At 65.5% G+C, this 112,809-nt stretch carries 107 protein-coding genes, 1 tRNA gene, 1 rRNA gene and 4 pseudogenes (1 of these 113 only partly in view); 82 read left to right on the forward strand and 31 right to left on the reverse strand.

Annotated features, from left to right (window positions below; all coding sequences use genetic code 11):
* Positions 1-1,524: the 3' portion of a DHA2 family efflux MFS transporter permease subunit gene (locus tag ACGFK1_RS11345; protein ID WP_393428343.1), read on the forward strand. 24 nt of this gene lie to the left of the window's left edge; only the last 1,524 of its 1,548 coding nucleotides appear in the window; the start codon falls outside the window, past its left edge; it ends in the stop codon at positions 1,522-1,524.
* Positions 1,525-1,534: 10 nt separating this feature from the next.
* Positions 1,535-3,046: a GMC family oxidoreductase gene (locus ACGFK1_RS11350; protein ID WP_393428344.1), complete on the forward strand. Its 1,512-nt coding sequence runs from the start codon at positions 1,535-1,537 to the stop codon at positions 3,044-3,046.
* Here the strand turns inward: ACGFK1_RS11350 and ACGFK1_RS11355 are convergent.
* Complete coding sequence (locus ACGFK1_RS11355; protein ID WP_393428345.1) at positions 3,043-4,497, reverse strand: aromatic amino acid lyase; 1,455 nt, start codon at positions 4,495-4,497, stop codon at positions 3,043-3,045. The two genes, ACGFK1_RS11350 and ACGFK1_RS11355, sit on opposite strands and share 4 nt — an antisense overlap.
* Before the next feature lie 119 nt (positions 4,498-4,616).
* Between ACGFK1_RS11355 and ACGFK1_RS11360 the strand changes: the two genes are divergently transcribed.
* The 5 genes from ACGFK1_RS11360 to ACGFK1_RS11380 are packed head-to-tail and all read left to right on the forward strand — an operon-like array spanning position 4,617 to position 8,699.
* Positions 4,617-5,300, forward strand: a complete 684-nt coding sequence (locus ACGFK1_RS11360) for an IclR family transcriptional regulator (protein WP_393428346.1) — start codon at positions 4,617-4,619, stop codon at positions 5,298-5,300.
* Complete coding sequence (locus tag ACGFK1_RS11365) at positions 5,297-6,400, forward strand: ATP-binding cassette domain-containing protein (protein ID WP_393428347.1); 1,104 nt, start codon at positions 5,297-5,299, stop codon at positions 6,398-6,400. The genes ACGFK1_RS11360 and ACGFK1_RS11365 overlap by 4 nt, the downstream gene beginning before the upstream one ends.
* Positions 6,397-7,041, forward strand: coding sequence for an ABC transporter permease (locus tag ACGFK1_RS11370; RefSeq protein ID WP_393428348.1), 645 nt, complete (start codon positions 6,397-6,399; stop codon positions 7,039-7,041). The genes ACGFK1_RS11365 and ACGFK1_RS11370 overlap by 4 nt, the downstream gene beginning before the upstream one ends.
* Positions 7,014-7,766, forward strand: a complete 753-nt coding sequence (locus ACGFK1_RS11375) for an ABC transporter permease (RefSeq protein ID WP_393428349.1) — start codon at positions 7,014-7,016, stop codon at positions 7,764-7,766. The genes ACGFK1_RS11370 and ACGFK1_RS11375 overlap by 28 nt, the downstream gene beginning before the upstream one ends.
* Before the next feature lie 9 nt (positions 7,767-7,775).
* Positions 7,776-8,699, forward strand: coding sequence for an ABC transporter substrate-binding protein (locus ACGFK1_RS11380; RefSeq protein ID WP_393428350.1), 924 nt, complete (start codon positions 7,776-7,778; stop codon positions 8,697-8,699).
* A gap of 60 nt (positions 8,700-8,759) precedes the next feature.
* On the opposite strand, the pseudogene ACGFK1_RS11385 reads toward ACGFK1_RS11380, so the two are convergent.
* Positions 8,760-9,581: pseudogene (locus ACGFK1_RS11385) on the reverse strand (acyl-CoA dehydrogenase); the annotation flags it as partial.
* Between the two features lie 89 nt (positions 9,582-9,670).
* Here ACGFK1_RS11385 and ACGFK1_RS11390 point away from each other — a divergent pair.
* Positions 9,671-10,927: an alpha/beta fold hydrolase gene (locus tag ACGFK1_RS11390; RefSeq protein WP_393428351.1), complete on the forward strand. Its 1,257-nt coding sequence runs from the start codon at positions 9,671-9,673 to the stop codon at positions 10,925-10,927.
* Here the strand turns inward: ACGFK1_RS11390 and ACGFK1_RS11395 are convergent.
* The 4 genes from ACGFK1_RS11395 to ACGFK1_RS11410 are packed head-to-tail and all read right to left on the reverse strand — an operon-like array spanning position 10,914 to position 16,337.
* Positions 10,914-12,596 carry an ABC transporter family substrate-binding protein gene (locus ACGFK1_RS11395; protein WP_393428352.1) on the reverse strand — a complete coding sequence of 561 codons (1,683 nt, stop codon included), beginning with the start codon at positions 12,594-12,596 and terminating at the stop codon, positions 10,914-10,916. The genes ACGFK1_RS11390 and ACGFK1_RS11395 overlap by 14 nt on opposite strands.
* An 11-nt stretch (positions 12,597-12,607) precedes the next feature.
* Positions 12,608-14,443: a dipeptide ABC transporter ATP-binding protein gene (locus tag ACGFK1_RS11400; RefSeq protein WP_393428353.1), complete on the reverse strand. Its 1,836-nt coding sequence runs from the start codon at positions 14,441-14,443 to the stop codon at positions 12,608-12,610.
* Complete coding sequence (locus ACGFK1_RS11405; protein ID WP_393428354.1) at positions 14,440-15,363, reverse strand: ABC transporter permease; 924 nt, start codon at positions 15,361-15,363, stop codon at positions 14,440-14,442. Before ACGFK1_RS11405 ends, ACGFK1_RS11400 begins: the two co-directional genes overlap by 4 nt.
* Positions 15,360-16,337, reverse strand: coding sequence for an ABC transporter permease (locus ACGFK1_RS11410; protein ID WP_393428355.1), 978 nt, complete (start codon positions 16,335-16,337; stop codon positions 15,360-15,362). The genes ACGFK1_RS11405 and ACGFK1_RS11410 overlap by 4 nt, the downstream gene beginning before the upstream one ends.
* 292 nt (positions 16,338-16,629) lie before the next feature.
* Here ACGFK1_RS11410 and ACGFK1_RS11415 point away from each other — a divergent pair, with 292 nt between their 5' ends.
* Positions 16,630-16,866 (forward strand): hypothetical protein, encoded by a 237-nt coding sequence (locus tag ACGFK1_RS11415; protein ID WP_393428356.1) that lies wholly within the window; start codon positions 16,630-16,632, stop codon positions 16,864-16,866.
* A 4-nt stretch (positions 16,867-16,870) separates the two neighbouring features.
* Here the strand turns inward: ACGFK1_RS11415 and ACGFK1_RS11420 are convergent, their stop codons facing one another.
* Positions 16,871-17,383 (reverse strand): hypothetical protein, encoded by a 513-nt coding sequence (locus ACGFK1_RS11420; protein WP_393428357.1) that lies wholly within the window; start codon positions 17,381-17,383, stop codon positions 16,871-16,873.
* Between the two features lie 186 nt (positions 17,384-17,569).
* On the opposite strand from ACGFK1_RS11420, the gene ACGFK1_RS11425 reads away from it, so the two are divergent.
* From ACGFK1_RS11425 to ACGFK1_RS11455, 7 genes are all read left to right on the forward strand, one after another.
* Entirely contained in the window at positions 17,570-18,274 is a 705-nt protein-coding gene (locus ACGFK1_RS11425; RefSeq protein WP_393428490.1) for a response regulator transcription factor, read from the forward strand.
* Positions 18,252-19,832 carry a sensor histidine kinase gene (locus ACGFK1_RS11430; protein ID WP_393428358.1) on the forward strand — a complete coding sequence of 527 codons (1,581 nt, stop codon included), beginning with the start codon at positions 18,252-18,254 and terminating at the stop codon, positions 19,830-19,832. The genes ACGFK1_RS11425 and ACGFK1_RS11430 overlap by 23 nt, the downstream gene beginning before the upstream one ends.
* A gap of 22 nt (positions 19,833-19,854) precedes the next feature.
* Entirely contained in the window at positions 19,855-21,720 is a 1,866-nt protein-coding gene (locus ACGFK1_RS11435) for a glycosyltransferase family 39 protein (protein WP_393428359.1), read from the forward strand.
* A gap of 47 nt (positions 21,721-21,767) precedes the next feature.
* Positions 21,768-23,042 (forward strand): glycosyltransferase, encoded by a 1,275-nt coding sequence (locus ACGFK1_RS11440; RefSeq protein WP_393428360.1) that lies wholly within the window; start codon positions 21,768-21,770, stop codon positions 23,040-23,042.
* A gap of 28 nt (positions 23,043-23,070) precedes the next feature.
* Positions 23,071-24,954, forward strand: coding sequence for an ArnT family glycosyltransferase (locus ACGFK1_RS11445; protein ID WP_393428361.1), 1,884 nt, complete (start codon positions 23,071-23,073; stop codon positions 24,952-24,954).
* Positions 24,955-24,983: 29 nt separating this feature from the next.
* A complete protein-coding gene (locus ACGFK1_RS11450) occupies positions 24,984-25,274 on the forward strand; it encodes a hypothetical protein (protein WP_393428362.1) in 291 nt (96 codons plus the stop codon).
* Positions 25,275-25,406: 132 nt separating this feature from the next.
* Positions 25,407-25,898 (forward strand): beta-class carbonic anhydrase, encoded by a 492-nt coding sequence (locus ACGFK1_RS11455; RefSeq protein WP_393428363.1) that lies wholly within the window; start codon positions 25,407-25,409, stop codon positions 25,896-25,898.
* Here the strand turns inward: ACGFK1_RS11455 and ACGFK1_RS11460 are convergent.
* Positions 25,895-26,311 carry a PaaI family thioesterase gene (locus tag ACGFK1_RS11460; RefSeq protein ID WP_393428364.1) on the reverse strand — a complete coding sequence of 139 codons (417 nt, stop codon included), beginning with the start codon at positions 26,309-26,311 and terminating at the stop codon, positions 25,895-25,897. The genes ACGFK1_RS11455 and ACGFK1_RS11460 overlap by 4 nt on opposite strands.
* A gap of 193 nt (positions 26,312-26,504) precedes the next feature.
* On the opposite strand from ACGFK1_RS11460, the gene ACGFK1_RS11465 reads away from it, so the two are divergent.
* Together ACGFK1_RS11465 and ACGFK1_RS11470 are read left to right on the forward strand one after the other, a co-directional pair.
* Positions 26,505-27,098 (forward strand): TetR/AcrR family transcriptional regulator, encoded by a 594-nt coding sequence (locus tag ACGFK1_RS11465; RefSeq protein ID WP_393428365.1) that lies wholly within the window; start codon positions 26,505-26,507, stop codon positions 27,096-27,098.
* Positions 27,099-27,123: 25 nt separating this feature from the next.
* On the forward strand, positions 27,124-29,961 hold the full coding sequence (locus tag ACGFK1_RS11470) for an AAA family ATPase (protein WP_393428366.1): 2,838 nt from the start codon (positions 27,124-27,126) through the stop codon (positions 29,959-29,961).
* 9 nt (positions 29,962-29,970) lie between these two features.
* Here ACGFK1_RS11470 and ACGFK1_RS11475 read toward each other — a convergent pair whose 3' ends face one another.
* Together ACGFK1_RS11475 and ACGFK1_RS11480 are read right to left on the reverse strand one after the other, a co-directional pair.
* A complete protein-coding gene (locus ACGFK1_RS11475) occupies positions 29,971-30,666 on the reverse strand; it encodes a nitroreductase family protein (protein ID WP_393428367.1) in 696 nt (231 codons plus the stop codon).
* Entirely contained in the window at positions 30,653-30,919 is a 267-nt protein-coding gene (locus ACGFK1_RS11480) for a hypothetical protein (RefSeq protein ID WP_393428368.1), read from the reverse strand. Before ACGFK1_RS11480 ends, ACGFK1_RS11475 begins: the two co-directional genes overlap by 14 nt.
* Before the next feature lie 174 nt (positions 30,920-31,093).
* Here ACGFK1_RS11480 and ACGFK1_RS11485 point away from each other — a divergent pair, with 174 nt between their 5' ends.
* Positions 31,094-31,921, forward strand: a complete 828-nt coding sequence (locus ACGFK1_RS11485) for a transporter substrate-binding domain-containing protein (protein ID WP_393428369.1) — start codon at positions 31,094-31,096, stop codon at positions 31,919-31,921.
* Here the strand turns inward: ACGFK1_RS11485 and ACGFK1_RS11490 are convergent.
* The gene (locus ACGFK1_RS11490) at positions 31,908-32,225 is read right to left on the reverse strand and encodes a hypothetical protein (RefSeq protein ID WP_393428370.1); all 318 of its coding nucleotides are present in this window, start codon (positions 32,223-32,225) and stop codon (positions 31,908-31,910) included. The two genes, ACGFK1_RS11485 and ACGFK1_RS11490, sit on opposite strands and share 14 nt — an antisense overlap.
* A complete protein-coding gene (locus ACGFK1_RS11495) occupies positions 32,125-32,394 on the reverse strand; it encodes a hypothetical protein (RefSeq protein ID WP_393428371.1) in 270 nt (89 codons plus the stop codon). Before ACGFK1_RS11495 ends, ACGFK1_RS11490 begins: the two co-directional genes overlap by 101 nt.
* A gap of 232 nt (positions 32,395-32,626) precedes the next feature.
* Between ACGFK1_RS11495 and ACGFK1_RS11500 the strand changes: the two genes are divergently transcribed.
* Genes ACGFK1_RS11500 through ACGFK1_RS11510 form a run of 3 tightly spaced genes read left to right on the forward strand, consistent with a single transcriptional unit; the run spans position 32,627 to position 34,644 of the window.
* Positions 32,627-32,986, forward strand: coding sequence for an alcohol dehydrogenase catalytic domain-containing protein (locus tag ACGFK1_RS11500; RefSeq protein WP_393428492.1), 360 nt, complete (start codon positions 32,627-32,629; stop codon positions 32,984-32,986).
* Positions 32,953-33,543: a hypothetical protein gene (locus ACGFK1_RS11505; RefSeq protein ID WP_393428372.1), complete on the forward strand. Its 591-nt coding sequence runs from the start codon at positions 32,953-32,955 to the stop codon at positions 33,541-33,543. Before ACGFK1_RS11500 ends, ACGFK1_RS11505 begins: the two co-directional genes overlap by 34 nt.
* Before the next feature lie 51 nt (positions 33,544-33,594).
* Positions 33,595-34,644, forward strand: coding sequence for an AAA family ATPase (locus ACGFK1_RS11510; protein ID WP_393428373.1), 1,050 nt, complete (start codon positions 33,595-33,597; stop codon positions 34,642-34,644).
* Positions 34,645-34,839: 195 nt separating this feature from the next.
* Here ACGFK1_RS11510 and ACGFK1_RS11515 read toward each other — a convergent pair whose 3' ends face one another.
* Positions 34,840-34,980: a hypothetical protein gene (locus ACGFK1_RS11515; protein ID WP_393428374.1), complete on the reverse strand. Its 141-nt coding sequence runs from the start codon at positions 34,978-34,980 to the stop codon at positions 34,840-34,842.
* A gap of 344 nt (positions 34,981-35,324) precedes the next feature.
* On the opposite strand from ACGFK1_RS11515, the gene ACGFK1_RS11520 reads away from it, so the two are divergent.
* From ACGFK1_RS11520 to ACGFK1_RS11535, 4 genes and pseudogenes are all read left to right on the forward strand, one after another.
* Positions 35,325-35,765 (forward strand): LuxR C-terminal-related transcriptional regulator, encoded by a 441-nt coding sequence (locus tag ACGFK1_RS11520; protein WP_393428375.1) that lies wholly within the window; start codon positions 35,325-35,327, stop codon positions 35,763-35,765.
* Positions 35,766-35,969: 204 nt separating this feature from the next.
* Entirely contained in the window at positions 35,970-36,620 is a 651-nt protein-coding gene (locus ACGFK1_RS11525; protein WP_393428376.1) for an HD domain-containing protein, read from the forward strand.
* 15 nt (positions 36,621-36,635) lie between these two features.
* Positions 36,636-37,154, forward strand: a complete 519-nt coding sequence (locus ACGFK1_RS11530; RefSeq protein ID WP_393428377.1) for a DNA starvation/stationary phase protection protein — start codon at positions 36,636-36,638, stop codon at positions 37,152-37,154.
* A pseudogene (locus ACGFK1_RS11535) lies at positions 37,151-37,818 on the forward strand (catalase); the annotation flags it as partial. The gene ACGFK1_RS11530 and the pseudogene ACGFK1_RS11535, both read left to right, overlap by 4 nt.
* Here ACGFK1_RS11535 and ACGFK1_RS11540 read toward each other — a convergent pair.
* Positions 37,722-37,976 (reverse strand): hypothetical protein, encoded by a 255-nt coding sequence (locus tag ACGFK1_RS11540; protein ID WP_393428500.1) that lies wholly within the window; start codon positions 37,974-37,976, stop codon positions 37,722-37,724. The pseudogene ACGFK1_RS11535 and the gene ACGFK1_RS11540 sit on opposite strands and share 97 nt — an antisense overlap.
* On the opposite strand from ACGFK1_RS11540, the gene ACGFK1_RS11545 reads away from it, so the two are divergent.
* From ACGFK1_RS11545 to ACGFK1_RS11570, 6 genes and pseudogenes are all read left to right on the forward strand, one after another.
* Positions 37,966-38,550, forward strand: a complete 585-nt coding sequence (locus tag ACGFK1_RS11545; RefSeq protein ID WP_393428493.1) for a sigma-70 family RNA polymerase sigma factor — start codon at positions 37,966-37,968, stop codon at positions 38,548-38,550. The two genes, ACGFK1_RS11540 and ACGFK1_RS11545, sit on opposite strands and share 11 nt — an antisense overlap.
* The gene (locus tag ACGFK1_RS11550; RefSeq protein WP_393428378.1) at positions 38,538-39,158 is read left to right on the forward strand and encodes a UbiX family flavin prenyltransferase; all 621 of its coding nucleotides are present in this window, start codon (positions 38,538-38,540) and stop codon (positions 39,156-39,158) included. Before ACGFK1_RS11545 ends, ACGFK1_RS11550 begins: the two co-directional genes overlap by 13 nt.
* 10 nt (positions 39,159-39,168) lie before the next feature.
* Complete coding sequence (locus ACGFK1_RS11555) at positions 39,169-40,767, forward strand: UbiD family decarboxylase (RefSeq protein WP_393428379.1); 1,599 nt, start codon at positions 39,169-39,171, stop codon at positions 40,765-40,767.
* 40 nt (positions 40,768-40,807) lie between these two features.
* A complete protein-coding gene (locus ACGFK1_RS11560) occupies positions 40,808-41,791 on the forward strand; it encodes an alpha/beta hydrolase (RefSeq protein ID WP_393428380.1) in 984 nt (327 codons plus the stop codon).
* On the forward strand, positions 41,788-42,789 hold the full coding sequence (locus ACGFK1_RS11565; RefSeq protein ID WP_393428381.1) for an LLM class flavin-dependent oxidoreductase: 1,002 nt from the start codon (positions 41,788-41,790) through the stop codon (positions 42,787-42,789). The genes ACGFK1_RS11560 and ACGFK1_RS11565 overlap by 4 nt, the downstream gene beginning before the upstream one ends.
* A gap of 108 nt (positions 42,790-42,897) precedes the next feature.
* Positions 42,898-43,023, forward strand: a pseudogene (locus tag ACGFK1_RS11570) (helix-turn-helix domain-containing protein); the annotation flags it as partial.
* Positions 43,024-43,155: 132 nt separating this feature from the next.
* Here ACGFK1_RS11570 and ACGFK1_RS11575 read toward each other — a convergent pair.
* On the reverse strand, positions 43,156-43,617 hold the full coding sequence (locus tag ACGFK1_RS11575; RefSeq protein WP_393428502.1) for a hypothetical protein: 462 nt from the start codon (positions 43,615-43,617) through the stop codon (positions 43,156-43,158).
* A 258-nt stretch (positions 43,618-43,875) separates the two neighbouring features.
* Here ACGFK1_RS11575 and cysD point away from each other — a divergent pair, with 258 nt between their 5' ends.
* From cysD to ACGFK1_RS11605, 6 genes are all read left to right on the forward strand, one after another.
* Positions 43,876-44,799 (forward strand): sulfate adenylyltransferase subunit CysD, encoded by a 924-nt coding sequence (gene cysD, locus ACGFK1_RS11580; protein ID WP_393428382.1) that lies wholly within the window; start codon positions 43,876-43,878, stop codon positions 44,797-44,799.
* Positions 44,799-46,652 carry a sulfate adenylyltransferase subunit CysN gene (gene cysN, locus ACGFK1_RS11585; protein WP_393428383.1) on the forward strand — a complete coding sequence of 618 codons (1,854 nt, stop codon included), beginning with the start codon at positions 44,799-44,801 and terminating at the stop codon, positions 46,650-46,652. Before cysD ends, cysN begins: the two co-directional genes overlap by 1 nt.
* A complete protein-coding gene (locus tag ACGFK1_RS11590; protein WP_393428384.1) occupies positions 46,649-47,380 on the forward strand; it encodes a 3'(2'),5'-bisphosphate nucleotidase CysQ in 732 nt (243 codons plus the stop codon). The genes cysN and ACGFK1_RS11590 overlap by 4 nt, the downstream gene beginning before the upstream one ends.
* Before the next feature lie 193 nt (positions 47,381-47,573).
* Positions 47,574-48,170: a cysteine hydrolase family protein gene (locus tag ACGFK1_RS11595; RefSeq protein ID WP_393428385.1), complete on the forward strand. Its 597-nt coding sequence runs from the start codon at positions 47,574-47,576 to the stop codon at positions 48,168-48,170.
* Positions 48,171-48,235: 65 nt separating this feature from the next.
* Complete coding sequence (locus ACGFK1_RS11600; RefSeq protein WP_393428386.1) at positions 48,236-48,886, forward strand: pyridoxamine 5'-phosphate oxidase family protein; 651 nt, start codon at positions 48,236-48,238, stop codon at positions 48,884-48,886.
* Between the two features lie 10 nt (positions 48,887-48,896).
* Positions 48,897-49,397 (forward strand): Rrf2 family transcriptional regulator, encoded by a 501-nt coding sequence (locus ACGFK1_RS11605; RefSeq protein ID WP_393428387.1) that lies wholly within the window; start codon positions 48,897-48,899, stop codon positions 49,395-49,397.
* Between the two features lie 315 nt (positions 49,398-49,712).
* Here ACGFK1_RS11605 and ACGFK1_RS11610 read toward each other — a convergent pair whose 3' ends face one another.
* Positions 49,713-50,105, reverse strand: a complete 393-nt coding sequence (locus ACGFK1_RS11610) for a VOC family protein (protein WP_393428388.1) — start codon at positions 50,103-50,105, stop codon at positions 49,713-49,715.
* A 20-nt stretch (positions 50,106-50,125) separates the two neighbouring features.
* On the opposite strand from ACGFK1_RS11610, the gene ACGFK1_RS11615 reads away from it, so the two are divergent.
* On the forward strand, positions 50,126-50,656 hold the full coding sequence (locus tag ACGFK1_RS11615; protein WP_393428389.1) for a GNAT family N-acetyltransferase: 531 nt from the start codon (positions 50,126-50,128) through the stop codon (positions 50,654-50,656).
* A 31-nt stretch (positions 50,657-50,687) separates the two neighbouring features.
* The gene (locus tag ACGFK1_RS11620; protein ID WP_393428390.1) at positions 50,688-51,701 is read left to right on the forward strand and encodes a nitronate monooxygenase; all 1,014 of its coding nucleotides are present in this window, start codon (positions 50,688-50,690) and stop codon (positions 51,699-51,701) included.
* 18 nt (positions 51,702-51,719) lie between these two features.
* Here the strand turns inward: ACGFK1_RS11620 and ACGFK1_RS11625 are convergent, their stop codons facing one another.
* The 4 genes from ACGFK1_RS11625 to ACGFK1_RS11640 all read right to left on the reverse strand — a co-directional run bounded on the left by ACGFK1_RS11625 (position 51,720) and on the right by ACGFK1_RS11640 (position 55,822).
* Positions 51,720-52,772, reverse strand: a complete 1,053-nt coding sequence (locus ACGFK1_RS11625; protein ID WP_393428391.1) for a class I SAM-dependent methyltransferase — start codon at positions 52,770-52,772, stop codon at positions 51,720-51,722.
* A 212-nt stretch (positions 52,773-52,984) separates the two neighbouring features.
* A complete protein-coding gene (locus tag ACGFK1_RS11630) occupies positions 52,985-53,869 on the reverse strand; it encodes a DUF4097 family beta strand repeat-containing protein (RefSeq protein WP_393428392.1) in 885 nt (294 codons plus the stop codon).
* 22 nt (positions 53,870-53,891) lie between these two features.
* The gene (locus ACGFK1_RS11635; RefSeq protein ID WP_393428393.1) at positions 53,892-54,536 is read right to left on the reverse strand and encodes a response regulator transcription factor; all 645 of its coding nucleotides are present in this window, start codon (positions 54,534-54,536) and stop codon (positions 53,892-53,894) included.
* Entirely contained in the window at positions 54,524-55,822 is a 1,299-nt protein-coding gene (locus ACGFK1_RS11640) for a sensor histidine kinase (protein WP_393428394.1), read from the reverse strand. The genes ACGFK1_RS11635 and ACGFK1_RS11640 overlap by 13 nt, the downstream gene beginning before the upstream one ends.
* Positions 55,823-55,915: 93 nt before the next feature.
* Between ACGFK1_RS11640 and ACGFK1_RS11645 the strand changes: the two are divergent.
* Both ACGFK1_RS11645 and ACGFK1_RS11650 read left to right on the forward strand, forming a co-directional pair.
* Positions 55,916-57,033, forward strand: a pseudogene (locus ACGFK1_RS11645) (TDT family transporter).
* Positions 57,034-57,287: 254 nt separating this feature from the next.
* Complete coding sequence (locus tag ACGFK1_RS11650; protein WP_393428495.1) at positions 57,288-58,172, forward strand: LLM class flavin-dependent oxidoreductase; 885 nt, start codon at positions 57,288-57,290, stop codon at positions 58,170-58,172.
* Positions 58,173-58,233: 61 nt separating this feature from the next.
* On the opposite strand, the gene ACGFK1_RS11655 is transcribed toward ACGFK1_RS11650, so the two are convergent.
* Positions 58,234-59,751: a hypothetical protein gene (locus ACGFK1_RS11655; protein WP_393428395.1), complete on the reverse strand. Its 1,518-nt coding sequence runs from the start codon at positions 59,749-59,751 to the stop codon at positions 58,234-58,236.
* Between the two features lie 989 nt (positions 59,752-60,740).
* Between ACGFK1_RS11655 and ACGFK1_RS11660 the strand changes: the two genes are divergently transcribed.
* Entirely contained in the window at positions 60,741-65,015 is a 4,275-nt protein-coding gene (locus tag ACGFK1_RS11660) for an Ig-like domain-containing protein (RefSeq protein ID WP_393428396.1), read from the forward strand.
* Positions 65,016-65,056: 41 nt separating this feature from the next.
* On the opposite strand, the gene ACGFK1_RS11665 is transcribed toward ACGFK1_RS11660, so the two are convergent.
* Positions 65,057-65,494, reverse strand: a complete 438-nt coding sequence (locus ACGFK1_RS11665) for a hypothetical protein (RefSeq protein WP_393428397.1) — start codon at positions 65,492-65,494, stop codon at positions 65,057-65,059.
* 228 nt (positions 65,495-65,722) lie between these two features.
* On the reverse strand, positions 65,723-66,637 hold the full coding sequence (locus ACGFK1_RS11670; RefSeq protein ID WP_393428398.1) for an AraC family transcriptional regulator N-terminal domain-containing protein: 915 nt from the start codon (positions 66,635-66,637) through the stop codon (positions 65,723-65,725).
* Between the two features lie 138 nt (positions 66,638-66,775).
* On the opposite strand from ACGFK1_RS11670, the gene ACGFK1_RS11675 reads away from it, so the two are divergent.
* Positions 66,776-67,858, forward strand: a complete 1,083-nt coding sequence (locus ACGFK1_RS11675; RefSeq protein ID WP_393428399.1) for an aldo/keto reductase — start codon at positions 66,776-66,778, stop codon at positions 67,856-67,858.
* Between the two features lie 70 nt (positions 67,859-67,928).
* On the opposite strand, the gene car is transcribed toward ACGFK1_RS11675, so the two are convergent.
* Positions 67,929-71,444, reverse strand: a complete 3,516-nt coding sequence (gene car / locus ACGFK1_RS11680) for a carboxylic acid reductase (protein ID WP_393428400.1) — start codon at positions 71,442-71,444, stop codon at positions 67,929-67,931.
* A 425-nt stretch (positions 71,445-71,869) separates the two neighbouring features.
* Between car and ACGFK1_RS11685 the strand changes: the two genes are divergently transcribed.
* A complete protein-coding gene (locus ACGFK1_RS11685; RefSeq protein WP_393428401.1) occupies positions 71,870-72,310 on the forward strand; it encodes a hypothetical protein in 441 nt (146 codons plus the stop codon).
* A gap of 32 nt (positions 72,311-72,342) precedes the next feature.
* On the opposite strand, the gene ACGFK1_RS11690 is transcribed toward ACGFK1_RS11685, so the two are convergent.
* Positions 72,343-72,714, reverse strand: coding sequence for a hypothetical protein (locus tag ACGFK1_RS11690; RefSeq protein ID WP_393428402.1), 372 nt, complete (start codon positions 72,712-72,714; stop codon positions 72,343-72,345).
* A 193-nt stretch (positions 72,715-72,907) separates the two neighbouring features.
* Here ACGFK1_RS11690 and ACGFK1_RS11695 point away from each other — a divergent pair, with 193 nt between their 5' ends.
* The 10 genes from ACGFK1_RS11695 to ACGFK1_RS11740 all read left to right on the forward strand — a co-directional run bounded on the left by ACGFK1_RS11695 (position 72,908) and on the right by ACGFK1_RS11740 (position 84,863).
* Positions 72,908-73,138 (forward strand): hypothetical protein, encoded by a 231-nt coding sequence (locus ACGFK1_RS11695; RefSeq protein WP_393428403.1) that lies wholly within the window; start codon positions 72,908-72,910, stop codon positions 73,136-73,138.
* Between the two features lie 420 nt (positions 73,139-73,558).
* Complete coding sequence (locus ACGFK1_RS11700; protein WP_393428404.1) at positions 73,559-77,827, forward strand: Ig-like domain-containing protein; 4,269 nt, start codon at positions 73,559-73,561, stop codon at positions 77,825-77,827.
* 146 nt (positions 77,828-77,973) lie between these two features.
* On the forward strand, positions 77,974-78,396 hold the full coding sequence (locus ACGFK1_RS11705; protein WP_393428405.1) for a nitroreductase family deazaflavin-dependent oxidoreductase: 423 nt from the start codon (positions 77,974-77,976) through the stop codon (positions 78,394-78,396).
* A gap of 286 nt (positions 78,397-78,682) precedes the next feature.
* A complete protein-coding gene (locus ACGFK1_RS11710) occupies positions 78,683-79,777 on the forward strand; it encodes a tyrosine-type recombinase/integrase (RefSeq protein ID WP_393428406.1) in 1,095 nt (364 codons plus the stop codon).
* Positions 79,778-79,987: 210 nt separating this feature from the next.
* Positions 79,988-80,209, forward strand: a complete 222-nt coding sequence (locus tag ACGFK1_RS11715; RefSeq protein WP_393428407.1) for a helix-turn-helix domain-containing protein — start codon at positions 79,988-79,990, stop codon at positions 80,207-80,209.
* 34 nt (positions 80,210-80,243) lie between these two features.
* Positions 80,244-82,370, forward strand: a complete 2,127-nt coding sequence (locus ACGFK1_RS11720; RefSeq protein WP_393428408.1) for a hypothetical protein — start codon at positions 80,244-80,246, stop codon at positions 82,368-82,370.
* 251 nt (positions 82,371-82,621) lie between these two features.
* On the forward strand, positions 82,622-82,798 hold the full coding sequence (locus ACGFK1_RS11725; protein WP_393428409.1) for a hypothetical protein: 177 nt from the start codon (positions 82,622-82,624) through the stop codon (positions 82,796-82,798).
* Complete coding sequence (locus ACGFK1_RS11730) at positions 82,795-83,085, forward strand: hypothetical protein (protein WP_393428410.1); 291 nt, start codon at positions 82,795-82,797, stop codon at positions 83,083-83,085. The genes ACGFK1_RS11725 and ACGFK1_RS11730 overlap by 4 nt, the downstream gene beginning before the upstream one ends.
* 5 nt (positions 83,086-83,090) lie before the next feature.
* The gene (locus ACGFK1_RS11735; RefSeq protein ID WP_393428411.1) at positions 83,091-83,846 is read left to right on the forward strand and encodes a hypothetical protein; all 756 of its coding nucleotides are present in this window, start codon (positions 83,091-83,093) and stop codon (positions 83,844-83,846) included.
* 174 nt (positions 83,847-84,020) lie between these two features.
* Positions 84,021-84,863 (forward strand): phage major capsid protein, encoded by an 843-nt coding sequence (locus ACGFK1_RS11740; protein WP_393428412.1) that lies wholly within the window; start codon positions 84,021-84,023, stop codon positions 84,861-84,863.
* Between the two features lie 305 nt (positions 84,864-85,168).
* Here the strand turns inward: ACGFK1_RS11740 and ACGFK1_RS11745 are convergent, their stop codons facing one another.
* The gene (locus ACGFK1_RS11745) at positions 85,169-85,612 is read right to left on the reverse strand and encodes a hypothetical protein (RefSeq protein ID WP_393428413.1); all 444 of its coding nucleotides are present in this window, start codon (positions 85,610-85,612) and stop codon (positions 85,169-85,171) included.
* An 83-nt stretch (positions 85,613-85,695) separates the two neighbouring features.
* Here ACGFK1_RS11745 and ACGFK1_RS11750 point away from each other — a divergent pair, with 83 nt between their 5' ends.
* The 4 genes from ACGFK1_RS11750 (at position 85,696) to ACGFK1_RS11765 (ending at position 87,164) form a co-directional block, all read left to right on the forward strand.
* Complete coding sequence (locus ACGFK1_RS11750) at positions 85,696-86,067, forward strand: hypothetical protein (protein ID WP_393428414.1); 372 nt, start codon at positions 85,696-85,698, stop codon at positions 86,065-86,067.
* Positions 86,067-86,378: a hypothetical protein gene (locus tag ACGFK1_RS11755; protein ID WP_393428415.1), complete on the forward strand. Its 312-nt coding sequence runs from the start codon at positions 86,067-86,069 to the stop codon at positions 86,376-86,378. Before ACGFK1_RS11750 ends, ACGFK1_RS11755 begins: the two co-directional genes overlap by 1 nt.
* Before the next feature lie 66 nt (positions 86,379-86,444).
* Positions 86,445-86,783 (forward strand): hypothetical protein, encoded by a 339-nt coding sequence (locus ACGFK1_RS11760; RefSeq protein WP_393428416.1) that lies wholly within the window; start codon positions 86,445-86,447, stop codon positions 86,781-86,783.
* A gap of 135 nt (positions 86,784-86,918) precedes the next feature.
* A complete protein-coding gene (locus tag ACGFK1_RS11765; RefSeq protein WP_393428417.1) occupies positions 86,919-87,164 on the forward strand; it encodes a hypothetical protein in 246 nt (81 codons plus the stop codon).
* A gap of 95 nt (positions 87,165-87,259) precedes the next feature.
* Here ACGFK1_RS11765 and ACGFK1_RS11770 read toward each other — a convergent pair whose 3' ends face one another.
* From ACGFK1_RS11770 to ACGFK1_RS11780, 3 genes are all read right to left on the reverse strand, one after another.
* A complete protein-coding gene (locus ACGFK1_RS11770) occupies positions 87,260-87,673 on the reverse strand; it encodes a hypothetical protein (protein WP_393428418.1) in 414 nt (137 codons plus the stop codon).
* Positions 87,673-87,945, reverse strand: a complete 273-nt coding sequence (locus ACGFK1_RS11775; protein WP_393428419.1) for a hypothetical protein — start codon at positions 87,943-87,945, stop codon at positions 87,673-87,675. The genes ACGFK1_RS11770 and ACGFK1_RS11775 overlap by 1 nt, the downstream gene beginning before the upstream one ends.
* A 157-nt stretch (positions 87,946-88,102) precedes the next feature.
* Positions 88,103-88,175, reverse strand: a tRNA-Arg gene (locus ACGFK1_RS11780).
* Positions 88,176-88,290: 115 nt separating this feature from the next.
* Here ACGFK1_RS11780 and argS point away from each other — a divergent pair.
* The 6 genes from argS (at position 88,291) to rho (ending at position 96,889) form a co-directional block, all read left to right on the forward strand.
* Positions 88,291-89,943 (forward strand): arginine--tRNA ligase, encoded by a 1,653-nt coding sequence (gene argS / locus ACGFK1_RS11785; protein WP_393428420.1) that lies wholly within the window; start codon positions 88,291-88,293, stop codon positions 89,941-89,943.
* 35 nt (positions 89,944-89,978) lie between these two features.
* Positions 89,979-91,361: a diaminopimelate decarboxylase gene (gene lysA, locus ACGFK1_RS11790; protein WP_393428497.1), complete on the forward strand. Its 1,383-nt coding sequence runs from the start codon at positions 89,979-89,981 to the stop codon at positions 91,359-91,361.
* Complete coding sequence (locus ACGFK1_RS11795) at positions 91,358-92,677, forward strand: homoserine dehydrogenase (protein WP_393428421.1); 1,320 nt, start codon at positions 91,358-91,360, stop codon at positions 92,675-92,677. The genes lysA and ACGFK1_RS11795 overlap by 4 nt, the downstream gene beginning before the upstream one ends.
* Positions 92,674-93,756 carry a threonine synthase gene (thrC, locus tag ACGFK1_RS11800; RefSeq protein WP_393428422.1) on the forward strand — a complete coding sequence of 361 codons (1,083 nt, stop codon included), beginning with the start codon at positions 92,674-92,676 and terminating at the stop codon, positions 93,754-93,756. The genes ACGFK1_RS11795 and thrC overlap by 4 nt, the downstream gene beginning before the upstream one ends.
* A gap of 4 nt (positions 93,757-93,760) precedes the next feature.
* On the forward strand, positions 93,761-94,702 hold the full coding sequence (thrB, locus tag ACGFK1_RS11805) for a homoserine kinase (RefSeq protein WP_393428423.1): 942 nt from the start codon (positions 93,761-93,763) through the stop codon (positions 94,700-94,702).
* A gap of 291 nt (positions 94,703-94,993) precedes the next feature.
* Positions 94,994-96,889: a transcription termination factor Rho gene (gene rho, locus ACGFK1_RS11810; RefSeq protein ID WP_393428424.1), complete on the forward strand. Its 1,896-nt coding sequence runs from the start codon at positions 94,994-94,996 to the stop codon at positions 96,887-96,889.
* A 52-nt stretch (positions 96,890-96,941) separates the two neighbouring features.
* Here rho and ACGFK1_RS11815 read toward each other — a convergent pair whose 3' ends face one another.
* Complete coding sequence (locus ACGFK1_RS11815) at positions 96,942-97,547, reverse strand: TetR/AcrR family transcriptional regulator (RefSeq protein ID WP_393428425.1); 606 nt, start codon at positions 97,545-97,547, stop codon at positions 96,942-96,944.
* 222 nt (positions 97,548-97,769) lie between these two features.
* On the opposite strand from ACGFK1_RS11815, the gene rpmE reads away from it, so the two are divergent.
* From rpmE to ACGFK1_RS11890, 15 genes are all read left to right on the forward strand, one after another.
* Positions 97,770-98,015 carry a 50S ribosomal protein L31 gene (gene rpmE / locus ACGFK1_RS11820; protein WP_393428426.1) on the forward strand — a complete coding sequence of 82 codons (246 nt, stop codon included), beginning with the start codon at positions 97,770-97,772 and terminating at the stop codon, positions 98,013-98,015.
* Between the two features lie 87 nt (positions 98,016-98,102).
* Positions 98,103-99,176 carry a peptide chain release factor 1 gene (gene prfA, locus ACGFK1_RS11825; RefSeq protein WP_393428427.1) on the forward strand — a complete coding sequence of 358 codons (1,074 nt, stop codon included), beginning with the start codon at positions 98,103-98,105 and terminating at the stop codon, positions 99,174-99,176.
* The gene (gene prmC, locus ACGFK1_RS11830; protein WP_393428428.1) at positions 99,173-100,021 is read left to right on the forward strand and encodes a peptide chain release factor N(5)-glutamine methyltransferase; all 849 of its coding nucleotides are present in this window, start codon (positions 99,173-99,175) and stop codon (positions 100,019-100,021) included. The genes prfA and prmC overlap by 4 nt, the downstream gene beginning before the upstream one ends.
* A complete protein-coding gene (locus tag ACGFK1_RS11835) occupies positions 100,018-100,671 on the forward strand; it encodes an L-threonylcarbamoyladenylate synthase (protein ID WP_393428429.1) in 654 nt (217 codons plus the stop codon). The genes prmC and ACGFK1_RS11835 overlap by 4 nt, the downstream gene beginning before the upstream one ends.
* Positions 100,672-100,678: 7 nt before the next feature.
* Positions 100,679-101,890, forward strand: coding sequence for a glycosyltransferase family 4 protein (locus ACGFK1_RS11840; protein WP_393428430.1), 1,212 nt, complete (start codon positions 100,679-100,681; stop codon positions 101,888-101,890).
* Between the two features lie 236 nt (positions 101,891-102,126).
* A complete protein-coding gene (locus tag ACGFK1_RS11845; RefSeq protein WP_393428431.1) occupies positions 102,127-102,567 on the forward strand; it encodes an ATP synthase subunit I in 441 nt (146 codons plus the stop codon).
* Entirely contained in the window at positions 102,564-103,319 is a 756-nt protein-coding gene (gene atpB / locus ACGFK1_RS11850; RefSeq protein ID WP_393428432.1) for a F0F1 ATP synthase subunit A, read from the forward strand. Before ACGFK1_RS11845 ends, atpB begins: the two co-directional genes overlap by 4 nt.
* Positions 103,320-103,384: 65 nt before the next feature.
* Positions 103,385-103,630: a F0F1 ATP synthase subunit C gene (locus ACGFK1_RS11855; RefSeq protein WP_024449289.1), complete on the forward strand. Its 246-nt coding sequence runs from the start codon at positions 103,385-103,387 to the stop codon at positions 103,628-103,630.
* An 8-nt stretch (positions 103,631-103,638) separates the two neighbouring features.
* Positions 103,639-104,151 (forward strand): F0F1 ATP synthase subunit B, encoded by a 513-nt coding sequence (locus ACGFK1_RS11860; RefSeq protein ID WP_393428433.1) that lies wholly within the window; start codon positions 103,639-103,641, stop codon positions 104,149-104,151.
* Positions 104,152-104,156: 5 nt separating this feature from the next.
* Positions 104,157-105,494 carry a F0F1 ATP synthase subunit B/delta gene (locus ACGFK1_RS11865; RefSeq protein WP_393428434.1) on the forward strand — a complete coding sequence of 446 codons (1,338 nt, stop codon included), beginning with the start codon at positions 104,157-104,159 and terminating at the stop codon, positions 105,492-105,494.
* 49 nt (positions 105,495-105,543) lie between these two features.
* Positions 105,544-107,190, forward strand: a complete 1,647-nt coding sequence (gene atpA / locus ACGFK1_RS11870) for a F0F1 ATP synthase subunit alpha (RefSeq protein WP_393428435.1) — start codon at positions 105,544-105,546, stop codon at positions 107,188-107,190.
* Positions 107,191-107,196: 6 nt separating this feature from the next.
* Complete coding sequence (locus ACGFK1_RS11875; RefSeq protein WP_393428436.1) at positions 107,197-108,123, forward strand: F0F1 ATP synthase subunit gamma; 927 nt, start codon at positions 107,197-107,199, stop codon at positions 108,121-108,123.
* A gap of 20 nt (positions 108,124-108,143) precedes the next feature.
* On the forward strand, positions 108,144-109,649 hold the full coding sequence (gene atpD, locus ACGFK1_RS11880) for a F0F1 ATP synthase subunit beta (RefSeq protein WP_393428437.1): 1,506 nt from the start codon (positions 108,144-108,146) through the stop codon (positions 109,647-109,649).
* Positions 109,650-109,678: 29 nt separating this feature from the next.
* Positions 109,679-110,044, forward strand: a complete 366-nt coding sequence (locus ACGFK1_RS11885) for a F0F1 ATP synthase subunit epsilon (RefSeq protein WP_393428438.1) — start codon at positions 109,679-109,681, stop codon at positions 110,042-110,044.
* Between the two features lie 8 nt (positions 110,045-110,052).
* Positions 110,053-110,499 (forward strand): DUF2550 domain-containing protein, encoded by a 447-nt coding sequence (locus ACGFK1_RS11890; RefSeq protein WP_393428439.1) that lies wholly within the window; start codon positions 110,053-110,055, stop codon positions 110,497-110,499.
* Here ACGFK1_RS11890 and ACGFK1_RS11895 read toward each other — a convergent pair.
* Positions 110,496-111,074 (reverse strand): cob(I)yrinic acid a,c-diamide adenosyltransferase, encoded by a 579-nt coding sequence (locus ACGFK1_RS11895; RefSeq protein ID WP_393428440.1) that lies wholly within the window; start codon positions 111,072-111,074, stop codon positions 110,496-110,498. The genes ACGFK1_RS11890 and ACGFK1_RS11895 overlap by 4 nt on opposite strands.
* 82 nt (positions 111,075-111,156) lie before the next feature.
* Between ACGFK1_RS11895 and murA the strand changes: the two genes are divergently transcribed.
* The gene (gene murA, locus ACGFK1_RS11900) at positions 111,157-112,410 is read left to right on the forward strand and encodes a UDP-N-acetylglucosamine 1-carboxyvinyltransferase (protein ID WP_393428441.1); all 1,254 of its coding nucleotides are present in this window, start codon (positions 111,157-111,159) and stop codon (positions 112,408-112,410) included.
* Positions 112,411-112,722: 312 nt separating this feature from the next.
* Positions 112,723-112,809 (forward strand): 16S ribosomal RNA (locus ACGFK1_RS11905); the annotation flags it as partial.

Consider the following 112,809-nt stretch of genomic DNA (forward strand, 5'->3'; position numbering starts at 1 on the left):
CACCCGACCGCCGCGCTTGTCTTCATCTGCCTGAGCGTCTTCGTCATCAGCGTCGACGCCACCATCGTCAACGTCGCCCTGCCCACGTTGTCGCGCGAACTCGACGCCGACACCGCGCAGCTGCAATGGATCGTCGACGCCTACACCCTGGTGATGGCGGGATTGATGCTGTCGGCAGGCAGCCTGTCGGACCGCTTTGGTCGCCGCGGCTGGCTGAGCGCCGGCCTCGCTCTCTTCGCGATCACCTCCGGCGTTGCGGCGCAGGTGAATTCGGCAGATGGCCTGATCGCGGCGCGCGCGGCGATGGGTGTCGGTGCCGCGGTCATCTTCCCGACCACCCTGTCGTTGATCACCAACATCTTCACCGACCCGGTGAAGCGGGCGAAGGCGATCGGGCTGTGGGCCGCGATGGTCGGGGTCGGCGTGGCCGCAGGCCCGATCTCCGGTGGCTGGCTGCTCGAACACTTCGCATGGGGGTCGGTCTTCATGGTCAACGTGCCGGTCGCCGCGGTTGCCATCATCGGCGGCTGGCTGTTCGTCCCGACATCGCGCGACCCCGCAGCGCCGCCAGTCGACGCGCCGGGCCTCATCCTGTCGTCGATTGGCATCAGCGCGCTGGTGTACACGGTCATCGAGGCGCCAAACTGGGGATGGCGCAGTGCGCACACCGCCGTGGGATTCGCCGCATCGGTCCTGGTGCTCGCCGTCTTCGCCCTGTGGGAACGCCGCACCCCGCATCCCATGCTCGACGTATCCGTGTTCGTCAACCGGCGGTTCTCGGGCGGCAGCCTCGCGGTCACTGCCGGATTCCTGACCCTGTTCGGCTTCATCTTCGTCATCACCCAGTACTTCCAATTCATCAAGGGCTACACCGCATTCGAGACTGGCTTGCGGCTGTTGCCGGTGGCCATCTCGATCGCCGTCGCGAGTATCGTCGGACCCCGCATCGTGGAACAATTCGGCACCACCGCCGTTGTCGCGGGCGGACTGGTGGCTTTCGCGGCAGGGCTGGCCTGGGCATCCACGGCCGACGCTGGCACGCCGTACCTCGAAATCGCCTTGCAGATGGTGCTTCTCGGCGGCGGCCTCGGCCTGACCACGGCGCCTGCCACCGAATCGATCATGGGATCACTGTCCGCTGACAAGGCCGGCGTCGGCTCGGCCGTCAACGACACCACCCGCGAGCTGGGCGGCACCCTGGGCGTCGCCATCGTCGGCAGCGTCTTCGCCTCCATCTACACCGCTCGGCTGGCCGACGATTCGGTCATCGCTGCGCTGCCCGCACAGGTTCGCGAGACCATGGAACGTTCGATGGCCGCGGCGCAACAGGTCATCGGTCAATTGCCGGACAGCATGGCGCCCCGCGTTCGCGCGGCGGTCAACGGCGCGTTCCTTGACGGAATGCAGATCGGGTCGCTGGTCAGTGCCGGGATAGCGCTTGGTGCCGCGATCATCGTTGCCTGGCTGCTCCCGGCACGCGCCCGGCAGGCCGATCAGGCCCAACCGGAGGCGGTGCGCGCATAGACTCCGGCAGGTGGACGCCGACTACATCGTTGTGGGAACCGGCTCGGCCGGATCTGTCCTGGCCAACAGGCTCAGTGAGGATCCGGCCGCTTCGGTGGTCGTGCTCGAGGCGGGCCCGCGGGATAAGGACAAGTTCATCCACATCCCCGCCGGGTTCGCGAAGCTGTTCCGCAGCGCGATGGACTGGGACTATTTGACCGAGCCGCAAAAGGAACTCGACGGCCGCGAAATCTATTGGCCGCGAGGCAAAGTGCTCGGCGGATCGTCATCGATGAATGCGATGATGTGGGTTCGCGGCTTCCCGGCAGACTACGAGGAGTGGGCCGATTACGCCGGCGAGCAATGGAACTACAAGAGTGTCGAGAAGTACTTTCAACGGATCGAAGGCGGTCCGCTAGTCATCTCGCCGCAGCGCAGCCCGCGCAGCTCGACGGCCGCATGGCTGGCAGCGGTGCGCGAGCGTGGCCACGACGGGTTCGTCGAGACCCTCGTCACCCAGCGAAGAGGAGCGCGCTGGAGTACAGCCGACGCGTACCTCAAGCCTGCGTTGCAGCGTAAGAACCTGACGCTGCACACAGAAGCCACCGCGGCGCGGATCCTCTTCGACGAAACGCGGGCAGTCGGCGTGGAATTCGAGCAGCTCGGCCAGCGACGCGTGGTCCGGGCGCGGCGCGAGGTGGTGTTGTGCGCGGGCGCGATCAACAGCCCGCAACTATTGATGCTGTCCGGCCTCGGCCCTGGCGACCAACTGGCGGAGCATGGAATTGAGATGGTTGCCGAGCTGCCCGACGTCGGCGCCAATCTGCTCGACCACCTCGTCGTTCCAATCGGCTTCGACGTTCCCGATGACACCTTGTTCACCGCCGAGAAGCCGCTCGAACTGATCAACTATCTCGTCCGCAGGCGCGGCATGCTCACCTCGAACGTCGGCGAGGCGTACGGGTTCGTCAAGAGCCGCGAGGACCTCGAATATCCGGATCTGGAGCTGATTTTCGCGCCGGCTCCGTACTTCGAGGAAGGGCTGGGTGACCCCTACGACAGGCATGCCGTGGTGATGGGACCGATCCTGCTCAAGCCGTACAGCCGCGGCACGATCACCCTGCGGTCGGCCGACCACAAGGACAAACCCGTCATCGACCCGCGGTATCTTACCGACGATGCGGGCGCCGACCGCGCCGCGCTGATGTCCGGGCTGCGGATGTGTGTCGACATCGCCGAGTCTGCGGCGCTGAAGGGGATCATCGGCAAGGTTGCGCGTCCACTCGGCGCGACGGTGCTTGACGACGAGACCCTCGAACGTGCGCTGAACTCGTTGTCGCACACGCTCTATCACCCGGTAGGCACCTGCCGGATGGGTACTGACGACACGAGTGTCGTCGATCCGGAGTTGCGGGTACGAGGTGTGGACGGGCTGCGGGTGGCCGACGCGTCGGTGATGCCGACGATCATCCGCGGCCACACGCACGCACCCACCGTGCTGATCGGCGAGGTGGCCGCAGACCTGATCCGCGGCGCCTGTTAGCTGCGGGTGTCCTCGGTAACCAGTCGGCCGATATCGTCAAGCAGCGATTCCGCGATCGCGATATCGTCGCGCAAGTCGCGATCGGCGGTGTCGTACGGGAGCGCGTCGGACAGCGCCAGCGCGTCGCCGACGGCGCCGCCGAACTGATCGTTGAGCCGACGCTGACGCAAGAGCCGCACTGCGCCAACGAGTTCGCAACACAACAACACCCGGTACGCGGCGATGGACCGTTCGAGTTGCTGTGCGCCTTGGGACGCGAATGTCGCATCCTCCTCCGCTCCCCGTGACAGCACCAGAGTGCCCGCAGAAGCGGGCTGTGCGGCATTGCGGATCTCGGCGATCGCGCCCGCCGCAACGTACTCGACCATCATCAGGCCGGACGAGCCTGCTGCGTCGGCGGCAAGGAAAGCGGTGCCGCCGTTGGAATCCGGGTCGTTGATCATCCTGATCCGCGAATGGGTGATCGGGGCGGCAAGTGCCAGTGCCAAAGTGGTGCCGTCCAACTCGAGCGACAAGGAGGCCTGGTAGAACGCACCGTGGTGAACGACAGTGTCGTTCTCGATGTCGAACAGCGGATTCTCCTGTGCGGCGTTGAGAGACCGTTGAAGCTGTCCCTCCAGCGAGTGCAGCGATGCCAGCACCGTCGCCTGCGCAACCGGATATACCCGAAGGCCATAGGGATCCTGGATGCGGACCGGCTGGCGATCCGGGCGGCCCTTGGCCGCGATCAGTGACCGCAGGCGCTCCGCGATGGTCTCGACATAGGGCGCCGCCGACGCCTGCGCCGCAACGGAGGACAAGGCTTCGGGATTGCCGTCGAGCGCAAGGAAGCTCAACACGTAGATCACGCTCGACGCCCGTTCTAATCGCGAAAGCTCCTCCAATGCAAGGCATCCACGCCCCACCGTGAGTGCGCTGCTGCTCATGAACGGCAGCGCGCTGTCGGCACCCCACGGACGCATCGGGGTCAGCGGTTTCGAAGCGGGCCGCTCGCCGATCAGTGTCAAGGCGGTGCCGGCGAGGGGCGCGAGGTCGCCCGTCCCGATGGACGCGTATTGGCGGAGTTCAGGCAGTGCATCGTCGTTGAGCATCGTCTGAAGACCAGACAGGATCTTGGGGTCGAGCCCGGCGCCGGGCACGCACAGCTGGGCGAGCCGGACGGCGAGCATTGCACGCACCGTCCTGTCATCGAGAGGGTCGCCGGCGTCGACGGCGTGGCTGCGAAGCAGTCGCATGCCGTACTCGGTGTCGGTCGGGGATACCGAGGTGCTCCGGTTAGCCCCGACTCCGGTGGTTCTGCCGTAGATCGGCAACCGCGTGCTGAGATCCGAGGCGACCTGATGCGCGTGATCGATGGCCGCAACGACTTGTGCCGAAACCGAAACCTGCTCGCGGCGGTCCGCGAGCGCCACCACGTCGGCGATGCTCGCGGATCCGTTAAGTACAAGCATGGAATTCTCCTCGTTACCTATCGCCGACACGCGACGCGACCTATCATCACCGAAACCGGAGATTGCCGCTAGATGGAATTTGATTTTTACTTGATGGAATCCCGGCGAGAGGAGGCCAGGTGGCCGAACCGTCCACGCGGACCGTGGAGCGCGCACTGGCGCTGCTCGCGACCATCTGCGACCGGGGCGGCGCGAATCTCGCCGACAGCGCCAGAGAATGCGATCTTCCGCCGAGTACGGCGCTCCGACTGCTGCGCACCTTGGAGAACACTGGCTTCGTCACCAAGGAGGAAGTGGGCGGGACCTACCGGCCAGGAAGCCGTCTGATCCAACTCGGTGCGCAGGCCCTTTCCAACGAGTCTCTGATCGATCTGGCCAAGCCGGTGATGGAGAAGTTGGTCGCCGACGTGGGGGAGTCGGTGTATCTGAGCGTCGAGGGCCACGGCGGCACCGCGCTTTACATCAGCATCGTCGAAGGCACTCATTCGGTGCGACATGCCAGCTGGGTCGGTCGAACGGTGCCGCTCGACGCCTCGGCGGCGGGACACGCGCTGTGCGGCCGGGTGCCCGACGCGGGATACGTGATCGTCGAGCGCGGCGTCGAGGCTGACGTCACCGCGATCGCGTGCCCCATCTACTCGCAGGCGCGCATCGTCGCGGCTCTGAGCCTCGTGGTGCCCAGCTACCGGCTCAGCACAGCCCAAGCGGCCAGGTACGGTCGAAAGCTCGATTCGGCGGCGGCGGCTCTGTCCGCCGGGCTGAGCCACCCGTCGAATTCCACTCCGCCAGAAGGAAAGTCATGATCACATTCGACAGCGTTTCCAAGGTCTATCCAGACGGCACCGTCGCAGTCGACAACCTGACGATCACCGCGCCGAACGGCAAGATCACCACGCTGGTGGGTCCCTCCGGCTGTGGGAAGACGACGTCGATGCGAATGATCAACCGTCTGATCGAGCCGACCTCCGGCAAGATCACGCTCGAGGGAGTCGACACCCAGACTCTGGACAAGGTCGCCCTGCGTCGCAAAATCGGCTATGTCATCCAGAACGCAGGGCTTTTCCCGCATCGCACGGTAGTCGACAACGTGGCCGCGCTGCCCCGCCTGCTCGGCGGTAGCAAGAAGGAAACCCGTTCCAAGGCAATGGAGCTCCTCGAGCGGGTCGGGTTGGACGCCAAGTTCGCGCGTCGTTACCCATGGCAGCTTTCCGGCGGCCAGCAACAGCGCGTCGGGGTGGCTCGTGCGCTCGCGACCGATCCGCCGTTCCTGTTGATGGATGAGCCGTTCAGTGCGGTCGACCCGATCGTGCGCAACCAATTGCAGGACGAGTTCCTCCGATTGCAGGCCGACATCTCCAAAACCATCGTCATGGTCACCCACGACATCGACGAGGCGCTCAAGTTGGGCGACCAGGTGGTGGTCCTCCGCCAGGGCGGCACGCTGGCGCAAGCGGCGACGCCCGCCGAACTGCTGGCCGCGCCCAACGACGCCTTCGTCGCGGATTTCGTCGGGTCGGCGCGTGGGTATCGGGCGCTGGGTTTCCAGAGTTCCGACAACCTTCTCGAACTCAACGACGAACCGACTATCACTGTCGGACAACCGGTCTCGGCCGTCACCGCGAACGGACGCTGGGTGCTGGTCGTCGATGAGCAGAGGGTGCCGATCGGCTGGGTGGACACCGAAAGCGTCCGTGGCGACCGGGTGCAGGACAGCGACGTCAACCTCAGCGCCACCTCGGCGTCGCGCACCGACCCGCTGCGTGACCTGTTGAACTCGGCCCTGTCGAGCCCCAGCAGTCGGTGTGTGGTCACCGACGAGTCCGGGGTGCTGATCGGCACCGCATCCGATCACGACGTGATGGACGCCATTCGGCGGGCGAAGGAAGCCAGGACGGCCGCATGAACTGGATTCTGTCGAACATCGACCGCATCATCTCGCTCACGATCAGCCACATCTGGCTCACCCTCGTGCCGACGTTGATCGGGCTGGTCATCGCGCTTCCGCTGGGCTGGTGGGCGCATCGATTCAAGCGCGGGCAGGCGGCCATCGTCGGGACGGCGGGACTGCTCTACACGATTCCGTCCCTCGCGCTGTTCATCATCCTGCCTGCCATCCTGGGAACCAAGATCCTCGACCCGTTGAACATCGTTGTGGCGCTGACGCTCTACACCTTGGCCCTGCTGGTGCGTGTGGTGGCGGATGGCCTGGACTCGGTGCCGCACGACACGGTGGCCGCTGCTGAGGCCATGGGCTATCGCGGATGGCAGCGGCTCGTGCTCGTCGAACTGCCGGTGGCGGTCCCGGTCATCGCCGCCGGATTGCGCGTGGCGGTGGTGTCCAACGTCAGCATCGTCACCATGGCCGCCCTGCTGGGCATCCCACAGCTGGGGTCGCTCTTCACACAGGGGTTCCAGCTGCGGCTGTACGTGCCACTGGTCACTGGCATCGTGCTGTGCGTGGTGCTTGCCATCGTGTTCGACGGCCTGATCATCTGGCTCAACAGAGTGCTGACCCCGTGGCGGCAAAGGACGGTCACGTCGTGAACATCTTCTCGTGGTTCGCCGACCCGGCGAACTGGACTGGCTCGGGGAGCATCCCGGCGCAGGTGGGCTATCACGTGCTGTACTCGGCGATCGCGCTGTTCGCCGCGCTGATCATCGCAGTGCCGCTGGGAATTCTGATCGGCTATACCGGGCGGGGCGAGGCGCTGGTCGCCGGGTCCGCCAACGCGCTGCGTGCGCTGCCGTCGCTGGGTCTGCTCGTGCTGTTGTTCCTGATCATCTCGCCAGTGGTCGGCGGAAAGCTCGTTTACGTCCTGCCGACCATCATTGTGCTTGTCCTGCTTGCGGTCCCGCCGATCCTGACGGGTACCTACGCGGGAATCCAGACCGCCGATCCCGACGCCGTCGGCGCGGCCCGCGGCATGGGTTTCACCAAGCCGCAGATTCTGGTGCGGGTGCAGTTGCCCTGTGCCCTGCCGCTGATGGTCTCCGGGGTTAGAAGTGCAACGCTGCAGATCGTCTCGACGGCCACCATCGCCGCCTACCTCGGCCTGCAAGGGTTGGGTCGATTCATCCTCGACGGCAGGGCGCAAGCCAGCTTCAGCGAAATGGCGGGCGGGGCAATACTTGTCGCGATCCTTGCACTTGTGCTCGAGTTCACCTTCGCCTGGCTTGGCCGCGTCATCGTGTCGCCCGGCCTTCGCCGCACCGCCGCCAAGTCAAGCTCACCGATATCTACGACCGTGCTAGAGCCGGCCACCACCTAGGAGAATCACATGAAGAAACGCACATTGTTGTCCGCCCTGGCCGTCGCATCCACGCTTGCGCTGTCCGCCTGTGGCGGTGGCGGCGGCGACCCGCTATCGGGAGGCGGCAACGACAGCGGCTCTTCGGGCTCGCAAGTCATCGTCGGGTCCGCCGATTTCACCGAGAGTCAGTTGATCGCGAGCATCTATTCGCAGGCCTTGCAGTCCGACGGGTTGAGCGTCAAGGAGCAGTTCAACATCGGCAGCCGGGAGGTCTACATCCAGGCGCTCAAGGATGGTTCGATCGACCTGGTGCCCGAGTACACCGGTGCGCTGTTGAGCTACCTCGACCCGAAGTCCACGGCCGCGACGCCGCAAGCGGTGCAAAGCGAGCTCTCGACCAAGCTGCCCGCTGGGACCGCGATGCTGACACCGTCGCCCGCGGAGGACAAGGACGTCGTGGCCGTCACCCAGGCGACGGCCGACAAGTACAAGCTGAAGACCATTTCCGACCTCAAGCCGGTCGCCGGTGAACTGGTCCTCGGAGGGCCGCCGGAATGGAAGACGCGCACGCAGGGCGTCGTCGGACTTCGTGACATCTACGGCCTCAACTTCAAGGACTTCGTCAGCCTCGACGCGGGCGGCACCCTCACGATGACGGCGTTGACCAACGGTCAGATCCAGGCAGGCGACCTGTTCAGCACCGATCCCGGGCTGCACGCCAACCACCTTGTTGCACTCGAGGATGACAAGAATCTGTTCGCCGCCGAGAACGTCGTGCCGCTGATCAAGTCCGGCAAGCAGAACGACACCATCACCAAGACCCTGAACGCCGTGTCGGCCAAGCTCACCACCGACGACCTGATCGAAATGAACGCCGAGGCGGCCAAGGGCACCAACCTTTCCGACATCGCCAAGAAGTGGCTCGCCGGCGCCGGTATCTCGAAGAGCTAGTTGCGATTTGTGGAGCCGCAACCGCGGTGCGCGCGGGTCGCGCTCCACAAATCACTCAGAAGTAGGCGTTGTCGCCTCAGCGGCGTCCAGCACGGCGGCTTTCGCGATGTAGGCCGTTGCGGCCAATCCGCCGAGTTGCTTCTGGTACAGCGGATCATCGGTCGGCCGTTCGGACAGCGCATGGCTGAAGCTGCGATCACGAGATCCCAGCAGTACGACACCGTCGTCCACCGGGTCCGCGTCATAGGCTGTGTCGGTCAACACCTCGTCCCTGGACACCGCCACGTCGGTGAACACCGTGGTGCCGGTGCCCGCGCGGCGCTGCCCAAAGCCGTCCCAGTCGTCGATCAGCCGCATCCCTTCTCGGTCAGAAGGTCGCCACGGTGAGATAGTCGGAGAACAGCGCGCCGGTGCTGTAGTACTTCTCGCCGGTCAGCCGGTAGCCGCCATCGTCCGCGGGCAGTAGTCGGGTGTTGAAGACCAGGCTGCCCACGGCCAGCGAGCCCTTCTCGCTGAATGCGTTGTCAAAGATCTTGCCCGCCGCCACTTTGTGCAGCCAGCGCGCCGAGCTGGTTTCCTCGGCAGTGCGCAGCCGCTCCTCGGCGAACCAAACATGAGTCCGAAAATTGTGGGCCACAATGAGATCAGCCCGTGCCACATCGATCCCCGTGGAGAACAGTTGCGGCACAGTAAATCCCGCTCCGCCGAGATGCTCGGGCAACCGCAACGTGCCGAAGCCGGCCGGCTTCAGCGCGGCCACTTGATCAAATGGGTTCTCGTCGTTGAGGTCTCGGCCCCTTGCTCCGCAGGCGAGCTGCCCAGCAGGCCGGTCCATTCAGGGGTGCCGGGCAGGAGGCGAGCCACGCAGTCCGCGGAAGACATGGCACGGTCGTACCGATACGCCACCCCGGCACGCACTGCTTTCGTTCATCCGGAACCTAGGAGCGGTCGATTGGGCAGAATGTCTGGTGATGACGATGAACGCCAAGCGTCGCCGCGCGCACGACAAGCTGGCTGCGCTGCCGGGTGTGCGTGCGGTGCGACGGCCGATCAAGCCGGCCGGCGACCAGGAGTTCGACCTGTTCTACGTGCGCACCGGACGCAAGTCGACACATCCGCTGGTCGTCATCCCCGGTGGTCCGGGCGCCGCCTCCATCGCGCTCTACCGGGGGTTTCGCAGGCGCGCCGCGGCCGAGGGCCTCGACGTGATCATGATCGAACACCGCGGCATCGGCATGTCGCGGCACGACGACAACGGCTGCGACCTGCCTGAAGAGGCGTTGACCATCAACCAGGTGGTCGACGACGTGGCCGCCGTCCTCGACGACGCCAAAGTGGACAAGGCAGTCGTCTACGGCACCTCGTACGGCAGCTATGTGGCCGCCGGAGTCGGTGTGCGTCATCCACAGCGCGTGCACGCGATGATCCTCGACTCACCGGTGCTGTCGGCCAACGACATCGACGCGGTCCGGGCCGAGACTCGCAGGGTGCTGTGGGACGGCGAGCGCCCGGAGACGGCTGACCTGGCGGTCAAGGTTCGCGAACTGGTGCGCCAGGACAAGCTGAGCCCTGAGTCCACTCAACTGGCGGCGGCGGTGTACGGCGTCGCGGGACCAGGGGTGCTGCGTCGTCAGTTCGACCTGCTGCTCGCAGACCGCGGGGCGCTGTGGTCTGTGCTCGACCGGGGTGCGCACTTCCTTTTCGAACGCAAAGCGCCCTATCGCCACGAGCCGGACCTGGTTGGCCGGATCGGCTATCGAGAACTGAACTACGCCGCCGCACCCGACGGCAAGCCCCTTGACCCGGCTGTCGTGTACCGTGAGATGGCTACCGTTGCAACGGATTTCGAGGCAGAGCCGTTCGACCTGGTCGCTCAGATGCCCCAGTTCACCTGGCCGACCGTCGTCATCTCCGGCGGTCGAGATCTGATCACACCCCCCGCGGTGGCCCGCAGGATCGCCTCGCTGATCCCCGGCGCCGTCCTGGTCGGCCTCGCAACGGCCGGGCATTCGGCCATCGACCTGCGCGAGCGTGCGGCACTGGACGTGACCAAGGCCGTCTATGACGGCAGCAGTTCCAGCCTGCCCGCGCGCGCCGCAAAGCTGGATTCGGCGCCGGGCGGTCTCGGCGTGCGGCTGTTGATCTGGGGTATTGCCGCGGCCGCCGTCGTGGAACAGGCTGTGCCTGCGGCGGTTCCGCGCACATTGCAGCGTGTCACGGCTTCATGAAGCCGATCTTGGTGTAGTCGGCGTCGGCAAGGCCGAACGCGCCGAAATTCGCCAAAGTGCTTCGCACCGCGACGTTCCCGGGCGATTGCGTGAGCGGTAAGCTGAAGCCCTCGGCCCAGATCAGCTTGTCGACCTCGTTGGCCAGGTCACGCGCTTTGGCTGGGTCCAACTCCTCGAGTGTCTGCTCGATCTTGGCGTCGATCTCCGGGGTGCCGATCTTGCCGAAGTTGCTGTCGCCGTCTGACGCATAGATCTGTGGGAGCCCGGACAACGGGAAAGCATCGCCCACCCAAGTGAATTGGGCGATATCGAAGTCGCCGACGTTGATGTGGTTGGAGAAGAACCCGGCGCCGCCCTTGGCGTCGAGGTCGAGCTTGACGCCGACCTGAGCGAGATTGTTCTGTGCGATCTGACCGAATTGACGGGTGGACAGTGAGTCGTACAGCACGTCACGGATCACCAGTTGCTTGCCGTCCTTTTCCCGGAACTGGCCGTTGAGTTTCCAGCCCAGCGCGTCCAACTCCTGTTTCGCCTTCTCGGGGTCGAACGCCACGACCGCGCTGTTGTCCTGATAGCCCTCCTGGCCTGCGACGTACACATGGTTGTTCAGCGGGACGGGGTTGTCGGTGAGGCCCCGCTGCGTGACGTTCGCGATGGTCTGACGGTCGATGGCCTTGGCGATCGCCAACCGCAACGCCTTGTCGGCGAGGATGGAACCCGGCGCACCGTTGAATGTGAAGTGATACCAGCTGGTTCCCGGCGCTCGCCGAATCGATATGCCCTTCGTGCCTCGTGCGATCGTCAGTTCGTCGAGTGTGGCGGTACCGGTGGCGTCGATGCTGTTGTTCTGCAGCGCGGGGATTCGCGCGGCATCGTCGAGCACGATGTAGGTGATGCTGTCGAGCAGCGCCGGAGTGCCCCACCATTTCGGGTTGCGGGTCAGCACGATTCGCTGTGCCGTGCGGTCGACGGTGGATACCATGAACGGCCCGGCCGACGGTCCAGGCCCGTTCAACTGACCCTTGTTGAATGCCTCGGGCGTCGCCGTCATGCTCTTGGGCAACAGCATCGTGTTGCCGGACAACATGCCGCGCCACTCCGCGTACGGTCGGGAGAACTTCACCACCGCTTGCCGGTCGTCAACGCCGCGCGTCACCGACTCGACGCGGTCGGCGCCGTTGGGGCTTGCGCTCGCGAACGCCTTGTCTTTGCCGCTGGTGGCGTGGAACTGCGAGGCGATGTCCTCCCAGGTGATCGGGGTTCCGTCGCTCCACACCGCCTTGGGGTTGATGGTCCAGGTGACGACCTGCGGGTTGCTGCTGGTCAGTTCGGCGCCGGTGAAGTAGTCCGTGTTCAGCGTCATCGACCCGTCGGCGGCGATCCGAAATGCGCGCGGCATGCTGGCCTTCAACATTCCCGCAGAGTCGGCGGAGTTGCCGTCGATGTGCAACGAGTTGAAGTTTTCGGGGAACGCGGTCAGGGCCAACCGCAGGTTGCCGCCCTGCTGCAACTTGGCGACATCCTGAGGATTGATGTCGTTGGTGGTGCCGACCTCCGCGGGACCGCCCGCCGGCGGCGTGTCTTGCTTGCTGCTCGAGCACGCGGTGAGCGTCAGAGCGGCGGCCAGACAGACACTGAAGGCACACACGGCGAAGCGTCGGATCTTCATGGGGACAGACGTTACCTGCGATTCGGTTCCGGTTGAGGGACTGCGGCAAGCAACCGGCGTGTGTACTCCTGTTGCGGATTGGCAAACACCGCATCGCCATCACCCTGCTCGACGACCTTGCCCTTGTACATCACCGCGACGCGGTGGGCCAAGTGCTTGACCACCGACAGATCGTGCGACACGAAAAGGTACGACAGGCCGAACCTGTCCTGCAGGTCCAGCAGCAGGTTGATGATGCCTGCCTGGATCGAAACATCCAGCGCCGACACGGGTTCGTCGAGCGCGAGGATCTTCGGCTGCAACGCAAGCGCTCGGGCGATGCCGATGCGCTGCTTTTGCCCGCCGGAGAACTCAGCGGGATACCGGCTGGCGTCCTCGCGGCGCAGTCCCACGATGCCGAGCAACTCGGCCACCCGTTCGTCGGTGCGGCTCTTGTCAAATCCGTTGGCTTGCAAGGGCTCGGCCAGCACATCGAACACCGGGAGCCGCGGATCCAACGATGCGACCGGATCCTGGAACACCACCTGCAGGTCGCCGCGAATCGCACGCCGTGCTCGCCGGTCGAGCGCGGCGACGTCGGCGCCGAGCACCTCGATCGAGCCGGCCTGCGGTGCAGACAACTCCAAGATCTGGTGCAACGTCGTCGACTTGCCCGAGCCGGATTCGCCGACGATCCCCAACGTGCGGCCCTGCTGCAGATCGAAGCTGACGCCGTCCACTGCACGCACCTCTCCGACTTGCCTGCGCAGCACCACGCCCTTGGTCAGCTTGTACGTTTTGACCAGGTCCGTCACCCGCAGCACCACCGGTGAATCCGCATCGGGAGCGCTGCCACGCGGCTCGGTGGACACACCGTAGATCTCTGCGGCGGTCCTGCCTGCGACGTGCTCGGTCCGGATGCAGGCCGCCCGATGACCGGTGGCGATTCCGAACAGCTGCGGCTCGGCGGCGCGGCACTCCTCGATCGCCAGTGGGCAGCGCGGCGCGAATGGGCAGCCCTGCGGCACCGCCGCCATCGACGGCGGGGCCCCGGGAATCGGCACCAGCCGGGCGCCCTGCGGTGCGTCCAGCCGGGGGACCGAGCCGAGAAGCCCAGCGGTGTAAGGCATTCGGCGGTCGCGGTACAGCACGTCCACGGGTGCCGTCTCGACGGCTCTACCCGCGTACATCACCAGCGCGCGGTCGGCGAACTCCGCGACCACGCCCAGATCGTGGGTGATGATCAGGACGCCGGCGCCGGTGACGTCGCGAGCGGTCCGCAACACCTCGAGGATCTGCGCCTGCACGGTGACGTCGAGGGCAGTCGTCGGCTCGTCGCAGATCAACAGATCCGGATCGTTGGCGATCGCGATCGCGATCACCACGCGCTGACGCTCCCCGCCGGACAGTTCGTGCGGAAACGAGCGCGCCCGCCGCTGGGGCTGGGCGATGCCGACGAGTTCGAGCAGTTCGATGGCCCGGTTCCTGGCGTCGCGCCTGCCGATGTCGGGCTGGTGCACCTGCAATGCCTCGGCGATCTGGTCGCCGACGGTGTACACGGGCGTGAGCGCCGACATCGGATCCTGGAACACCGTGCCGATGCGCCTGCCGCGGATTTCCGACATCTGGTTGTCGGACAAGCCGAGAAGCTCGTCCCCGTGCATGCGGATCGAGCCCGACACCTCGGCGTACTCCGGCAGCAGCCCGATGATCGACATGGCCGTTGCGGACTTCCCTGAACCAGATTCACCGACGAGCGCAACGACCTCACCCTTGGCAACGTCAAAGCTCATGCCGCGCACCGCATTCACCCGCTCGGCGTCGGTCGGGAAGGTGACATGCAGGTCGGCCACCGACAACAGATTCATGAGCGGTGCCCCCGCAACGGCTGTGCACTGGGATCCAGTGCGTCGCGCAGTGCGTCGCCGACAAGGTTGGCGCACAAGATGATCAGCACCAGAACGCCCGCTGGGAACAAGAAAACCCACGGGAAGGTCGTCACCGATTTGGTACCGTCGGCGATCAGCGTTCCGAGGGAGACGTCGGGCGGCTGAATGCCGAAGCCCAGGAAGCTCAACCCCGTTTCGCCGATTATCGCCACGCCGACGTTCAGCGCGGTGTCGATGATGATGATGGACGCGACGTTAGGCAGTATGTGGCGCCAGATGATACGCCAGTTGCTGACGCCCATATAGCGTGCAGCGGAGACGAATTCACGCTCCCGCAGGCTCATCGTCATGCCGCGCACGATGCGCGAGCTGATCATCCAACTGAACACCGACAGCAACACGATCAGCCAGAAAACGTTGCCCTTGGTTCGCTGCACGACGATGGTGATCAGCAGAAAGCCCGGCACCACCAACAAGAGGTCGACGATCCACATCAACGCGCGGTCCCGCCACCTTTCGAAATAGCCCGCCACCGTTCCGACCGTCGCGGCGATGACGGTCGAGATCAACGCCACGCAGACACCGATGAGCATGGATTTCTGCATACCGCGCAGGGTTTGGGCGAGCAGGTCCTGGCCCAGCGCGTTGGTGCCGAACCAATGGTCGGTGGTCGGTGGCTGCTGCAAGGCGTAGAAGTCGAGATCGGTGTAGCTGTACGGGAGTAACGGCGGCAGCGCATAGCAGGCGATGAACAGCACCACCAGCAAGACCAGCGAGATGACACCGGGCTTGTTCCGGAGAAACCGGCGCCGAACGAGTGCGCTTCGCGATGCGAACCTGGCGACGTCGACGCCCGACTTGGCCGTGGTGGCGCTCGATGTGGTGATCGGCTCGCTCATCGCACCCGGACCCGTGGATCGAGCGCGGCATAGATGACGTCAGACAACAAGCCCGCCAACAGGATTGTCACACCCGAGAAGAGCGTGATCGCGACGACGATGTTCGTGTCCTGGGTCGCGATGCCCTGTACGAACCACTCGCCGATGCCGTGCCATCCGAAGATCTTCTCGGTGAACACCGCGCCGGTGAACAGGCCTGCGACGCTGTACGCGAACAGCGTGGCCATCGGAATCAGCGCGGTACGCAGGCCGTGTTTGAACAGCGCGCGCCGCCTGGTCAATCCCTTGGCCCTGGCGGTACGGATGAAGTCCTGACCCAACACGTCGAGCATCGCATTCCGTTGATAGCGGCTGTAACCGGCGATCGCACCGAGCGCCAGCGTGAGCGTCGGGAGCACGAGGTGTTGCAGTCGATCGACGAACTGGTTCCATGCGCCCCCGACCGCATCGGGTGACGTCTCGCCGGTGTACTCGAACAACTGCACACCGAGCACCGAGTTGACGCGCAACGCGGCGAGGATCAACAGGTTGGCGATCACGAACACTGGCGTGCTGATCACCAGCAGCGACAACACCGTCGTGACACGGTCGGATAATCGGTACTGCCGGATCGCGCCCCACGCGCCCACTACGACGCCGATGACCGTGCCCGCGACCGATCCGATCACAAGAAGTCGCAGGCTCACGCCGATGCGGCGCCAGAGTTCGTCGGAAACGGGCTGTCCGCCGATGGTGGTGCCGAAGTCGCCGTGCATGACACCGGCCACCCAGTGGCCGTAGCGCAGCGGGATCGGCCTGTCGAGACCGAGGTCGTGCGCCTTGGCATCGATCACGGCCTGCGGCGGTCGCGGGTTGCGCTGCAGCAGGCTGTCAAGCGGGCGGAACGTCAGCGAAGCCAAGGAGAACGTCAGGAACGAGGCGACCGCAAGCAGCACCAGGTAGTTCAGCACCCGCCGAGCGAGGAAACGCGTCATCGCCTGCGTCCCATGGCTGACTGCATGACGGACAGGGTAAGAGATGGTCCTCCCGGCGGGCCGTTTTCGCAGTTCGGGCGCGGCTGGCCGAGCCGCCGCGCTGCGCAAACTGATTTCCCTTTCAAAGAGTCCTCTCACTTCCCGCACCTCATTTGCTGAGGTGAGGCGGCCTCGTCCGTGGCGCCCAGACTGCAAATATCCGCCCGACCTGCGCCGATGTTTCACGAGCTCGTGCTGCGGCTACCCGAACGGTGGAACTGTTCGAGCCCAGAGACCGAGGGAGTGGTCAGAGGTGAATTCGAGGCAGCTCAAACTGGCAGCGGCCGGCGTTGGCGCCGGCGCATTGGTTTCGATGGGTGCCCTCTCCGTGGTGTTCAGCGGCGCACCAGGAAGCATCAGCGAGGGTCCGGAAATCACGCTCGGCGAAACAACGACGTCGACGACGGCCCCGAGCGAACCTGAAACGTCCGTTGCCACCCCCGAGGTGACGGCGTCGACGCCTGAGGGCTTCGGCAACGGCGGCGGTTAACCGGCTACTTCCGGTGCGGACCGGGCCCAGGAGGACCCGGCACGCCCTGCGGTGGAGTGCCGATGTTCGTGACCGTAAGCGTCGGTCCCGTGCGGGTTGCCCGGACGGCCACTTGGTCGCCGACCGCGAACGGCGCGCCGGCATTGCCCGCGGCTCTCGGGATGGCATAGGTCTGGTTGAAGCCGTCTTCGCTGCGCACAGAGATCGACGTCGCAGACATCGCCGTGACCACGCCCGTCTGCGTCACGACCGTGGTGTAGGCGCCAGGACCGGCGGCCTCGACGAACTCGCCATGAAGCGACGGCGGATCCATCTCGTGTCCTCCGCCGACGAAGCCATGCTGACCGGGCGGTCCACCCGCCTGAAAAGCCTGGTGAGGCCGCCCGAGCGACGGCGGACCGCCTGCGGTGGCGGCGTAGATCGCGGCACCGCCGACGGTCGCGACGGCGATGGCGACGGCGACGGCTGCCGCGCTCTCACGCCATCCCCAGCGGCGGGATACCTGCTCGGCGCTCATGCGACCACCGTGGCGCCGCCGCATGGGAATCTGCTGTGCGCCGGTTGAGCATTGGCTATGTCTGTGCGTCTTCACAGCTGACACATAGACAGGGCACAGTCGTGACATATGGCCGCCACCAATAATGGGCGGGTGTCCAGTCCAAGCGCTTTCACGGCCAACGAGAACGAACCCGGACGCGTTGTGATGAGACGAGCCGATGGCGATCCCATCCACGTGCTGGTCGTCGACGACGAGCCCGTGCTTGCCGAACTGGTATCGATGGCGTTGCGCTACGAGGGTTGGGAAATCGCCACGGCGGGAGATGGCGCGTCGGCCATTGCATCCGCCAAGGAAACCCCGCCCGATGTGGTGGTGCTCGACGTGATGCTGCCCGATATGAGCGGGCTGGACGTGCTGCACAAATTGCGCGAACAGATCCCCGGGCTGCCGCTCCTCCTGCTGACCGCCAAGGATTCCGTCGAGGACCGCATCGCCGGTCTGACGGCAGGCGGCGACGACTACGTCACCAAGCCCTTCAGCCTCGAGGAAGTGGTGCTGCGACTGCGTGCGCTGTTGCGACGCACCGGCGTGACCAGTGAAACGGGCGGCGCCAAGATCATCGTCGGCGATCTGGTGCTCGACGAGGACAGTCACGAAGTCACCCGCGGTGGTGAGATCATTTCCTTGACCGCGACGGAGTTCGAGTTGCTTCGGTTCATGATGCGCAACTCCAAACGCGTGCTCAGCAAGGCGCAGATCCTCGACCGGGTGTGGAGCTATGACTTCGGAGGGCGGTCCAACATCGTCGAGTTGTATGTGTCCTACTTGCGCAAGAAGATCGACAACGGGCGCGAGCCGATGATCCACACCCTGCGCGGCGCAGGATATGTCCTCAAGCCCCCGCGCTGACGCAATCCGTGGCCGGTTCCGCTCGCCCCGGAGTTGGTCGCTGCGGGCCCGGTTGCTTGCTTCCCAGATTGTTCTGCTTGCGCTGGTGTGCGCGGCGATAGGGGTCGGGACCGAGCTTGCGCTGCAACGGTTTTTGATGAACCAGCTGGACGACAGGCTGGCCGAGACGGGCCACCGCTCTGTCGGGCTGTTCGAATTCGGGCCGCCTCCTCCGCGGCCGGACATGGGGCCGATGCCCGACTTCCGCAGGCGCGTGATCATTCGCGACGACTTCGGACCCGGCCCCGCCTTCCTCAACGCGCCGGGCCAGGCCGCGCGAACGGTCGGCGCTGTCGTCCACCGGGACACGGCCGTTGAGGCCGGCATCATCGCCGCCGACGGCTCGCAAAGCGGAATCAGCGCCACCGCAGCGCAACAACTCGCAAGCGTCACGCCCAACGACAAACCGATCACGATGAAGCTCGATGGGCTGGGTCGCTACCGCGTCGTTGCGATGCACGCGAGGGGGACCCACGAGACGATCGTCACCGGCCTGCCAACCTCGGACGTCGACGACACGCTGCTGTCGGTGCTCGTGTTCTTCGCTGTGGTGGGCGCGGTCGCTTTGATCGGCGGCACCAGCGTCGGCATCCTGATCATCCGCCGCCAACTCGCGCCGCTGTCAAGGGCTTCCGAAGCCGCCCGCCAGGTGGCCGACCTCGAACTCGACCGTGGTGAGGTGCGGTTGCCGACGCCGATCGTCAAGGTCGACCCGGCCAGCGCCGACACCGAGATCGGCCAACTGGGCTCGGCACTCAATCGAATGCTCGACCGCATCGCGGGCGCGCTGTCGGCCCGGCACGCCAGTGAGACACGTGTCCGGCAGTTCGTCGCCGACGCCAGCCACGAGTTGCGCACGCCGCTGGCCGCGATCCGCGGCTATACCGAACTGGCGCAACGCAAACGAGACCAGCTGCCCGACGACGTCGCCCATGCGATGAGTCGTGTCGAGTCCGAGACCGAACGGATGACGCAACTCGTCGAGGACATGCTGTTGCTGGCGCGGTTGGACACCGGGCGGCCGTTGGAGCGCGAGCAGGTCGACTTGTCGCGGCTCGTCGTCGACGCTGTCAGCGACGCCCACATCGCGGGGCCCGATCACCAGTGGTCGCTGGATCTGCCCGACGAGCCCGTCGTCGTCAGTGGCGAAGAAGCGCGGCTGCATCAGGTGTTGGCGAACCTGCTGGCCAACGCGAGGACCCACACGCCGCCGGGCACCTCGGTCACCACCTCGCTCGCTGTGGATGAAACCGGCGCCGCGGTGTTGACGGTCAGCGACGACGGCCCAGGGATACCGGCATGGCTGCAACCCGAGGTCTTCGAGCGGTTCGCCCGCGGCGACTCGTCGCGCTCGCGGCGCGGCGGCAGCACCGGGTTGGGCCTGGCCATCGTCGCGGCCGTCGTCAGGGCCCACGGGGGCACCATCGGAGTGCACAGCGTGCCGGGCAAGACCGAATTCATCGTGACGTTTCCCGGCAATTCACAGCCGCGTCACAGCCCGGCCAAAACCGGCGCCTAGCGGACTCACCGAAACTCTTGTGGTGACGACCCTAGTTCTCGACGCCGAGCAGACGCAGGAACGTGTCGGAACCACCTCGACAACACGTTTCCGCGTCTGCTCGCGGGTGAAACTGGGGCTGTTGCTTGCGGCGACGGCCTTGCTGTACCTGTGGAATCTCTCCGCGAGCGGATGGGCCAACGCCTTCTACTCGGCCGCCGTGCAGGCGGGTGCCAGCGATTGGACAGCCATGCTGTTCGGGTCGAGCGACGCCGCCAACGCCATCACCGTCGACAAGACCCCCGCGGCGCTATGGGTCATGGACATCTCGGTGCGAGTGTTCGGCCTGCACCCGTGGAGCATCCTGGTGCCTCAGGCGCTCGAAGGCGTCGCGGCCGTAGCGGTGTTGTACGCCGCCGTGCGTCGAGTCGGCGGCGAAGCCGCGGCGCTGTTGGCCGGCGCGGTGCTGGCGTGTGCGCCGGTCGCCGCGTTGATCTTCCGGTTCAACAACCCCGACGCCCTGCTCGTCCTGCTTCTCACCTGCGCGGCCTACTGCGTGCTGCGGGCATGCGAAAAGGACAGCGGCCGTTGGTGGTTGATCGCGGCGGGGGTGTTCGTCGGGTTCGGATTCCTCGCCAAGATGCTGCAGGCCTTCCTGGTGCTGCCCGGCTTCGCGGTCGCGTATCTGGTGGCCGGTCACCACGCGGCGCGACGCCGGATCGCCGATCTGCTATCCGCGGCCGCCGCCGTCATCGTGTCCGGCGGTTGGTATCTGGTGCTGGTCGAACTGTGGCCGGCCTCCTCCCGGCCCTACATCGGCGGCTCGCAGCATGACAGCATCGTCGAATTGGCGCTCGGCTACAACGGTTTGGGCCGACTGACCGGCGACGAACCCGGCGGCTTGGGCAATATGAACTTCGACGCAGGCTGGGGCAGGTTGTTCGGCCACCAGATGGGGCTGACCATCGCATGGCTGCTACCCGCCGCGGTGATCAGCCTCGTCGTCGGCCTGGCGATCACCAGGCGGGCACCGCGGACCGATCCGACACGCGCGGCGTTGATCCTGTGGGGCGGTTGGTTGGTCGTCACCGCGGTGGTGTTCAGCTTCGCCAACGGCATACTGCATCCCTATTACACCGTTGCGCTCGCGCCTGCGGTCGCAGCGCTGGTCGGGATCGGGGCAACACTGTTGTGGTGCAACCGATCTGACATCAGGGCGGCGGTGGCGCTGTCCGGCACGGTGCTGGTCACCACTATTCTCGCGGCAGTGCTGCTGTCCAGGAACGCCGACTGGACGCCGTGGCTACGGGCCGCGGTGGCGGTCGGGGGAGTGGGCGCGGCGGCGCTGCTGCTGGTCGCCGGGCGACTGCCCCCGCCCGTGGTACGGACGGCGGCGGCGTTGGCCATTGCGGCGTGTCTGGCCGGGCCCGCCGCGTACTCCGTTGCGACGGCGGCGGCCCCGCACAGCGGGGCGATCCCATCGGTCGGTCCCGCACGGCATGGCTTCGGCGGGTTCACAGGGCCGGGAGGTCTGCTCGACTCGCCGACGCCGGGGCCCGCGTTGGCGGCGACGCTGTCCGCCGACGCTCGGAACTACACCTGGGTCGCGGCGGCCGTCGGGTCCAACAATGCGGCGGGTTACCAATTGGCAACCGGTGCACCGGTGATGGCGATCGGCGGCTTCAACGGCACCGATCCGTCGCCGACGCTGCAGCAGTTCCAGCGCTACGTCGCCGCCAGGCAGATCCACTTTTTCGTCCGCGGCACATTGACGCTCGGGCATTGGGGCCTCGGGACGGGCAGCACCGTGTCCTCCGACATCGCGGAATGGGTGGAACGCCACTTTGCGGTGCAGGCCGTCGACAAGGTGCTGATCTACGACCTCACCCAGCCGAAGCCGAATTCATAGCTTGCGCATAGCTTCGACCAACGAGGCACACACGCTGTTACCCAACCATGGTTGTCATGACAGACATCGCCCTCGAACCCGACACCGGCCTGGCGCACCGCATCCACTTCGAACCGCGACCGAACGCCGCCATCGCGGCCCGGGCCGCGGGCGTCCCCGTGCTCGACGTCGTGGTGCCGGTGTACAACGAACAAACCGCCCTCGCCGATTCGGTCCACCGCCTGCACCGCTACCTGGCAGAGAACTTTCCGTTCGAGTCGCGCATCACCATCGCCGACAACGCCAGCGTCGACGACACGCCCAGGATCGCCGCGGAACTCGCGGCGGAACTGACCGACGTGCGGGTGGTCCGGTTGGAGCAGAAGGGCCGCGGACGCGCCCTGCACGCGGTGTGGTCCGCGTCGGATGCGCCGGTGCTGGCCTACATGGACGTCGACTTGTCCACCGACTTGGCCGCGCTCGCCCCGCTCGTCGCGCCGCTCGTCTCCGGGCACTCCGACCTGGCAATCGGCACCAGGCTCGGTCGCGGAGCCCGAGTCGTGCGCGGCCCGAAGCGGGAGATCATCTCGCGCTGCTACAACCTGATCCTGAAGTCGACGCTGGCCGCACGCTTCTCGGACGCGCAGTGCGGTTTCAAGGCGATCCGTGCCGACGTGGCCGAGCGTCTGCTGCCGCACGTGGCCGACACCGGCTGGTTCTTCGACACCGAGTTGCTGGTGCTTGCCGAGCGCAGCGGCCTGCGGATCCACGAAGTCCCCGTCGACTGGGTGGACGACCCCGACAGCCGGGTGGACATCGTCGCGACCGCGACCGCCGACCTCAAGGGCATCGGGCGGATGCTGCGCGGCTTCGCCGACGGCGCCATCCCGGTGAACAGCATTGCCGCACAACTCGGTTCGTCACGCAATGCGGCCGCTCCCGGTTCCCTGCTGCGTCAGGTGGTTCGGTTCGGCGCCGTCGGGATCGCATCGACCGCGGCCTACGTGGTCTTGTTCATGCTGATGCAGGGCTGGGCGGGCGCCCAGGCTGCCAACCTGGTCGCGTTGCTCCTCACCGCGATCGGCAACACCGCGGCCAACCGGCGCTTCACCTTCGGGGTCGGCGGCGCTGCCAACGCGACGCGCCACCACTTCGAGGGGCTTGTCGTGTTCGGGATCGCGCTCGCGATCACCAGCGGTGCGCTGGCCGGTCTGCACGCCCTGGTCGGGCAGCCACACCATTTGGTCGAACTCTCGGTGTTGGTGCTCGCCAATCTGATGGCCACTGCGGTGCGCTTCGTCCTGTTGCGGGGCTGGGTCTTTCACCCAGGCCGCGCTCGCTGACGTCAACCGACGACAAAAGGAACAATCGATGACTATCACCGCCGACGCGCCGACTCAGACGACGGTGCTCGACGAGCCGGGACGACGCGACCCGCGATGGGTCCGCCCGGCCGTGCTGGCGCTGCTGGTGGCGACCGCCGTGCTGTATCTGTGGGGCCTCGGTTCCTCGGGGTGGGCCAACGACTACTACGCCGCCGCGGCGCAGGCCGGAACGCAGGACTGGAAGGCTTGGCTGTTCGCTTCGCTGGACGCGGGCAACGCGATCACCGTCGACAAGCCACCGGCCGCCCTGTGGGTGATGGGCTTGTTCGGCAGGGTGTTCGGGTTCAGCGCGTTCACCATGCTGCTGCCGCAGGCTCTGATGGGTGTCGGCGCCGTCGGCATGCTGTACGCGACCGTGCGCCGCACCAGCGGGCCAGGCGCGGGCCTGATCGCGGGTGCTGCGCTCGCGATCACACCGGTCGCGGCGCTGATGTTCCGGTTCAACAACCCCGACGCCCTGCTGGTGCTGCTGCTGGTCGCCGCCGCGTACTGCATGGTGCGGGCCATCGAGACGGCGAGCACGCGCTGGATGGCGGTGGTGGGCGTCATCGTCGGGTTCGCGTTCCTGACGAAGATGTTGCAGGCGCTTCTGATCGTGCCGGGGCTGGCGGCGGCATTCCTGGTCGCAGCACCGGTCGGGTTGTGGAAGCGGATCGGCAAGCTGTTGGTGGGTGCGGCCGCGACGGTGCTGTCGGGTGGCCCCTACGTCGCGCTGGTCAGCCTCTGGCCCGCCGGCTCGCGTCCCTACATCGGCGGCTCCACCGACAACAGCCTGTTGCAACTGGCTCTGGGCTACAACGGCATTCAGCGTATTGCCGGCGGTGAAAACGGTCCCGGCGGTGGTGGCGGACCCAGGGGCGCGAACCTGTTCTTCGGCGGTGAAGCCGGCATCGGCCGGCTGTTCGGAGCGTCGATGGGGGCCGAGGCGTCGTGGCTGCTGCCCGCCGCGCTGATCGGACTTGCGGCCGGTCTCTGGGTCACCCGTCGCACGCCTCGCACCGGGACTCTCCGCGCAGCACTGCTGCTGTGGGGCGGGTGGCTGCTGGTGACCGGTGCCGTGTTCAGCTTCATGGACGGGATCGTGCACCCGTACTACACGGTGGCCCTTGCGCCCGCCGTCGCGGCTCTGCTCGGGATCTCTGTCGTCGAACTGTGGCGGGGTAGAGAAGCTTTGTTGCCCCGCATTGTGTTGGGGGTGATGGCCGCGGTCACCGGCATCTGGGCGTTCCTCGTGCTGGACCGCACGCCGGATTGGCTTCCCGCGTTGCGCTGGATCGTGGTGGTGGGAGCTGTCCTCGTCGCGGTGGTCATCGCGCTGTGTGCTCACCGACTGGGCCGTGCGGTGATCGTATTCGGCACCGCTGCAGTGCTTTTCGGCCTGGCTGCGCCGACGGCGTTCGCGATCTACAACGTCAGTCACACCAGTGGCGGCCCAGGCATGATGTCGGGACCCAGCCGCGCCTCGGCGTTCGGCGGCCATGAATTCGGCGGGCCGGGTCGACCTGGTTGGCCAGGTCCTGGCAGGGCCGATGCCGGCAACGCCGCACTCGTGCGGTTACTCCGGGGAGCCGACAACCGTTGGGCGGCAGCCGGTATCGGCTCGATGGGGGTTAGCAGCCTCGAACTCGAATCAGGCGCATCGCTGATGGCGATCGGTGGGTTCAGCGGCAGCGACAACTCACCGACGCTGGCCCAGTTCCAGAGGTATGTCGCCGACCGTCAGGTGCGGTACTTCATCGCCAGCGACCGCCACGGCCCGATGCATGGGAGGCCCGGCCCCGCGCAGGAGATCAGTGAGTGGGTGCGGCAGCACTTCACCCCGATCGACGTGGACGGCACGACCGTCTACGACCTGAACCAGCCCCGTTGAGACGTCGCTAGACACGGAAAGGAATGCACATGTTGATCAAGCGACTGATCGCAGGAACCGTCATCGCGGGCAGCCTCGCAGCGGGGGCGCTCGGGCTTGGCGCCGGCCTCGCAAACGCGGACCCATGGCACGGGCCCGGCCCGGGCTGGGTGCGCCCCGGCCGACCCGACATCAGGTGGCAAGACCGCGCCGCCTACGACCGCGCTGTGCTCGACCACCGGCCGTTCCTGTACGGCGGCCAGTGGGTGAACCCGGTGTTCGACCCCGGCTACCGGGCATGGGGCTTCTGGCTCGGACCGATCTGGATCCCGCTGCTCTGACGCCGCTCCCCGATCAGACGGCCGCCCCGCACCCCCGGCAGGGCGGCCGTCGTCATCTATTCGCGGTGATTCTCACCCGTGGCATGGCGGCGCCGCCTTGCTATGGTCACGCCAGAGGATCGAGGAGATGCCATGTCCGTGACCGACGAGTATCTGAAGAACAACGAGGCATACGCGAGCACCTTCACCGGCCCGCTGCCACTGCCGCCGAGCAAGCATGTGGCGGTGGTGGCGTGTATGGACGCCCGCTTGGATGTCTATCGGATCCTCGGCCTCGGCGACGGTGAGGCGCACGTCATCCGCAATGCCGGCGGTGTGATCACCGACGACGAGATCCGCTCGCTGGCCATCAGTCAGCGGCTGCTCGGCACCAAAGAGATCATCCTGATCCACCACACCGATTGCGGCATGCTGACTTTCACCGATGACGGGTTCAAGCAGCAGATTCAGGATGAGGTCGGCATCAAACCGGAGTGGGCGGCCGAGGCGTTCCAGGACCTCGAGCAGGACGTCCGCCAGTCGCTGCGCCGCATCGAGGCCAGCCCGTTCGTGACCAAGCACGAGTCTCTGCGCGGCTTCATCTTCGACGTCGCAACGGGTCGGCTCAACGAAGTCACGCTCTAGCCGATTTTGTAAGTGGCGATCGCCTTCGCGACCGCCTCACCGGCGGGTGTGACGACGTCGACGTCGCAGTTGACCAACGTCTTGCCGCGGCGCAGCACCCGGCCGATCGCGATCAAGTCGGTCGCCATGGCAGGAGCCAGGAACTGCAGCGAGATCGAGGTGGTCACGCCGCGCAGCGAGTCAGGCACGTCCGCGCCCGCCCACGCGGCGGCCATCACCGCGACATCGGCCAGCGCGGCGATCGCGCCGCCGTGCACCATGTCGGCGACCGTGACGTTGGCCGGATCCCATGGCAACCGCAGGCGCACTTCGTCGGCATCGAGAACGTCGGCGACGATGCCCAGCTTGGCGACGAACGGCGACGACGGGATGAACTGCGCCATGACGTCCGCACCGGTCTGGGACTGGGGCATGAATCCAGTATGTGTGACCGATCAATTACCTTTGACGTAAGCGAACCTGGATTATTCGTCGATCTCAGCAAACTCCCAGCCAAGCAACAGTGAATTCTCAATAGGTAGCCTGTTTTGAATATAGACTCCCGCTATCCAACAGAAGGAATCGCGCGAGGCAGATACCAAGGCGACGCGGCCGTACCAATCCTCCGTGCGCGCGCAGGCGAGGCTGGCTACGCGAAGAAACATTCTGGACACGGCGATGCGATTGTTCCTCGAACACGGCTACGGCAAGGTGACCGTTGCCGACATCGCAGCGGAGGCCTCCGTGGCGTCGCCGACGGTGTACGGCAGCACGGGTGGTAAGGCGGCGATCCTGGCAACGCTCATCGAGGAATCGATGAGTGACCCGGTCGTGGAGGAAACGCTGTCAGCCGTCGGAAGGAGCGAATCTGGTGAGGAAATCCTTCGTATCACCGCCCATGGTGTTCGAGTGGACAATGAGCGGTACCACGACATCGTGCAGGTGATGAAAGAGGCATCCGCGGTGGACGCGGACGCTGCCGAGGTCTTGGCCCGGTCAGACGCCGGATACCGGGAAGCCCTCGGCCAGATCGCCGGGCGGTTGCGCAAACTGAAGGCCTTACGGCGTGAAATGACAGAGGCCCTGGCGATCGACATCTTGTGGTTCTTTCTCGGCCATGAGGCGTGGCACCTCCTTGTGACGGACCGGCAGTGGTCGTGGGACAAGGCCGAACGGTGGCTAAGGAATCAGGCCGCAGTTGCACTGCTCAATCGGGCGTAGTGCGTTACTTGTAGAGGAGAATGTTATGCCGAGCAGCCCCCAACTGCTAAGTGTGGCCAGTCCCGTTGGGACACTAAGTGTTCAGGCCGATGCGGGGCCGGCGGCAGCACGCCAACCCGACACGGGGCTGATTGGTCGGCGTGCGGAGTGCGAAGTCCTGGACCAGCTTCTCGATAGCGTCCGTGCAGGGAAAAGCCGGGTTGTGGTGGTCCACGGTGAACCGGGTGTCGGCAAGACCGCGTTGCTCGACTATGTCGGAGGGCGGGCTGAAGGTTGCCGCGTCATCCGTGCCACAGGCGTCGAGTCGGAGATGGAACTACCTTATGCGGCGCTGCAGCAATTGTGCGGGCCAATTCTAGATCGCCTGGACCGCCTGCAGCTTCCACAGCGTGGCGCGCTGGGAGCCGCACTGGGTGTGACCGAAGGTCGGACTCCTGACCGACTCTTGATCGGCTTGGCGGTCCTGAGCATGTTTTCCGACGTCGCCGAGCTTCAACCACTCGTGTGCATAGTCGATGACCTGCAGTGGATCGACAAGGCATCGGCGCAGATCCTTACGTTTGTTGCCCGTCGGCTGGTCGCCGACTCGGTGGGATTGATCGTGGCGACTCGAGTTCCCAACGCCGACACGCGAACTCTGCCGACGCTCAAGGTGAGTGGTCTCAAGGAAGCGGATGCGCGGGGTCTGCTGGACAGGGCGTTGACCGCGCCAATTGACGAGCGGGTGCGCGAACAGCTGGTGGCTGAGACTCGAGGCAATCCGCTGGCATTGCTGGAACTGCCCCGCGGCCGTACCGTGCAAGAACTGGCTGGCGGATTCGGATTACCTGTGGCCGAAGGGCTTTCGGCGGCGATGGAGGAAAGTTTCCGCCGGGAGTTCGAGGCGTTTCCCGATAACACACGCCAGCTGCTGTTGTTGGCAGCGGCCGAGCCACTCGGTGACCCCGCGTTGCTGTGGCGGGCGGCCGCGCGGTTGAGTATATGCGCAGAGGCTGCCGCACCTGCGGTCGAGGCGGAGTTCACCGAGTTCGGGTCACGCGTCCGATTCCGGCATCCACTCGCCCGTTCGGCGGCCTATCGGTCGGCACCACTTCACGCGAGGCAGCGGGCGCACGGTGCACTGGCCGAAGTGACTGACCACGAGCTGGACCCAGATCGGCGCGCCTGGCACCGCGCCCACGCGGCCGCAGGTCCCGACGACGATGTCGCCGACGAATTGGACCGCTCCGCCGGACGAGCACGAGCCCGTGGCGGACTGGCGGCCGGCGCGGCATTCCACGAGAGGGCAACCATGCTGACTCTCGATCCCGCGCAACGCACCAAGCGCGCTTTGGCCGCCGCATCAGCCAAAGTTGAAGCAGGCGCCTTTGATTCGGCGCTGGAACTGCTTGCCATGGCCGAAAGCGGACAGCTCGATGATCTCCAGTTTGCGCACGCCGATCTCATTCGGGCCCGCCTTGCGTTCGTCACCGGCCGAGGTCGTGATGCGCCGGCGCTGCTGGTGAAGGCAGCCAAGCGGCTCGAGCCGATCGACGCAGAGCTCGCCCGCACAACGTACCTGGAGGCGGTGTCGGCAGCGGTGTTCGCGGGGCGATTGGCCGCAGGCTGCGGAGCGAAAGATGTCGCAGAAGCCGCGGAGGCGTCGCCCCAATCGAGGTCCGTATGTGTTGCGGACTTACTCCTGGACGGTTTCGCAGCCCATTTCAAGGATGGATACGCGGCTTCGTTGCCGATATTGCGGCGTGCGGTGGACATGGCGCGGCGTGAATCGCCGTCATTTGAACAGCTGCGCTGGCTGTGGCTGGCCAGTATCGCCGCGCTGCACGCGTGGGACGACGACGGCTGGGACGTGCTTTCCGCACGCCATGTTGAGCTTGCCCGTGATACCGGCGCCCTCAGCGAACTACCGCTCGCGTTGAGCACGCGTGCGGTAATGCTGCTGTATGCAGGCGAATTGGCGGAAACCGCATCACTGGTCCATGAGGTTCACACTGTGAAAGAGGCCACGGGCGACGGCCTCGCTCCCTATGGAGCGCTCATCCTGGAGGCATGCCGCGGTAATCGGCAGGCGGTCGAGTCGTTGATTCGCACCACCGCCAAGGATGTGACGCACCGCGGTGAAGGCGTCGGACTCACTGTCTGCGAGCACGCCGCGGCGATCGTCAACAACGGTGTAGGGGACTATCGATCCGCGATTGCCGCAGCCCGCAACGCGGCCGAACATTCGGCGGAGCTGGGCGTGTCGGCATGGGCGGTGGTCGAGCTCATCGAGGCCGCGGCGCGCAGCGGATCGACGGCCCTTGCGAAGCAATCGCTGTCCAGGCTCACCGAAATGGCAGAAGCCAGTGCTACAGACTGGGCGTTGGGCGTCGAAGCTCGATCGCGTGCACTGCTCAGCGAGGGAGCGGAAGCGGAAAGCCTGTACCGCGATGCGATCGAGCGGCTCGGTCGGACGCGCATGCGTGCAGAACTTGCCCGCGCACATCTTCTCTACGGTGAATGGCTGCGGCGCAAGCGGCGCCGAACCGAAGCGCGGACACAACTACGCGTTGCGCACGGCATGTTCGACGCGATGGGAATGCAGGCATTCGCCGAACGGGCCGGGCGCGAGCTTCACGCGACGGGCGAGACAGCCCATAAGCGCAGCGCGGCGAACGGTAGTGACCAATTGACGCCGCAGGAGGCACAGATCGCCCGGTTGGCGCGCGACGGATTGTCGAACCCCGAAATCGGTGCGCGGCTTTTCATCAGCACACGAACTGTGCAGTATCACCTTCGCAAGGTCTTCGCCAAGCTCGGCATCAACACCCGCCACCAGCTCTACCACGTGCTTTCTAGCGAGCCTACCCCGCAGCTTGCGTAATACCTTCGTTCACAACGCATCTCGTGTCAGGGCAGTCTCATCCGGGCTGGGCCACAGCGGCTGCGGCACCTCGACACCGAACGGCCCGCCCCACCGGTTGCGCGATGAGACTTCATGTACGGGACGCCGGTTGGCGGCGACACCCCACCCGCCCAGCGGGTAGCCGAAAGCCAGCATGGCGGACATCGTCCAGCCCTGCTCCACGGGCACCCCTAGCGACTCGTTGACCTCATCCCGGAAGTACCGCAGGAGTGTGGTCATCGCGCCGCCGACACCTTCGGCACGGGCAGCCAGCAGGGCGCTCCAGATCGCCGGAAATATATTGGCGCCGCCGTGGTCGTCGATGGCGAACACGAAGAGCAGCAACGGGATCTCTTGGAAATGAATGGCGAGGTAGTCGCCTGACCGAATGATCAGGCGCATCGTATCGTCGTGCGCGGCGCGATGTCTGCTCGGCGCCGGCGAGGCCATGGCTCCGGACCTGAACTCTTCTCTTTCGAGACCGCTGGCGCGCCGATAGAGGTCGCCGAATCTACGTTTCAGTTCGGGATCGTCGACCGCCAGAAAGTGCCAGCGCTGCGTGTTGCCCCCGTTCGGAGCGCGTATCGCAGCATCGAGAATGCGCGCTTGCGTGCCGAGCGGAATCGAATCCGGCCGCATCCGCCGCATCATCCTGGTGGTGTAGAGCGCTTCATACACGTCCATGAATCATCTCCTCAGGTGAGCCGATTGGATCCGTGTTCAGGATCTTGGAAGCGCTGAAGTAATCGGGCTGGGCGCTGTCGAACACCACGACCGAGACGTCTCGCTCGTGCGACTCCAGGTAACGGATCAGTGAGACCGTGTCCCGCACCAGTTCGGGCCCGATCAAGTTGAGAGGCGGTGCCTCGAGGTTTGCGCGCAGGACCCGATCCTCGATGACGGCCTTCATCGCGGCGTAGGTCGGAGCTTCGTCCATATTCTGGCTCTCCTGGGTTGGCTGTAAGAGGCTCTGTGGGGTACAAGGCTCGAGGTGGGAGAAACGATGGCAGGCCCTGGCCCTGACCCATGAGGAAAGCGTGCGGCCCCGAATCGGGGCTGCATCCATCGCGTCTATAACAATGGAGGCGCATCTATCCAAGGAGACTTACCGATGCCCAGGCCGGACAAGCTACTGACTTTGCTTCGGTTGGCAACACTGGCCGTGCTGGCCACTGTGCTCGCAAGCTGCGGGTCAGCCGCTCCGCCGACGACGATGCAGCAGGCGGGCGGTTTGCCGTCGATCGCGCAGCGCGGCACGGTCCGCGTCTGCAGCACCGGCGACTACCGCCCGTTCACTTATCGTGATCCGCAAGGTAATTGGAGCGGGCTCGATATCGAGATGGCCCAGGACATGGCCGCACGGCTCGGGGTCCGGTTGGAGGTCGTGCCGACCACGTGGGCCAACCTGATCAACGACCTGAACGGCAAGTGTGATGCCGCGATGGGAGGCATCAGCATCACACTCAACCGCGCCAAGCAGGCCCTCTACAGCGCGCCTTACCTGCGTGACGGAAAAGCGGCAATCATCCGGTGCGCTGACGCCTCGAAGTTCCAGACGTTGGACGACATCGACCGCCCGGATGTCCGCGTGGTGGTCAACCCGGGCGGCACCAATGCCGAGTTCGACAAGGAGCACCTACACAAGGCTGCGGTCGCGACGTATCCGGACAACAACACGATCTTCGACCAACTGACCAACAACGCTGCTGATGTCATGATCACCGATGCCAGCGAAATCCGCTGGCAAGCAAATCAGAACCCGCAGCTCTGTGGCGTCAGCCTGGATCATCCGTTCACATTCGAGCAGAAGGGCTATCTCGTTCCACAACCCGCGACGGATGTGCAGCAGTGGATGGATCAGTGGCTCAACATCGCGCAGAACGACGGGACGTATGCGGCGCTGAGTCGCAAGTATCTGGGCTCGGTCATCGGGCCGTGACGGCGACGACGACCGATTCCAGCTGTGCCACAATCTGATCCAGCGGTTCGGTGCTGCGTTGAGCGCGACAGATGCCGACGCTGCCCTCGACTGCGGCCACGATCAGGACGGCAACGCCGTGGGCGTCCGCTTCGGTTGCACCGTTCTCACGAAGTGACTGCGCCAGCACCGACGTCCAATTGCCGAACGCGGTCGCGGCCGCCTCACGCGGCGCCGTTCCGTCTTCCGGTAGGTCCCTCGATGGAAGCCGCCAATACCGGACAGCCGACGCGAAAGTCCTGTCCACCACGATTTTCCGCCACACTCTCAGAGAAGCCCGGAGCCCGGCCAGCGGACCTGCCTGCAACTGCTTGACCAACGCGCGGGTGGTCAGGTCGTCTGCCCACCGCACCGCTTCGGCGGCCAGTTGGTACTTGCCGCCCGGGGAAGTAGTGGTACGCGGAGCCGAGCGGTGCCTGTGCGTGCTTGGCCAACTCACGGACGCTGGTGGCGTTGAGTCCGCGGGCGACGCATCATGTCGGCCGCGCCTGCGACCAGGCGCTGCCGTGACTCCGGGGTGTTCTCGGGCACCACCGCTCCTCCAGGCTATGACGATCGCTATAGCCTACGGTACCGCGTTTATGACAATCGTTATACGAGGTTGTCATGCCGATGATCCAGCTCACGCCGGTGCACCGCCGTTCGTCGCGGGCAATGCAGGTGGGCATGCGCGTCGGGCTGGTCGATCCGATCGTCGCGAGCGTGTGCGGGCCGATTCCGTTTCAGGGGCCGTACGCGATCGGCCACGAATGTGTCGCCGAGGTGCTCGAGACCGGCCCGTCGGTCAGTGGGCTTCAGCGCGGCGACCTCGTGATCGTGCCGTGGGCGGTCTCGTGCGGCAGCTGCAGTGAATGCGAACGCGGACTCACCGCGAAATGCGCCACCACCCGCGTTCGCCGACCACATGTTGGTGCGGCTGCCCGAGGAGGTGGATCCGCTGCGGGTCGCGGCCGCGAGCGACAATCTCGCCGACGCGTGGCGATGTGGCGCCCGTGCTGCGTGAGCGGCCCGGCGGCCGGGTGCTGATCCTCGGCGGCGCGGCTCAGAGCATCGGCCTTTATGCGGCAGGCCTCACGGTACGTCACGGCGCCGAGACCGTCGATTACGTCGACGACCGACCGGAGCGGCTCGTGACCGCCGAGAAGTTCGGCGCCAGTGTGCATGAGCTCAAGAAGGGCAAGCGCACCTCTGCCGACATACCGCGCCACGACTACGACGTCGCAGTGGAGGGCAGGGCCACCGCTGCCGGTGTGGACGTCGCGCTGCGTTCACTGGCTCCCGGCGGCGTCTGCCAACCGGTCGGCTTCTACCTGCCGCCCGGAACGAAGGTGCCGCTGATGCACATGTACTTCAACGACGCCACGCTGAAATTCAGCGTCTCCAGCGTGCGACGGGTGCTACCTGAGCCGCTGGATTTTGTTGCTGCCGAGGACTTCCCGGCCGAACTCGTCACCACTCTCACTGCTGACTGGGATGAGGCGCCAGAGGCCTACAAGGCGCACACCACCAAGCTGGTCCTGCACCGCGCGCGGTCACTTGAGCACGTGAAGCAGCCGGGCGTTGCTCCGGTACCGGCAACGTGAAATCTTGGCCGGCCTACTGCGTGGCGCGCGGTTTTGACCGATGCTGGGCACATGCCTAGCGACGGGTCCGGCGAAAAGTCACGGGCCGACTCGGTGTTGATCGGTCGGCGCGCGGAGTGCGTTGCGCTGGACCAGCTACTGGATGGTGTGCGTGCGGGCGCAAGCCAGGTGATGGTGGTCCACGGTGAGCCGGGCGCCGGCAAGACGGCGCTGCTGGAGTATGTCGATGGGCGGGCTGCCGGCTGCCGTGTCATCCGCGCCGGCGGCGTCGAGTCGGAGATGGAACTCGCCTACGCGGGGCTGCATCAATTGTGTGCGCCGATGCTCGATCTTCTGGACGGTCTGCCGACACCGCAGCGTAATGCGGTGCGCACGGCGTTCGGCCTGAGTTCTGGGCCTGCGCCGGATCGGTTGTTGGTCGGGTTGACAGTGCTGAGTATGTACTCCGATGCCGCAGACGAGCAGCCCTTGATGTGCGTGATCGACGATCTTCAGTGGCTCGACGTTGCTTCGGCGCAGATTCTCACGTTTGTCGCCCGCCGAGTGGTCGCTGAGCCAGTCGCCTTGATCCTGGCGACGCGGGTTCTGAGCGCTGATCTGAGAACGCTTCCGGCAATCGAGGTCAAGGGTCTCAAGGAGGCGGACGCGGGAGAATTGCTGGACGCGGCGCTGACAATACCGCTCGATGAGCGGGTACGAAATCAGCTGGTCGCCGAGGCGCGGGGTAACCCGCTGGCATTGCTGGAGTTGCCCCGAAATCTCACGGGCCAAGAACTGGCGGGCGGGTTCGGATTGCCTGGGGCGGCACAGCTTTCAGCCGCAGTGGACGAAAGTTTCCGCCGAGGCGTGGAGGTCTTGCCGACGACACCCGGCAGTTGCTACTGCTGGCGGCGGCCGAGCCAGTCGGTGATCCGGTTCTGCTGTGGCGAGCGGCAGCGGGCCCCGACATCGGTACCGCGGCGGCGACACCGGCGATCGAGCCCGGCACGGCGGAGTTCGGAACGCGGGTGCGCTTCCGGCACCCGCTGGCCCGCGCGGCGGCGTACCGCTCGGCGCCGCGTCAAGCCAGGCAACAGGTGCACGCCGCGTTGGCCGAGGTAACCGACCCCCAACTTGACCCGACCGGCGGGCATGGCACCGCGCACACGCCGCGTCAGGACCGGACGACGACGTTGCCGCCGAGTTGGAGCGTTCGGCTGGGCGCGGGCGCGCGGCGACCTCGGCCCCGCTGCCCGCCAATGTCCCACGCGCCGCCGATCTTCTGCTGGACGGGTTCGTGGCGAACTTCGTCGAGAGCTACGCGACGGGGGTGCCTGATCTTCGGGTGGCGTTGGGGGTCTTCGGTACCGGGATGTCGGTGGAGACGAGCTGCGCGCCATGTTGCTGATGTTCGTCGGCGATCTGGCCACCGCGGGCGCCCTGATCGACGAACAGCATGCGGTTACAGAGGCTACGGGAAGCAATCTCGCGCCGTATGCCGCGATGCGACTCGGTGCGCTACGTGGCCAGCAATTTGAGACAGAATCTGTTGTCGCGCAGACGAGTTCCGAGGCGCCCGGCCGAGGTGAAGGGATATCGATCGCATGCGCCGAATGGACCCGAGCCATCCTTCACAACGGGTTGGGCAACTGCGAACAAGCGATGGCGGCCGCGGAAGCGGCGTTGTACCACCAGGAGTATCCGGATCTGCGGTACTTCGGTGTGGCGAACTGGGCGGCGGCCGAGTTCATCGAGACGGCCGCGCTCAGCGGGATGCGTGAAAGGGCGACTGAAGCGACTCAGTGGATCACGGAGATAACGGCGGCCAGCGGTACTTCGAGCGCAGCAGTGTTCGCACCGAACTCGCGCGTACTCGCTTGCTGTACGGGGAGTGGTTGCGGCGAGAGGGTCGGCGTGCGGTTGCGCGGACCCAGTTGCGAACCGCGCACCAGATGTTCGATGCAATGGGGTTGCACGGGTTCGCCGAACGGGCGAGACGTGAACTGGCGGCCGCAGGCGAGATCACTCGCAGGCGCACCTTCACGGCACGCGGCGACCGCCAACTGACACCGCAGGAAACTCAGGTCGCGCGGCTGGCGAGTGAGGGCCTTACGAACCCGGAAATCGGCGCGCGACTGTTCATCAGCGCGCGAACCGCTCAATATCAACTCCGGAAGGTGTTCGCCAAACTGGGCATCAGTTCGCGCAACCAGTTGCGCAGCGTCCTTTCCGATGAAGCTTGACCGCAGCTGCCACGGCACCGTGAGTTCGCTGAATTGTCTTACGCGCCATTGCGCTAGCCATCGCGACTAGCCAGTTGGCGGATGCGACCGGGGCTCACTCCGCGTGAGTCTGTTCCTGCGAGTGACCGCCAATGACGGTGGGCACCGACCGGCACGACGGCTGATCTGACCGGCCCGACCACCCTGAAGTAAAGGAGATCCCTCGTGAGCACCGACCTGGTCGACACCGTTGCCGGCATCACCGTTCCAGACACCGCACTGGTACGAGACGTCAACGAACTCATCCGTGATGCGGAACAAGACCTGCTGTTCAACCATTCCCGACGGGTCTTCTTCTTCGGCGCGTTGCAAGGGCAACGCCGCGGGCTTCGCCCCGATCTCGAATTGCTTTATGTGGGCGCGATGTTTCACGACCTCGGTTTGACACCCGGGTTCCGTGCCTCAGATCTGCGCTTCGAAGTCGACGGTGCCAACGCGGCGCAAGACTTCCTGCTTCAATACGGCGTTAATGAGGCGGCGGCTCGCACCGTTTGGCTGAGCATCGCATTACACACCACCCCGGGGGTGCCAGAGTTCCTCGATCCCGAAATCGCGTTGGTCACAGCAGGTGTCGAAACCGACGTGCTGGGAATCGGGCGGGACGACCTTCCTCGCGAGACGCTGGACTCGGTCACCACCGCACACCCCCGCCCCGACTTCAAGAACTGCATTCTCGCCGCCTTCACCGAAGGCATGAAGCATCGTCCGCACTCCACTTTCGGCACCATGAACGCCGATGTGCTTGAACATTTCGACACGTCCTTCGTACGTGAGGATTTCGTCGAGATCATCCTCCATAGCAGCTGGCCTGAGTAACCGAGAAGGCACGCCATGTCTACGGAGATACAGACGCAACCTCCCGCCCTGACCGGAAAGGCAGCACTTGATGCGGAGACCCTGAGGCAGAACCTGCGGATGATCCTTGCTCTGCTTTTCGACTTGCGCCTCGTGGGGAGCCAAGCCTGCGGTCACCTCAGCGCGTTGAATGGTCTGCCGGCGTTGCAGTTGCAACTCGACGGCATCGTTCAGACTGCTTGCGAGGCAACCGAAACCCTTTCGGAGCGTCTGCGTGTGCTGGACGCCGCGGCTAAACCCTGCTCACCTGACGCAGCACCAACACCGGTTCTTGCTTCGCCGCCTGGGGAACGGAGCACCGCGGCGATGCTGGACAGGATCGCCAATCGCATCCTCACAGTGGCGAACATCATCGGCAGCGTCCATGACCGTCTCGATACCGCGGATGCGTCGACCGCCGATGTGTTGCGTGCCATCAAGGACGTCTTCCAAGAGCAGGCATTGGCGCTCACAACCCGAGAACTCGCGACATCGAAAGAAGGAGCATGCCAATGAACAACGGTGACACCTACCCGACGACGAATGATGCCGGTATCCCGGTGGCCAGTGATGTTCATTCGCTGACCGTTGGTCCTGATGGGCCGGTTGTGTTGCAGGATTACTATTTGATCGCGCAGATGGCCAACTTCAATCGGGAGCGTATCCCGGAGCGCCAGCCGCATGCCAAGGGGTCGGGTGCGTTCGGTTATTTCGAGGTGACCCATGATGTCAGTGCGTTCACCCGCGCGGCAGTGTTTCAGCCGGGTATGAGAACTGAGACGCTGATTCGGTTTTCGACGGTGGCGGGGGAGCGGGGCAGCCCAGACACCTGGCGTGATCCGCGGGGTTTTGCGCTGCGGTTCTACAGAGCGGAGGGCAATCTCGACATTGTCGGTAACAACACCCCGGTGTTCTTCATCCGCGACGGGTTGAAGTTCCAGCAACATTTCATCCGCTCCCAGAAGCGGCGCGCGGACAACAACCTACGCGATCACGATATGCAGTGGGACTTCTGGACACTGACCCCGGAGTCCGCGGGATCCCCAGCACGTGGCGGCATATGAACGGCTACGGCAGCCACACCTACAGCTGGATCAACGCCGATGGCCAGATCTGGTGGGTGAAGTACCACTTCATCTCCGAGCAGGGCGTGCAAAACCTGACCCAGGTGATGAACGACGCCGAACGCCACCGGCTGGTGGCCAACGTCTCCGGCCACCTACGCAACGGAGTATCCGAAAGGTCCTTCAGCGCGAGCTCGAGTATTGGAAGAAGATCGACAAAGGAGTCGGCGATGAGATCGAGAACGAAGTGCGAGCGGTCCATGATGGCTGACACGGAGGCCGCCCTTGTCGCGCGCTTCGAGCGTGACGCAATACCGCTGCTGAAGCGGATGTCCGGTGGGGCGATGCGTCTGACGCGCAACGAACAGGAGTCCGAAGATCTGCTCCAGGAGACGATGTTGCACGCCTACACCGGTTTTCATTTGTTTCGCGAAGGCTCGAACCTGAATGCATGGCTGTACCGGATCATGCGCAACAGCTGGATCAACCAGTACCGCAAGAGGGTACGCCAGCCCGTCGCAGTGCCGATCGACGATATGGCCGATCGGCTCTTGGTCAGCAGTGTGTCGCGAGCGCCGAGCGCAGTGCGCTCGGCCGAAAACGTTGCGCTGGACATGCTGCCGGACCCGGAATTGCGGGATGCATTTCTTGCGCTTCGTGAGGAATCCCGGATGGCTGTGTACTACGCCGACGTAGAAAGACTGGCGTACAAGGAGATCGCACACATCATGGGCACCTCAATCGGCACCGTGATGTCGCGGTTGCACCGGGGCCGCCGACGGTTGCGCGCTGCGCTCGTCGACGGCGACACAGCTACGTTGAAAGGAGAAAGACGATGCGCTTCGTGATCGCGATGACCGGAGCCACGGGAGCTTCGCTGGGCATCCGGCTTCTGGAGGCCCTTGGACAACTCGGGGTCGAGACTCACCTGATACTCAGCGACTGGGCACGAGCGACGATCAAGCTCGAGACCGACCTCAGCGTCGAGGAGGTCCGGGCGCTGGCCACACACTCCTACAGTGCGCGTGATCTCGCCGCGGCCATCTCCAGCGGCTCGTTTCGCACCGATGGGATGGTCGTGTGCCCGTGCAGCATGAAGACGTTGAGCGCTATCCGGATCGGCTACAGCGACAACCTGATCACGCGCGCTGCGGACGTGACGCTCAAGGAACGGCGGAGGCTCGTCCTGGTCACTCGAGAGGCTCCGTTGAGCGAGATCCACCTGGAGAACATGCACTACCTGGCGCGCGCCGGTGCGGTGATCTTTCCGCCGACCGTGGCCTATTACGCCCGGCCTACGTCGGTCGACCAGGTGACCGACTACGTGGTCGGCCGAGTCATCGATCAACTCGGAATCGAACACAGTCTGATCGAACGTTGGAAGGACCAGCCCCAGGAAGCTGACGACTGGACGCCGCGGCTGGTAACCGACGTGAGAACCCACCAAGCCCTGTAAGGAGAACGAAATGAGCACGGAGACAAGCATGTCCGAATCCACCAACATGATCGAGTCGCCAAATGGTCAAGCAGAGCCCGATCTGCGGAGCTGGCTGACTACCCTCGAGGCCGCCGACCAGTTGCGCCGCATCACAGCGCCCGTCGACTGGAATGAGGAGATCGGCGCGATCACCCGCGCGAATCTGTCATTCGGGGGGCCGGGCCTCCTTTTCGAGAACATCATCGGCCACGAGAACAGCCGGTGCACAAAGCTGCTGACGTCGGCGCTCGGCAGTCGGCGCCAGGTGCAGCTGATGCTGGGGCTGCCCGAAGGAACCAGTGATTCGGCGATCGTGCGCCATCTTCGGGAGGCCTTCAAGAATCCCATCCCGCCACGCGTGGTCGAGACCGGTCCGGTCAAGCAGAACATCGTCGAGGGTGACGACATCAACCTATGGGAGTTTCCGGTGCCGAAGTGGCACGGCGGGGACGGCGGTCGCTACATCGACACGTTCTGCGGTGTGGTCACCGAGGACAAAGTGACCGGACGCGACAACGTCGGCCTCTACCGGGGCCAGATCGTCGACCGCGACAAGATCGCGAAACTGTTGGTGCCCAGTCAGGGCTGGGGCGTCCACATGGAGGAATACAAGCCGGAGCCGATGCCGGTCGCCGTCGTCTACGGCTGGCACGATGTGATGCCGTTTTGCGCAGGCAGTCCATTCCCGAAGAACGTGTGCGAATGGGACATGATGGGTGCCCTGCTCGGCCGCCCAGTCGACCTGGTCGCCTGCGAAACGGTGCCGTTGCACGTCCCGGCGACCGCTGAGATCGTCGTCGAGGGCTTCATCAACCCCGACCCCTCGACGTTCGTCATGGAAGGCCCGTTCGCGGAGTACCCGGGTTTCCTTGGCGGTGCGGCGCCGGCGCCTGTCCTGCAGGTCACTCGGATCACCCATCGCAATGACCCGGTATTGCGCGGCACCCTCGAAGGGATTCGGCCCGGGCTGCTCAACGAAGACAGCATCACCAACTTCGCGCGCGCGGCGATCACCTGGAATGTGCTCGACGACCTCGGGATTGGTGGCATCACCGACCTGTGGATGACAGAGGTGACAAACGGCCAGAACACTCTGGTGCAGATTCAGAAGAGATACCGCGGCCACGCACAACAGATCGCCTCTGCATTGTGGGGCACCGGTGGATCGGTGTGGTTCCACAAGAACGTGATGGTCGTCGAGGAAGACGTCGACATCCATGACCCGGTCGCGCTGGACTGGGCCATGTCGTACCGAGTCAACGCAGGCCTCGGCGATATCGCGTTCTTCGGTCCCGGGCTCGGTTCATCTCTCGATCCCTCGACCCCGCCAGAGTTGAACGACACCAACAGATACGGCACCGGCCAGTGGACACGGGTACTCATCGACGCCACCCGGAGCTGGGAGGTCGCCCCTCGGCCTGAGTGGGGTGGGCGGCGGTTCCCGCCAACCGACCGGCTCGAACCCGAACTGGAGGCCAAGATCGCCGCCCGCTGGGACGAGTATGGAATCGGCATCCCTTACCTCAACGATCACTGGCGCGAAATGCTCACGCTACAGAACCTGAGCAAACGGATGCCGCAGGTGTAGGCCCGCCAGGAATTCGGCACCTTCCGCGAGGAATTCCGTTGTGACTGAACACATCCTCGAGCCGGCCGCAGCCGCGTTCGCCGACGTTGCGGCGCATGCGCCGCCGGTGTATGAGCTGACGACAGACTCAGCGCGGACGAGCCTGGAGCACATCCAAGCGGGTTCGATTTCCAAGCCGGTTGTCGACAGCGTGTGGACGACAATCGGGTCCGACGGTGTACAGGCGCGTGTCCGCATCATCAAACCTGTTGGTGCACAGGGACTATTACCGGTTGTGTTGTACCTGCACGGCGGCGGATGGGTTCTCGGCAGCGCCGCAACCCACGACCGGCTGGTGCGCGAGCTCTGTGTGGGTGTGCACGCGGCCGTCGTCTTCGTGGACTACGACCGCGCACCGGAGGCTCGCTACCCGGTCGCGATCGCGCATGCCTATGCGGCCGCGCGCTGGATTTCTCGACACGGTGCAGCGGTGGATCTCGACGCCACCCGCCTGGCGGTGGCGGGCGACTCCGCGGGCGGCAACCTGGCGGCCGCGCTGGCTATCCTGGCCCGGCGGTGCGGCGATGTCGGCTTCGTTCATCAGTCGTTGTACTACCCCGTCACCGACGCCGCTCAAAACACGGCCAGCTACCGGGATTTCGCGGACGGCCCGCACCTGACTGCGAAGGCCATGGCGTGGTTCTGGGACGCCTACGTTCCCGATAGGGGCCGACGCAGCCGAATCCTCGCGTCGCCGATCAATGCCGGCGCCGACGATCTCGCCGGGCTGCCGGAGGCGTTCGTGGTGGTGGCCGAGTGTGACGTTCTGCGCGACGAAGGTGAAGCCTATGCCCGCAAGCTGATCGCTGCCGGGGTGCGCTGCACCAGCGTGCGCTACAACGCCACCATCCATGACTTCATGATGCTGAACGCCCTGCGTGAGACCGCTGCGGCGACAGCGGCGGTCACGCAGGCCATCGGGGCGCTGCGCCAGGCACTGAAATCGACCCCGCCAGGAGCGCTACCAGAGAGGAACAACCCGTGATCGATATCGAGGTAAGTGTCGCGCTACCACCGTCTTTCGAGGCAGTTGGGCATATTGTGACTGCGGAGAAACTCGGCTATCGCCGGGCCTACCTCTACGACACTCCGTTCGAGGGTGATGACGTTTGGCTGGACTTGCACCGCGCGGCCGAGCTGACCGCAACGATCGGGCTGGGGCCCGCAGTGCTGGTTCCGACACAACGCCACCCGTTGGTGAACGCCGCACAGACCGTGTCGCTCCATACGCTGGCGCCCGGTCGCGTCGTTACCTCATTCGGCACCGGCTTTTCCAGCCGCGCAGCCATCGGTCAGCCGCCAATCCGCTGGGCGTACATGGAGGCCTACATCCGTGCGTACCAGGGATTGCTAGCGGGAGAGGCGGTCGACTGGGAGGGCGCAGCCATCAAGTTGATGCTCACCTCGGCGCACGCAGACACGCTGCCTCTGCGAATCCCGTTGTTGGTGGCCGCCACCGGGCCCAAGGGCGCCGATGTCGCGAAGCGTGTCGGCGCCGACGGAGTGATCTCGATGTTCGACGTCGTGCCCGGGCAGCGTGACTTTGCGCGCGCGGTAGTGGCCACTGTGGGTACCGTCCTCGACGACGGCGAAGACGTAGCCGGCGAACGGGTGCGCCTGGCGGTCGGTGCCCCGTGGGCCGCGACGTATCACTTCATCTATACGACCAAGGGCGCCGACGCGGTGCGCGAGATGCCCGGCGGGTCGGCCTGGCTCGACGTGATCGACAAGGTCCCAGAACACGTGCGACACTTGCACGTTCATCAGGGGCACATGGTGGAGATGAACGACGCCGACCTGGCGGCGTGGCGTGCGGGCGGATACGTCTCCGTTCCTTCATCCACCCTGTCCGGCACCGCCGACACAGTCCAGAAATCGGTGGCGGCAATGTCCGAAGCCGGTGCCACCGAGATCATCTTCGAGCCTTCGGGTCCCGACATTGCACGCGAACTCGACACATTCATGGAAGCGGTATGCGGCTAGCGGCCGCCGACGTCGGCCACTGTATCGACGCCAGGACGCTCGGAACTGCCGGATGATTCGCAGGCGAACCAAGGTCCGCCGAGCAGTGCATTGCACGGCGCCTTCGTCGTGCTCCGCGCGCTGGGCAGGATTCAACGCCACCCCGTCGGGGTCACCCAACTCGCTGTGGAGACAGGTATCCCCAAGACGACGGTGCACAGGCTCCTCGAGCAGCTCGCAGAGGAGAGGATTGTTCAGCGTGATGGAGGCAAGTGGACGTTCGGGTCCGGCTTGGCCGAATTGGACCTTCGGCATTCGGATTTGGCCGATCATCGCACGTCCACGGCTACGAACCATGTCGCTGGCCACCGGCGCGTCGATATTCCTTTACGACGGGGCGGGGAACCGATTGACTGCCGTGTCCCGCGATTGCGGGTCCCGGTTGGCGAATATCTTGAGCCCGGCCGAGCAACGGCAGGTAGCCGAGGCTGCGGCCCCCTCTTTCACATAGGCTTCGCCACCAGGCACCTCCCGATAGTCGTCCACGCGTGCGGCACGCCCGGTGTTCGGTACAGCTGCTGTCAGTCCGGTCGGTAGGTAACCCTCCCACCGTTCGCCGACGTGCACGTGTGGTCCAGTCGTCCCTTCATTGGCCAGAATTGTTGCTGTTCCGTCGGTTTCGAATCTGATGATCCGCGCGGTGCCACTGCCAAAATGACGAAGGACCTCTTTGGTGATAGCGGCGAATACAACATCGGGTTCTGCGCCCTTCGCGATCAGCGCTGCCAGCACCCGCAACGAAGAATGCATGTCAGCGGGGTCGATCGATTCCCTGTCATCACCGGTCACATGATTTCCTTCGTACGTCACGTCGAGCCATGCGCCGTGCTGGCATGGCTACCGTGAATACGCGACAATCTGTCCCCCAACAAATTCCTGTTCCGAAGAGCGGAACAGGGACGTGCGCCGACGCACTGATGGCCCGGCGCACCCTGTTCGAGGCGACTCCGCCGTGATCTTGTCGCATTGACATCGCTGGCCCGGGCTGGTTTCATAGTCGGTTATGCAGATAATTCTGGTCATCTCTACCAACTTTACGAGGATGCCATGACTGCCGCTCAGGAACTCAACGCGGGCCGCTACGAGCTGAGCCATCTGCGCTCGCTGGAGGCCGAGGCCATCCACATCATTCGGGAGGTGGCCGCGGAGTTCGAGCGGCCGGTGCTGCTGTTCTCCGGCGGCAAAGACTCCATCGTCATGCTGCATCTGGCGATCAAGGCGTTCGCGCCGGGACGCCTGCCGTTCCCGGTGATGCACGTCGACACCGGCCACAACTTCGACGAGGTGCTGGCCACCCGCGACGAACTCGTCGCGGAGTCGGGCGTGCGCCTGGTGGTGGCCAAGGTGCAGGACGACATCGACGCCGGACGGGTGGTCGAGACGATCCCGTCGCGCAACCCGATGCAGACCTTCACGTTGCTGCGCGCCATCCGGGAGAACAAGTTCGACGCCGCCTTCGGTGGCGCGCGCCGTGACGAAGAGAAGGCCCGCGCCAAGGAGCGCGTGTTCAGCTTCCGCGACGAGTTCGGGCAGTGGGATCCGAAGAGTCAGCGGCCCGAACTGTGGAACCTCTACAACGGTCGGCACCGCAAGGGCGAGCACATCCGGGTCTTCCCGCTGTCGAACTGGACGGAGTTCGACATCTGGTCCTACATCGGCGCCGAGAAGATCAAGCTGCCGTCGATCTACTACGCGCACGAACGCAAGGTGTTCGAGCGCGACGGAATGCTGCTCGCCGTGCACAAGTACATGCAGCCCCGCAAGGACGAAGAGGTCGTCACGAAAACCGTCCGGTTCCGCACCGTCGGCGACGTCACCTGCACCGGATGCGTCGAGTCGTTGGCAGGCACCGTGTCCGAGGTGATCGCCGAGACGGCCGTGTCCCGGTTGACCGAGCGCGGTGCCACCCGCGCCGACGACCGGATCTCCGAGGCCGGGATGGAAGACCGGAAGCGCGAGGGTTATTTCTGATGGCTTCAGCTTCGACACTTCTTCGCATCGCGACCGCGGGTTCGGTCGACGACGGCAAGTCCACGCTGATCGGCAGGCTGCTGTTCGACTCCAAGGCCGTCATGGAGGACCAGCTGGCCGCCGTCGAGCGCACGTCCAAGGAGCGTGGGCACGACTACACGGACCTGGCGCTGGTCACCGACGGCTTGCGCGCCGAGCGGGAACAGGGCATCACGATCGACGTCGCATACCGCTACTTCGCAACGGCCAAGCGGAAATTCATCATCGCCGACACTCCCGGGCACATCCAGTACACCCGCAACATGGTCACCGGGACGTCGACCGCGCAGCTGGCCATCGTGTTGGTCGACGCCAGACACGGGCTGCTGGAGCAGTCACGCCGTCATGCGTTCCTGGCGTCGTTGCTCGGCATCCGGCACATCGTGCTCGCGGTCAACAAGATGGATCTGATCGGTTGGGACCGTGAGCGATTCGAAAAGATCCGCGATGACTTTCACGAATTCGCGGCCCGCCTCGACATCCATGACGTGACGACCATCCCGTTGTCGGCACTGCAGGGCGACAATGTGGTGACCAAGTCGAGCAACACACCCTGGTACGACGGTCCGTCGCTGCTGTCGCATCTCGAAGAGGTGTACATCGCCGGCGATCGCAACCTCGTCGACGTGCGGTTCCCGGTGCAGTACGTGATCCGGCCGCAGACCCACGATCATCTGGACCACCGCAGCTACGCGGGCACCGTCGCCAGCGGGGTGATGCGCCCCGGCGACGAGGTCGTGGTGCTGCCCGGCGGCAAAACCAGTCGCATCACGGCGATCGAGGGGCCGAGCGGTCCTGTGCAGGAAGCCTTCCCGCCGATGGCGGTGTCGATCAGCCTCGCCGACGACATCGACATCTCCAGGGGTGACCTGATCGCACGGCCGAACAACCAGCCGAGGGTGGCCCAGGAGTTCGACGCGACGGTGTGCTGGATGGCCGACGGGTCATCGCTCGAACCCGGCCGCGACTACATCATTAAGCACACGACCAGGACCACGCGGGTCAGGGTGACCGCGCTCGACTACCGCCTCGACGTCAACACCCTGCACCGCGACAAGTCGGCGACCGCGTTGAAACTCAATGAGTTGGGCCGCATCTCGCTACGCACACAGGTACCGCTGCTGCTCGACGAGTACAGCCGCAACTCGGCGACCGGTTCGTTCATTTTGATCGACCCCAACACCAACGGCACCGTCGCGGCGGGCATGATCCTGCCCTATGTGACCGCGCGCACCGCGAGCCCGAACACTGTTCGTCACGAATCGCTGTGCACCTCCGAGGACCGGCTGTCCAAGGGCCGCACCGTGTGGTTCACCGGCCTGTCCGGCTCGGGCAAGTCGTCTGTGGCCATGCTTGTCGAGCAGAAGTTGCTCGAAAAGGGCACTCCGGCTTACGTTCTCGACGGCGACAATTTGCGGCATGGCCTGAACGCCGATCTGGGCTTCTCGATGGCCGACCGCGCCGAGAATCAACGCAGGCTGGCGCACATTGCGGCGATCCTCGCCGACTCGGGCCAGGTGGTGCTCGTCCCGGCGATCAGCCCGCTGGAGGAACACCGCGCGTTGGCACGCAAGGTGACCACAGAAGCCGGGCTCGAGTTCTTCGAGGTGTTCTGCGACACCCCGCTCGAGGACTGCGAACGCCGTGATCCGAAGGGGTTGTACGCCAAGGCCAGAGCCGGTGAGATCACCCACTTCACCGGTATTGACAGCCCGTACCAGCGCCCGAAGAAGCCCGATCTGCGGCTGACGCCCGACCGCACCACCGAGGAACTCGCCGACCTTGTGATCGAGCTGCTGGAAAGCAAGCGGTGAGCGACCACGAGCTCGCCGCACAGCTGGCTGCCGAGGCGGGTGTGCTGCTGCTCGACGTCCGTGCCGAATTGGCGGACGCTACGGAAGCGGAACGGAAGGCAGCGGGTGACAAGCGCTCTCACGATTTCTTGATGGCGGCCTTGGCGACCCAGCGGCCCGGTGACGCGGTGTTGTCCGAGGAGGGTGCCGACGACCCGGTGCGGCTGTCCGCCGAGCGGGTGTGGATCGTCGACCCGCTCGACGGCACCAGGGAGTTCTCCGAGCCGGGCCGTGACGACTGGGCGGTGCACGTCGCGCTGTGGCAGGCAGGGGGACTCGTCGCCGGTGCAGTTGCCCTTCCGGCGCAACGTATTACGTTGGCCACGCCGACGGTCGCCCCGCCACCGGCCACCGCCGGCAAGCCGCGGATCGTGGTGTCTCGCACGCGGCCCCCGGCGGTTGCGCTCGCCGTGCGGGATGCCCTGGATGGCACGCTGGTCGAAATGGGCTCGGCAGGCGCTAAGGTCGCGTCCGTCGTGCAGGGCATCTCCGACATCTACGTACATGCCGGCGGTCAGTACGAGTGGGACTCCGCGGCGCCGGTTGCGGTGGCCCGCGCGGCGGGCCTGCACACGTCGCGCATCGATGGTGCGCCGCTGGTCTACAACCGGCCCGACCCGCTGCTGCCGGACCTTGTGGTGTGTCGTCCCGAGTTCGCCGACGCGGTGCTGGCGATCACCGCTGGCTGAGTTGGCCGGTGCGTGCCCACGCACATCGTCCCACCGCTGAGGCCGGCGGTGAAGTTCGCAATCGAAACATCCCGGACACGCGGCGGGCGCGCACGATCGACAGATGAACTCAGGCCCCCGCCGCGGATCGGTGCGGTTCGCGGTGCCTCCACTCCTCGCGACCGCATTGGTATGACCGCAGTAGGCTCGGCGAGTGAGCAATCCCACCCTGCGCGTCCTCGCTGATCTGCCGCAGCGGCCGGTCAGCCTTTCCGAGTCGACACTGATTTTGATCGACTGCCAGAACACGTACACGCGCGGCGTGATGGAACTCGAGGGCGTGCAGCAGGCGCTCGACGAGGTCGCCGCCCTGCTCGACCGCGCGCGCTCAGGGGGTATTCCGATCATCCACGTCCAGCACGACGACGGCCCCGGCTCGCTTTACGACATCGAGGGGGAGAGCGGCGCGATCGTGTCGCGGGTCGCTCCGCACAACGGCGAGCAGGTGGTGGTGAAGAACTATCCGAACTCGTTCGTGCAGACCGATCTCGACCAGGTGTTGAAGACCTCCAACGCCACGAATCTCGTTCTGGCCGGCTTCATGACGCACATGTGCGTGAACTCGACCGCGCGCGGCGCGTTCAACCTGGGCTACGCGCCGACGGTCGTCGCGGCCGCGACGGCAACCCGGGCGTTGCCAGGACTCGGTGACGCCACCGTCTCAGCCGAGACCATGCAGGCCGCCAGCCTCGCCGCGATGGCTGATCTCTTCGCGGTCGTCGTGCCCGGCGCCGACGACATCCCCGACTAGGCCCATTGTCGGACTTCTCAACGCGGCCGAGGCCGCTTGATCGTCGTCCGTCTAGCCTTACGGGCATGTCGGCCACGCCCTCGACCCAGGTCACCCGGCTCCGCGAGAAGCAGGACACGTCGCGCGAGCGGCTCGACGAACTCCTCGACAGCACACCGCTGGCGACCGTCGCACTGGTACGCGACGGACATCCCGTGGTGTTCCCGACGGGCTTCGCCCGCCTCGGTGACGAGCTGGTCATCCACGGATCCACCGGTTCACCGTGGCTGCGTGCGTTGGCGGCGGGCGCCTCGGCGGCGGTCTCCGTCACCACCTTGGACGCAGTGATGGTGGCGCGCAGCGGATTCGAATCGTCGTTCCGCTACCGCAGCGCCGCGATCTTCGGTGTGTTCGAGGTGATCGACGGTGACGACAAGGTGCGGTACCTGGATGCGCTCGTCGACTCCTTCATCCCAGGCCGGGTCGCCGAATTGCGCGCAAGCAACCGCAAGGAGCTCGCGGCAACGCAGGCCTTGCGGCTGGCGATCGGTGAGACGAACTGGTCGCTGAAAGTCAGCGCGGGCTGGCCGGAGGACCCGCAGGAGGACATCGCCTCGGGCGTCTGGGCGGGGGTGGTGCCGATGACGGTCAGCTACGGGACGCCGCTGCCCGCCCCCGACAACCTGCCAGGCACGCCGACGCCCGCGTCGGTGCGCGCGTTGAGCAATCCCGACTAACCTGGCCAACATGCGGATGTCGGCCAAGGCGGAGTACGCCGTCCGGGCCATGGTCCAGCTCGCGACCGTCGACGGCGGTGTGCTGGTGAAGACCGACGACCTGGCCAAGGCCCAGGGCATCCCGCCGCAGTTTCTCGTCGACATCCTGTCCGAGCTGCGCACCGACCGGCTGGTCCGCAGCCACCGCGGCCGCGACGGCGGCTACGAGCTGGCCAGGGCGGCCGACGACATCAGCATCGCCGACGTGTTGCGCTGCATCGACGGGCCGCTGGCCAGTGTGCGGGATATCGGCCTCGGTGATCTGCCGTACTCGGGGCCGACCGCCGCGCTGACCGATGTGTGGCGCGCGCTGCGGGCCAGCATGCGATCGGTGCTCGAAGAAACCAGCCTCGCCGACGTCGCGTCGGGAACGCTGCCCGACCACGTCGCGAAGATGGCGGGCGATTACCTCGGCCAGGAGGAACAGCGCGGTCACACGACCGCCGAGCCGTCAGAACATCACCTCGCCTGACGCCCCCGTGCGCGGCCTGCGGGTCGCGATGCCGCCGAAATGCCACCGTCGACAGTGACGCGATGTGCGGCGGCATCGGCCCCGGCGCCTCAGCGGCGGCGGTGAGCGCCGAAATGCTATGTCGCAGGCGGTCATTCGACCGTGCGAATGCCGCAAGGGCGTGCTCACTCGCTGCCAGCCGCGCTCCGAACCCATTTGTACCCGCGTTCCGTAACGGTCGCGGATTACGCCTGATCGTCACCGATGTCGGCTGGACTCACGGCGGCGGAGGCCCCCTCGTCCGTGGCCGCCGCGTGGCCGTGCTGGCGTCGCGGGTCAGCCGGCGCCCGAACCGTAGGGCCGGGTGAGGATTTCCAGGTAGTGGCCGCCGGGGTCTTGGAAGTACACCCCACGGCCGCCGTCGTTGTGGTTGATCTCGCCGGGCCTGCTGCCGTGCGGATCCGCCCAGTGCTGCATTCCGCGCTCGCGGATGCGGCCGTAGATGGCGTCGAACTCGTCCTCGGAGACCAAGAACGCGTAATGCTGCGGGCGGATGTCCTCGTCCTGGCCCACCTGTGCGTAGTCGAGGCTCACGCCGTGGTTGAGCTCGACAGCCAGGAACGGGCCGAATTCCTTGGCGCTGGGCAGCCCGAACAACTCGGTGAAGAAGCTGGCCGATTCCTCGCGGTCTTTCGCGGCGACGATGGTGTGGTTGAAGGTGATTGCCATACCACTTAAGGATAGAACTCATGTCGGAAGTCGAGACCCTCATCGGGCCACGGGTGAGGCTGCGTGCACCGACGATCGACGACGCCGAGCCGCTGTTCGAGCGCGTTGTATCCGACCCGGAAGTTTCGCGGTACATGTCATGGCGCAGACACGACGATGTCAGCGAGACGCGGCGGGTGATCACCGAGATCTTCAACGTCGGCGGCGAGACGACCTGGGTCATCGAACCGCGCGACGGCGACGGTCCGATCGGGGTGTGCGGTTGGCGCAGGCCGCAGCCGCACATCGTCGACTTCGGGTATTTCCTCGGCCGCCCGTGGTGGCGACAGGGGCTGATGTCCGAAGTCGTGCAGTTGCTCATCGACAAAGCCAAGCGCGACCCCTCCGTCTACCGGATCACGGCGCACTGCCATGTCGACAACGCCGGGTCGGCAGCATTGCTGCGACGCAGCGGACTGACCCTCGAAGGCCGGATGGCCCGCTATGCCGTGTTGCCGAACATCGGCCCGGAGCCGCAGGATTGCCTGCTGTTCGGCAAGGCCCTGCGGTAGTAAACCGCGCACGGGGTGGTACGAAGGATCGATGGCGTTCGACTTTCGCGATCTTTCCGTTCCGATCCTCGTCGCACCGATGGCAGGCGGACCCTCGACGCCAGAACTCGCCGCGGCAGGTACCAATGCCGGTGGCCTCGGCTTCGTCGCGGCCGGCTACCTGACGCCCGAGGCGTTCGCCGAGCGACTGGCCGCGGCCCGCAACCTGACATCGGGACCCATTGGCGCGAACCTGTTTGCCCCCCAACCGAGTGCGGGCAGCCGCGAGGACATCGCCCGGTACGCCGAGGCGCTTGCGGGTGAGGCGGAGCGCTACGGTGCGCAGCTCGGTGAGCCGCGCTTCGACGACGACCACTGGGCGGCCAAGATCGAGGTGCTGCTGGATGTGCGGCCCGACGTCGCGTCGTTCACCTTCGGTGCGCCCAGTGCCGACGAGTGCCGTCGGTTGCGGGAGGCGGGCATCGCGGTGGTCGGCACCGTCACCACCGTCGCGGAGGCGCGGACCGCCGCGGAGCGAGGCGTCGACGCCATCGCGGCGCAAGGCCCGGCCGCCGGTGGGCATCGCGGCACCTTCGACCCCGGCGCGCAGCCCGCCACCCAGCCCCTCGATGAACTGCTTGCCGAGATCACAGCCGCCGTGGACGTTCCGGTCGCCGCTGCGGGGGGACTGATGACGGCCGAGGACATTGCACGGGTGTTGGCTGCGGGCGCGGTCGCCGCTCAACTCGGCACGGCCTTTCTGCTGTCGGACGAATCGGGGAGCAGTGCCGTGCACCGCGCCGCGCTTGTGAATCCGCGATTCACCGAAACCGTCGTCACGCGCGCTTTTTCGGGTCGCTACGCGCGTGGCCTGCGCAACCGGTTTGTCGACGAGCACGAGGCGCAGGCGACATTCGGCTATCCGGAGATCCACTGGCTGACCAGCCCGCTGCGCGCCGCTTCCGTGCGCGCGGGTGACCCGGAGGCTGTCAACGTATGGGCCGGCACCGGATATCGAAAGGCGAAGACCGGCAAGGTCGCCGAGATCATCCGCTCGTTGACCTAGCACGGCGCCACTGCAGATCTACGGGCGCGCTTCGTAGACGATGTTGAACGGCGTCTCCGTGGCGCGCCGGAACCGCGTGAAGCCGGCTCCGTCGACGACCACCTCGCGCAGTCGTCTCTCGCCCGCCTGCGCTCCGAGCGCCGGACCGTTGCGCGCCAGCGACACCGGCACACAAATCTGTGACGACGCCCCGTACATCACCCTGCCGACCGGGTTGAGGTTGTCCTGCACCCGATCATTTGCAAATGGCTCCACGATCATGGCCATGCCGTCGTCGCTGAGCGCATCGCGCGCATGCCGTGCGGCGCCAACGGGATCAGCCATGTCATGCAGGCAGTCGAAGAACGCGATCAGATCGAGATCCTTGCCCGGGTAGCTCACGGCGTCAGCCACCTCGAACGTCGCGTTGTCCACGCCGGCCGCCGCGGCACGGTTGGTCGCCACCTGAACGGAGTCCGGGTGGTAGTCGTAACCAATGAACGTCGAATTCGGATAGGCCTTGGCCATCAGCACCGTGCTCGCGCCGTGACCACAGCCGACATCGGCAACCGTGCCGCCCGACTGTAGGCGCTGTACCGCGCCGTCGAGTGCGGGCAGCCACGACTCCAGGAGGTTCGCGTTGTAGCCGGCCCGGAAGAAGCGTTCGGTGCCGACGAACAAGCAGGGATGGTGTTCACCCCACTCCATGCCCTCGCCTGTCTTGAAGTGGTCGACGGTGCGGCCGAGCGCGTAGAACATCGCCTCGACGATGTTGTAGGCACCCGGCACGTCGACCGGACCGCTGGGATCGGCCAGACATGCCGCTTGTTCCGCCGACATCGACCACTTATCCGTGTCCGGGTCGAATTCGACATAGCCGGCGGCACCTTGGTTGCCGAGCCACTCCCGGACGTAGCGCTCGTTGGTCCCCGTCTGTGCGGCCAACTCCTCCGACGTCAGCGACTCGGCCGCCAACGCGCGGTACAGGCCCAGGCGATCTCCCACCAGGACGAGTGTCGCGCTGACTGCGGCACCGAGATCGGCGACGGCCTTGCCCAGGAATTCGTTCAGCTTTGCTTCATCAATTGTCATTGCAATCACGCCCCCGTGCCACGACGACGCATCGAGTCTAGGCCTCCGCTCTGGCCGTCGATGTCGAAGCAAGCGCGATTCTGCACACAGGGTCATGAGGTGGCTTTCCTCCACCGCCTCGACTGCAATCTTCCGGGTGAGACGCTCGCTATCGTTGACCTAGCCCAACGTGAGCTTGGGTGCGAACAATCGGCGAGATTTCGAGCACAAGCTCACGTTCGGCCAGTGTCGATGACGACGTCGCCGGTTTCCGAGCGAGCCGTCACGGCGGCGGAAGCGTTGTCGCGGTTGGAAGTCTGCGGCACCCGCACCGACGTGGAACCGTCGCCGGTGGTGGCGTTCACCAGGTACGGACCGCGTGCGGGCAGGGCGACGGTGACGTCGCCGTCCTGGCTGCGCGCTTCGACGGCGCGCGGTGCCACCTCGGCGAAGTCGACGTTGATATCGCCGGTTTCGGTGCTGGCGGTGAATGATTCGGTCACCTTGATCGGGTCGCGGGTCACCACTTCACCGTCGACGTTGTGAATCTCTACCCGTCGCGCCGACCCTCTGAGGACCACCGCGCCGGTTTCGGTGTGGGCGATCAACTGGTCGATATCGGCCTGTGCCAACACCACACCGGTGTCCTGCCTAGCGGTGACCGTCAGTCTGCGGGCGAGGTCGGGCGGCAGCACCAGATTGATCTCACCCGCGCGGCCGAGGTCCAGGAACGTCGACGACTCGCCGTTGATCGTCACCCGGGCGTCTGCAGAGTCGGCATCGACCACCAACGGGTTCGCGCCCGCGCGGACGGAGTTGACCATCCGCAGATCCGCACGCGGCTCACGTGCCTCGCGGTCGGTGGTGATGCGGATGGCGATCGGCACGGAACCGGTGTCCACCACCACCGACCGCATACCGGCGGGCAGCGCCCTACTGTCGGTGATGACACGGAAACTGGCGATACCCCATGCTGCCGCGCCGAGCGAGGCAAGGGTCCCCACCACCAGCACCGCCGCGACAGCGATGAGCGCGACTCGGAACGCGGTTCGCCCGCCGGGGGAGAGCGGAGGCGGTGCGTTGGTCGGTGCCGGTGGTGGGGGAGCGATGGTAGTCATCAGTCAAAGACCTCTCAGCAGTTCAGGATTCGAGGTAGCGCAACACCGCCAGCACACGGCGGTTCTCGCTTTCGTCGGGCGCCAGTTCCAACTTCGAAAAAATCGACGCGATGTGCTTCTCCGCGGAGCCGACCGACAAGAACAACGCCGAGGCGATCGCGGAATTCGTCTTACCTTCTGCCATGAGTTGCAGCACCTCGCGCTCGCGCGGCGTCAGTTCATCGAGCGCGCTGCGGCGGTGCGAACGGACCAGAATCTGCGACACGACTTCGGGATCCAACACGGTGCCGCCGCCCCCGACCACCTCGACCGCATCGAGGAACGCAGGCACATCGGCGACGCGGTCCTTGAGCAGGTAGCCGAATCCCTTTGTATCCGAGGCGATCAGGTCCGCCGCGTAGCGTTCCTCGACGTAGTGCGACAGCACCAGCACCGGCGACTCCGGATTCTGGCTGCGCAGCAGCGCCGCGGCGCGGATGCCCTCGTCGGTGAAGGTCGGCGGCATCCGCACGTCGACGATCGCGAGGTCGGGTCGCTTCTCGTTGACTAGCCGAAGCAGGTTGGTCGCATCGGGCACCCCCGCGACCACGTCGTGGCCGGCGTCCATCAGGATTCGCTCGATGCCCGCCCGCAACAGCGCCGAATCCTCTGCGATCACGACGCGCATGGCAGCACCGCCGTGACGATGGTCGGCCCAGTGGCCGGGCTGGACACGCTGAAGGTGCCGTGCGCGGCCCGCACCCGGTCCGCAAGCCCGCGCAGGCCGGTCGCGTTCTCGTCGGTGGTGATCGCCGCCCCGCCGCGGCCGTCGTCGAACACCGAGACGTAAAGCTGGTTGGCAGTGTCGTCGAGTCGCACGGTGACCACGGCCTGTGCGGCGTCGGCGTGTTTGGCGACATTGGTCAGCGTCTCGGCAACCACGAAGTAGGCGACCGATTCGACTTCGTCGGGCAGCCTTCGTGGCAGGTAGACGTTGAGCGTTGTCGGTACCGCCGCGCGCTGCACCACCGCTGACAGCGCAGCGTCCAACCCGCGATCGGACAGGATTGTCGGCGCGATGCCGCGGACCACGTTGCGCAACTCGACCAGCGCGCTCTTGGCATCGTCGTGGGCCTCGGCGATCAGTTGCTTGGCCGCAGGCAGATCGCTGTCCAGTTTGGTCTGCGCCAGCCCGATGGTCATGGCCAGCGACACCAGTCGGGGCTGCACGCTGTCGTGCAGATCGCGCTCGATCCGGTGGCGCTCGGTCTGCGCCGACGACACCGCGCCCTGACGTGCCTCCGCGAGCGCGCTGACCTGGTGTTGCAGCGCGGCAGTCGGGGACGGGCACAGGAGCCAGCGGTCGATGACGGCGTCGACGGCAGGCGCGAAGATCACGATGGCCGCGGCCGCGACGATCGCGACGAACGCCAGCAGGTAGGCCAGCGGCGGTGACACGAATGCCAACCCCGCATCGTCGTCGCTGTGCCGGATCGCGATCGCGGCGGCTGGGCCAAGGAATGCGAAGACCAGCAGTGCGGCCGCGATACCCGCGGCCAGCATGTCGTAGGTCATCCGCAGGTAGTGGTGGGCGGTGGCTTTCCAGAATCGGGCGCTGCTGACGTCCAGCCACAGCTGATGCAGCCACCGCTGGAAACCGGCATACGGCGACATTCGCCGTGGCGGAACGCCGATGCCGAGGCCGAATACCGCCTCGCTGCGTAGCCGTTCGACGTGTTCGACGCCGCGCATCACATAGATGAATACCACGGCGGACAACGCGAACCCGATACCGCTGGGAATCGACGAGATGCCAATGATCAGGATCGCCAAGGGAATCCAGAACCAGACCGTCGCCACCGCCGCCCCTGTGAGCAACGAGGCGGTCGGCACCACGCCGATGTTGCGCCAGGGGCCGTCGACGGCACGGGGCGCCGAGGTGGTGCGTGAAGTCGTGTCGGTGAGTGCGACCATGCCTCTCAACCTATGGACCGCAAGCGCCCGACGACACAACGTTTTCCCGAGATCCTGCCGGGGGAAAACCCCCGTAGGCGCGATGATGACGCGATGGCGATGACGGACCGACAGCAACGACTCGGTTTTCTGGGCCCCAACTGGTTCGCATCGGTGATGGGCAGCGGCATCGTGGCCACGGCGGGTGCGACGCTGCCCGTCCACATTCCGGGCCTGCGCGCATTCGCCGAAGCGGTGTGGGTGGCGACCACGGTGTGGCTGGTGATGCTGATCGTCGCGGTGGCGGCGCATTGGTTACGGCATCCGACCGTGGCACGCAGCCACGCCTACAACGCGCAGATGGGCCACTTCTACGGCGCGGCGCCGATGGCGTTGCTCACCGTCGGCGCCGGGTCGACGCTCGTCGGCCGGGATCTCATCGGCGACCGGGCGGCCGTCGATCTGGACTGGGTGCTGTGGACAGCAGGCACCCTCGGCGGTCTGTTCACCGCGATCAGCATCCCGTACTTGATGTTCACCCAGTACCGTGTCGAACCGGACGCCGCGTTCGGTGGCTGGCTGATGCCGGTGGTACCGCCGATGGTGTCGGCGGCCACGGGTGCGCTGCTGATCCCACACATGGCCCCGGGCACCGGCAGGCAAACCATGCTCTACGGCTGTTGCGCAATGTTCGGGCTGTCGCTTGTCGCGTCGCTCATCATCATCACGATGGTCTGGAGTCGCCTCGCGCACTACGGCACCTCGGGAACCGCGCGCGTGCCGACGCTGTGGATCGTGCTCGGACCGCTCGGCCAATCCATAACGGCGGCAGGGCTTCTCGGTGCCAACGCCGCGCTGGCTGTCGATCCTGCGTTGGCGGGCGGCATGGCTGTCTTCGCGATCCTGTACGGCGTTCCGGTGTGGGGTTTCGCGGTGCTGTGGATCGCAATGGCCACCGCGCTGACAATCCGCACCTTTCGCCGAGGGATGCCCTTTGCGCTGACATGGTGGAGTCTGACGTTCCGGTGGGCACCTTTGTCACCGGCACCACACAACTGGCTGCGCACACTGGTCTGCCGTCGTTCCGCGTCGCCGCGGTCATCGCCTACCTCGGGCTGTTGAGCACCTGGTGTCTGGTGGCGGTGCGGACATTCCGAGGTGGGGTGCGGGGCAACATCTTTGCGCCGCCGTCGCCGGAACCGATCAAGGCCAGGAAGGACCCGCCCGCTTAGCATGGGCCGGTGGCAACCGAACCTCTGATAGGGCGATCGAATCAGCCCGACCCGACGGTGCCTTTCGACGACTCGCTCGCTGACCGGCTCACGGGGCCGCGCGCGCTTCGCAACTGTCGGTGGTTGGTGGCCCGGACTGGATAACCGGTCGTATCGGTAGGCGCTGCCGCAACCCGATCCGCGCAAGCCTGACTACTTCGGGTTGCCGCGAGTCGCCGGTCGGCCCGTGCCAGAATCGCCGCGTGCGAATTGGGATGACCATGCCGGTGATGGAACCAAATCTGGACGGCGCCACGCTGAAGGCGTGGGCCGCTGTCATCGACAACGGCCCGTTCGCGTCGTTGTGCTGGGGTGAGCGCATCGCCTTCGACAATCCCGAGGCACTGACCCTGCTTGGCGCGCTTGCGGCGTGGACCGAGAGGGTGCGGTTGGTGACGACGGTGGTCGTCCCTCAACTGCACGACCCGGTGATGCTGGCAAAACAGCTGTCGACCGGTGACATGCTCAGCGCGGGCAGGCTGACGGTCGGGATCGGCGTCGGTGGACGGTTGGAGGACTACAGGGCCGTAGGCGCCGACCCGGCGACGCAGACGATCGGCGGACTGGCCGACAGCGTCGCCGTGATGAAACGGATCTGGGCCGGTGAGAAAATCACTGAGTCCGTCGTCCCGGTCGGCCCGCCGACCATCCAGCCTGGCGGACCCCACCTGCTGGTCGGCACGATGGGCCCGAAAACCCTTCGCAGCGCGGCCTTGTGGGCCGAGGGGCTGGCCGGGATCACGCTGGACCTCGACGTCGACAAGCAGAACGACCTTTTCGAGGTGGCCCGGCAGTCATGGGCGCAGGCCGGCAAGGGCAAACCGCATCTGGCGACCTCCTTTTGGTTCGCCATCGGCGACGACGTGACTCAGGCCCGGGCGCAGGTGCACCGCCATCTGCTGCGGTACATGAACTGGATCCCGACCCACGTCGTCGACGCGATGGCGCCCACCACCGGATGGGCCGGCAACGACGACGATCTTGTCGATGTCCTGCACAAGTTCGCCGAGATCGGCACCGACGAGTTGCACCTCATTCCGACGAGCTCTGACCTCGACCAGGTGCGCCGGGTCGCCGAGGCGATCACCGAATTTCGCTGAGGTGCTGAAAGTTTCGGGCCCCTCCCCGAATGCCGAAGAGGGGCCCGACTGGTGGTCGCGGTCAGTTCTTCTCCGAACCGCCCCCCGATCCGTCGTCCGAACCGGTGCCGGACGAGGCGCCGGCCTTGCCGGTGTCCTGCGACTTCGCGGTGGCAGCCGAGACCTTCTTGGTCGGCTTCTTCTGCGAAACCTTCTTGTGGACTGCGCCCTTGTCTTTGTCGGTGTCCTGCTTGCTCACCTCCGATTGGGACGCGGTCTTAACGCCCACCGAAGCCGTCTCGTTGCCTGTACCCGACTTGTCCTGCTCCGTGGCGTCCTTCTCGGCGCTGGATCCTGATGCGGTGACGCCGGCGGCGCTAGGATCGCCGTTGCTGGAATCCTGTTCAGCCGCAACCATTGTGCGGTTGCCCGCCAAGGATCGGGGTCCGACCTGCTTCTTCGCAGTTGGATCCAGGGACTTCTTTGCCTCACCAGCGCCGGCGGCAACCTCGTCAACGTTGACCTGCACGAGCCGAGACTCGGCCGCAGGCACCACTTCTGGGCCCGCCGCCTTGGCGGTGGCAGTGGTCGCTGCGAACGGCAACGCGGCCCCGACCCCGGTGATGATGTTGACCAGGAAATTGGCGACGGCGGTGCTGGCGAATACCCCGGCATCGGCCACCGCGCCGATGAGATCCGAGAAGGCCTGGACGCCCGCTGCGGTCAGACCGGCGAGCCCTTGTGCGGCAAAGGAAATGGCGCCAGTCGTCTGGGTGATCCCGAAATCGACCAGATCTCGGGTTTGGGTGACCGCGAACGTGGCCAGATCGGCCAGTTGGGTGGTCGCGAATGTCGCGACGGACGCCGCCCCTGCTGTCAGGTCAGCGGTGGTGGTGGCAGCGGCCGCGACGAGGTCGTCGAATGCTTGCGCACCCGCGGTGAGCGCGGTCGCTGTCTGGGTTATCCCGAAGTTGACCAGCCCGGTGAGCCCCCCGACGAGAGGCGTTATGGCGCCTGCGATGTTGGCGGGCAGCACCGAGTCGATCGCGAATGTGACCAGTTCGCCGATCGACGTAGTTGCGAAAACGCCGGCCTGGGCCGCGGCCGCCACCAACCCTGTGAACGCCTGCGCACCAGCGGAGGCAAGCCCCGCGAGGCCCTGTACCGCGAACGCCACAGCGTCCGCTGTCTGCGCGATCCCGAAGTTCACCAGCGTGGCGGTCTGGCTCACGCCGAAGGCGATGAGTTGGGCGAGCGAGTCATTGAAGTACACGCCCGCCTGGGCGGCCGCACCGGTCAGATCGCTCACGCCGTCAGCCCCGAATGCAATCAGGTCCGCGAACTGCGCGGCCCCGAAAGTCACCCCATCGGCCACCTGGATCAAGCCGAAGTCGATCAGCTGCGAGGTTTGGGAGACCAGAAATGCGAGCGCTTCTGCCGCATCGGAGGCGATGCCCAACAAATGCGGATCCGCCGTGACGGACGGCGGCGCCGGAACGTGGATGTCGGGCGGGGTAGGTGCGACCGGGCCCGCGACGAGTGCGGTCGCTCCGACGACGGCGATCCCGGCGACAAGGTGTTGGCGAACTGTCAGTTCCATGTGAGCCCCCTTTGCCTGGGTGAGTGGATAGCAAACAATTTACTCCGGATTCAATGGATTGCAGGCAAATTTGTAGACGTTCCTAAATTGCCGTCTTATCGACACGTTCAAGAAAAAAATAGTATCAATGCTGCTAATTAACTGAAATTGCGCGAAGGGTTCCATTTCTGCTGCGGGACTGAGGCGCCGCCAAAGGATGGAGAACCCCCGTGTGACCGTCTCGCGTCCGCAGCCGCCAGCACACCGTTGGGGTGGCAAATTTGCTATTTCGGCAACGAGGCGCACTAGTCCCAGTGACCGCATGACGAACTCGTCGGCAGTGGGATTTGCCATTTTCGCGGCGCCCCGATTACTCGCAACAGGTAGAGAATGGGGAGGTAATGGCCATGTTTGTGGGACAGCGCACGGTCCCGTCACCAGTGCTCTGTTTGCCGAATTCGCGGGCCGGGGTCTTGGCTCAGCGATCGGTCGGACACGCCGTGGGCGACGGCCGTGGGCAAAAACGCGCCCTGCTGAGCATGATGGCGGTCGCTGCCTTCCTGGTCCCGCCGAACATCGTGTCCTCGCCACTGAATTGTTTGTTCTGCGAATGATTCACTTATCCCCCACGCTCGGTGACTACCAGGGCTAGGCGCCGGGCAGCAACCCGAAAACGGTCGCGCCGAAAGAATGCTGCCACAGCTATCCGCAAAACGAAATTGCGGCTCCTTCTGCTTAGTGCAGCAAATGGCAATACGGGTCCTTCCACCTCCGGTGCGGCCACGGCGCCAGGAGCTGCGCCGGCAGCTCCCAGAGCAAAGGGCATGACTTTGCGGTCCTTCGCTCGCTACGTCTCTTCTCCGGGAAAACTTCGCCAAAGTCAATTTCTTCCGCTGGCAAGCGACTAGTCTGAGCTCGGCCGCAGATCAGGGGGGCCGAAGCTAGTCCGGATGCTCGGGTTCTACGGTCTGGACCTCTTCGTAGTAGCTCAGCGAAGACAGGTGGGGGAAATGGGCTATAGCAGGTATGTCGGGCGCATCGGCGCCTTGGCCGTTGCGCTCGGGGTGGGTCTCGCCATCGGCGGACCCGGAGGAGTTGCCTCCGCCGCGCCGACCGACTGCAGTACCACCGCAGGTCCTGCGGTGGACGGTGGCGCCGAGCCGGAGCAGGGCGAGGCGCCATCGGCGAGCGCACCCTCGGAAACAGTCGAGGCCAATTCCGAAGGATCGAGCCTCGGCGATGTAGGTGCGGACGCATCGAAGCCGAAAGACCGACCGCCTACCGACGCACAGGTCGAGAAGGAGTCGCCGTCATCGTCGACTGTCGAGGTGGCACCCGGCGTCACGGTGGCTAGCTCCGGTGGGGCGCACACGTCCGCTGACAGCGCCGGGAAGCGGACGCCGAAACCGAAGAGTCCAAAGCGCTCGCTCGATGAGAAGAAGGCGGCGGCGCCCGCGGGCAGGGTGGTGGCGCAGACCAACGCTTCACACGCCGTGGAGATCGAGACGCAGACGGCCGATGAGGCGACAGAAAGGGTAACCGGCGATATCGCCGCCAATGCCGTCGTTGCGATGACATCAATCGCGCCACAACCAGTTTCGGCAAAAATAATGCCGTCACCTGTCACCGCGGTGCTCAGCAGGCTGGTGTCACCGATCCTGTCGTCGTTACTCGGGGCGATTCCCCGCATTCCGACCGAGTCCCCGTTGGCCTGGGTATTCGCCGCAGCGGCCCGCCGCCAGATCGGCGTGTCCGAACCGGTGACCGCACAGGCGGCGACATTCGCCGCCACCACCGCTCTTGTCGAGAATCAAGCTCCGACAGTCGATGTGGTCTTCGACGCGCCGGTCTCCACGACAGGCGCGATCTCGGGTCAAGTCGTCGGACAGGATCCGGAGGGGCAGCCGGTCGCATACGCACTGACCACCCCGCCGACCACCGGAACACTGGTGTTCGACAGTGCCACGGCGAAGTTCACCTACACGCCGACGACGGCGCAGCGGATCACTGCCGGCGTCACTGCCGGCGTCGACACCGTCCCCATGACGATCACAGTGTCGGACGGGACGAACAGCGTGCCCGCCGTCGTCGACATTCCGGTCACGCCACTGCCATTCGCGAAGCAGGCCGAGATCGGCACCGTCGACGACGCGCACGCCGTGGTTGCCACCGATACCCGCGCCTACGTCACCAACCGGTCCGCCGGCACGGTGACGGTGATCGACACCACCAACAACACCGTGATCGGGGCCATCGCGGTGGGCCCGACGCCCGACGGGCTGGCGATCAAATCTGACGGCACGAAGCTCTACGTCTCCAGTCTCGACAACAACACGGTCGCCGTCGTCGACACCAAGACCGCCTCGGTCATCAAGACGTTCACGATCGCCAAACCCAGTGCCATGGCGCTCAACTCGAGCGGCAGCGTGCTGTATGTCACCAGCCGCGACGCCGGCACGGTGACCAAGATAACCACTTCGACCAACGCCATAAGCGGGACCGTCACGCTTCCCGCGGGCTCACTGCCGAGCGCGATAACCGTCAGCCCCGACAAGACGAAGCTCTACGTCATCAGCAACAAAGCCACCGGCGGCGGTACCGTCGCGGTGTTCGGCTACACCTCGAGCACCGTCACCACGATCGCGAACCTGCCCAGTACCCCGACGGGTTTGGCGGTGAGTCCGGACAACAAGCGGTTGTATGTCAGCTCCGCGGACGGCAGGGTGACCGTCTACGACACCACGACGCGCGCCGTCGTGGCCAGTCGCACCGTCTCGGGAGTGCCTGCGGCAGTGAGCATCAGCAACGACGGCACCACCCTGTTCGTCACCGACACGGTCGGCCGGGTGGTCGCCCTCGACGCTATGACCGGCTCACCGCTGACCACCGTCGCCACCCGAACCGCGACGACGGCGATGTCCGTATCACCGGGTGTGGCGGTCAGCGCCGACGGCAAGAAGCTGTTCGTCACCGACTACGACGCAGACAAGGTGTACGTCGTGGGGATGGTCCCGCCGAACACTGCGCCGACCGTCGGTACGCCGATCATCAACGCGCCGAGCACGTCGACCGGCACCCTCACCGGCAAGGTCGTGGTCAACGACCAGGATGGGGATCCGCTCACCTACACCGTGATCACAAAGCCCATCAAAGGCACGCTCACGCTCAAGGCAGACGGCACGTTCACCTACACACCGACCGCGACGGCGCGGCACTCCGCCGCCTTGGACAATCCACCATCGGGTGCGCTCACCGATTCGTTCACGGTGTCGGGGTCCGACGGCCGAGGTGGCGTCGTCACGCCGACCACCACCGTCGACATCCTGCCGGCCAACAAGTTGCCCACGTACACGTTGACGGTCGGAACACCCAGTGCCACATCAGGAGTGGTGACGGGCAAGGTCACCGCGTCAGACGCAGACTTCGACGTGCGAACCTTCACCGTTAGTGATCCCGCGAAGGGCACCGTCGTGCTCAAGTCGACGACGTCGGCCACGACCTTCACCTACACCCCCACGGCAGAGGCTCGCCACGCCGCGGCGAAGGTCGGTGCGACGGTTGCCGACAAGGTTGACACCTTCACGGTAACGATCGACGACGGCCACGGCGGCGTCGTGCCGGTGTCGGTGACTGTCACCGTGAGTCCGACAAATTACGCGCCGACCGGGGCCTCGGTCGTTGGCCTGTTCACCGACCTCAACAGTGGCCGAGTCACCGGCACGGTCACCGCCGTCGACGTGAACAACGACCAGTTCTCCTTCAGTTCGACCACTCCTGCCAAGGGAGCGTTGGTGTTCGGGCCGCACGGATCGTTCACCTACACACCGACGGACACTGCCCGCCAGGCCGCGTCGGCACCCAACGCCACCACCGCCGCGAAGACGGACGCGGTCACCATCACGGTGGCGGACGGATACGGTGGAACCACAACGGTGAAGCTGACTCTGCCCGTCACGCCCTACGGGCATGTCAACTCGGCTCCTACCAATGGCCGGGCATCGGTCGGTGACCCGAACACCGCCATCGGGCAGGTGACGGGAGTGCTTCTCGCCGACGATGTGGAACGCGACGCCTTGACCTATTCGCTGGCGACGGGGCCCAGCAAGGGCGTCGTGAAGATCGATCCGGGTGGGACGTTCACGTATGTACCGAACGTCGAGGCAAGGTGGGGCGCGAAGACCACTCCGGAAGTCGACATGGATCGGTTCACGGTGACCGCTGACGATGGCTACGGCGGGACCACGACGTTCGATGTGAGCGTCACGATCGCGCCGCCGTCGACGTCGGCTTCGGCCATCGACCAGCGGTCCACCACGGTCGGAATGAATGTCCAAGAGATGTACGGGTTCACCCAGGCTCAGACGGATCGTGCGCTCGATCTGCTCAAGGCCGACGGCGTGGACACGATCCGGATTCTGATCCCGTGGGTGGGGGTGGAACCGTCCAACGACTCCTGGAACTGGTCGGCGGTCGACCGCATGGTCAACTCCGCCAAGACCCGCGACATGACGGTGATCGGCGTGCTGAACTCACCACCCAACTGGGCAATGGTGCCGGGGTCGCCGCCGCTCGGTGGCCCACCGGCCGACCTGGCGGAGTACGCGGAATTCGCCGGCATGGTCGCCACACGCTACGCGGGCAAGGTGTCGGCGTATGAGGTGTGGAATGAGCCGAACTACTACCGGTTCTGGGAACCGACCCCCGATCCGGCCGCGTACACAGCGCTATTGAAGGCGGGATACACCGCGATCAAGGCAGCGGACCCGAACGCCGTTGTGGTGGGCGGCGTCATCGCGGCCGCGCCCGACTCCGGCACCCAGGCGATCGACTCCGTGCGGTTCCTGACCGAAATGTACGAAGCAGGCGCCGCAGGCTACTTCGACGCCCTGTCCTTCCACCCGTATTCGATGTCGCTCTTCTCCGAGGGCGGGTCGGTGGCCGGATCGCCCCTGCTGATGGCATCCCAGATGCACGAAGTGATGGCCGCCTACGGTGACGGCAACAAGAAGATCTGGGCCACCGAGTACGGCATGTCGTCGTTGTTGGTCACCGAGGCGGGACAGGCCAACTACATCGACGACTTCCTGAGCACCTGGCGTGATCTCGACTACGCGGGACCGGCGTACATTCACACCGTCCGCGATCTGGCCACTTTCGATCTGGCTCAAGGCACGATGGGCGTCTACCGGCAGGACTGGACGCCGAAGCTCGCGGTGGCCGTGATCGAAGCCGTGATCGACGAGAACGAAGCGTTCCTGGCGGACGGCGGCGGGATCGAACTCTAGCCCGGATGAGGATTGACTCGCACCTCGGAGAAGCGGCTAGGTCACAGACTGTCGTAGACCTTCTTGTAGTACGCCGCCAGGAATCGCGGACCGATGAAACGCATCACGTACACCCCGATCGCCGCGGTCAGGCTCTTCGGAGACTGCTCCCACTCGCCGTGTACCGCGCTGCCGCCCTCGTCCCGCGGCGTTGCGGTCAACCTCATATAACCGCCCGGCGTCAGCGTGTCGCTCTCGGTCACCGTCAACGTCACCGATCCTCGCTTCGACCAGTCGTAGTGCCAACTCGCCCACACCTTCGGAAAGTCCTGACCTTCGCGAATATCGGCGTCGGTGTCGCCGACGTGGTAGACCTCGAACGCCTTCGCTGACGACGCCGGCCAGCGGTGGACGCGATCGGGGGAGAAGTCGGTCATCAGGGCGATGACCTGCTCGGGCGATGCAGTCGTCATGAAGTCGAATTCGAACTTGGTGCCCACCCGCAGAACGTAACAGCCGGTGTCTTGCTCGCGTGGCGAGCCAATCGTCGTCCTTTTCCGGGCCTTCCGCACGCGGTCGCGGTGAAGTCGGGCCAACCCTTTGTCCCTGTGTCGTCCGAACGTAGGGAAATACCCGATTCCTTCTGCTCCGCTCTGAGCGAAGCTTTAGGCGTGGAACCGGGCCCCGTTTGGGGGAGGCGGGCCTGGTTTCACAAGATGACGAGGCATTCAAAGCGACGCGGCCATCGGTGTGTCCGCGCGCAGGCGTTCGGCGTCCCGACCGGGGGGTGCGCCGAACAGCCGCCGGTATTCACGGGTGAACTGCGAAGGACTGTCGTAACCGACGCGGTGCCCGGCCCCGGCAATGTCTCCCGGGTGTGCGACGAGCATCGCGCGGGCCTGCTGTAGCCGAATCCTTTTCTGGAATTGCAGCGGGCTCATCGCCGTGACCGCACGGAAGTGCCGATGGAACGCCGACGTGCTCAACCCGCACAGCCGAGCCAGGTCCTCGATGCGCATTCGCTCGGCGTAGTTGTCGCGGATCCATGAGATGGCGCTGTTGACATGCGTCAGGTCTCTGTCCGCAAGGCCGATTTGGCGCACGGTGTCGCCCAGCGAGCCCGTCAGCAGCCGCCACAAAATTTCGTGGCGGATCAGCGGCGCGAGGACGGGGGCGTCGGCGGGCCGGTCGAGTAGCCGCAGCATCCTGACGGTGGCATCGAGGAGTTCGGGCGAGGCAACGTCGGCCGCGATCGCCGGTTTATCCGGCGTACCCCGCGGCCACCGAGCGGCCGGGGCCTTCAGCAGCAGTTCCGCGATCGCGGCAGGCTCGAGTACCAACCCCACGCCGAGGGCCCGTCCCGTCCCATCCTCGTCCAGCCAGTGGCCGGTGACCGGCAGATCAGCCGCTACGACCAGGCAGTCGCCGCGGCCGTATCCGATCACCTGGTCGCCGAGCATCAGCCGCTTGCCGCCCTCGGCCATGATGACCAGAAGCGGATGGGTCACCGAGTACTCCGGTGGGGCGGGCTTCGCGGCGACATCGGAAAGCAGCAATCCATCTATGGCGCTCGAAAGGTCCGGTCGGGCGTGCGCCTTGATGCGGCCGCGGATCTCGTCGAGTACGTCGGAAGCAACGTGCACACCCCAAGACAAGCACGGCAGTGAACGATCAGCGCGAAGCAAGCAGGATCGTGCAAGAGATGGCCGCCATCGCTATACCGGCGTCGTGGCAGTTCGGGATTTGATGGGTCCATCAATCCGACTATCAGGAGCATATTCATGCCACTCGACCAGTACCTCACCCTCGGCCGGTCCGGACTGCGGGTCAGCCCGTTCGCCCTCGGTGCGATGACCTTTGGGGAAGACCCGGGTGCCGCGGGCAGCAGCGTTGAAGAGGCCGAGAAGATCCTCGAGACCTATTTCGATCTCGGCGGCAACTTGGTCGACACCGCCAACATCTATACCAACGGACACTCGGAGCGGATTCTCGGCGACTGGTTCACCGCCCACCCTGGCCGGCGCGAGCGCGTCGTCGTGGCGTCGAAGTTCTTCTGCAACATGTTCCCCGGCGACCCGAACGGAGGGGGTGCGGGCCGTGGGTCGATCACCGCGCAACTCCACGACACCCTGCGCCGGCTGCAGACGGACTATCTCGATCTGTACTGGCTGCACAACTGGGACCGGAACACGCCGATCGAGGAGACCATGCGGACGCTGGACGATCTGGTGCGGGCGGGCAAGGTCCGCTACATCGGGTTCTCCAACGTCCCGGCGTGGGTGACCGCGCAAGCGCAGACGCTGGCGCTGTTGCGTGGCTGGACGCCGCTGATCGCTCTACAGGTCGAGTATTCGTTGCTGGCCCGCACAGTTGAGGGGGAAGTCGCGCCGCTGGCGCAGCAGCAGGGCATGGCGCTCACGCCCTACAGTCCGCTGAAAGGCGGGTTCCTGTCCGGGAAGTACCGGCGCGGCGGTCAGGTCGCGGACTCGGCGCGGGCCGCGTATGTCGGCGGTCCGAGCGACGCCGAGTTCGACATCATCGACAGGGTCGCCGCTGTTGCGGTGGAACTCGAAACAACACCTGCCGCGGTGTCTTTGGCGTGGCTACTGCGACGGCCACAGACGGTGGTACCGATCATCGGGGCTCGCCGGTTGGATCACCTCGACGCCAACCTGGCTGGTCTCGACGTGCAACTGAGTGCAGACCATCTACGTGTTCTGGACGAAGTGTCGGCACCCACGCTCGGCTATCCGGCGCAGATGAACGGCCAGACGCGCGCGATGCTGCAATTCGCGGGCACCACTGTGGACGGTGAAGCCTCGACCGTCTATGGGCCGCTGCTGATCAGCGCCGCGCGGTACTGATCCAGTGCCGCCAAGGAAAAGGCCTCCGAGCGGGGGGTGGGCTACCGCTCGGAGGCCTTCGTCGGCCCGGTCAGAGCAGACCGAGCAGCTTCAGGTCGGTGATGTACTTGACGATCACCGGAGCGGACAGATGCGGGATGTCCTTGTCAGGCCCGATCTTGTTGTCCTGCACCGCCTTCCGGAAATGATCCACGGGCGCCAGGGATCCGTTGATCGGAGGAAGGGGCTTCTGGTAGTTGTGCAGCAGCGGAAGCAGTGATGCCTGGCGCTGCTTGTCCGGCAGGGCGCGCAGCGTCGTCTCAAAGCGCGCCAGCCAGTCCTCGTAGTCCGGCACACTGGCGATCTGGTAGCCCGCATCCACCAACCAGTCGACGAACGTGTCCATGCTGATGCCGTCGTCGTACGGGTTCATCACGTGGTAGGTCTCGAAACCCGACACCACGTTGACACCCAACGTGGAGATGGCTTCGGCGATGAATTCCACTGGGAGACCGTCGAAGTGCGAGCGTTGCCGGCCGCCGTTCGCGTCCAGTTGGTAGAACGAGTACGGCGCGATGCCGGTGGCCGCGAGCGACAACATCATCCGGGTGAACATGTCCGGCACGTTGAGTTGGCCGGCGTAGGAGGTGTCGGCCATGATCATGTCGCAGCGGAACACCGACACGGGCAGGCCGGCCACGTCGTGCGCCTCGCGCAGCAATACCTCGCCGCCCCACTTGCTGTTGCCGTACCCGTTGGCGTAGTTGTCGTCGATTGCGCGGGTCGGGCTCATGCTCCGGATGTCGGCCTGCTCGACGAACTTGCCTGGCTCGATACCGTCGCCGACGCCGATCGTGGAGACATAGACGTACGGCTTGATCCGTGTCGTGAGCGCAATGCGGATCAACTCCGCGGTGCCGACGACGTTCGGGCCGAACAACTCGCTGTACGGCAACACATGGTTGACCAGCGCTGCCGGGTCCACGATCAGGTCGACGGTGTCCGCCAACCGCTGCCAGGTGGCGTCGTCCAGGCCGAGATTCGCCTCACCCTTGTCGCCGGCGAGCACCTCGAGATGCCCGGCTGCCAGGCGTCGGTAGTGCTCGAGCAGTGCCGCATCGCCGCTGTCAAAGGTGGCGTCCAGGCGTTGGCGCGCCGCCTCGTCGTCCTTCGCACGCACCAGGCATATGACCTTGCCGTCGACCAGATCCATCCGTTCCAGCCACTGCAGCGCCAGATAACGGCCGAGGAAACCCGTTGCGCCGGTCAGCAGTACGGTGCGCACTTCGCTGCTGGGCGAAGGCAGCGACGGCGCCGTCGTCAGCGTCGCGTCGTCGAGGAACTTGTCCAACGTCAGATCTCGCGCATGCACCTCCTTCGCGTCGCGGCCGTGCACCGAGTCGTAGGTCGGCCGCTTGGCGGCACCGGCGCGCTGGGAGTCGATGTACGCGGCGATCGACGCAAGATCGCTGGCCGGGCTGACGATCACGCCCACCGGCACATCCACGTCGAAGATGTCGCGCAGCAGGTTGCCGAACGTCAACGCCGACAGCGAATCCCCGCCGAGTTCGTTGAACGCCGCGTCGGGCGACACATCGGCCGACGCCGCGCCCAGCAGGGCACCGGCGGCCCGGCTCACCGTCTCGACCGTCGGGTGGTTCGCACCGTCTCTGCGCAGTCCGCGCAGCACCTCGGCCTGCCCGTCGGCCAGATCGCTGTAGAGCTGCTCGAGCGCTGGACCGTAGTGATCCTTGAGCTTGGGGCGGGCCAGCTTGCGGATACCGGTCAGCAGGCCGTTCTCCAGAGTGAAAGGCGTTGCCTCCACGATGAAGTCACGCGGGATCTCGTACGACTGCAGGCCTGCTTCCCGTGCGATGCTCTGCAGTGCGTCGCTCAACAGCGGCTTGACGGCGGCGACGTCACCGCCGACGCTCTTCAGTGCGTCGTCGGTCGGGACGATCACCGCGAGCAGATATGACCTTGCGCTGTTGCCGTACACGAAGATCTGGCGTATCGCCGGGTGGCCGCCGTATGCCGCCTCCAGCTTCGATACGGTGACGAACTCGCCTTGCGAGAGCTTCAGCACATTGTTGCGCCGGTCCACGTAGACGAGCTCGTCCGGCCCGATCTCTGCCATCACGTCACCGGTGTGGTACCAGCCGTCGGCGTCGAAGAGTTCGGCGGTGACCTCGGGCCGCTTGTAGTAGCCGGGGATCAGATTCGGTGTCTTGACGAACAATTCGCCGCGGGGATGGGGCTGGTCGGTGGCGAAGTAGCCGAGGTCAGGGACGTCGACCAGTTTATATTCGGTGACGGGCGGGCGCTTGATCTTGCCGTCGAGGAGGATGATCCCATCCTCGGTCGAGCCGTAGACCTCCGTCAGCGGAATGTCGAGGAAGTCCTCGACCCAGGAGTACAGTTCCGGCGAGATGGGCGCCGATCCGGTGATCGCCGAGAAGTGCCGCCCGCCAATGAGTCTCTCGCGTTGCTCGGCCATCACCTGACGCTCGACGGCCTCGCGGTCGCCGTCGGTCCAGCGGTTGTCGACCTGGCTCTGCACTTCCTGGAACAGCATCTCCCAAATGCGGGGCACGAAGTCCAAGCGAGTCGGTCGGACAAGTGCCACATCGTCGAGCAGTGTCGACAAATCGCTTCGGGCGGCGAAGTAGGCGGTACCGCCCGCGCCGAGCGTGGAGTACAGGATGACCCGGCCCATGATGTGGCTGATCGGCATGAACGTCAAGCTGATCGCGGGCATTTTGCCCTCTGAGTCGAAGTCGGGGCTGAACCAGCCGCGGAAGCAGTCGGCCATCAGGCGGTCGGTGTACATCGCGCCCTTCGGAGTGCCCGTCGACCCGGAGGTGTAGATCAGCAGACGCAGCGCTTCGCTGTCGCCTCCCACATTTGGCACTGCGGCGTGCGCGGGGGCGTTTGCGATCACGTCGTTGAGCGCCTCCACGGTGACCTGGCGCTCGGCGAGGCGCGTGGTGGCGTCGGCCAGTGCCTCGCGGTGGTCGTCGATCTGAGGGTGATAGTCGAACACGACCATGCGCTTGGGCGCATATGCCGTGAGAGCCAGCTCGACTGCGTCGTTGAGGTGGTCGACGCTGGCCACGATCGCGACGGGTTCGGTCTCAACGAGGATCGGATGTAGCTGCGACACAGGGGCATTCGTCTGCAGCGGCACTGCGACTGCGCCCGTCAGCGACAACGCCATGTCCACCACCGCGTAGTCGGCACTCGAGAAGCCAAGGGTGGCGACCCTGTCGCCTGGCCGGACGGGATTGTGGGCCAATGCCCCCGCCAGCGCGCGCACCCGCGCCCATGTCTCGCGATAGGTCAGGGTGTCGAAACGAGTCTGCAGTTCGGCGACAGTCCGTCCAGTCTCGTCGGCGACGAACTCGACGGCGCGCTGTCCGAGTGCGGGCCGATCAGCGTAGCCCTCCATCACGTTGCGGATCACGTCGTTCAGCAATATGCCGGAGTCCTCAACGGCGGCACTGACCGCCGGATCCGGTCGCGCGGCGATCAGTTGCGGGTCGGTAGAAGTCAACTTCTCGAAACGACTCTGCCTGCGTGCGTCGCGATCGGTAGTTGAATGTGACATACGAAAACTCCTTCGGGAAACAGAAATCGAATTTTGGAACGATCAGTCCCTTACTAGGTACATCCATCGCGGGGCCGTGAAGTATTCCTGACAACTTGCTGTGGACCCCGAGATCGCACCCCTTGTTTGAACGTCCCAACCCGAAAATCCCGAGCAGAGAGCCGCTTTGGTGCGGCGTACCAAGGGATGAGAGTGACGTTCATCACCGATGAGAAGCTCCTCTATCGATCGCGGAGTCCTACCTCAAATTTGCGCCTGGCTTGGCGGCGGTGTCATTGCCACTGGCGGGTAGAACGCTCTACCGGCTAGCGGGTAAAGCTCGCGAATTGGTCGGTTCGATACAGCGGGCTCACACGAATCTGTGAGGCGGACACGGTAGACCTCGAAACACGCCGAAAGAGACGACTCCTGAAAGGACTACAGCAGTGGACACCGAGACCGTGGATCGCCAGTTCAGCGCGCTGCAACAACAGGCTCAACAGACCGCTGCGCTGATCGCGGCCCTTGCCGGGAAACTGTCGGCGGCCGCCGCCGGGGGAGATCCCAATGCCAGGGAATGGGCGCTCGACCTCAAGGAGATCGCGCTCGCGATCCGTGATGAGCAGAGCTCGACAACCGAACTGCTGCAGGCGATTCACGCGCTGGTCGACAACCACGTGGCGACTGTTCCGCCGATGCCGCCGGCCTACTCTGCACCGCCCGCGCAGTACAGCCAACCGCAATATCAGCAGGGTTACCCGCAGTCTGGGCAGGGCGGCGGTGCGCTGCAGCGTTTCCTCGGCGGGCGGTTCGGTCAGGCGATCGTGACGGGCGCAGGCATCGGCATAGGAGACGACCTCGTCAACTCCATCTTCGACCGGCTCTGAGCCTGCCCACCGGGGCAGGCTCAGAGCGTGAACTAGGCGCAGCGCAGCGGGTGAAACAGGTCGAACAGTGGTCCGGCGCAGGGGCCGACCCATCCCGGCGGCGGAGCCCAGCCTGGCGGCGGATACCAGCCGACGGGTGGCGTCCAGTCCGGGGGCGGCGCCCAGCCGATCGGCGGTATCCAGCCCGGAGCCGGGTAACCGTCATTCCAGCCAGGGCCCCATTCCGGATGGTGCCAGTCGCCGGGATGCGGCCGCTCGTGTCCGTACGGACCCCAGTCGGTGGCGAATCCTGCCGACAGGGTGGGCACCTCGGCGGATGCGAGCGGGGGAACGGCAAACGCGGCTGCGATCGAAGCTCCGGCCGCAGCTACCGCGAACGTGCGTAATGATGACTTTCGCACCATGGTCAGACTCCTTTCATTCAAAGCAGTGCAACGTGTTTCGACGCTATCCGGCGCGTTTGAGAGTTGCAGCGATGCACGCTTGAGGTGTGCTGTGACGTCGCGGCGACGCTGTGTGACCCTCTGATCTCGTTGAGAGTCCACTGCCAGAACCGCTCAACGAGGGATTCCAATGGCATGTTGGAAAGACATGAGGATGCCCACATTTCGAATTGCGGCGGCCGCTGTCGGCGCGATGGCCGTGGCTGGGATGGCGCTGCTTTCCGTGCTTTCCGGCGGCAACCGGGTGCAGTCGGCTTCGGTTGTTCCCGAACATTTCGGCGGACCCGTCGACACCTCCATCTACAACCCTGCCGCCACTTTGAGCATGCCGACGGTGTCGAGTTCGGCGACGGACGCACCGTCGCCGATGAGTGCTCGCGGCTGAGCCGTCAAGGGGACCTCGAGGTCTTACCCGAGTGTGCCGATCACGATCGGTGCCGCGCTGAGCGGATGGTGTCGCGAAGAACGCCGCTTCGGCCGGAGTCACGGCCGTCGCAGCGACGTCCATTCGCACGATCTTATGGACCCTGCATTCGCGAGCGGTGTCGGTCGACTTCGACGTGATCCCGGGGTTGCGTACGGTCGTTCGGCGGTGCGTGCCTGCCCGGGCGTTGCCGACGTTCCACTCGCCGATGCCGCCGACGTGGCAAATCTGCGCTGGTAGCCACACACAGCAAATTTTCAGAGACGGTCTCTGTCGCGCAGCCCGAACGCTACACTAACCAGCGATTACTGTCGTTTCGCCGAGCTAAGCTAACCGCCCACGCTCAGCAGAAGTCGTTACTGGGCAATTAGGGGAGAAGTGATGCAAACGCGGTACGGCAGGTATGTCGGACGGGTGGGCGCCCTGGCCGTTGCGCTCGGCATCGGATCCGCCGTCGCCGCGCCCGCAGGCGTCGCGTGGGCAACAGGCGACGACGCCGCCGCGGCCTCGACGTCGTCCGGGGCCGACACGACCAACGCAAGTACCGGTTCGGTGACTTCCGAGAGCCCTGGCGAGACGGGCGCAACGCCGAACACCGATGAGCCGAAAACCACGGAACCCGTCGATCCGAAACCCAGTTCCTCCAACACCGAAGTGGTAGCGCCGGGGGTGACCGTCTCCAATTCGGGCGGCGCACATTCGGGCGGTGCAGACGCCCCGAAGCCGAAGACGAAAAAGAAGGTGACCGTCAAACCGCGCGTTCGCATCGCCGAACCCTCAAGCGAGACAGCCGAACCGGCCCGGCAGACCCGGACGCAGACAACCACGGGCGGCGCCGCCTCGGAAGGCGCGGCGACCAAGCCGGAGCCCGAGCAGCCCACGGTGTCAGTAGCCATGCTTTCGCGGTCTGCCACCGAAGCCCCGACGACTCTGACCACAGCCGCCCAACCGATCGCGTCGAACCCGATTCAGGCAACCATCACCGGCCTGCTGAACGCCGTGGTCCGCCCCGTGCTGTCGACGTTCCTCGGCATGCTGCCCGGTGGGTCGACGGAGTCACCGCTGACGTGGGTGTTGATGGCGGCCGCCCGGCGCCAAGTCGGGCAGACCGAGGACGTCTCGACCCAGGTCGCCGCTCAGCAGCTGGCGGCCACCCAAACCGTGGCCGCGGCCGACCAACCGCCCACTGCGGCGGTGACGTGGGGCAGGCCGGATGCGACGACGGGCACGGTGTTGGGAAAGCTGACAACCGGCGATCCTGAGGGCAAGGCCGTCACGGTGACGTTGAAGAGCGCGCCCACCGCGGGCACGTTCGCCTACAACGCGACCACCAGGGTGATCACCTACACGCCGACCACGGCCCAGCGTTTCGTCGCCGCGACGACGTCCAATCCCGACGACACCATCGGCATGACCGTCACGCTGTCCGACGGCGTCAACAAGGTCGACGTCCCGATCAACATCCCCGTCAGCCCGTCGCCGTTCTTCAAGGCGACTGATTTTGCGAACGTCAACGACCCCAGCGCGATTGCCGTCACGAACACCCGCGCGTACATCACCAATCGCAGCGCAGGCACCGTCACCGTCTACGACACGGTCAAGAACACCGTCGTCGCCACGTATCAGGTCGAGGCGGCCGCCGACGGTATCGCGGTGAAGAAAGACGGCACCCGGCTCTACGTGTCGAGTTCGACCAACAACACGGTCACCGTCATCGACACCGCGACCGGAGCCACCAAGAAGACGATCACGATCGCCAATCCCACTGCAATCGCGATCAATCCGAGCGGCAGCACGGTGTATGTCGCCAGTGGCAGCGCCGCCACGATCAGCAAGATCAGCACGATTTACAACACGGTGTCGAGCAGCGTCGTCAAACTGCCAACCGGCTACCGACCCACCGAGTTGGTGGTCAGTGCGGACGGCACCAAGATCTACGTTGGAAGCACCAAGCCGACCGGCGGGGGCAACATCTCGGTGTTCTCGTCCTCTGCGACGACGGTCACGTCGATCACCGACATTGCAGGCGCACCAACGGGTTTGGCAATCAGTGCCAGCTACCCGAGGCTGTTCGCCACCGACGCCGCGGGCGGCGTCACCGTCATCGACACGACTGCCCGCACCGCGGTGACCAGGAACCTCGGTGTTGCGTTGTCCGGCATCACGATCACCAACGACAGCAGTGCGGTGATGGTCGTCAGCAACACCGGCCTGGTCGCTGCAGTGAGCAGTACCGACGGTACGACGTTGGGCGTGACGACGGTTCGCGGCACGGCGACACCGATGACGCTGCAACCCGGTGTCGTGCTCAGCCCGGACGGCACCAAGATGTTCACCACCGACTTCGACACGGACAGCGTCCACGTCGTCTCACTGGTGCCGCCGAACACGGCACCCTTCTCGAGTGATCCGTCCTACAGCGTCTCCAACCCATCGACGGGCGCACTGACGGGCAAGGTCGGAGTCGTGGACTTCGACGGCGACCCGCTGACGTATGTGGTCAACACCAAGCCGACGAAGGGCACCCTGGTGCTCAAGGCTGACGGAACATACACGTACACACCGACTTCCACGGCGCGGCATGCGGCAGCCGTGCCAGGTGCAACCAATTCTGTTACGACGGATTCGTTCACGATCACGGTCAACGACGGCCGCAACGGTTCGGTGACGACGACGATCGTCGTCGCGATCGACCCCGCCAACAAGGTTCCAGTGGTGACGACGACCATCGGCACGCCCAGCACGACAACCGGTGTCGTCACCGGAAGCGTCAAAGCCACCGACGGGGACTACGACACGCGGAAATACACCGTGACGGGGTCGCCGACGAAGGGCACGGTGACGATCACGTCGACCGGGTCGTTCACTTACACGCCAACCGCGGAGGCGCGTGCGGCCGCGAAGGCGCCTGGCGCGCCGTACGAGGCGACGATGGACACGTTCGTCGTCACGGTGGATGACGGCCACGGCGGCGTCGTCCCAGTCACGGTGAACGTCAGGATCGGCGCACCCAACGCCAAGCCGACCGGAGCTGTGGCGACGGTGACGAACACCAATCCGCGCAGCGGCGTCATCACCGGCACCATTACCGGGTCCGACGCCAACGGCGATCCGCTCAGTTACAAGGCAAGCGCGACGACCAAGGGCGCGATCGTCATCAACCCCGACGGCTCGTTCACCTATACGCCGACCGCGGCCGCGCGCCTCGCGGCTTCGGCGGCCGGGGCGACGTCGACCACGAAGACCGAGACCATCACGATCACCGTCAGCGACGGATTCGGCGGCACCACAACGACTTCGCTGAAGGTGTCCATCGCGCCGAACCCGACCACCAACGGTGCGCCCACGAACGGCCACGAGGCACCCGGAACCACGACATCGACCGCGATCGGCACCGTGACGGGTACGGTGACTGCCGACGACCCGGACGACGACAAGCTGACCTACAGCCTGGGCTCGGGCCCGGCATTCGGCACGGTCAAGGTGACGTCCGACGGCAAGTTCAGCTACACGCCCGACGTCGACGCGAGGTATCGCGCGCTGGTGACGGACGGCGTGGACACCGACAGCTTCGTCGTCAACATCAGTGACGGCTTCGGCGGAACGACAACGGCCACAGTGACTGTCGAAATCGCGCCGCCGTCGGCATCGGCGGTCGACCAGCGTCCGACGACGGTGGCGGTCAACGCCCAGCAGATGTACTTCTACTCGCAGACCGACACCGACAAGGCGATGGGGCTGCTCAAAGACGCCGGCATCGACACCATCCGGATACTGATCCCCTGGGCCGGAGTGGAAGCGACGGACGACACCTACAACTGGGCCGCGGTCGACCGGATGGTCAACAGCGCCAACGCCAAGGGCATCACTGTGCTCGCCGTGCTGAACTCGACGCCGGACTGGGCCGCGGTCCCCGACCAGCCTCCGCTGAGCGGACATCCGGCAGACCCAGCTGAATTCGGCGAGTTCGTCACCATGGTCGCGACTCGGTACAAGGGCAAGGTGGCCGACTACGAGATCTGGAACGAGCCCAATTACAACGTGTTCTGGTCGCCGACGCCGGACGCCAAGCAGTACACGGAGCTACTCAAAGTCGCCTACACCGCGATCAAGCCGGCGGACCCGAATGCGACAGTGATCGCCGGGTCGGTCGCGGCGGCCGCTGAAACTCCCGGCGGCCCAACCGTCAACCCGGTCACCTACCTCTCGGCGATGTATGCTGCGGGCGCTGCGGGATACTTCGACGCGGTGTCATTCCATCCGTATCTGTATTCGATACCGTTCTCGGCCGGCGAGGGTCATGCGGGTGTGCCGATCACCCAAGCCGAGCAGATGTATGCGGTGATGGTCGCCAATGGTGACGGCAACAAGAAGATCTGGGTCACGGAGTACGGTCAGCCGTCGTCGGTGGTCTCCGAGGCCAATCAGGCCGCGTTCGTCGGCGATTTCCTGCGCACGTGGCGCACCCTCGAGTTCGCCGGACCCGCATTCATCCATACGCTGGCCGACTATCCGTCGAGCGACCCTGTTCAGGCGTCGATGGGGTTGTTCCATCAGGACTGGACGCCCAAGCCGGTGCTCACCGTCGTGAAGCAGGTGATTGCGGAGAACAACGCGATCGAGGCCGCCGCCGACGACAACGTGCTGTAGGCGGCTAAGTAGTCGCTGCCAGAAGTCGGGCCAAATTGCGGTGGTCCACTACTGAAGTCATGACTGCGACGCGGGCATGAACACCTCGACCGGTGACGCCAAGCACGAAACGGAATAGCTGGGGCCGCCTCCGCGTTGGCGTTCCTGTGACTACGCAACCGGAACTCAGCCCGACGGACTGGGTACGCGAACAGACAGAGCGCATCTTGGCGCAAGGCACCACCGACGGCGTCGAGGTCCTCGATCGCGCGGTCGTCCTCTTCACGACGATCGGCGCGCAGTCCGGCAAGGCCCGCTACGTACCGCTCATGCGGGTGGAAGAGGACGGCAAATACGCGATGGTGGCGTCCAAGGGCGGCGACCCCAAGCACCCGAGTTGGTATTACAACGTGCGGGCGAACCCCGCGGTGACCGTGCAGGACGGCGACAAGATCATGTCGGGGACCGCACGCGAGATCGAAGGCGCCGAGCGCGAGCACTGGTGGAAGCTGGCGGTGGCCGCCTACCCGCCCTACGCCGAGTACCAGGCCAAGACCGCGCGACAGATTCCCGTTTTCGTCGTCGAATAACTCGGCACAACGTCCGATCGACAAGCGCCAGGGGTTCTCACCAGGCCCCTGGCGTTATTGATTTCCGCGAGTACCGCGTAGCGAGCGCAATGGCCCCTGACCTGCGGTAAAAAAGTGCCCCCGGCAGGATTCGAACCTGATTGACTATTCGGCGCCGCCGCCGTGTGGACGTGCAGATTTACCCCTTTAACTGCGATTTCAACGCGTTTGCCGTCCGGCAGTAAAGGACATCGCCGGACACTCTGTTACATTCTTTTTGCACGAATCTCGCACGGGAGGGACGCCGATGGCCGGGACGCGACGCCAATTCGGACAGCTTCGACAGCTGCCATCGGGACGCTGGCAGGCCGCCTACACCGGGCCCGACGGCAACCGGCACAAGGCCCCGCGCACGTACGCCACCGACGACGACGCCATCGGCTGGCTCAACATCGAGCGCCGCAAGATCGAGCTGGGCACCTGGGGCGCGGTCGAACGCAGCGACGGCGTGACGCTGCGCGCCTACGCCGACCGGTGGATCGAACAGCGCCAACTGCGCCCCCGCACCCGCGCGCACTACGAATCGATGCTCAGGCGACTGATCCTGCCGGCGCTGGGCGACGCCAAAATCGTCACGTTGACACCGGCCAAGGTTCGCGAATGGCACGCCAGCCTGGGCACGGGCCATGACACCCGCAACGCCCACGCCTATGCGCTGTTGCATGCGATCTGTGCGACCGCCGTGCAGGATGAGGTGTTGGACGCCAACCCGTGCCGAATCCGCGCGGCGATGCAGGCCAAGCGTCGGCGCGACGTGGACATCCTCACCCCCGCCGAGGTGAACCGGCTGGCGTCCAAGATGCCGGCCCATCTGCGCGCCAGTGTGCTGTTGGCGGCGTGGTGCGGCCTGCGGTGGGGGGAGACCTCGGAGTTGCGCCGCCGCGACGTGAGTGCTGATCAAAGCGTGCTGCGCGTGCGCCGGGCCGTCACCTATCGCAGCGGCCAATTCCACGTCGGCGACCCCAAAACCGCGGCCGGTGTGCGCGACGTGGCGATCCCGCCGCACATCCGCCCAATGCTCAAGGCGCACCTGAAAACTCACGTCGCCCGACCGGCCGACTCGCTGCTGTTCCCCGGCGAGAATGGCTCACACCTGCGGGCCGACCTATACCGGACGCATTGGGAGAAAGCGCGCGCGGCGATCGGCAAGCCACGGCTACGGGTACACGATCTGCGCCACGTCGGCGCGGTGCTGGCCGCCCAGGCCGGTGCCACGACAGCCGAACTGATGCACCGCCTTGGCCACACCACGCCGCAGATGGCGCTCCGCTATCAGCACGTCGCCGAGGGGCGCGACGCCGAAATCGCCCAGCGCCTATCGAAATTCGCGGCGGCCAGATAACGCCGCTTGCGGACATGCACTGTCAGGCCGTAGCCTTGACGGCAATTGGGACCCTACGGGTGGACCAAGGGGGCGACGTAAACAAACAACCCCGGCTGAGTAAACGAGTACGGTCGAAAAAGTTCTGGTGATCCGGTTGTCGTTCTCCTCGTAGGAATTTCGGGTTTTTTGGTCTTGGTTCTGTCATGCCAAGAAGAAAGCGCCCGACGAATGTCCGCCAAGACTCGCCAAACCGCCAACCGTCGTGAACGCCGGCACCCTGAGTTGATCGGCCTGCAACAAGCTGCCGACTACTGCGACGTTTCTTACCGCACCATTCGCCGCTGGATCGCCGACGGCCGCCTTAATGCCGTTCGCGTCGGCCCCCGCCTGTTGAAGGTCCACGCTGACGATCTGGCGGCGCTCTTGCAGCCGACCGGTGGTGCAGCGTGAACAAAGTAGAACTGGCGCGCCTGGGGGCGACCCCGTGACGCGAGAACGCCCCGACGGTGGCGCCGCCGAGGCGAACCAGCAGCCCGCTACAGCTGCCGCCACCGTACCGCGCGACAGCGACATCCGCGATTACCTTGCCGCCGTGGCCGACGGCATGTCGGGTGTGTTGCATGTGGCCACGGGTGCGCGTGGGCGCTGGGATGACGGCAAATACAGATTCGACGGCTGGACAGAAACCCGGTTCGCATATCCAGCGGAGGCCGGCCTCGCGGCACGCGAAATGCTGCGCGCGGCCGAGGATTCCGACGTTTACGTATGCCCATACGTGACGCGGGGCGACAAGCGATCGAAGGGTGCCGCGGTCGCTCATGTCCTGGTCCACGCCGACGTGGACAGTGGTGATCTAGACGCCGAACGCGTGCGCGCGATTCCTGGCGCGTTCGCGGTGTCGACGGGCACACCTGGTCACGGACACGTTTACGTGCGGCTCACACGCGAGGTGGGCGCCGACGATCACCGGGCGCTGTGTATCGGTCTGCGCGACCACCTGGGCGCGGATTCGAAGATCAGCGACAACGACCTGTTGCGTGCGCCCGGCACGCGCAATCACAAAGCCGCCGCGATGGGCAGCGAAACGGCGGAGGTGGATTGGCTTGTGCGACCGGGTAACCGGGTCGACCCTGCGCCGCTTGCCGAATTCCTCGGCGTAATTCTCGGCCGCCCAGTTGCGGCGAGCGCCACGAACGGCGCCGCGGTGGCGGAACCTGTTGACCTCAGCCGGTGCGCCGGCGTGCGGGCCGCCGTGGACTGCAATACCGGCGACCGGTCCGCGGACACCATGCGGATTGTTCACGCGTGCTGCGAGGGTGGCCTGACGCTGGCCCAAACCCGGTGGGTCATCGCGAGCCGGGCCGACCTGGCACAACGGCTGGCCGACCGCACCGATGACGACGTACATAACTGTTGGCTGAAAGCTGTTGATGCGCGCCAGATTCGCCGGCGGCAGGGAACCGTTTGGCTGGGCGACGCCGGGACCGCCGGACCGGGTCCGGACCCGGTACCCGGTCCGATGTTTGCCCGCAATGGCCATCCCGTCGGGTCCGATTCGGGTCCGGTCCCACAAAACGGTGCCCCTGACCTGCAACAACGATCGGACCCGAATTTGGACTCTATAGGGTCGGGACCGGCGGTCCGGTTGTACGTAGACATCAAGAAACTGTTAGCTGAGGGGCTACCGGAGCCGCCCAAGCCCGATGTGCTCGCGCGCACCGATGGCCACTGCCTGTTCTATCGCCGGCAAGTTAACTGGCTTTTCAGCGATCCGGAGACGGGCAAGACATTCGTCGCGCTGGCCGCCGTCGCCGTCGAATTGATCAAGGGCGGCAAGGCGCTGTTTATCGACCTGGACCACAACGGCCCTGATGCCATCGTGGACCGGCTGTTGATGATGGGTGCACCACTGTCGGTGCTGACCGACCAGGCCCGGTTCCGATACTGCGAACCCGACGACTCCCTGACGGTCGCTCAGGTGGTCGGCGACTCCGCGCAATGGAAGCCCGACGTTGTAGTGGTCGACAGCGTGGGCGAACTAATCCCGTTGTTCGGCCGCGACTCCAATTCCGCCGACGATTTCACCCGGGTCCACACCGCTGTGCTCAAGCCGCTTGCGGTATCAGGCGCGGCGGTTGTCGCCATCGATCACCTCGCGAAAGGCGCTGACAGCCGCGCTCAGGGTCCCGCCGGCACCGCGGCCAAACGTCGCACCATCGGTGGCGTTTCGCTGCGGGTAAAGGTGATGCGTCCGTTCACCATCGACCAGGGCGGGGCCGCGATTCTGCTGGTCCATAAGGATCGACACGGCGGTGTGAGGCGCCATTGCCCCGTCGGCGAACGAGAACCGATGGCCGGGACGTTCGTGCTCAAGCCCGCGAACGAGATTGCCGACGGCGAACTGTGTTGGCACATCAACGCGCCCAAGCCGGGCGACCGCGACCCCGACGCCGGAGCCGAACCCGATCTGGTCAACCGAATCGCCGTCATGGACCCTCCACCGTCGAGTATCGACGATGCCCGCGAACGTCTAGGCGTTCGAAAGGACCGAGCGGCCAAGGCGTATCGCGAATGGAAAGCCCAGCAGCAAGAATCGAACGGTGCCGCATGAACCGGCGACAGCGCCGGGCCGCCGGCATCCGGCGCCGATCGGTCGCCGAGCTTGAGCATGAACTCGCCTGCCCCGATTGCGCCTCTGAGGTAACGATCGTGGCGGAGGCGGCGCCCGGCCGCTACAACGCCGAGGTTCGCCATGACGACACCTGCCCATGGTTCGTCGACTTCAAACGATCCGGCGGCCTTGGAGTGAGGATCTCCTGTGATCGTTCGTTCAGCAACTAACCAACAACGAGAGGAAAGCCGATGACCGACAACGAAACGCCGGCACCGCACGGGTTCTGTGTCCCGGTGACGTACAACGAAATTGATGGCGTACCCGCCACCAAAACCACGCAGACGGCTTTCTACGTCGCCGAACCCATCACCCGGGAGTCGATCGAACGGCGGCGCCGGGAGCGCGAACAGCGAGGCGAGCAATGAGCGAAACGATTGGCACGCAACGTCCCAACGACGTGCGCGGTTGGCTTGTCTTCGAACGCCTGCCCGACGACTGGCAGCGTGCAGAGGACGGCACCTTGCAAGCCGACCATGCCCGCATCGGTGACGAGATGTACCTACCCGCCACGTTCACCCGTCCGGCGACCGACACCGAAATCGTGCTCTTGCAGCACCTCGGTTTCGATCCGCCCGCCAATCTTCAAACCGTCGTGTGTTGGCTGAGTTTCGGCCTGCGCAACCGCAGCTGGCCAGCACTCGAACGGAGCTAGAAACCATGACCACGCCAGAACCGCCCGACACGGGCACTGAGACCGACCATGCAACCGAACTGCGCGTGCCGACGGATGAGCTTGTCGGGGATGAGCTTGTCGACCTTGACGACGATCTGGACGTCTATCCAAGCGGCGACGACGATTTCACCGACGATTTGAGCTTCGATTTCAACGGCGATTACGGCAACGATACCGACACATCCGACGGCGCCCACGCGCCAACACAAGACGATTATGACGCGTTCGTCAGCGTCGTCGAACAGGTCATGAGCGACAGCGGCGACCAGGGTCAGGACGCCGGCGACGACCAGGGCGACGACGGCCCAGCGCCATCGATCGCCGACCCTGACCTAGCCGAATACGTGGCAAAGTTGCGGCGCCAGGATGCCCGAAAGCGGCTGCGTTTACAGGAATCCGAGGCCCGGCTACAGGCCGCCGGTCGCGAGAACGGCCGGCTGACCGACATTGTGGAGGCGCACCTGCGCGCAGATGTGGAACGCGAGGCCGCCAAGAGCCTGCACGCGGCGGGGGATCTGTGGCGGGTCGCCGATCTTTCCGACGTGACCACCGACGACGGCACGGCGCCAGACCTGCGCAAGCTGGCCCACGTAATCGCCGACAAAATTCCGCAGCACTGGCAGAAACCGCCACGGGAATTCCGGTACTACGGCGACGCCCTGGGCAGCGGTTCCACATCGCGCCAAATCGACGTGGTGCCAAGTAGCTGGGCTGAGGCACTGGGGAAGCTGACGGAGTAAGCTGCGATGACCGGTGCGGACACCAGGCCAGGAGCCCAGGACCGCGCCACCGAGGTTTACCACCCAACGCCGCCCCGGCGTTGACCGGTGAACCGATGCCCCAGGAGGGCGAAACCCGTCGGCAGGACCGACTGGCGTCCATGAATCGTGCTCTCCTGAAAGGCTTTTCACCCCATGACGCTGCTTACCAGCGGCGATGGTGCGGTGATTCTGCGACCGGAACAGGTCGAAGACCTTGTCATCTTGCCGCTGATCCGCGAATCCATCGCGACCAAAGTCGCATCCGTTCTCCCCACCACCTCGCATTCAACGAGGTTCCCCATCGTCAAAACCGACCCCACCACGGCGTGGACCCAAGAAGGCGCCGAAATCAACGTCAGCGACGCAGATTTGGACGAAATCAACTGCGTTCCCTCGGCGCTCAAAGGCCTCACCGTCATATCGAATGAGCTGGCTGACGACAGCGACCCGTCTGCCCTTGATGTCGTCGGCCAGGGCCTGGTCCGTGATCTGCAAGTCAGGCTTGACGCCGCGTTCTTCGGCAATACCACTCCTAACGGCCCGAACGGGCTGGAAAGCCTGACCGATGTGCAGCACGTCAGCGCCGGCTCGGCGCTGGATAACCTCGACGCGTTCGCCGAGGCGATCAGTCTGGCCGAACAGGTCGGCGCGACACTGACCAATTTCGTGATGAACCCGGCCGATCTGTTCACGCTGGCGACGGTCAAGGTCGCCACCGACTGGCAACAGCCGCTGTTAGGTATCGACCCATCAAGCCCGACCAAGCGATCCGCCCAAGGCGTCCCGCTGCAATGGTCGCCAGCCGTGCCAGAGGGCACCATTTGGGGCATTCCGGAGGCGAAAGTCTTTGCGGTGCTGCGGCTCCCGGTCAGCGTCGTCACAGACCGCTCTGCCTACTTCTCTAGCGACCGTCTCGGCGTGCGATGCGTGACCCGATGGGGTTTCGCGTTCCCACATGAGGCCGCCATCGTCAAGATCACCGTCGGCGGCAGCTAAGAGCGGGCAGGCGATGGCGACCTTGTTCTGGAAATCAAGGAAACCCGACACGACAAGTTCAGGCCAAGTGCGTTGCAGGTTTCGCCATCGTCTGCTCTGGCCCGTCGCCCCGGTTCGATGCCGCCGGGGCGACGGGCGACCCAAAATCAATTTCGAAATCGGTTGTGAAATCGGCGGCCAAATCGCGGCAACGCAGCGCCGCCCCTGGGGGGTGGGCCCCGGGCCCGGCCGACGCGGCGCCGGGCTGCATAGCGTGCCTGCCACGCTGCCATGCACCCGAAACTTTCAGGTCACGGCTTCGGGCCTCAAGACACGGGAACCAGTGTCACGTCCCAGAGGTAGATCGCCACGTCGCTTGACGGGATTTCCACGATCACCGGGGCCCCCTGGCTGATGCTGTCCGAGTCGGTGTGATCGCCGCTCTGAGTGCAAACGACGCTGGCGCAGTGAAAGACGTAGCCACCGGAGTCGGCCACCGTCGAGGCTCGGTAGCGTCCTGGCGGGATGGATTCGTCCAGGCCGCCCTGCGGTGTGCCGACGGCGTAAGCGTGTGTGGGCCCATAGGACGCTGCCGGGGCCGGAACAGCGGCCACGGTCGACGGTTCGGCAGTGGCCCTGGCCGTTGCGGTTGCCGAGACTGGCGCAGTCACCGTTACCGTCCGTGTAATTGTCGAGGTGGTCGTCGTCGTCCCGGCGCAGCCCGCCAGCGCCGCTGCCAGCGCGGCCGCCGATAGTGCGACCTTCATCATGCTTTTGTTCCTCCCGTTTTCATGAGTGCCGCCACACATTAACGGGCGGATTTCTGCTTGCGAAGGGGAATACGCTGAAATCCATGGCAGTGAAGCTTCCCTCGGCCGGAGCCCGGCTGCGCGCCGACCTCGACGCCGCGCTGGCCCACGCTGGCGAGGAACTAGGCCGCTCACTGGAATTCGACGAGGCTGAACGCCACGTCATCACCCGGGCCGCCGCGGCGGCCGATCGCGCCGAGGAAATGACCGGCCTCTACCGCGCCGAACTGGCCCGCCGACCCGAACCGCGGCCGTCGGTGTTGGTGAAACTGGCCGCTGAAATCCGGCTGTCGGAAAAGGCCGCCGTGGACCTTGTCGCCCGGGTGACCCTGGGCCTGGGCGCCGCCCGATCGCCGCGGCACGTCCGGGCGGCCCAAACCCGTTGGCAGCAACGACCGATGCGAGGCCGCGCCTAATGGCCCGCGACGCCGCGCCCACGCACGGTTACAGCGGCCTCTACGCGACGCTGGGCGAACGCGAGGAACTAGCCGCCCGCAACGGTGGCCTGGTGACGGAGGCCAGCGGCCGGGTCTACGTCGGCAACGCCGATCGGCTGGCCGCGTTTCGCACCGGGGCGCCCGCCGAAATGAGAGCCGGTGACTTGCCGCCGTCGGTCCGCGAAGGCGACCCGACGCACTGGTGGCGACGGGCGATCGTGACCGCTGCCGTTGCGGTGTCGTTCCACGACGACGACGGTTCGGCGTGGCTGGCGGAAAACGGGCTGTAGCGCAAGTCCAAGCTGTCCGATCGTCGGACATTCTGCGCCACAGGCGTTTTCGATTACGGTGGCAAGGTGATCTGCTACCACACCACCGACGCCGCCGACGACATCATCCGCGATGGATTCCGTGACGCCGCCGGGTCCTACGGATTCGCCAACTCCGAACTCACCGGCGTGTGGCTGGGCGACTCGCCCATGGACAGCAACGAGGGCGCAACCGGTGACCAGGTGCTACGGGTCGAATTCGGCGACGGCGTGGACACTTCTGATTTCGAGGTGATCGAGGAACACAAGCCCTACCGCGAATGGTGCGTGCCCGCGGCGATCATTAACGCCCACGCCACCGTGACACGGATGAGCGACGACGAGGTGGACGAGGTTCGTTGGGCCAGATGGAACCCGCCGCGCTGACCGGCGGCAGCCTGGCCGCCTGCAAATATCGTCGGCCCCGTGCGATAGAATCAAAGTGCAGGTGAGCACGCCGGCGACGACTCCTGCGGCGATCCCCGCAACGGCTTTCGAACCCGACAATTGGAGGTTCAGCCCATGCAGTACTACACCGACGGCGGCCTTGACCTGATCCGGATTGTCGCGCCGGACAACGTCACGGGGCCGTGGCTGACCGAACAGCCGTCGCATCGGTACTACGGCGCCGCCAAGGGCGGTTGGGAACCGTCGCCAATTTACAACCTCGCTGTGGTCGCGCTGTTCAGCGGCGATTACTACCCGATCACCGAGGCTCAGGCCGACGAAATCATGGCCGAAATCGATGGCGAAAAAGCGACCCGATAACAGCCGCTCTAGAAGACGTCAGCGTGGACCTCGAACGTGTGCAGTTCGATCACGTCATCTCCCACGCCACGATGAAGTGTTACCGCCCGCTGCGGCTATTGCGCCTGACTTGGTATCCACGGGCGACTGTCGTTGAGTGATTCGCAGAATCGCTTGATCGTTTCCCACTGCTTCAGCGCCCCTGGCACTGCCATCGTGCCCAATTGCGCTATGTCGTAACGGGTTCGGTGTGACAGTTCGAACAGGCTGCCATATGGCACAGCAATTGAGGGATACATCGCGTTGACCATCTGCGTGGTGCCTCGCGCCGTGGGTTCGAAACTTGTGTGCTTGCGCGGGTGGCGCTCATCCTTCGCCAGGTCGGGCTCATCGGCCAACGATGAATGCACGTAGTGCAGCGCCGAATAGAACAGGGCAACCATCGCCCAATCGTCGAAGTGGTTCAGCAGATAGTCGCAAGCTTTCTTGTGGTGCTCAGCGCGCTTGAGATGCCATTTGCGTACGCCCATTAGGCTTCGGCGAAGTCTTCATCCCGAACAGCGTCGAGCGGGATGATGTCGAACTCGACGGCAAAATCATCCGCGTGGTCGAGTTGGAATTTCACGAGACGCTCAAGTACCTCCATACGGGTGTCCCACGTGTAGTTCTGGATGCACGCGCCCACACGGGCGATCCTTGACATCGGCTCCCAGCGGATACTCAGGTGCGTTTTCCCCGTATGGCTCTCGATGTCACGTAGACGTCCGTCTACCTCGAATTTCAGCGTGTCGACGCTTGGCATGGCCTTACCCTCCGTGCCCACGATGATTCAGCATAAGGCTATGAAACCTCGCAGGACCGACATCAAATGCGGCGTTGCGCCACCGCATCGAGAACCTTGACCTGCTGTCGAAGTTGCACGAATCTCGCACGGCCCAACATAACCGCTGGTTAATGGGTGCCCCCGGCAGGATTCGAACCTGCGGCCTTCTGCTCCGGAGGCAGACGCTCTATCCCCTGAGCTACGGGGGCGCATACAGACGGGCCATGCGCCAGTGGGCATTGACAAGCAGGGGACAGCCTAACGCATGCCGGCGGCGGAAACGGATTCGGGCGCTGACCACCTCAGACCATAGGATGGACCCTCGTGACCCCCGCCGACCTTGCCGAACTGCTCAAGGCCACCGCCGCCGCGGTGCTGGCCGAGCACGGCCTCGACACCTCAGCACTGCCGGCCGTCGTCACCGTCGAGCGCCCGCGCAATCCCGAACACGGCGATTACGCCACCAATATCGCCCTTCAGCTGGGCAAGAAGGTCGGCGCCAACCCCCGTGAGCTGGCCGGATGGCTGGCCGCCGCGCTCGCCGCGCGAGACGGCATCGCCGCCGCCGATGTCGCGGGCCCCGGCTTCGTCAACCTGCGCCTGGACGCGTCCGCCCAGAACGTGATCGTCGCGAACGTCATCGACGCCGGCGCGGACTACGGCCGCTCAGACGCGCTCGCCGGCGAGCACATCAACCTGGAATTCGTCTCCGCCAACCCGACCGGGCCCATCCACATCGGCGGCACCCGCTGGGCCGCGGTCGGCGACGCGCTTGGCCGCCTGCTCGCCACGCAGGGCGCCCAGGTGGTACGGGAGTACTACTTCAACGACCACGGCGCACAGATCGACCGGTTCTCCAACTCGCTGGTCGCCGCGGCCAGGGGCGAACCAACCCCCGACGACGGCTATGCGGGCGACTACATCAAGGAGATCGCCACCCAGGTGCTCGCCAAGGAACCCGATGCGCTGAGCCTGCCCGACGACGAGATGCGGGAGACGTTCCGGTCCATCGGCGTCGACCTGATGTTCACCCACATCAAACAATCGCTGCACGACTTCGGCACCGACTTCGACGTCTACACCCACGAAGACTCGATGCACACCTCGGGACGCGTCGATCAAGCCATCGCCAAGCTCCGCGACGCGGGCAGCATCTATGAGAAGGACGGCGCGGTCTGGCTGCGCACCACCGACTTTGGCGACGACAAAGACCGCGTCGTGATCAAGAGCGACGGCAACCCCGCCTACGTGGCCGCCGACATCGCCTACTACCTCGACAAGCGCGAACGCGGATTCGACCTGTGTATCTACATGCTCGGCGCCGACCACCACGGCTACATCGCCCGCCTCAAGGCCGTCGCCGCGTCGCTCGGTGAGAACCCCGCCACCGTCGAGGTGCTCATCGGGCAGATGGTCAACCTGGTCCGCGAGGGCCAACCGGTTCGGATGAGCAAGCGGGCGGGCACGGTCATCACCCTCGACGATCTCGTCGAGGCGATCGGTGTCGACGCCGCGCGGTATTCGCTGATCCGGTCGTCGGTCGACAGTCCGATCGACATCGATCTGGCGCTGTGGTCGTCGGCCTCGAACGAAAACCCGGTCTACTACGTGCAGTACGCGCACGCCCGACTATCCGCGCTGGCCCGCAACGCCGCCGAGTTGGGTCTGAGTCCCAGCACCGCGCACCTCGCCCTCCTCACGCACGATAAGGAGGGCACGCTGATCCGCAACCTCGGCGAGTTCCCGCGCGTGCTGAAAACTGCTGCGGCCCTTCGTGAACCGCACCGCGTCTCGCGCTATCTCGAGGACCTCGCTGGTGACTACCATCGGTTCTACGACTCCTGCCGGGTGCTGCCGCAGGGCGACGAGGCGCCCAACGATCTGCACGCCGCGCGCCTTGCGTTGTGCCAGGCCACGCGCCAGGTCATCGCCAACGGCCTCGGCATCCTCGGCGTCAGCGCACCGGAGCGCATGTGATCGCTCATCCCGCCGGTCCCCGGCACGCTGAAGAGATCCACCACGCCGGTGCCCCGCCACGGCCGCAGTCGGCGGCCGATGTGCTCAAGCTCGCGCCGAATGTCTGGCCCCGCAGCACGGCTCGCGCCGATGACGGTGTCGTGTCGATCGCGGGCGTGCCCGTCACCGACATTGCCGCCGAGTTCGGCACGCCCGTCTTCGTGATCGACGAAGACGACTTCCGCTCGCGGTGCCGCGAAATCGCCGCAGCGTTCGGCGGCGGCGACAACGTGCGCTACGCCGCCAAGGCGTTCCTGTGCACCGAGGTGGCGCGCTGGGTCAACGAGGAGGGCCTTTCCCTCGACGTCGCCAGTGGCGGCGAACTGGCGGTCGCGTTGCACGCTGAGTTCCCGCCCGACCGAATCGCATTCCACGGCAACAACAAATCCATCGACGAGCTGACGAATGCCGTCAAGGCCGGCATCGGCCACATCGTCGTGGATTCGATGATCGAAATCGAACGCCTCGACGAGATCGCCGGTGCCGCGGGCGTCGTCCAGGACGTGCTCGTCCGGGTCACCGTCGGCGTCGAAGCGCACACCCACGAATTCATCTCCACCGCACACGAGGACCAGAAGTTCGGGCTGTCGCTGGCCAGCGGTGCGGCCATGGAGGCGGTGCGCCGGGTGTTCGCGACGGACAACCTTCGCCTCGTCGGCCTGCACAGCCATATCGGGTCGCAGATCTTCGACGTCGACGGGTTCGAGTTGGCCGCCCACCGGGTGATCGGCCTGCTGCGCGACATCGTCGCGGAGTTCGGTATCGACAAGACCAGCCAACTCGAGACGGTCGACCTCGGCGGCGGCCTCGGCATTTCCTATCTGGCTCAGGACGATCCGCCGCCGGTGCAGGACCTCGCCGCCAAACTCGGCGCCATCGTGCACAACGAATCCGCCGCGGTCGGCCTGCCCGCGCCCCGCCTCGTGGTCGAACCGGGCCGCGCCATCGCGGGGCCCGGCACCATCACGCTGTATCAGGTCGGCACCGTCAAGGACGTCGCGGTCAGCCCCACCGCACACCGCCGCTACGTCAGCGTCGACGGTGGCATGAGCGACAACATCCGCACGTCGCTGTACGGCGCCGAATACGACGTTCGACTGCTGTCGCGCACCACCGAGATGCCCGCCATGCTGTCTCGGGTTGTCGGGAAGCATTGCGAGAGCGGCGACATCGTCGTGAAAGACGCGTGGCTACCCGACGACGTCGCACCAGGCGACCTGCTGGGGGTGGCCGCTACTGGCGCCTACTGCTATTCGATGTCGAGCCGCTACAACCTGATCGGCCGCCCCGCCGTGGTGGCCGTGCGCAACGGGAAAGCCCGCCTGATTCTGCGCCGGGAGACGGTCGACGATCTGCTCAGTCTGGAGGTAACGAAATGAGTGAAAAGCCCATCGGCATAGCCGTATTGGGACTCGGCAACGTCGGCAGCGAAGTGGTCCGCATCATCGACGAGAGTGCGAGCGACCTGGCGGCCCGCATCGGCGCGCCGCTGGAATTGCGTGGTATCGGGGTGCGCCGGGTCGCCGACGACCGCGGCGTGCCGGTGGGCCTGCTGACCGACAACATCGAGGAACTGGTGTCTCGCGACGACGTCGACGTCGTCGTCGAGCTGATGGGACCGGTCGAGCCCGCCCGTAAGGCCATCCTCACGGCCCTCGAGCAGAAGAAGTCCGTCGTCACCGCCAACAAGGCCCTGATGGCAGTCTCCACAGGCGAATTGGCGCAGGCGGCCGAGCACGCTCACGTCGACCTGTACTTCGAGGCCGCCGTCGCCGGTGCCATCCCCGTCATCCGCCCGCTCACGCAGTCGCTGGCGGGTGACACGGTGGTGCGGGTCGCAGGCATCGTCAACGGCACCACCAATTACATCCTGTCCGAGATGGACAGCACCGGCGCGGATTACGACAGCGCGCTCGCCGATGCCAGCGCGCTCGGCTATGCCGAGGCCGACCCGACCGCCGACGTCGAGGGATACGACGCCGCCGCCAAGGCCGCGATCCTCGCCTCCATCGCATTCCACACCCGGGTGACCGCCGACGACGTCTATCGCGAGGGCATCACCAAGGTGACTGCCGCCGATTTCGCGTCCGCGCGCGCACTGGGTTGCACCATCAAGCTGCTGGCCATCTGCGAGCGGCTCACCAACGACGATGGGCAGCAGCGTGTTTCGGCTCGAGTCTATCCCGCGCTGGTCCCGCTCGACCACCCGTTGGCGTCGGTCAACGGCGCATTCAACGCCGTGGTGGTGGAGGCCGAGGCGGCCGGGAGGCTGATGTTCTACGGCCAGGGCGCAGGCGGCGCACCGACCGCGTCCGCGGTGATGGGCGACGTGGTGATGGCCGCCCGCAACCGGGTCCAAGGTGGCCGCGGACCACGTGAATCCAAGTACGCCAAGTTGCCGATCTCGCCTATCGGCTTCATCCCGACCCGCTACTACGTGAACATGAACGTCGCCGACCGGCCTGGCGTGTTGTCCTCTGTCGCGGCCGAATTCGGCAAGCGCGAGGTCAGCATCGCCGAGGTCCGCCAGGAAGGCATGGTCGACGAGGGCGGCCAGCGCTGCGGCGCCCGCATCGTCGTCGTCACCCACCAGGCCACCGACGCCGCTCTGTCGGAAACCGTTGCCGCGCTTGCCGATCTCGATGTGGTGCAGAGCGTCAACAGCGTGCTTCGCATGGAAGGAACCACCGAATGACCGCCCCCGGGACTGCGGTGCACCAGCCCTGGCCTGGGCTGATCGCCGCCTATCGCAACCGACTGCCTGTCGAGGACCACTGGACCGCCATCACGCTGCTCGAGGGCGGCACCCCGCTGGTGCCCGCACGGCGGCTGTCTGAATACACCGGCTGCACAGTGCATTTGAAGGTCGAGGGGCTCAACCCGACAGGTTCGTTCAAGGATCGCGGCATGACCATGGCGGTCACCGAGGCGGTGGCGCGTGGCCAGAAGGCAGTGCTGTGCGCGTCGACCGGCAACACCTCGGCGTCGGCTGCGGCTTACGCGGCGCGGGCGGGCATCACCTGCGCAGTGCTGATTCCGCAAGGCAAGATCGCGATGGGCAAGCTCGCCCAGGCGGTCATGCACGGCGCAAAGATCATTCAGGTCGACGGCAATTTCGACGACTGCCTCGAACTCGCGCGCAAGCTGACCAACGACTATCCGACGGTCTCACTGGTGAACTCCGTCAACCCATTCCGGATCGAGGGACAGAAGACCGCCGCGTTCGAGATCGTCGATGCGCTCGGTACCGCACCAGATGTGCATTCGCTGCCGGTGGGCAACGCGGGCAACATCACCGCGTACTGGAAGGGCTATTCGGAGTATCACCGCGACGGCGTATCGGATCGGCTGCCACGCATGCTGGGCACGCAGGCCGCGGGTGCGGCGCCGCTGGTGCTGGGGGAGCCGGTGAGCAATCCGGAAACCATCGCCACCGCGATTCGGATCGGGTCACCCGCCTCGTGGGCGACCGCGGTCGAGGCGCAACAACAGTCCAACGGCCGTTTCCTCGCGGCCACCGACGAGGAGATCTTGGCGGCCTACCACCTGGTGGCGCGCGCCGAAGGCGTATTCGTCGAGCCCGCGTCGGCCGCCAGCATCGCCGGCCTGCTGAAGTCGATCGAAGACGGGTTCGTCGCCAAGGGGTCGACGGTGGTGTGCACGGTGACCGGCAACGGCCTGAAGGACCCCGATACTGCGCTCAAAGGCATGCCCGCCGTCACCCCTGTGCCCGTCGACCCGACCGCCGTCGTCGAGAAGCTGGGTTTGGTCTGAGGACGTGAATACGCTGCCGTCCGGGCTGACGGCCACCGCCGTCGTCGCGGCCTCGAGCGCCAATCTCGGCCCCGGCTTCGACAGCCTCGGCTTGGCTCTGAGCCTTTATGACGAAATCGTGGTGCAGACAACGGATTCCGGTCTGGAAGTCGAGGTCGAAGGCGAGGGCGCCGGCCAGGTGCCGCTCGATTCCAGTCACCTCGTGGTGCGGGCCATCGAACACGGACTGCAAGCCACAGGCGTCACGGTCAAAGGCCTGAAGGTTCGCTGCCGCAATGAAGTTCCACACTCTCGCGGGCTGGGTTCATCGGCGGCAGCCGTGGTCGGCGGCCTGGCCGTTGTCAACGGCCTTGTGGCACAAGCTGGTTCGCCGCCGCTCACGGAGGTGGAGCTGATTCAGCTGTCATCGGAGTTCGAGGGCCATCCCGACAACGCGTCGGCTGCGGTCCTTGGCGGCGCGGTGGTGTCATGGACCGAACACGAAGGTGTGCTGCCCAGGTATGCGGCGGCGCCACTACGCCTGCACCCCGACATCCACCTGTTCCCGGCGATTCCGCAGGTGCGCTCGTCGACGGCGGAGACTCGCGTGCTGCTTCCCGATCACGTCAGCCACACCGATGCCAGGTTCAACCTCAGCCGTGCGGCGCTGCTCGTGCTCGCACTGACCGAGCGGCCGGATCTGCTGATGGAGGCGACCGAGGACGTCCTGCATCAGCCGCAGCGGGCCGCCGCGATGCCTGCCTCCGCGGAATACCTGCGGATTCTCCGGCGTTGTGGGGTTGCGGCGGTGTTGTCTGGGGCTGGTCCTGCGGTTATCGCGTTGAGTTTGCAACCGGAGTTGCCGGCAGCAGCCCTCGAGTATGGTGCCGCCAACGGGTTCAGCGTCAGCAAGATGGCCGTGGGCGAGGGCGTTCGATGGACGTCTGGCGTGGCCGTTCGGAGCTAAGTTGCGGTTCACATGAGTCACACCCGAATCAGCGTGTTTCTTGCTTCCAGCTCCAATGCGGGTTATCCTCGCAGCTGTCCAGCAATCGCAGCGTCTCTGCCTGCGCCGACACTAGGACGACCACTTCCCCTTTAGGTGCTCAATCTTGTGGACTGACGGTTCGCCACATACCGGCGAATCCCGGCGATCGCCGTTGCAGAGGCAATGGTGGGACCTCCGCATTCAGCGCATCAGCTGAATGCCCCGGACCCCCGCGTCGGCTTGACGAGCGGGGGATCAGAAAGGAAATCCGTGACTGAAACGGACCTCATCACGGCTGGTGGCAGCAGCGAAAACACCGCGTTGCCGGAAACCAAAACCGTGACTTCAGACATCGCATCGACCCAGGACGACTCGGGGTCGGGCAAGACCAACGGCACGTCGGCGGCCGAGACCGCCCCGACCGCCGACGTCGCGTCGGGTGACCGCGGGGCGTCGCTGTCGAGCATGGTGCTGCCGGAACTGCGCGCTCTGGCCAGGCAGATCGGCGTCGAGGGGGCATCTGGCATGCGGAAGGGCGAGCTTGTCGCCGCCATCCGCGAACGCCGCGCCAACGCGAACGGCGGATCGCAAGCCGCCGAGGCCGCCCCGAAGGCCGCGCCCGAGAAGGGCACCGGCGAGCAACCCGCCGAAGAGCAGGCGCCGCCACGTCGCGAGCGGCGCGGCGCGGCGCGCGGTGCCGGTGCGCCTACCGGCCAGGACGACAAGGACGACAAGAAGAAGGACGAGAACAAGCAGGAGTCCGCGCAGCAGCAGCAGGCCAAGCCCGACACCGAAGGCGAGCGGGCGCAGAAGCAGGACACCAAGCCCGACAAGGCCGACAAGTCCGACGGCGACCAGCAAGGCGACCAGGGCGGCCAGAACCGCGGCGCCAACGCCGACGACGACGGCGAGGGCCGTGGCGGCCGTCGCGGCCGTCGGTTCCGTGACCGCAGGCGCCGCGAGCGTGGCGGCGAAGGCGGCGGCGGTGGCGACCGCGACACCGAACTGCGTGAGGACGACGTGGTGCAGCCCGTCGCTGGCATTCTCGACGTGCTCGACAACTACGCGTTCGTCCGGACCTCCGGCTACCTTGCCGGCCCCAACGACGTCTACGTGTCGATGAACATGGTGCGCAAGAACGGCCTGCGCCGCGGCGATGCGGTGACCGGTGCGGTGCGGGTGCCCAAGGACGGCGAGCAGCCCAACCAGCGGCAGAAGTTCAATCCGCTGGTCCGGCTCGACACCGTCAACGGCAAGCCGGTCGAAGAAGCCAAGAAGCGGCCCGACTTCACCAAGCTGACCCCGCTGTATCCCAACGAGCGGCTGCGGCTGGAGACCACCACCGAGAAGCTGACCACCCGCGTGATCGACCTGATCATGCCGGTCGGCAAGGGCCAGCGTGCGTTGATCGTGTCCCCGCCGAAGGCCGGTAAGACCACGATTCTTCAGGACATCGCGAACGCGATCACCAGGAACAACCCGGAATGCCACCTCATGGTGGTGCTCGTCGACGAGCGTCCGGAAGAGGTCACCGACATGCAGCGCTCGGTGAAGGGTGAGGTCATCGCCTCGACCTTCGACCGTCCGCCGTCGGACCACACCCAGGCCGCCGAGCTCGCGATCGAGCGGGCCAAGCGGCTGGTGGAGCAGGGCAAGGACGTCGTGGTGCTGCTCGACTCGATCACCCGCCTCGGCCGGGCGTACAACAACGCGTCGCCGGCGTCGGGCCGGATCCTGTCCGGTGGTGTCGACTCGACCGCGCTGTACCCGCCGAAGCGGTTCCTCGGTGCTGCCCGCAACATCGAAGAGGGCGGCTCGCTGACGATCATCGCCACCGCGATGGTGGAGACCGGTTCGACCGGTGACACGGTGATCTTCGAGGAGTTCAAGGGCACCGGCAACGCCGAGCTCAAGCTCGACCGCAAGATCTCCGAGCGCCGGGTGTTCCCGGCCGTCGACGTCAACCCGTCGGGCACCCGCAAGGACGAGCTACTGCTCAGCCCGGATGAGTTCGCGATCGTGCACAAGCTGCGTCGCGTGCTGTCGGGTCTCGACCCGCATCAGGCCATCGACTTGCTGATGAGCCAGCTGCGCAAGACCAAGAACAACTACGAATTCCTGGTGCAGGTCTCCAAGACCGCGCCGAGCGCGATGGACGCCGACTAACTTGCGATTTGTGTGCGTTTTGTTGCGCTGAGCGCTCCAAAACGCGCAGGAATCACTCCGTCGGGTCGGCCTGCAGGGCGGGCATGACGTAGCGGCGCACATGCGCTGCAACCGCGTCGGCGTCGCTGGGGTCAAGCGTGTTACCGGGCACGGTGGACAGCGAAAGAATCACGCGCGCAATCCATTCCGACGCCTCGGCGATGTCGGTGTCGCGGTGGATTTCATCGCGGTCGCGCGCAGCGATCAGGTAGCGCGACCAGAAGTCAGCCAGGTCGGGGACCAAACCCTGCACACCAGCGCCTGCGCACGCCGCGAACTCCTCCGGTTCATCGACGCGAAGCTTCATCAACAAGGCACCGGGATCGTCGTAGGCGCTGCGGGCCCGGGCGATGCCGACGCCCATCTGCCGGTCCAAGCCCTCGACCTGTTCCAACACGGCGTGCGCTTCCGACCAGTAGGCGTCGTTGAGGCGGACGAGCGCGGCGCCCAGCAGTGACACCTTGTCCGGAAAATGGCGATACAGCCAGCCTCGCGATACCCCGGCGACTTCGGCCACTTCCGACACCGTGGTTGATCGAATGCCCTTGGCGCGCAGACACACTTCGGCGGCGTCGATCAGCCGGTCGCGGACGTTCTTGGTGGCGGGAGGGCTCGTCACCTCAGCATTGTGCCATGGTAGACAGGTTCTCGAATCTGTTCACGGTCCTGCCGAACCCCCACCGCGGCGCGAGAAGCCGGCGGAATATCGGCCGCCCGGCACGCGTTTAGGCTGCTGGCGGTCGAGCTGGCATAATGGACCGTCGACCCCTCGGTTCCGGTTCACGCCGAACACCTCTATTTCAGGAGGGGCGACCCGGGGCCCACGATTGAAGAGGAAACCATGAAAACCGGTGTTCACCCTGATTACGTCGAGACCACGGTGCACTGCGGCTGCGGCAACACGTTCACCACGCGCAGCACGAAGAAGAGCGGCCAGATTCACGTCGAGGTCTGCTCGCAGTGCCATCCCTTCTACACCGGCAAGCAGAAGATCCTCGACAGCGGTGGCCGCGTGGCCCGCTTCGAGAAGCGCTACGGCAAGCGCAAGGCCGCTTCGGCCGACAAGGCCGCTGGAGCCGACAAGTAGCTGCCTTACCGACGCCCGATCTGACGCGTATGCGCAGGCCGGGCGTCGGTTTGCGTTCGGCGGCAGGTTTGGGGGAAGGAGGACGACATGACGGACACCGCGCCACGCATCGAGGCGCTGCTGGCCGAGCATGCTGCCCTCGAGAAGCAACTCTCCGATCCGAATCTGCACGCCGACCCGTCGGCGGCCCGCAAAGTGGGCCGCCGGTTCGCGCAGGTGTCGCCGATCGTCGCGACCTACCGCAAGCTGGAGGCCGCGCGCGGCGATCTGGAAGCGGCGAAAGAACTCGCGGCCGACGACGATTCGTTCGCCGCTGAGATCCCCGAACTTCAAGCGTCGGTTGATGAACTCGACACGCATCTGACCGATCTGCTGGCGCCGCGCGACCCGCACGACGCCGACGACATCGTGCTCGAGGTGAAGTCGGGGGAGGGCGGCGAGGAGTCGGCGTTGTTCGCCGCCGACCTGGCCCGCATGTACATCCGCTACGCCGAACGGCATGGCTGGACGGTCACCATGCTCGACGAGACCACGTCGGATCTCGGCGGCTACAAGGACGCGACGCTGTCGATCCGGAGCAAGGGCGACTCCGCCGACGGTGTCTGGTCGCGGCTGAAGTTCGAAGGCGGCGTGCACCGCGTACAACGCGTCCCGGTCACCGAGTCGCAGGGCCGCGTGCACACGTCGGCCGCGGGCGTGCTTGTCTACCCCGAACCCGAAGAGGTCGAGGAAGTCCAGATCGACGAGTCCGATCTGCGCATCGACGTCTACCGGTCCTCGGGTAAGGGCGGTCAGGGCGTCAACACCACCGACTCCGCGGTGCGCATCACCCACCTGCCCACCGGCATCGTGGTCACCTGCCAGAACGAACGTTCGCAGTTGCAGAACAAGGCGCGTGCACTGCAGGTGCTTGCGGCGCGCCTGCAGGCCCTGGCTGAGGAACAGGCACAGGCCGACGCGTCGGCCGACCGGGCCAGTCAGATCCGCACCGTCGACCGCAGTGAGCGCATTCGCACGTACAACTTCCCCGAGAACCGGATCGCCGATCACCGGATCAACTTCAAGGCGCACAATCTCGACCAGGTGCTCGACGGCGACCTCGATGCGTTGTTCGACGCGCTGGCGGCCGCCGACAAGCAGTCCAGGCTGCAGGAAGCATGACCACGATCCGCCAGGTGATCGACGCCGCGGAGGCGGCGCTGACCGAGGCGGGAATCGGCTCACCCCGGGTGGACGCTGAACTGCTGGCCGCGCACGTCGCCGGTACCGGTCGCGGTCGGTTGACGTTCACTGACGTCGGGCCTGACTTTCAACAGCGCTACGACAGCCTCGTCGCCCAGCGCGCCAGGCGCATTCCGCTGCAACACCTCACCGGTACCGCGGCGTTCGGCCCCGTCACCGTGCACGTCGGTCCCGGCGTGTTCATCCCGCGGCCGGAGACCGAGGCGCTGCTGGAATGGGCTTTGGCTCAAGACCTTTCGGCGAAGCCGGTGATCGTCGACCTTTGCACGGGTTCTGCTGCGCTGGCGCTGGCGTTGGCCGCGCGATGGCCTCAGGCGCGCGTAGTTGCCGTCGACGACTCCGAAGACGCGCTGCGCTATGCCCGACGCAACACCGCGGCAACGGCTGTCGAACTGATCCGAGCCGACGTCACCGCCCCCGACCTGCTGGCAGCAGCACTCGACGGCCAGGTAGACCTGCTGGTCGCGAACCCGCCCTACGTCCCAGACGACGCCGAGCTGGAACCCGAAGTGGCCCAACATGATCCGGCGCACGCACTCTTCGGCGGCCCGGACGGCATGTCGGTCATCGACAGCATCATCGAACACGCACTGCGTTTGTTGCGCCCCGGCGGCCGGTGCGCCATCGAGCACGACGACACCACATCGGCGCGAACCGTCGACGCGTTCACCCGCACAGGACGATTCGTCGACGTCACGGCCCGATACGACCTGACCGGGCGGCCCAGATTCGTCACTGCGACGCGTGAGAGGCTGACAGCATGACGGAACAGTTCGATTGCTCCGACCCGGCGCAGCGCGAGACGGGCATCGCATCGGCCGTCAGCGCCGTCAAAGGAGGCAGGCTGGTCGTGATGCCTACCGACACCGTGTACGGCATCGGCGCGGACGCCTTCGACAACGGTGCCGTTGGGGCGCTGCTCGCGGCGAAGGGCCGCGGCCGCGATATGCCCGTCGGTGTGCTGGTGGGGTCATGGCACACGATCGACGGGCTGGTGTACTCGGTACCGCACAGCGCGCGGGAATTGATTGAGGCGTTTTGGCCCGGTGCCCTGAGTCTGGTTGTGCGCCAAGCCCCGTCGCTGCAGTGGGACCTCGGTGACGCCTACGGCACGGTGATGCTGCGCATGCCGCTGCACCCGGTCGCCATCGAACTGCTGCGCGAGGTCGGGCCGATGGCCGTATCCAGCGCCAACGTCTCCGGTCGTCCGTCGGCCGTCACCGTCGACGAAGCGCGCAATCAACTCGGCGATCTCGTCGAGGTCTACCTCGACGGCGGGCCCGCCGAACAACAAGCGGCATCGACGATCGTCGACCTCACCGGCGCCCACCCGCGCGTACTGAGGGAAGGGCCTGTGACGCTGGACGCCATCGCCAAAGTGCTCGGCGTGGAACCCGAGTCGCTCACGGACTGATCTCAGCGTGCAGCAGTACGGTGCGACGGTGGTTTACGCGGCGGACAACTTGCTTGCCCTCAACGATCGAGGCGCGGGTGTGCCGTTACGTGAGCTCGCCCTCGTCGGATTGACCGCGGCGATCATCACCTACTTGGCCACCGGTTGGGTCCGCGTGCTGGCCAGGCGGCTCGGCGCGGTGGCCTATCCGCGCGAACGCGACGTCCACCTGCAGCCCATCCCACGCATGGGCGGGCTCGCGATGTACATCGGGGTGGGGTCGGCGGTGCTGCTCGCTTCGCAACTGCCCGCGCTGACCCGGGGCTTCGTCTACTCGTCCGGTATGCCCGCCGTGGTGGTCGCCGGCGGCCTGATCATGGCGATCGGCCTGATCGACGACCGCTGGGGGCTCGATGCGCTGACGAAGTTCGCCGGCCAGATCACCGCCGCCAGCGTGCTGGTCACGATGGGCGTCGCGTGGAGCGTGCTCTACATTCCGATCGGCGGCATCGGCACCATCGTGCTCGATCAGGTGTCGTCGATCCTGCTGACGCTGGCGCTGACGGTGGCGATCGTGAACGCGATGAACTTCGTCGACGGCCTCGACGGGTTGGCCGCCGGGCTGGGACTGATCACCGCGTCGGCGATCTGCATCTTCTCGGTGGGCCTGCTGCGCGACCACGGCGGTGATGTGCTGTTCTACCCGCCCGCCGTCATCTCGGTGGTGCTGGCCGGCGCATGCCTCGGCTTCCTGCCGCACAACTTCCACCCCGCCAAGATCTTCATGGGCGACTCCGGGTCGATGCTGATCGGGCTGATGCTGGCGGCCGCCTCGACGACCGCGGCAGGGCCGATCTCACAGACCGCGTACGGCGCCCGCGACGTGTTCGCTCTGCTGTCGCCGTTCCTGTTGGTGGTCGCGGTGATGTTCGTGCCGGCGCTGGACATGCTGCTGGCCGTGATCCGCCGGACGCGTGCGGGTGTTCACTTCTCCACACCCGACAAGATGCATCTGCATCACCGGTTGCTGCAGATCGGCCATTCGCACCGACGCGTGGTGCTGCTGGTCTACCTCTGGGTCGGGATCATCGCGCTGGGCGCGGCGAGCACGATTTTCTTCGATCCGCGCTACACCGGAGCCGTCATGCTGGCCGCGATTTTGGTGGCGATCGTGGTGACCCTGATCCCGCTTCTGCGTCGCAGCGACACACCGGTAGCGGAAATGTACGACGAAAAGTAGTAGGCCCTCTTATCTGCCCTTAACCATGTGTTAGGGTTCGGTTAGAATCCGAAAGACCTCGCGGGTTGCCGGCCTCCGGACCGACGGTTGACCGCCGTTCGGACCGGAACAACGACCGACAAAGGGAGCTGCCCCTTGGGTGATTCCAGCGAGCCCGTCGCCCTCCGATACGCTCGTGGCGCGACTCACAGGATCATCGGGACAGCAACTTGTAACCGCGGGATTGAGGTGAAGCAGTGACGACGCCAGCGCAAGACGCGCCGTTGGTGTTTCCGTCCGTTGCTTTCAGGCCGTTGCGCCTGTTCGCAGTCTGTGTCGTGCTGACCGGCCTGGCCATGCTGGCCGCCGGACTGCTCGGTCACGTGATGGTCGGAGTCTTCTTCGGCATCGGCCTCGGACTTGGTTTGCTCAACGCTGTGCTGGTCCAGCGGTCGGTGGAATCCATCACCGCCGAAGCACATCCGCTCAAACGCAAGATGGCGCTGAACTCCGCCACCCGTCTGTTGGTGATGACGGTGATCGGGCTGACGATCGCATTCGTCTTCCGGCCCCAGGGGCTCGGCGTCGTATTCGGAATGGCCCTCTTCCAGGTGGTGCTGGTCCTCGCGACCGCGCTGCCGGTGATGAAGAAGATCAAGGCCGGCGCCGCTGAAGAGATCGAAGGGGGCAAGCAATGACCCAGACTTTCCTCGCCGAATCCGCGATCGAGGTGGGCCATCACGAACAGGCCAACTGGTTCGGGCTGACGGTGAACGTCGACACCGTGCTGGCGACGGCGCTCGCCGCGGTGATCGTGCTCGGGCTGGCATTCTTCTTGCGCGCCAAGGTCACATCGACCGGTGTGCCGAACGGCGTGCAGCTGTTCTGGGAAGCCATCACGGTTCAGGCGCGTGATCAGATCGAGGGTGCGATCGGCATGAAGATCGCGCCCTTTGTGCTGCCGCTCGCTGTGACGCTGTTCGTGTTCATCCTGGTGGCCAACTGGCTCTCGGTGTTCCCCGTGCAGTACACCGACTCCTCGGGTGCCATTCACGAGCTGATCAAGCCGCCCGCATCAGACATCAACTTCGTGTTGGCGCTCGCTCTGTTCGTCTTCATCTGCTACCACGCCGCTGGAGTATGGCGTCGCGGCATCATCGGGCATCCGGTGAAGCTGCTCAAGGGCCACGTCACGCTGCTGGCGCCGATCAACCTCGTCGAGGAACTGGCCAAGCCGATCTCGTTGTCGCTCCGACTCTTTGGCAACATCTTCGCCGGCGGCATCCTGGTCGCGCTGATCGCGCTGTTCCCGCCGTACATCCTCTGGCTGCCCAACGCGATCTGGAAGAGCTTCGACTTGTTCGTCGGCGCGATCCAGGCGTTCATCTTCGCGCTGCTGACGATCCTGTACTTCAGCCAGTCGATGGAGCTCGACGAGGACCATCACTAGCCGACCCGAATATGTAGGACCCACGACCTGGTAGGACCACTGCCAGTTATCAAGGAGGATAAGGAATGGACCCCACAATCGCTGCCGGCGCCCTCATCGGCGGTGGACTGATCATGGCCGGCGGCGCAATCGGCGCCGGTATCGGTGACGGTATTGCGGGTAACGCGCTGATCGCGGGCATCGCCCGTCAGCCGGAGGCACAGGGCCGGCTGTTCACGCCGTTCTTCATCACGGTTGGTCTGGTCGAGGCCGCCTACTTCATCAACCTGGCGTTCATGGCGCTGTTCGTGTTCGCCACTCCGGTTGGCTAGTGCCGAACATGGCTGACCCGAACGTCGTCCTTCTGGCGGCCGAGGAAGGTGGGGGAGGTACCAGCAACTTCCTCATCCCCAACGGCACATTCTTCTTCGTGCTGATCATTTTCTTGATCGTGCTCGGAGTGATCGGCAAGTGGGTTGTCCCACCTGTCTCGAAGGTGCTGAACGATCGCGACGCGATGGTGAAGAAAACCGTCGAGGACAGCCGCAAGGCAGCAGACCAGTTCACCGCCGCGGACAAGGACTACCTGGCGGAGATGGCCAAGGCGCGCGGCGAGGCCTCCAAGCTTCGTGACGAGGCGCGAGCCGAGGGCCGAAAGGTATTGGAGGACATGCGGGGCCGGGCGTCGGATGAGGTGACGTCGACGCTGCAGCAGGCCGAGTTGGAGTTGAAGGATCAGGCTCTGTCCATCCAGGCGGACCTGCGGTCGTCGGTCGACTCGTTGTCCACCACCTTGGCCAGCCGGGTGCTCGGCGTCGAAATCAACGCGGCCACAACGGCCTCGGGACGGTAAGGGCAATGTCGACATTCATCGGTCAGCTCGTCGGGTTCGCGCTCATCGTGTTCCTGGTGGTGCGCTACGTCGTGCCGCCGGTGCGCCGGATGATGACGAACCAGCAAGAGACCGTTCGCAAGCAGCTCGAGGACAGCGCCGAGGCCAAGAAGCGGTTGACCGACGCCGAAAAGGCGCACGAGAAGGCCGTCGAGCGCGCCAAGGACGAGGCCAAGCAGGTGACCGAGGAGGCGCGGGTGGACGCCCAGCGCATCATCGAACAGCTGCACGCCCAAGCCGATGCCGAGGTCGAGCGGATCAAAGTGCAAGGCGCTCAGCAAGTTCAGCTGCTGCGCGCCCAGCTGGTTCGCCAACTGCGCGGCGACCTTGGTGCCGAATCAGTCCGCCGTGCAGGCGAGTTGGTCAGGGAACACGTCGCGGACACCGATGCGCAGGCCGCCACCGTTGACCGGTTCATCGACGAACTCGACGCGATGGCCCCCTCGGAGGCCGTGATCGAAGACCGCGCCACCGCACGACTGCGGTCGGCGAGCCGGGAGTCGCTGGCGGCACTGGTCAACAAGTTCGACGAGTTGACCGCCGACCTCGGTCCCGACCAGCTGTCGTCAGTGGCGGACGATTTGGCCTCTGTCGCGAAGCTGCTGGCCAGTGAATCGATCCTGACCCGTCATCTCGCCGACCCGGCCGACAACCCGTCGGCCAAGCTGGGTCTTGTCGACGCGTTGTTCGACGGCAAGATCGGCGACACTGCGCTGGACATTTTCAAAGCCGCGGTTTCCGGCCGCTGGTCGTCCGACGCCAACCTGGTCGACGCCGTCGAGCAGGTCGCGCGGTTGGCACTGCTGGTTCGCGCCGAGCGCGAGGACGTGGCAGGCGACGTCGAGGAGCAGCTCTTCCGGTTCAACCGCATCCTGGACGGCGCGCCCCAGCTTGCCACGCTGCTCAGCGACTACAGTGCGCCCGTCGAGGGGCGGGTCAAGCTGCTAAAGGATGTGCTCCCCAGCGGTTCCAGCGTGAACAAGACCACCGTTCAACTGCTTTCGCAGACGATCGAACTGCTCCGCGGCGAACGCGCCGACGAAGCCGTACTCGATCTGGCCGAGCTCGCGGTGGCCCGCCGGGGTGAGGTGGTTGCCCACGTCAGCGCCGCGGCGAGCCTCAGCGACGCGCAACGCACCCGGCTGACAGAAGTACTGACCCGCATCTACAGCCACCCGGTTTCGGTGCAGTTGCACATCAACCCGGACCTGCTGGGCGGGCTGAACATCGCTGTCGGCGACGAGGTGATCGACGGCACGCTGGCATCCAAACTCGCGGCCGCAGAAACCAAGCTGCCCGACTGACCGACAACAAACGACAAGACCCCACACCGTAAGAGCAGGAAGACGAATCATGGCAGAGTTGACCATCTCCGCTGACGATATCCAGGGTGCGATCGAGGATTACGTCTCGAGTTTCACCGCCGACACCGCGCGCGAGGAGATCGGTACGGTCATCGACGCCGGCGACGGTATCGCGCACGTCGAGGGTCTGCCCTCGGTGATGACACAGGAACTGCTGGAGTTCCCCGGCGGCGTGCTCGGTGTGGCGCTCAACCTCGACGAGCACAACGTCGGCGCCGTGATCCTCGGCGACTTCGAGAAGATCGAAGAAGGCCAGCAGGTCAAGCGCACCGGCGAGGTGCTGTCGGTGCCCGTCGGTGACAAGTTTCTCGGCCGCGTCGTCAACCCGCTCGGTCAGCCGATCGACGGCAAGGGCGACATCGAGCCGGAAACCCGACGCGCACTTGAGATTCAGGCGCCGTCTGTGGTGCAGCGCCAGGGTGTGAGCGAGCCGCTGCAGACCGGTATCAAGGCCATCGACGCGATGACCCCGATCGGTCGCGGCCAGCGCCAGCTGATCATCGGTGACCGCAAGACCGGCAAGACCGCCGTGTGCGTGGACACCATTCTCAACCAGCGGCAGAACTGGGAGTCGGGCGACGAGAAGAAGCAGGTCCGCTGCGTCTACGTGGCCATCGGCCAGAAGGGCACGACCATCGCCGCGGTCGCCAGGGCGCTCGAAGAGGGCGGCGCGATGGAGTACACCACCATCGTCGCGGCGCCCGCTTCGGACTCCGCGGGCTTCAAATGGCTTGCGCCGTACACCGGTTCGGCGATCGCGCAGCACTGGATGTACAACGGCAAGCACGTGCTGATCGTGTTCGACGACCTGTCCAAGCAGGCCGAGGCCTACCGCGCGATCTCGCTGCTGCTGCGCCGCCCGCCCGGCCGCGAGGCGTACCCCGGCGACGTGTTCTATCTGCACTCCCGGCTTCTTGAGCGTTGCGCCAAGCTGTCCGACGAGTTGGGCGGCGGCTCGATGACCGGCCTGCCGATCATCGAGACCAAGGCCAACGACATCTCGGCGTACATCCCGACGAACGTCATCTCGATCACCGACGGCCAGTGCTTCCTGGAGTCCGATCTGTTCAACCAGGGTGTGCGACCGGCGATCAACGTCGGTGTGTCGGTGTCCCGCGTGGGCGGCGCCGCACAGATCAAGGCCATGAAAGAGGTGGCCGGCTCGTTGCGGCTCGACCTGTCGCAGTACCGCGAGCTGGAAGCGTTCGCCGCCTTCGCCTCCGATCTGGACGCCACTTCGAAGGCTCAGCTGGAGCGCGGCGCCCGACTGGTCGAGTTGCTCAAGCAGCCGCAGTACCAGCCGTTGGCAGTCGAGGAGCAGGTCGTCTCGATCTTCCTCGGCACCGAGGGGCACCTCGACTCGGTCCCTGTGGAAGACGTCAGCCGCTTCGAAGCCGAATTCCTCGACCACGTGCGGGCCTCGGAAGGCGAAATCCTCAAGCAGATCCGCGAATCGGGCAAGCTCGGCGACGAGCTCAGTGAGAAGCTGGTCGAGGCCATCAACCAGTTCAAGAAGGGCTTCGCCGCCTCCGACGGCAGTTCCGTGGTGCCCGACGAGCACGTCGATGCGCTGGACGAGGGTGAACTCGGGAAGGAATCCGTGAAGGTCCGCAAGCCCGCTCCGAAGAAGAAGTAGCGATCCATGGCGGCCACACTTCGAGAACTGCGCGGACGCATCCGCTCAGCCGGGTCGATCAAGAAGATCACCAAGGCTCAGGAGCTGATCGCCACCTCGCGCATCGGCAGGGCGCAGAACCGCTTGCAGGCGGCGCGCCCCTACGCATTCGAGATCACCTCGATGCTGACCACGCTGGCGGCCGAGGCCGCACTCGACCATCCGCTTCTGGTCGAGCGCGACGAGCCCAAGCGGGCCGGCGTGTTGGTGATCTCGTCCGACCGCGGGTTGGCTGGTGGGTACAACTCGAACGTGCTGCGCCGCGCCGAAGAGCTGTTCTCGCTTATTCGGCAGGATGGCAAGACGCCCATCGTGTACGCGGTGGGGCGAAAAGCGGTGAACTACTACAAGTTCCGCAACTGGAAGATCACCGAGTCGTGGTCGGGCTTCTCCGAGCAGCCCACCTACGAGAACGCTCAAGAGATCGCGTCGACGCTCGTGGACGCGTTCCTGGCCGGGGCCGACGACCACGGTGACGATCCGGGACCCGACGGGATCCTGGGACTCGACGAATTGCACATCGTCTACACCGAGTTCAAGTCGATGATGTCGCAGAACGCCGTTGCACACCGCATCGCACCGATGGTGGTCGAGTACGTCGAAGAAGAGACCGGTCCTCGTACGCTCTACTCGTTCGAGCCCGACGCCACAACACTTTTCGATGCGCTGTTGCCGCGGTACCTGGCCACCCGGGTGTATGCCGCGTTACTCGAATCCGCTGCCTCTGAGCTGGCATCGCGGCAGCGGGCCATGAAGTCGGCGACCGACAACGCCGACGACCTCATCAAAGAGTTGACCTTGATGGCCAACCGCGAGCGCCAAGCCAACATCACCCAGGAAATCAGCGAGATCGTCGGTGGCGCGAACGCGCTCGCCGACGCCGCCGGACGTTAGCCCGTAAGAGAGAAGAAGAGATGACTGCTACCGCCGAAAAGCCCACCAAGGAAAAGAGCAAGGACACCAACGGTCGCGTGGTGCGGGTGACCGGTCCCGTGGTCGACGTTGAGTTCCCCCGCGGCTCCGTGCCCGAACTGTTCAACGCGTTGCACGCCGAGGTCACCTTCGAGGAGCTGGCCAAGACGCTGACCCTCGAGGTCGCACAGCACCTCGGCGACAACCTGGTGCGGTGCATCTCGCTGCAGCCGACTGATGGCTTGGTGCGTGGCGTGGACGTGGTCGACACCGGCGCCTCGATCTCGGTGCCCGTGGGCGACGGCGTGAAGGGCCACGTGTGGAACGCGCTTGGCGTGTGCCTGGACGAGAAGGACTACGGAGAAGATTTCGACCGCTGGCCGATTCACCGCAAGCCGCCGGCCTTCGACGAGCTCGAGCCCCGCACCGAGATGCTGGAGACCGGCCTGAAGGTGGTCGACCTGCTGACCCCGTATGTGCGCGGTGGCAAGATCGCGCTGTTCGGCGGCGCAGGCGTGGGCAAGACCGTGTTGATCCAGGAGATGATCAACCGTATTGCCCGCAACTTCGGCGGTACTTCGGTTTTCGCCGGTGTGGGGGAACGCACCCGCGAGGGTAACGACCTGTGGGTCGAGCTCGCCGACGCCGACGTGCTGAAGGACACCGCGCTGGTGTTCGGTCAGATGGACGAGCCGCCCGGCACCCGTATGCGCGTCGCGCTGTCGGCCCTGACCATGGCGGAGTTCTTCCGTGACGAGCAGGGCCAGGACGTGCTGTTGTTCATCGATAACATCTTCCGGTTCACCCAGGCCGGCTCTGAGGTGTCGACGCTGCTCGGACGTATGCCGTCCGCGGTGGGTTACCAGCCCACGCTGGCCGACGAGATGGGTGAACTGCAGGAGCGCATCACCTCGACCCGTGGCCGCTCCATCACCTCGATGCAGGCCGTGTACGTGCCCGCGGACGACTACACCGACCCGGCGCCCGCGACGACGTTCGCCCACCTGGACGCCACCACGGAGTTGTCCCGCTCGGTGTTCTCCAAGGGCATCTTCCCGGCGGTGGACCCGTTGGCCTCCAGCTCGACGATCCTCGACCCGGCGATCGTTGGCGACGAACACTACCGCGTCGCGCAGGAGGTCATCCGAATCCTGCAGCGCTATAAGGACCTTCAGGACATCATCGCGATCCTTGGTATCGACGAGTTGTCCGAAGAGGACAAGCAGCTGGTGCAGCGTGCCCGTCGTATCGAGCGCTTCCTGAGCCAGAACATGATGGCGGCCGAGCAGTTCACCGGCCAGCCGGGGTCCACCGTCCCGATCAAGGAGACCATCGAGGCCTTCGACCGGATCACCAAGGGTGAATTCGACCACGTGCCCGAGCAGGCATTCTTCTTGATCGGCGGGCTGGACGACTTGGCCAAGAAGGCCGAAGGGTTCGGCGTGAAGCTGGAGGACAGCGGCAGCGGTTCCGAGCCGTCGGACGATGGCGAGAAGAAGGATGCCTAGGCCCTGCCCGCACCGAAAGGTGATGTGAGATGGCCGAATTGAATATCGACATCGTGGCAGTCGACCGCAAGATCTGGTCGGGTGAGGGTACCTTTTTGTTCACCCGCACCACGTCCGGCGAGATCGGCATCCTGCCCAACCACATCCCGCTGGTGGCGCAGTTGGTCGACGATGCGATGGTCCGCGTCGAACGCGAAGGTGAAGACGATCTACGGATCGCGGTCGACGGCGGCTTCTTGTCCGTCACCGAGCAGAGCGTAACCGTCTTGGCCGAGAGCGCTGAATTCGATTCGGAGATCGACGAAGCCGCCGCGCAGCGCGACGCCGAGTCCGACGATCCGGCTACTGCAGCCAGGGGCCGGGCCAGGCTGCGCGCCCTGGGTCAGATCGACTAGGTCCGATCATGAGCGCGTCCATGTTGTTGATGGTCGCGCTCGTCGGTGTACTCCTGTTCGTTTCTGTCGCGCTCAGTTATCGACTCTGGAAGTTGCGTCAGGTCGGCGGCACCGCTGCGATCCTGCGCGACGTCCCAGCGGTCGGTGGACACGGCTGGCGGCATGGCGTAATGCGTTATCAGGGTGGAGAAGCCGGCTTCTATCGGCTGTCGAGCCTGCGCTGGTGGCCCGATCGCAGGCTGAGCCGTCGAGGACTGGAAATCGTTGGGCGGCGGTCTCCGCGCGGCGATGAGTTCGACATCATGACCGCCGAAATCGTTGTGTTGGAACTGCGGGACACTGATCCGGAACGCCGCCGGGGATATGAGGTCGCACTCGATCGCGGTGCCCTGACGGCGTTCTTGTCCTGGCTCGAGTCGCGGCCGTCCCCGCGCGCGCGGAGACGAACCTTCTAACCCGTTGCGGGACCGCCTGGTTGCCACAACACATCGCCGTCGGGGTTGGCCACCCGCGACAGGATGAACAGCAGGTCTGAGAGCCGGTTGAGATATTTGGCGGGCAGCACGTTGACTGAGTCCCGATGCGTTTCGACGGCATACCACGCCGACCGCTCCGCACGGCGCGCCACCGTGCGCGCGACGTGTAACAGCGCAGACAGCGGGGTGCCCCCTGGCAGCACAAACGAATTCAGAGCGGGCAGTGGTTCGTTGAACTCGTCGCACCACGACTCGAGCCGATCGATATAGCTTTGCGCGATCCGCAGCGGCGGGTGTTCGGGATTGTCCACCACCGGCGTGGACAGGTCAGCACCGGCGTCGAACAGGTCGTTTTGAATCTGCAGGAGCACCTTGCGAATTTGCTCACTGGGGTTTCCCAAGGCAATTGCAACTCCAATTGCGGCATTCGTCTCGTCACAGTCGGCGTACGCGGCAAGTCGTGCGTCGTTCTTTGAAACCCTGCTGAAATCGCTCAGACCGGTGGTGCCGTCGTCGCCGGTCCGGGTGTATATGCGGGTGAGATGAACGGCCATGGTCAAACCGTACCGGGCAGCGTGACTTGCACAACGCGCGGGAAACTGACACCGTCGCGCGCCGCTGTTTACACTAACCCGCGTGAGCGAGCGATTCGTGGTGACCGGCGGAAACCGGTTATCGGGCGAAGTTGCTGTCGGGGGGGCAAAAAACAGCGTCTTGAAGCTGATGGCGGCGTCGTTGCTGGCCGAGGGGACCAGCACGATCACCAACTGTCCGGATATCTTGGATGTGCCGCTGATGGCAGAGGTTCTCCGGGGGCTGGGCGCCACAGTCGAGCTCGACGGTGACGTCGTGCGGATCACCTCGCCCGACGAACCCAAGTACGACGCCGATTTCGCCGCGGTCCGCCAGTTCCGCGCGTCGGTATGCGTGCTCGGACCGCTTGTCGGACGCTGCAAGCGGGCCAAGGTCGCGCTGCCCGGCGGCGACGCGATCGGGTCGCGTCCGCTGGATATGCATCAAGCGGGGCTCCGGCAGTTGGGTGCGCGTTGCAACATCGAACACGGCTGCGTCGTCGCGGAGGCAGAGCACCTGCGCGGCGCCGAGATTCAGCTGGAGTTCCCGTCTGTCGGTGCGACGGAGAACATTCTGATGGCCGCCGTCGTCGCCGAGGGTGTCACGACAATTCACAATGCTGCACGCGAGCCCGACGTGGTCGACTTGTGCACGATGCTCAACCAGATGGGCGCGCAGATCTCCGGCGCTGGAACGTCGACGATGACGATCACGGGTGTCGATCGGCTGTATCCGACCGAGCATCGGGTGATCGGTGACCGCATCGTCGCGGCCACGTGGGGGATCGCCGCCGCGATGACGCGCGGGGACATCTCAGTGTCCGGTGTCGATCCGCAGCACCTTCAGTTGGTGCTGCACAAACTCCACGATGCCGGCGCGACTGTCACGCAGACAGACGACGGCTTCCGGGTGGTCCAGTACGAGCGGCCGAAGGCGGTCAACGTGGCGACCCTCCCGTTCCCTGGGTTTCCCACCGATCTGCAGCCGATGGCGATCGGCTTGGCCTCTATCGCCGATGGCACGTCGATGATCACCGAAAACGTCTTCGAGGCGCGCTTCAGGTTCGTCGAGGAGATGATCCGGCTTGGCGCGGACGCCCGCACCGACGGACACCACGCGGTGGTCCGCGGTATCCCCCAGCTGTCCAGCGCGCCGGTGTGGTCGTCCGATATCCGGGCGGGCGCGGGTCTGGTGCTTGCGGGGCTGGTCGCCGATGGCGACACCGAGGTCCACGACGTCTTCCACATCGACCGCGGCTACCCGTTGTTCGTCGAGCAACTGGTCAGTCTGGGCGCTGAAATAGAGCGGGTCGTCTAGCTCTCCGCCGTTCGGGTGACCCCGTTTTGGAGCATGGGGGATAAGGGCGTATTGTTTGTGAAGAAGCCCACGGCCCCAGGCCATTAGGACTGGCGGACGGGGTTTGACGTCTCTGTCCACATGCAGTATAGTGGCAGGGTTGCCCTAGAGCGGGTGTGTTGTTTGAGAACTCAATAGTGTGTTTGGTGGTTTTTGTTTGTTGTTTTTTGCCGCCCCTTTTTTTCCCGTTTAGGGGGTGGTTTTTTTGATGCCAGTTTTACTGGTTTGTCAGGTTTCTCTGATTTGAATTCTGCCCGGTGTGTCCGGGGTTTTTGTTTGGAGAGTTTGATCCTGGCTCAGGACGAACGCTGGCGGCGTGCTTAACACATGCAAGTCGAACGGAAAGGCCCTTCGGGGTGC

It is taken from the genome of Mycobacterium sp. NPDC048908, assembly GCF_043197955.1.
Taxonomy (GTDB): domain Bacteria; phylum Actinomycetota; class Actinomycetes; order Mycobacteriales; family Mycobacteriaceae; genus Mycobacterium.

Bases quoted from the DNA above. Each gene is read 5' to 3' on its own strand.
- ACGFK1_RS11355 (WP_393428345.1), bottom strand. From the start codon at position 4,497: ATGCTTGTACTTAACGGATCCGCGAGCATCGCCGACGTGGTGGCGCTC.
- ACGFK1_RS11365 (WP_393428347.1), top strand. From the start codon at position 5,297: ATGATCACATTCGACAGCGTTTCCAAGGTCTATCCAGACGGCACCGTC.
- ACGFK1_RS11370 (WP_393428348.1), top strand. From the start codon at position 6,397: ATGAACTGGATTCTGTCGAACATCGACCGCATCATCTCGCTCACGATC.
- ACGFK1_RS11380 (WP_393428350.1), top strand. From the start codon at position 7,776: ATGAAGAAACGCACATTGTTGTCCGCCCTGGCCGTCGCATCCACGCTT.
- ACGFK1_RS11390 (WP_393428351.1), top strand. From the start codon at position 9,671: ATGACGATGAACGCCAAGCGTCGCCGCGCGCACGACAAGCTGGCTGCG.
- ACGFK1_RS11395 (WP_393428352.1), bottom strand. From the start codon at position 12,596: ATGAAGATCCGACGCTTCGCCGTGTGTGCCTTCAGTGTCTGTCTGGCC.
- ACGFK1_RS11400 (WP_393428353.1), bottom strand. From the start codon at position 14,443: ATGAATCTGTTGTCGGTGGCCGACCTGCATGTCACCTTCCCGACCGAC.
- ACGFK1_RS11405 (WP_393428354.1), bottom strand. From the start codon at position 15,363: ATGAGCGAGCCGATCACCACATCGAGCGCCACCACGGCCAAGTCGGGC.
- ACGFK1_RS11410 (WP_393428355.1), bottom strand. From the start codon at position 16,337: ATGACGCGTTTCCTCGCTCGGCGGGTGCTGAACTACCTGGTGCTGCTT.
- ACGFK1_RS11420 (WP_393428357.1), bottom strand. From the start codon at position 17,383: ATGAGCGCCGAGCAGGTATCCCGCCGCTGGGGATGGCGTGAGAGCGCG.
- ACGFK1_RS11425 (WP_393428490.1), top strand. From the start codon at position 17,570: ATGAGACGAGCCGATGGCGATCCCATCCACGTGCTGGTCGTCGACGAC.
- ACGFK1_RS11430 (WP_393428358.1), top strand. From the start codon at position 18,252: ATGTCCTCAAGCCCCCGCGCTGACGCAATCCGTGGCCGGTTCCGCTCG.
- ACGFK1_RS11440 (WP_393428360.1), top strand. From the start codon at position 21,768: ATGGTTGTCATGACAGACATCGCCCTCGAACCCGACACCGGCCTGGCG.
- ACGFK1_RS11445 (WP_393428361.1), top strand. From the start codon at position 23,071: ATGACTATCACCGCCGACGCGCCGACTCAGACGACGGTGCTCGACGAG.
- ACGFK1_RS11450 (WP_393428362.1), top strand. From the start codon at position 24,984: ATGTTGATCAAGCGACTGATCGCAGGAACCGTCATCGCGGGCAGCCTC.
- ACGFK1_RS11455 (WP_393428363.1), top strand. From the start codon at position 25,407: ATGTCCGTGACCGACGAGTATCTGAAGAACAACGAGGCATACGCGAGC.
- ACGFK1_RS11460 (WP_393428364.1), bottom strand. From the start codon at position 26,311: ATGCCCCAGTCCCAGACCGGTGCGGACGTCATGGCGCAGTTCATCCCG.
- ACGFK1_RS11470 (WP_393428366.1), top strand. From the start codon at position 27,124: ATGCCGAGCAGCCCCCAACTGCTAAGTGTGGCCAGTCCCGTTGGGACA.
- ACGFK1_RS11475 (WP_393428367.1), bottom strand. From the start codon at position 30,666: ATGGACGTGTATGAAGCGCTCTACACCACCAGGATGATGCGGCGGATG.
- ACGFK1_RS11480 (WP_393428368.1), bottom strand. From the start codon at position 30,919: ATGGACGAAGCTCCGACCTACGCCGCGATGAAGGCCGTCATCGAGGAT.
- ACGFK1_RS11485 (WP_393428369.1), top strand. From the start codon at position 31,094: ATGCCCAGGCCGGACAAGCTACTGACTTTGCTTCGGTTGGCAACACTG.
- ACGFK1_RS11500 (WP_393428492.1), top strand. From the start codon at position 32,627: ATGCGCGTCGGGCTGGTCGATCCGATCGTCGCGAGCGTGTGCGGGCCG.
- ACGFK1_RS11510 (WP_393428373.1), top strand. From the start codon at position 33,595: ATGCCTAGCGACGGGTCCGGCGAAAAGTCACGGGCCGACTCGGTGTTG.
- ACGFK1_RS11515 (WP_393428374.1), bottom strand. From the start codon at position 34,980: ATGCTGTTCGTCGATCAGGGCGCCCGCGGTGGCCAGATCGCCGACGAA.
- ACGFK1_RS11530 (WP_393428377.1), top strand. From the start codon at position 36,636: ATGTCTACGGAGATACAGACGCAACCTCCCGCCCTGACCGGAAAGGCA.
- ACGFK1_RS11545 (WP_393428493.1), top strand. From the start codon at position 37,966: ATGGCTGACACGGAGGCCGCCCTTGTCGCGCGCTTCGAGCGTGACGCA.
- ACGFK1_RS11550 (WP_393428378.1), top strand. From the start codon at position 38,538: ATGCGCTTCGTGATCGCGATGACCGGAGCCACGGGAGCTTCGCTGGGC.
- ACGFK1_RS11555 (WP_393428379.1), top strand. From the start codon at position 39,169: ATGAGCACGGAGACAAGCATGTCCGAATCCACCAACATGATCGAGTCG.
- cysD (WP_393428382.1), top strand. From the start codon at position 43,876: ATGACTGCCGCTCAGGAACTCAACGCGGGCCGCTACGAGCTGAGCCAT.
- cysN (WP_393428383.1), top strand. From the start codon at position 44,799: ATGGCTTCAGCTTCGACACTTCTTCGCATCGCGACCGCGGGTTCGGTC.
- ACGFK1_RS11600 (WP_393428386.1), top strand. From the start codon at position 48,236: ATGTCGGCCACGCCCTCGACCCAGGTCACCCGGCTCCGCGAGAAGCAG.
- ACGFK1_RS11605 (WP_393428387.1), top strand. From the start codon at position 48,897: ATGCGGATGTCGGCCAAGGCGGAGTACGCCGTCCGGGCCATGGTCCAG.
- ACGFK1_RS11610 (WP_393428388.1), bottom strand. From the start codon at position 50,105: ATGGCAATCACCTTCAACCACACCATCGTCGCCGCGAAAGACCGCGAG.
- ACGFK1_RS11615 (WP_393428389.1), top strand. From the start codon at position 50,126: ATGTCGGAAGTCGAGACCCTCATCGGGCCACGGGTGAGGCTGCGTGCA.
- ACGFK1_RS11620 (WP_393428390.1), top strand. From the start codon at position 50,688: ATGGCGTTCGACTTTCGCGATCTTTCCGTTCCGATCCTCGTCGCACCG.
- ACGFK1_RS11625 (WP_393428391.1), bottom strand. From the start codon at position 52,772: ATGACAATTGATGAAGCAAAGCTGAACGAATTCCTGGGCAAGGCCGTC.
- ACGFK1_RS11630 (WP_393428392.1), bottom strand. From the start codon at position 53,869: ATGACTACCATCGCTCCCCCACCACCGGCACCGACCAACGCACCGCCT.
- ACGFK1_RS11635 (WP_393428393.1), bottom strand. From the start codon at position 54,536: ATGCGCGTCGTGATCGCAGAGGATTCGGCGCTGTTGCGGGCGGGCATC.
- ACGFK1_RS11640 (WP_393428394.1), bottom strand. From the start codon at position 55,822: ATGGTCGCACTCACCGACACGACTTCACGCACCACCTCGGCGCCCCGT.
- ACGFK1_RS11650 (WP_393428495.1), top strand. From the start codon at position 57,288: ATGACCATGCCGGTGATGGAACCAAATCTGGACGGCGCCACGCTGAAG.
- ACGFK1_RS11655 (WP_393428395.1), bottom strand. From the start codon at position 59,751: ATGGAACTGACAGTTCGCCAACACCTTGTCGCCGGGATCGCCGTCGTC.
- ACGFK1_RS11660 (WP_393428396.1), top strand. From the start codon at position 60,741: ATGGGCTATAGCAGGTATGTCGGGCGCATCGGCGCCTTGGCCGTTGCG.
- ACGFK1_RS11675 (WP_393428399.1), top strand. From the start codon at position 66,776: ATGCCACTCGACCAGTACCTCACCCTCGGCCGGTCCGGACTGCGGGTC.
- car (WP_393428400.1), bottom strand. From the start codon at position 71,444: ATGTCACATTCAACTACCGATCGCGACGCACGCAGGCAGAGTCGTTTC.
- ACGFK1_RS11690 (WP_393428402.1), bottom strand. From the start codon at position 72,714: ATGGTGCGAAAGTCATCATTACGCACGTTCGCGGTAGCTGCGGCCGGA.
- ACGFK1_RS11695 (WP_393428403.1), top strand. From the start codon at position 72,908: ATGCCCACATTTCGAATTGCGGCGGCCGCTGTCGGCGCGATGGCCGTG.
- ACGFK1_RS11700 (WP_393428404.1), top strand. From the start codon at position 73,559: ATGCAAACGCGGTACGGCAGGTATGTCGGACGGGTGGGCGCCCTGGCC.
- ACGFK1_RS11710 (WP_393428406.1), top strand. From the start codon at position 78,683: ATGGCCGGGACGCGACGCCAATTCGGACAGCTTCGACAGCTGCCATCG.
- ACGFK1_RS11715 (WP_393428407.1), top strand. From the start codon at position 79,988: ATGTCCGCCAAGACTCGCCAAACCGCCAACCGTCGTGAACGCCGGCAC.
- ACGFK1_RS11725 (WP_393428409.1), top strand. From the start codon at position 82,622: ATGACCGACAACGAAACGCCGGCACCGCACGGGTTCTGTGTCCCGGTG.
- ACGFK1_RS11730 (WP_393428410.1), top strand. From the start codon at position 82,795: ATGAGCGAAACGATTGGCACGCAACGTCCCAACGACGTGCGCGGTTGG.
- ACGFK1_RS11735 (WP_393428411.1), top strand. From the start codon at position 83,091: ATGACCACGCCAGAACCGCCCGACACGGGCACTGAGACCGACCATGCA.
- ACGFK1_RS11740 (WP_393428412.1), top strand. From the start codon at position 84,021: ATGACGCTGCTTACCAGCGGCGATGGTGCGGTGATTCTGCGACCGGAA.
- ACGFK1_RS11745 (WP_393428413.1), bottom strand. From the start codon at position 85,612: ATGATGAAGGTCGCACTATCGGCGGCCGCGCTGGCAGCGGCGCTGGCG.
- ACGFK1_RS11750 (WP_393428414.1), top strand. From the start codon at position 85,696: ATGGCAGTGAAGCTTCCCTCGGCCGGAGCCCGGCTGCGCGCCGACCTC.
- ACGFK1_RS11755 (WP_393428415.1), top strand. From the start codon at position 86,067: ATGGCCCGCGACGCCGCGCCCACGCACGGTTACAGCGGCCTCTACGCG.
- ACGFK1_RS11765 (WP_393428417.1), top strand. From the start codon at position 86,919: ATGCAGTACTACACCGACGGCGGCCTTGACCTGATCCGGATTGTCGCG.
- ACGFK1_RS11770 (WP_393428418.1), bottom strand. From the start codon at position 87,673: ATGGGCGTACGCAAATGGCATCTCAAGCGCGCTGAGCACCACAAGAAA.
- ACGFK1_RS11775 (WP_393428419.1), bottom strand. From the start codon at position 87,945: ATGCCAAGCGTCGACACGCTGAAATTCGAGGTAGACGGACGTCTACGT.
- ACGFK1_RS11795 (WP_393428421.1), top strand. From the start codon at position 91,358: ATGAGTGAAAAGCCCATCGGCATAGCCGTATTGGGACTCGGCAACGTC.
- thrC (WP_393428422.1), top strand. From the start codon at position 92,674: ATGACCGCCCCCGGGACTGCGGTGCACCAGCCCTGGCCTGGGCTGATC.
- rpmE (WP_393428426.1), top strand. From the start codon at position 97,770: ATGAAAACCGGTGTTCACCCTGATTACGTCGAGACCACGGTGCACTGC.
- prfA (WP_393428427.1), top strand. From the start codon at position 98,103: ATGACGGACACCGCGCCACGCATCGAGGCGCTGCTGGCCGAGCATGCT.
- prmC (WP_393428428.1), top strand. From the start codon at position 99,173: ATGACCACGATCCGCCAGGTGATCGACGCCGCGGAGGCGGCGCTGACC.
- ACGFK1_RS11835 (WP_393428429.1), top strand. From the start codon at position 100,018: ATGACGGAACAGTTCGATTGCTCCGACCCGGCGCAGCGCGAGACGGGC.
- atpB (WP_393428432.1), top strand. From the start codon at position 102,564: ATGACCCAGACTTTCCTCGCCGAATCCGCGATCGAGGTGGGCCATCAC.
- ACGFK1_RS11855 (WP_024449289.1), top strand. From the start codon at position 103,385: ATGGACCCCACAATCGCTGCCGGCGCCCTCATCGGCGGTGGACTGATC.
- ACGFK1_RS11860 (WP_393428433.1), top strand. From the start codon at position 103,639: ATGGCTGACCCGAACGTCGTCCTTCTGGCGGCCGAGGAAGGTGGGGGA.
- ACGFK1_RS11865 (WP_393428434.1), top strand. From the start codon at position 104,157: ATGTCGACATTCATCGGTCAGCTCGTCGGGTTCGCGCTCATCGTGTTC.
- atpA (WP_393428435.1), top strand. From the start codon at position 105,544: ATGGCAGAGTTGACCATCTCCGCTGACGATATCCAGGGTGCGATCGAG.
- ACGFK1_RS11875 (WP_393428436.1), top strand. From the start codon at position 107,197: ATGGCGGCCACACTTCGAGAACTGCGCGGACGCATCCGCTCAGCCGGG.
- atpD (WP_393428437.1), top strand. From the start codon at position 108,144: ATGACTGCTACCGCCGAAAAGCCCACCAAGGAAAAGAGCAAGGACACC.
- ACGFK1_RS11885 (WP_393428438.1), top strand. From the start codon at position 109,679: ATGGCCGAATTGAATATCGACATCGTGGCAGTCGACCGCAAGATCTGG.
- ACGFK1_RS11890 (WP_393428439.1), top strand. From the start codon at position 110,053: ATGAGCGCGTCCATGTTGTTGATGGTCGCGCTCGTCGGTGTACTCCTG.
- ACGFK1_RS11895 (WP_393428440.1), bottom strand. From the start codon at position 111,074: ATGGCCGTTCATCTCACCCGCATATACACCCGGACCGGCGACGACGGC.